Source organism: Paraflavisolibacter caeni, from assembly GCF_025628885.1.
Lineage (GTDB): Bacteria > Bacteroidota > Bacteroidia > Chitinophagales > Chitinophagaceae > Flavisolibacter > Flavisolibacter caeni.
In genome coordinates this window covers 1-115,343 of sequence record NZ_JAOTIF010000020.1, presented here as the reverse complement: position 1 = coordinate 115,343, position 115,343 = coordinate 1, and the positions used below count along the sequence as shown (strand labels likewise).

Below are 115,343 nucleotides of genomic sequence, written 5' to 3'. Positions count from 1 at the left end.
TCTTGTACCCTAACACAAAACCCAGTAAGAAGTTGATCAACAAATCGCGCCAGGATGCAGGTTCTCCAACAATAACCTCAACAATAGTCGGCTGAAGCAATCCTAGTTTGCTTTTGCGTTTCAACTCGTGGGCCAGCAAAGCTGCTGCGACCAAAAACGCAATAGCAACAAAAAAACCAAAAGAATTGACAAACCGTAAAGGAGGGACATCTAGGCCAAAAAGATCTTTAAAAGCGTAATATAGGTTTGGATACATAAATAAGGGAAGAAGAGTTTGGAAACCCGGTTCCGAAAACGATCGGATTGGAATCTGGAGTTTAAACGATCCGTTTAAAAAATTTATTACACAACTATTAAAAATTCCTGATAAAAAATTGAAAAAGAAGGAATTGAGAATCGGGAGAAGGATTTTCATGACACATAAACTCCAAATTCCTCCACAAAATGCATCAGTCCCAATACCCCAATTCCTTCTGTAAAATATTAGTTGCAGAATTGCTCAAAAGCACTGATCAGGTTATGAGCAATCATCTGAGCCGGACGTCCTTCAATTTGATGACGTTCAATGAAATGAACCAATTCACCATCCTTAAACAAAGCGATAGCCGGAGAAGATGGAGGATAAGGCATCATGTGCTGACGAAGTGTTTGCACTGCTTCAACGTCAAAACCTGCAAACGATGTCGTTAAAAAGTCAGGTTTCTTATTTGCATTAGCAACAGCCATCAACACAGCTGGCCTGGCAGAACCGGCTGAACAACCACAAACCGAGTTGATCATTACCAGTGTAGTTCCTTTCTGGTTGAGCTGATTTTCAACTTCATCTTTACTTAATAACTCTGTAAACCCATTCTCTGTAAGTTCTTCCTTCATGGGTTGCACTATTTCAGCTGGATACATAGAAATCTTTTTTGAATTGCAAAGTTATGAAACTGTCTTTATAGTACCATATCATCACATATTTATAACATTTTGTCAGCAATTAATGATGAAACATGAAAAAAAGTCAGTATAAAAACCTGAAATAGGCTATGGTACACCGTTTGAAAATTATCCGATGTTGTTTAAAAAATTAAAAAACCTTAAATAAAACAAGTTATGACTCTAGTAAGAACATTTAATCGCCCGCAACAAAAATCTTTTAACAATTTGATAGACGACTTTTTTTACGGAATTCCGTCTTTACTACAAGAAAACACAGTAAAGAATTTCAGGCCATTTGTCCCGGTCAATATTACTGAATCTGAGACTGGTTACCAATTGGAAGTAATAGCCCCTGGTTTTAACAAAGAAGAATTTAAGATTGACCTCGATAAGAACTTGTTGACGATCTCAGCTGAAAGGAAAGCAGAAGAAGGTAAAGACAATGTTAAAAACATCAGGAAGGAATATGAGTTTAAAACCTTCAAACGCACTTTCACCGTTAATGAAAATATAGATACCCAGAAGATCGGCGCTAATTTTAAGAATGGAGTATTAACAGTAGAGTTGCCTAAAAAAGTGGAAGTGAAAGAACCTGTGAAACAGATCACTGTTCAATAATATACAATCAATAATTTTTCTCATAAGCAGTTGGTTTTGGTTTATACCCCGTCGTTTCCACGATGGGGTTATTTTTTAATATGAGCAGGTGAGCAATAACTTTAAGAAATTTTCAACCCTTTAGCTCAACAACAATTTAAAACCTATGCTTCTTATTTATTAATTTGCGCATCAAACCAGAAGAACCTCCATAAAATGTTGAAAAAGATATACTTAGCATTTATTACGAGTCTTACATTTTCATGGGCATTTGCACAGGAAATCCAAGCTCCGACAACGGATATCCCTGATTCCACTACCAAGCCGCAAAATGATTCCATGCAGATCTATCATCCGGACTCTTCTTTGCGCATCATAAACCTGAATCCTTTTTTCACGCTTCATGTGGATTCTGCACTTTCCTACCAGCTGCAGATCAATAAGAATCCAGAGAACTATTTCTGGTATTTGAAGAATTCTCCTGTAGGCTTGAAGATCAATAAGGACAATGGAACACTGAGCTTTAAAGCAGACAAATCCTATTTCCTTTCAGGAAGACTAAAATACGACCAGAATTATAAAGTCAATATTGGTGTTCAAAATCTTTCAGATCCCAAAGAAAAGATCGATACCAATTTCTCCATTGTATTTTATAGTACAGAGATCATTCCTTCTAAAGTTAAGCCCCTGGTTAATGGTACCATTACTGTAGAGGAAGGAGACACCATCGAATTCAAGGTATTATGTGAAACAGGAAGTTTTCCTATTGAAAACATCTTTACGCTTCCCAATATGAATCTGCCGAACTTTACAGAGGTTGATAAATGCGGAGATTCGTTTAAATGGTCCCCCAAATATGATTTTGTAAAGGAAACTGATCCGAATAAGGAAAAAGTTGTATTGGTAAACTTTATTGGATCAACGCGTTTTCAAAACCGTGATACTGCTCAAATACGGATTATTGTACGTGACGCGCTCAACTACCCATTGGCCAAAGAAGAGTATAACCAGGTAACAAAAAATGTCCAGCGCTACGTTTTACAATTAAAGTACACCTTTTTACAATTAGATAAAAAGCTAAGAAAAACAAAGGGACTGCGCACGACCTTTGACCTTACAGCAGCTTCAACCTCACTAACGGGAACTGTTCTGACGACATCTGCTGACAAAAACCTCCAGAATAAAGGAAAGATCTTACCTAGTATTGGTCTGTCTATGGTTCCCATCAGGGAAGCTTCTGTGCCAAACAAAACGGTTGATCAAAACCAGGCAGCGCTCATCCGTGCATCCATTAAACGGCTTGAATATCTACTGAGAGACAATACTTTATTGGGAGATAAAGATTGGGACATCACCAAAAAAACAACCAAGTTGAAGGAAGATTTAAAACAGACACAAGTACAACTTATCGATGTACCAATAGAACTCACCAATGAAATGACTGAAGAACAACTGAACCGTTACTTCAACAGTCCAAGAGTAAACAAAAAATACAGGCTGAAAACAAATTAATTGTACAGCTTTAAATAGAATCCGGAATTCAGAGAACCAGTTCAAATAAGGATCTTCTGAATTCCGGATTTTTATTTGCCTATTTATGGATCAGTTGCAATTGTCCTTTCGCCTTGTATCAATGATATACTGGATTTGCCACACCCCCTTTAAGCGCACCAACTGGAAAGAGTTCACTCCGCAATGGCTGAATTTGGTTCCTACATAAAACTGATAAGGAGTCCACACAGTAGCCAGGTCTCCATCAATCCTGACCACATCAAAGCTGATCCTTTCATCATAAACCTCCTGGTGAGGCTTGGCAGTGAACGAAATAAACTCGTCTATATTTTCGGAACGTACGACAGTTTGCCCTTCCTTATTCTTAGAAACTGTCTGTAAACTAGCTCCTGGTGCAAATACCGACCGTAATAGGTTAGTATCCGCATTCCGCATACCTGTAAAAAGGTTGGAAACAGCTTGTTTTACTTGCTCCTCCCCGGTTTGGGCATTGGCTTTAACGTACATAAGTGTTAAGATCAACAAAAGGTTACGCATATAAGAATTCTTTAAGGATTTCCGGCTAACTTCTTGTCCTTCAAAGTAATAAAATAATAAATCATGAAGTATTTCAAATTATTACCAATGGCGGTAATTGTTGTATTGATGGTTGTGATGGCAAGCTGTACTACCGTGAGGGATGCTTCAGGTGAATATGGGGATGACCCTTCAGGCAGACGCGTTTATTACGAAAATCCTTATTACGGCAATACGATTGTGCTGGAAAGGGATCCATATACCGGTCAATTATACCAAATAAGTCCGAATGGTTATGGCTACGGTTATAGCCCTTATGGCGTATATAATAATCCCTATAATTATAATCGAGGTCATAACAACAGGAGCAGCAATAGTGAACAATATAACAGAGGCGGCAGGAGTGGTTCAGTGAGCACAAGACCATCAATACCCAAAGGCCAAAGCCCATCAGAGAACAGGCAAAAATTCGATGATGCCAAAGACAAGGTCTTAGGTGGTAAAAGACAGTAATGAAAAAGCCCCGGATTATCGGGGCTTTTTCATTACTTAATATATCCAAGAATTTTCAACATACTCTGCGCTGACTGCTCCTTAGCATACACCCAGTCAATCAGTTTGCCATTCTTGTCATGCTCTACAATAATGTGTTTTGGTGAAGGTATGAGGCAGTGCTTGATGCCGCCATAACCGCTGATCTGGTCCTGGTAAGCCCCCGTATGAAAGAAGCCCACATACAAAGGCTCATCACCTACAACTTTAGGCAGAAACACCTCATTGATGTGCTCTTCAGAATCATAGTAATCATGACTGTCGCAGGTAATGCCACCCAAAACCACCCGCTGGTACTCCTGGTCCCACTTATTAATAGGTAACATCAAAAACTTTTCACCAATACCCCAGGTATCCGGCAAAGTTGTAATAAACGAAGAGTCGATCATGTACCATATCTCACGTTCGTTCTGCGTTTTCTGGGAAATCACGCTATAAATATGGGCCATGCTTTCCCCGACTGTAAAGCTTCCAAATTCTGTGAAGATATTGGGCATGGGAACCTTATTGCGTTTGCAGGCAGCCTTAATGTTACTTACAATTTCATTGATCATGAATTGGTAGTCATACTCAAAGGCCAGGGAATGCTTTATAGGGAAACCTCCGCCAATATTAATTGAATCCAGTTCAGGGCATATTTTTTTCAACTGGCAATAAAGGTTGATCACCTTGTTCAGTTCTGACCAGTAGTAAATATCATCCTTGATTCCTTTATTCAAAAAGATATGAAGCATTTTCAGCTGGAACTTATCCTCATAACCTTCAATATTGTCGACATAAAACTCCAGGATATCCTTCGCCCTGATGCCCAATCGTGAAGTATAAAAAGGAAAGGTAGGCTCCTCCTCTGCGGCTACCCGGATCCCTAATTTAAATGGTTCTTTGATTGACTTGCGATAAGCCTGCAACTCTTCCTTATTATCTAAAACAGGAATCACATTTTTAAAGCCCCCATTGATCAATTGAGCAATACGGCGGGTATAGCTTTTTTGTTTGAAGCCATTACAAATAATAAATATATCTTTTGTTATCTTCCTTTTCTCATACAGCTTCTTGATAATTTCTATGTCATAAGCAAAGGAAGTTTCCAGGTGTATGTCATGCCTCAAAGCTTCTTCCACAACGAAAGAAAAATGAGAACTTTTGGTACAATAACAATAATTATAAGTCCCTTCGTACTTGTGCTTCTTGAAAGCTGTTGCAAACATTTGCTTTGCCTTATTGATCTGCATGCCTATTTTGGGCAAATAGGTAAGCTTCATCGGCGTACCATATTTATCAATAAGCGCTTTTATATCAAGACCATTAAACTGCAGGTAACCATCTTTTAATTGTAAACCTTCCTGTGGGAAATTGAAAGTTTGCTCAACGAGGCCGAAGTAGGAATTCGTCATTGAAATTGAATGGGTTGTTCAGTAAACAATTTTTTATTGAGTATGGTCCATGGCCAATTAGCTTTCAGCTCTATTTTGATAACAGCTACTACTAATCGCCTTTGAGACTTACAAAAGTAAAAGTTCTACATATATAAAAAAGAAAGCCACCTCACATTTTTGAGGTGGCTTTATATCTTGTGAACAGTGCGTTCATTATTTTACCTGGGCGATCAAACCTTTGAAGGTTTCAGGATTGTTCATAGCCAGGTCAGCCAGAACTTTACGGTCAAGACCGATTCCTTTTTTATTCAGCAGGTTGATGAACTGAGAGTACGTTAAGCCCTCTTCGCGAACAGCCGCATTGATACGGGCGATCCACAACTGGCGGTATTCTCTTTTCTTTAATTTACGACCTACATAGCTATAGGTCATACCTTTTTCTACAACGTTTTTGGCAACGGTATATACATTTTTACGTTTGCCATAGAAGCCTTTGGCTTGTTTTAAGATTCTTTTTCTGCGAGCTCTTGAAGCTACAGCGTTAACGGAACGTGGCATATCTGAATAATTTTAAATTTACGGTTTACGATTTAGTTTTTAAGAACAACTTAAATGTTAGCTTATTTCAGCCTCAATAGACGTTGAACAAAGTCTAAGTTTGCTTTAGCTACTAAGCCGTCTTTTCCTAAAGCACGTTTCCGTTTCTTAGATTTTTTAGTCAGAATGTGACGTTTGAAAGACTTTTGGTGAGTGATTTTTCCTGTTCCAGTTACTTTAAAACGCTTTTTTGCACTGGAGTTAGTTTTAACCTTAGGCATTTTATTAATGCGATTTCGATGATACCCTTGAGGCGTTCCGGCTCAGGCTGGAAACTTTTCGGGCCTCTTCAGGCAATAACCGTTTTGTAAACGGGGTGCAAAAGTAAGGAATAACCTTGTAATACCACGATTTTTCTGAAGGATTAAAAGGATTTTAACCCCTTATTTGATCGCAGACATTTTCAGGCATACTGGTTTGGGAATTTCAATCTGCTTACCAGTAGGCTGAAGCAAGCCTGTTTGCTGATCTCTTTTAAAAATCACAATATTATTCGTTTCCTGGTTGGCCACTAATAAATAATGACCTGTCGGATCAATCATAAAGTTCCTTGGCGTTTTACCTAAAGTAGATTGGTACCCTTTTAACTGCAGTTTTCCTGTTTTCCCATCAACTGAAAAAATGGTGATTGTATTTTCATCACCACGGTTTGATGCATACAAGAACTTACCGTCAGGAGAAATATGGATGTCGGCACTGCCGATTGCACCCTTATAATCTGCCGGGTGCGTAGCTATACGCTGCAGAAAGCTTAATTTCCCATCCTTGTAACCGTAGGCCACAACAGTACCACTCATTTCTTCAATCAGGTATGCATACTTCTTATTGGGATGAAATGTAAAATGCCTTGGCCCGCTACCGGCAACACTGGCCGCAAAGGGTTGTGCAGCTGGTTTCAACATCGCCTTTGCTTTAGGATCAAACCTGTAGATCATGACCTTATCCATGCCTAAATCCGGGGTAAAAACAAATTTGTCATCAGGTGAAAATACAGTGGAATGAACGTGCGCCTTTTCCTGGCGTTGTTTATTCACACTACTTCCCGTATGTTGAATGGTCTGACCGGGCGGTAACAATGATCCATCATTATTAACTGGTAAAAGCGATAAACTTCCGCCTGTATAATTTCCGGCTAATACCCACTTGCCAGTTTGATCTATAGCTACATAACAGGGATGTACGCCGCCGGTTGGCTGACGATTGAGGAAGGTTAGTTTTCCGGAAACAGGATCAAAAGCAAAGGCCGAAATAAACCCGGTATCCCTGACATCTACTTCATTTACGGCATAAATATATTTACCGCCTGGCGCTATAGCCAGGTATGATGGATTATCAAGGCTATCTGTACTACTGATCGCTTCTACATCACCATTTCCTGAATGAAAACGGTAAACATAAACACCCTTACTGCCGGTACCTGTATAAGTACCAATAAATAAATGGAACGATTGAGCCATACTGTTCAAGGAGAGTAATAGAAAAGGAATGATGAACCGAAGTTTCATTTAAAATGTTTTCTGCAATATAATTATGAAAAGCTTTGGGCAAGGTATTACTCATTCATAAGGCTGATAGCAATTGAGATGGAATATCTGGGTGATTGATTAGAATTTTTATGGATAAGTTTCCTCAGATTGACTTTATAAGGGCTACAGCACAGCTTAAATGCTATATTTTCTTCATATCTGAGCCGTGGCACCAGAATTGTTCGTAAATTGTTAACAAAGCTTTTACATATGACGTTCCAATCATTCAACCTCCTCAACCAGGCCCAGCAGCAAAAGCTTCTTTTAAAACGCGGCAGTTTTCTTGATGAACGTACACTTGGACCCTACCACATCATGCTTTACCAATTAAGCTCTTTTTATGTGGAAGTCTACTTTATAACATCTTCAGGTAAATCAGCATTTTTCCGGAGCTTTCAAGCCACTGATGGTCTTCAGCCTTACTTAGATAAAATCGACCTGCAAGGCCTGTACAAGGAATTGCAATTTTAATCAATCAACATTTATGAACGAAAGAAAACAATACTCGGAAGAGCAAAATCAAAACGAGCGCAACCAGCAACAAACAGAACAACAAAAAATTGCTGTTAATCCCAACCCCAGGGCTAACGAGAATGTTCAACAAACCGGCTTCAATCAGGAAAAAGAACAAAGTAATGAACAGGTAGGTAGTGAAATCACAGATGGTGAAGATGCCTGAATGCATGCAATACAGGCAATTATCCCCTAACAATCTGAAATCCATCAAATCGCTCTTCCTGTAAGACCTTAGTTTCAACAGATTCAACCTTTGCCCTGGAAGGCCCTTTCCAACACCAGGCAATATAACGGTCAATATCATCCTGGCGGCCATTAACAACGGCCTCTACATAACCTTCGGGCGTATTTTTAATCCATCCTGTTAGTCCTAACTTTTCAGCTTCATCCCTTGCTGTAGCGCGGTAAAAAACGCCCTGCACTATACCTTTTATGATGAGGTGAATTGTTGCCATGTCCTAGCTTTTATTGAATTAATCTTTTTTAGTGCCAAGCTTTTTCACCTTGGCAGTCAGGAAACAAATACTCATACAAAGTACAGCAATCAGGGCAAATGACCATTGCATACCAAATGCTTCAGAAATAGAACCTACCATCACCGGGCCTATCAAAAAGCCAATATATCCGATAAAAGTAACAGAGGCAATGGCATAGCTGGCTTTCATTTTTTTGGATCTCGATGCCAGGCTATACACCTGGGGCACCATAATAGAAGTCCCCAACCCTACCAATAAAAAGCCCAGGGCTGCTGTAAAAAAATAAGGTAAAAGAATAGCTATAAATAGACCCGCAGCAATTAAAAGCCCATTAGCTGCAATCACGTTGATGGCACCAAACCTGGCCACTACCCTATCTCCCGTGAGCCGGCCAATCGTCATGGCAACGATAAATGAAGTATAGCCTACGGTAATAGAGTTCTTATCTGCACCAACGATCCTTTCAAAATAACTTACAGTCCAATCCGACATGGCGCCCTCGCAAAGCATGCTGCAAAAAGTAATGGCACCCAAAAGCAAAAGGTATCGATCTGGCTTCACAAAAAGGGGGCGATTTTCTGTAGCATCGTTCAAACCAGGCTGTTGATTGTTTTTAAATGCATAACTCATCAAGGCACAAAAGACAGCGATGATGAAGAAATGAATGCAGGTTGAAACATCCTGTGCGATCATAATCGAACCAATAGCTGCAGCAACAAAGCAGGCCAGGCTCCACAATCCATGAAAAGTGGAAATAATAGGCTTATTGTACAACTGTTGTACTTCAACCGCAGAAGTGTTCACAGAAATATTAAAGAGATTCCTTGAAAATCCGAACAAAAACAAGGCAAGGACCAACTGCCATGTACTATCGGCAATACCAAGAATACCAAGTACCAAAGAATAAATAATCCCCCCTGTCACCATGATCGTACGGGATCCAAAACGGGAAACTAACCAGCTGGAAATGGGCAATCCACAGATCAAGCCAGCATAAATAGTAAACAATACCCTTCCCCACTGGGCATCATTCAATTGAAGATGGTGTTGCACATCTGGGATCCGGGAAGACCAAGTAGCGGCAACAAGACCAGATAAGAAAAAGAAAACCGCGGTAATTACTCTTTCACGCCTTGGAGCGACTGTAGCTGCAAAAAACATGGGCGCAAAAGTAAACATAACCGTTGATTCGACGGTTAAAACCCTGTATTTATAGGATGAACTGAACGCTTCCGCTAATAAACTAACTTTTCTTCCTTGTCCATCCAATCTCTAAATACATCCAATGCAGATTGCTGTGGAAAATGAATAAAAGGAATGACCCGTTGAATGGATTCTTTTTCTATTTCATCATAGATGAATTGGTCATCAAAATTTATAGCAGCAGCATCACCTTTGGTGTTGGCAAATATGACCCTGCGGGGTCTTGCCCAATAAATCGCACCAAGGCACATGGGACAAGGTTCGCAACTGCTGTAAACATCACAATCCGTTAGTTGAAAACTACCCAAATTTTTACAGGCATTCCTGATCGCAACAACCTCAGCATGCGCCGTAGGGTCATTTTCCTGGAGCACTTCATTGCAGCCTTCACCTATGATTTGACCATCTTTTACGATCACGCAGCCAAATGGACCACCCTTATGGTTCTGCATACCTTGACGTGATAATTCGATGGCCCTATGTAAAAATTTTTCTTCATCTTTAGTCATACTGCAATATACTTTTTCTAACTTAGGAATCTTACTGATGTTAGGATTCTAAATGGCTAAACACCCTTTTTAATCATTATCACGTTGCTGCCAATATATAAAGCTTTACGTTATGCGAAACTCGCTTTCATTATCATTCTTTTTGAACATATGCATCTTGTTGATTCCATTTACGGAGATTAAGTCACAATATCATCAAATTGACACCTTTCTCCAGCATCAGATAGCTACCTACAAGATACCCGCACTCTCGGTGGCACTTATTGAAAACGGCAAAGTGATTTACTTAAAAACCTACGGAAAAGCTAACATTGAATATAATATAAAAAATACGCCCAACACCTCCTTTCAACTCGCATCTACTACCAAACTCCTTACCGCTACGGCTTTTATGACATTAGTGCAGGAAGGTAAACTTCAACTGGATGATAAAGTAAAAAAGTTTTTACCTGAACTGCCTGGCTCTTGGGATGACCTGAGGATAATAGATCTCCTGGCACACCAATCAGGTATAGTCGACCTGTTAGGACTGAAGATTGATTTTAAAAACGATAAAGAGGCCCTGGATACGGCAGTAGCACGGCCCCTGGATTTTGCGCCCGGCACCAAAACTGTATATGCCGGAGGAGACTATGCTGTTGTGATGCAATTGATTGAAAAACTATCAGGCATGCCCTTTCAGCAATTCCTTTCTGAAAGATTATTAGATAAGTTAGGTATGAAGCATACTCGGTTCAATAATATGGAGCAGGATTTTATTTACCGGACTTATGACACCATCCCTTTCGCAGCTACAGTTTATAAATGGGATTCAACCAGGCATCAGCAGCGCATTTTTTCGATGATGTTCCCCCAATGGACATACCCTGCCGGTGGCATCTTTTCATCCATTAATGACCTTGCCAAATGGGCGATCGCTTTAGATAAGAATACGCTTTTACAACCAGAGTTTGCAGAAAAAATGTGGACTGCAGCCCAACTACGTAATGGACAAACTGCTCCATTTGGAGTGGGCTGGATTGTAGATAAATTCAAAGATGAAAAAGCTACCGGCCATAGCGGAGGTCCGGCTCTTTCAGATATTGTGCGTTTACCGGGAAGAAAACTAACGGCCATTGTCTTAACCAATCAATTAGAACTACGTCCTTTCTTAACAATGCAGGTAGTCAGGTTGTACCTGGATAATAAAAAAATATGAATCATGGCAAATAAAATTGAAGTCATCAAAGGCGACATTACCAAAGTAACCGTGGATGCTATTGTAAATGCCGCGAATTCATCACTAATGGGCGGAGGTGGTGTAGATGGCGCCATTCACCGTGCAGGAGGGCCGGAAATACTGGAAGAATGCAAAATGATCGTCGCACGTCAAGGTGGATGCAAAACCGGGGAAGCTGTGATCACTACCGGAGGAAGACTGCCTGCAAAGTTTGTCATACACACTGTAGGCCCTGTATGGCATGGGGGCCATAATGGAGAAAGCGAAAAACTGGCAAACTGCTATAAAAACGCACTGAGCGTCGCTGTTGAAAACAACTGCAAAACAATAGCCTTTCCCAACATCAGCACTGGCGTTTATGGTTTCCCGAAAGATAAAGCAGCCATCATTGCAGTAAATACGGTTACAGAAGTCCTGGGACTCGAAACAAGTATCGATAAAGTGATCTTTGTTTGCTTTGATGAAGAAAATTACCAATTGATAAAAGAACAGATTGCTGTACACTAACGCACCTGTATCACTTTAACAGGACACGACAAGGCTGCTTTTTCATTCGCTTCGGCTTGTATATCACTGATCTTTAGAGACCAGAATCCTTTCTTATTGACACTACCTAAAAGAACACTTTTCCCATCCTTTTTCGACATGCGCCATTGCTCCGGGGCAATCTCCACACAATAATTGCAACCAATACACTTTTCCCTTTGGTGAATGATCAGAGGCATTCGTTACACATTTACTATTTTATACAATTTATCCGAGTTTCGTACAGGCACCGGCAACGGGAACGCACACCTGTCTCCTTTCTGGGCAATGTCTGCTGCACCGCCATCATTCACATGCAATGATTCTATAACAGTTTCAACTACGCCAGTTGTTGGCCCGGTGATCATTACTTTATCACCAACCTGTAAAGGATAAGCTTCTATATCAAATTCTGCAATGCCGATCTTAGGATAGTAATGGTTGCCTTTACCGATATAGATCTTTTTTTGAGTAGCCTTTGAACCCGGAGCATCTGTCCATTCACCCAAATGCTGCCCCAAGTAGTAGCCACTCCAAAAGCCCCTGTTGAAAACAGATTCCAGCCTTTCCATCCAGGAAGCTACTTGCTCCTGGTCAAAGCACCCTGAATAATAAGCATCTATAGCCTCCCGGTAACACTGCGTCACCGTCTTCACATAATCTGCACCCTTTCCTCTTCCTTCGATCTTCATCACCAGCACTCCTGTTTGGAGTAATTGATCCAGGAAAGGCAGGGTACATAAGTCTTTCGCAGACATAATGTATTCATTGTCAATTTCCAGTTCATGCCCCTCTTCCAGGTCTGTTACCGAATAACGGCGACGACAGTTTTGCACACAGGCACCACGGTTGGCTGAAGCATTATGGGTATGTAGGCTTAAGTAACACTTTCCTGAAATAGCCATGCACAAAGCGCCATGTGCAAACACCTCTATCCTGATCAATGCTCCCGAAGGACCTTTGATCTGTTCCTGTTCTATAGCATCGCAAATAGCTTTCATCTGGCGGAGGCTAAGCTCGCGTGACAATACCATCACATCTGCAAAAAGCGCATAGAACTTTATAGTTTCTATATTGGTAATATTGACCTGTGTAGAAATATGTACTGTGAAGTCGATGCTCCTGGCGGATGCTATGACAGCCTGGTCAGAGGCTATAACGGCAGTGATACCGGCATCTTTTGCTGATTGCAAAATACGCTTTACCAATGCCAGGTCATGGTCGTATACAGTTGTATTAAGTGTTAAATAAGTTTTGATCTTGTGCTCATTAGCGATAGCGGCAATCTTTGGCAGGTCTTCAGTTGTAAAATTCATGGTCGCACGGGCACGCATGTTCAGTTGCTCAACACCAAAATATACCGCATCTGCACCACCCTGAATGGCTGCCATCAGGGAATCAAAGCCCCCCGCAGGGGCCAATAATTCTGCTCTTCTGCTCATAATCTTTCAAAAAATGCCGCAAAGCTAAAAAGAGCAAAACATCTTCTTTATGAGTTTAATCATGTCACCGACCATTCCCCCATTCCTCATTCACCCTTCAAGAATGAATCCTCTCTTCAACATCCAACCCAAACATCTTCGCCGTTTCCTTTGCCTCCTCATAGCCGGCATCTGCATGACGGATCACTCCCATGCCAGGATCATTTCTTAATACCCTTCTTAGCCGTTCAGCCGCATCATCCGTTCCATCTGCAACGATCACCATACCGGCATGGATGCTGTACCCCATACCTACCCCACCACCGTGATGCAAACTGACCCAACTGGCCCCACCGGCTGTATTCACCAATGCATTAAGGATCGGCCAGTCAGCCACAGCATCACTGCCATCCAGCATGGCTTCTGTTTCGCGGTTAGGCGAAGCCACAGAGCCCGTATCCAGGTGGTCTCGTCCAATAACGATCGGGGCTTTTACCTTACCCGTTTTTACCAGTTCGTTGAATGCCAACCCGGCCTTCTCCCTTTCACCCTGCCCAAGCCAACAAATACGGGCAGGCAATCCCTGGAAGGAGATCTTTTCTTTGGCTAAGTGTAACCATCGCTGCAGGGATTGGTTTTCGGGAAATAAACTGCTGATCACTTCATCCGTAACAGCAATATCCTGGGGGTCTCCACTCAATGCCACCCAACGGAAGGGTCCTTTCCCTTCACAAAAAAGAGGACGTATGTAAGCCGGGACAAAACCAGGAAAATCAAATGCATGCTCCAGTCCCATCTCTTTTGCCCTTGCACGGATATTATTTCCATAATCAAAGGTGATCGCTCCCATTTTTTGTAATTGCAACATAAGCTCTACATGCCGGTACATGGAATGATAAGCATATTCCAGGTACTGGTCAGGGTTTTCTTCCCGCAAAGTCTTAGCTAATACATGAGAAATTTCATGCGGCCAGTAACCGACCAGGGGATCATGAGCTGAAGTCTGGTCGGTCAATACATCCGGGACAACCGACCGTTGCACCAGCCTTTCTAATAAATGAACGGCATTGCACACAACACCGATGGAGAGAGCCTCTCCTTTTTGCTTTGCCTGCAAGGCTCGGTCGATCGCTTCGTCAATGTCTTCGATCATGACGTCGCAATAAGCAGTTTCCAAACGCTTTTCAATGCGCCAACGTTCTACTTCTGCTGCCAGGCAAACACCTTCATTCATAGTAATGGACAGGGGCTGTGCGCCACCCATGCCACCCAGGCCAGCTGTTACACAAAGCTTACCTTTTAGCGTGCCTCCAAAATGTTGATTGGCTAATGCTGCAAACGTCTCATAGGTACCTTGCACAATTCCTTGCGAACCAATATAGATCCAGCTACCGGCGGTCATTTGCCCATACATCATCAACCCCTTCTTCTCCAGTTCGTCAAAATGCTGCCAGTCGGCCCATTTGGGTACCAGCTGCGAGTTGGAGATCAACACCCTTGGTGCATCTTTATGTGTTTTCATGATGCCGACCGGCTTGCCGCTCTGGATTAGTAATGATTCATCATTTTCTAAGATCTTCAGGGCAGCTAATATATCATCCAGCGCTTTAAAATTTCTTGCAGCCTTTCCTCTTCCTCCATAAACAATTAGTTCTTCCGGCTTTTCAGCTACCTGCGGATTTAAGTTATTGAGCAACATGCGCATGGCGGCTTCCTGTATCCAGCCTTTACAAGTCAATTGCTGACCAGTAGGCGTTTGATATTTTTGAACATCATAAGATGGCAAACTGACATTAGACATAAACAGTAATGTTTAGATAATGAATTTAAAAAATTTATGTAACATGCAACGGATGACTATAGTTGTATGTCATTGTACATTGCACACAATCACCCATTAATTATTTAAAATGAAACTTCAGATTCTAGCTCTTACCATGACTACCCTGCTTTTAAGTTGTGAAAAAGAAGACAAACCGGTTCAGTACCAGTACACCAACTTAAATGACACTTCAGTTTATTACAATCACCCTGTAGAATTGGATCTGGATAAAGATGGAGAAATGGATTTCCTGGCAAGTACCCAGCTCATTGGAACTTCCACTGGCGATCATATTCAATTCAGGATCAGCTCAGTCTTCAGGAACAGGATCTTATTGCAGGAAGAAGAAACACCTTCAATGATGAATAATGATGCCATCATCTCAAACAACGACCAGCCCCCATACACCTGGACTGCGATTGGTTCTGCCATCATTGTGGAAAGGATCATCCCCTTGAATATAGCTGATGCCTACTGGGATGGCGTATGGAAAAACCAAACCAGCAAGTTCCTACCTGTTCAACTGGTAAAGCAGGATGGCAAAATCTATAATTGCTGGATACGGATCTCTTTCAGCAATGATGCCCAGTCAAAGATCATTTTACATGATGCAGCCTTTTGCAAAACTGCCAGCCTGCTGATAAAAGCAGGGCAACATTAAATCCTGAAGCCCTCCCACGCCTTGTTTAAGTACCAGCCTTTTGAATCAGCAAATCCATTCACCCTTTCTACAAAAGAGAGGTCAGCAATAATGTTTTTGATTTGATTGATATCATCGGCAAAAACACGGTCTTCTTCTGCAAAGGATACATACTCACGGACAAGGCCATGTGCAAATTCCAGGATTTCGCTGCTCTTGAAAGGCCTTCTGAACTCAATAGCCTGGCAGGCTGTTAGCAACTCTATGGAAAGAATATATTCAAGGTTATTTAAAATGGTATTCAGCTTGCGGCCGCTGATGCTGCCCATGCTGACATGATCTTCCTGACCTAAAGAAGTCGGAATGCTATCCGCACTGGCTGGAAAGCAAAGCGTTTTATTCTCAGTAACCAGTGCAGCTGTCGTGTATTGCGGGATCATAAAGCCACTGTTCAATCCAACATTGCGCATGAGCAACATAGGTAGCCCCCATTTGCCCTCAAGCAAAAGGTAACACCTCCTGTCTGAAATATTACCTACTTCAGCTGCTGCAAAACAGGCATAATCTAAAGGGAGGGCCAAAGGCTGACCGTGGAAATTGCCACCGCTGATGGTATCATCATGGGCAAAAACAATAGGATTATCTGTTACGGAATTCAGTTCTATTTCTGTCAGCTCTTTCAGGTGCAGCCACGCATTCCGCGAAGCTCCATGCACCTGCGGCATGCAACGAAGTGAATATGGATCCTGCACCCGCCCACAATCAATATGACTTTGCATGATCTCCGATCGCTGCAGCAACATCCGCAATCTTTGCGCAACCAGTTGAACTCCGCCGAAAGGCCTGAGTGCATGTAGCCGCTCATCGAAGGGAGCTTTAGTACCGGTCAACGCCTCAAGACTCATGGCACCTATGATATCCGCTGCTTCAAGGCAGTTATGCAAGCGCTGTATACCATTGATGGCATAAGCTAAAATGAATTGGGTACCATTGATAAGAGCTAATCCTTCTTTGGGCCCCAGGGGAATGGGGGCTAATCCATAGCGACTCAACACTTCCCCGGTCTTCTGCCTTTTTCCATCAACCCACACTTCTCCCAAACCTATTAAAGGCAAAAACAGATGAGCTAACGGAGCCAGGTCACCCGAAGCTCCGACACTTCCTTTATCGGGAACAACAGGAATAATATTGTTTTCTATGTGCCAGATGATGCGCTCAAGCGTGGCCACTTGCACACCAGAATAACCTTGCGCTAAAGAATGCACTTTGGTGATCAACATCAGGCGGGCAATCTCAACGGGTATAGCTTCCCCTACGCCGACACTATGACTTTGCAATATTTTATGCTGCAACAGACGGGTGTCTTCTTCTGATATCTTGGTATTGGCCAGGATCCCAAAACCCGTATTGATTCCATATACTGTCTGGTTATTGGCAACAATCTGCTGCACCTGCTGAAAGCAGTTTTCTACCTTCTGCCGCGCCTCCGCACCTAGTTGACCACTTACCTTCTGCGAAGCGATTTGAAGCACCTTCCCTATTTCCAATCGCTCCACGCCATATAAAAATGAATTCATTTTGCAATCGTTTGTTGTAATTTATTAAGGGCAAAGGAAATGAATTCAAATCACTTTTTACAATAACTCAATACCCTAATATCTTAAGATCACATTATCTTTTGTATCTTACTTACCCAATCATTCACTTTAACGAATTACTTGCTTATGAAACCAGGCACACGAGTTTCACTGTCGACAATGATGTTTTTGGAGTTTTTTATCTGGGGCTCATGGTTTGTAACGATGGGGACTTACCTCAGTAAAACACTCAAAGCTTCCGATGTTCAGAATGGATTGGCCTATGGCACGCAATCGCTGGGCGCCATCATTGCTCCTTTCATTGTAGGATTAATTGCTGACCGTTTTTTTGCAGCCCAAAGGATCCTGGGGTTACTACATTTTGCGGGAGCCGCCTTGATGTATTTCCTCTCCAGGCAAACAGACTTCGACAGTTTTTATCCTTTGATCTTAACCTACATGATCTTGTACATGCCAACGCTGGCCCTGGTCAATTCAGTTTCCTTCAGGCAACTGACCAACCCGGAAAAAGAATTTGCTACACTAAGGGTCTGGGGCACCATTGGCTGGATTGTAGCGGGACTGTTTATTTCTTTTGCTACAGATTGGGAAAAGAACAATGCCCTGGCCAACACTTTCCGCATGGCTGCTGTTGCATCATTATTATTAGGCATATTAAGCTTCTTCCTGCCCAATACGCCTCCTGCTTCCAAAGGAAAAAGGGTAAGCTTTGGAGATATTATTGGTCTCGACGCATTAAGCCTATTAAAGAAAAAGGACTTTTTAATTTTCTTTCTATCAGCCATGCTGATTTGCATTCCACTGGCATTTTATTACCAGGAAGCCAATAAATACTTAAACGAGATCAACCTGGCAAATGCCGCTGGTAAAATGACGCTGGGACAGGTTTCCGAGACTTTATTCATGATCCTGATGCCACTTTTCTTCCGCCGTTTTGGAATCAAGGTGATGCTCTTAATAGGTATGATCGCATGGGTAGTGCGCTATTTACTATTCAGCTATGGCGATGTAACAGGAATTGAATTATCATTCCTATACCTTGGCATATTGCTTCACGGTATTTGCTACGATTTCTTCTTTGTAACCGGCCAGATCTACACAGACAAGCAGGCCGGGGAACGGATTCAATCTGCTGCCCAGGGGCTGATTACACTGGCAACCTATGGCGTTGGCATGCTCATAGGATTTTGGGTAGCAGGACAGGTTTCTGAGCACTTTAGAACAGCAGATGGCCATAATTGGAAAAGTATTTGGATGGTTCCGGCTGCCATTGCCGGCATCGTAGTCCTGCTCTTTGCCATCCTGTTCAAGGAAAATCCGAAAACCACCGAAAAAGCTGAACCAGTAGCATACGTATGAAAAAGATAGCCATGTTAGGTTCCGGTTTCATCGCCCGTTTCTATGCGGATTCACTTCAGGGTTACCGGAACAGGGATAAGATCGTAAGTATATATTCCAGGCGTGAAGAAACTGCGCAGAAGTTTGCTGCAGATTATTTTGTCCAGCATTGGACCACTACTATGGAAGAAGCAGTGGCTCACCCCGAGGTGGAAGTGGTTTGTATTGCTTTGCCCAACTTCCTGCACGAAGAAGCCGTCATGCTTTGCTGCAAGCACCGTAAAGCGGCGATCATTACCAAACCACTGGGTCGCAATGCTGCCGAAGCCAAACGCATGCTCGATGCCGCGGAAGGCGCAGGCATTTTCAATGGTTACCTGGAAGACCTGGTGTACACTCCTAAGTTTTTAAAAGCATTACAAAGTGTAAATAGCGGTTCTATTGGAAATGTAATATGGGCCAAATCAAGGGAAACACACCCCGGCCCGCACAGCGAATGGTTCTGGGATATGGAAAAAGCTGGTGGCGGTTGCATCATCGACCTGGGCTGCCACTGCGTGGAAATTGCCCGGAATTACATAGGAAAAGACATCAAACCAATGGAAGTGATGTGTTGGGCAGCCACACAGGTAAAACCGATTGAAGCAGAAGACCACGCAATTGGCTTGGTTCGATATGAGAATGGAGCCATTGGACAGTTTGAAGTCAGCTGGACCTTTCGTGGCGGACTTGATCTCCGGGATGAGGTCATGGGAACAGAAGGTACTATATGGACCAACAACTTTTTGCGCACAGGCTTTGAGATGTATTCTTCTGGCAAAGCTGCAGATTATGTAGCGGAAAAGGCAGAGAACAATACAGGTTGGCTGTTCCCTGTTGGTGATGAATTGAATGAGTTAGGTTATAATCATATGTTCATGGACATGTTCAATGCCATGGAATCCGGGCAGCAACCCAGGGAAACCTTCTATGATGGCTATATAGTCAATGCGATCCTTGATGCTGCCTACAGGTCTGCCAAAACAAAGCATTGGGAGCCTGTCCAACTGGAAGTTTGGAGGGGAAAAGTGGGCTTACATGAAGACAGTCATTTAGTTGATTATGATGCCGATCACTACCTGGTAAAAGAAGAAGTAACACACTATGGCGCCAAAAAACTGATCTTAAAAAACAAGCATACAGGAAAAATTATTGAAAAGCTGATCGCTTAATTTGTTTTCTTTTGATGAGAATGCTTATATTTGCCGCCCGTAAAACGGACCGGTAGCTCAGCTGGATAGAGCAACTGCCTTCTAAGCAGTAGGTCATTGGTTCGAATCCAATCCGGTTCACTAGAAGTAAGGCCTTGAATTTCAAGGCCTTTTTTATTGATAAGACGCCTTGCCGCATAATTCTTTTCACCACGATTCGTCACACAGGTTTGATAATCAAACTTTTAGTTTTTTATGAATAAAGGCCCGGCACAAGAGCGTGTGCCGGGCCTTTATTCATAAGTTCTGGCTATTGCTTCAGAATCTTATTAGTTGAACGCCTGTTGCCTTGTATGATCTCAACAAAGTATAAACCAGGTTTCAGGCTTTCGCCAAAATGATAGTCTTTATTGGCGGTACCTGTAGCGCTATATACTAATTTACCATTGGTATCCATTACCCTGATTTGTACGTTTTCGTTGCTGACACTATTAGCAGGACGCAGATTGAAGCTGCTGGCAGCAGGATTAGGCCAGATGAATACTTTTGATGAAGTTGACAGGGTGTTTGACCTTTCGTCCGGATTCGCTTTGATAGAAGTAATTGCATTGCTGCTGCAAGGCCGAAGCTGTACGAAGTTTTGATCACTGTTGATTTTCTCTAGTAAATCTTTAAGTGCTTCCAATCCGGAACGGTAGCTATCACCACCTCTGGCGGTTGGATATTGAAATAGTTGCCAACTTGTATACCACATGAGTGAGTAAACATACATGAAGTCTTGATGAGCACCTATATTACCAACACCTGGTGTATATACAATCCTGTCACTTCCAACCTGTGCTGTTTCTAAATTGAGGTAAAGTGCTACCAGTTCTGCCGAGAGCTTATAGGACATGTTTTTGGCATTCGCTTTCTGCAGCCAGCCTTTCAGTTCTTCAAATGACTTTGGCATAAACAGGCTGCCATTTTCATTTCGTAGATTGAGATATTGCAAGCTTTGAATAATGTACTCCTTATTCCATGAATGGTCAAGTGCTTCCTGTCCTTGCTTATTCATCCAAAAGCTTGCAGGTTTTGCTCCGGCACTTCCCAGGCATACGTTACCGAAGTGGAGCATCACTGGTTGGGTGAGGGCGACAGTTTGTGAATTAAGAGATGTTGGTATATAACCATTTAGCGCTGTTGCTTCTATAGTATAAATGCCCGGACCCAGGTTGGTATAGCAAACTTTGCCATCACTGCCTGCATTTTGTCCGGCTGTACTATTACCTGATAAGGAGAATGTTACGCCTTCCATAGGAATACCTTCATCGTTTATTCCATTCACATTAGCATCGTAAAACGAATTGGCGCATAGACCACTGGTATTATACACAAGCGTTACCAGGTGTGTTAACTGGTTATATTTAAATGTGATGTTGGCCGGGGTTTCCAAATACAATGGGATATTGGGACCACCTTGAATTCCAGATAACCCATAGTTTTCAGACCATGAATTATTAATAGCTACTTTATACTCCCAATATCCTGCTGCTATATCAAATGTTCCAGTCCAAACTTTATTGACAGGGTCATAGGTAAGACGAGTATAGTCGCATGCGGGTTCCCAATCACCAGTAAAGCTATTAGGTGTGCAGCCTAGTTCGCTTTGAAACGTTCCCGGTATTACTACTGTTTCCGGTGCAGGTATATAATCAATTGTATAAGAAACGAAATGGGTATCGGGATTGTATGCAAATGAAACTTTTGCATCGGAAGTAAGATTCAATTGAATATTTGGACCGCCAGGTACACCACCTTCTCCATAATTTACATCCCAGGAACCGTTAATCGCTACTTTGAATTCCCAACTGCCAGCAGGCAGGGTGAGTTGTCCTCTCCAGAGATGATAAGCTGCATCGTAAGTAAGTCCGGTGTTGTTGCAATATGGCTGCCAGTCGTCCGAACAACCCAATTCACTCTGGAAGTTTCCTGCCAGTGTTACCGCATTATCAAGTATAGAGGAAGTGACAATATGGGTAACCGGATCATAGCGAAATAGTAAAGTAACATAGCCTGTAATTGTCAATGGGATATTGGGACCATTGGGAACACCTCCTTGTCCATAGTTCTCGTCCCATGAATTATCTATAGCAACTTTGTATTCATAATTTCCCGGAGGCAAGAAGAGCATCTTATACCATATATTGGATAAGCCATTATATAACATACTTGTAAAACCGCAATCCGGCTGCCAGTCGCTTGAACAGCCCACCTCATCCTGGAATGAACCCGCCAGAACGACGGCAGAATTGGTTTCTACGAAACTCACAAGGTGGGTAACCGAAGAATAGGTGAAATGAATGGCTGAAGATTTATCCAGGGAAAGTTCAAAATTAGGACCATTCAAGACACCCCCTGCTCCATAGTTTTCTCCCCAGTTGTTATCATAAGCTACCTTATACTCCCAGTTGCCTGCTGGGATCATAAAAGTACCCTCCCAAATACCTGCTGCTGTTTGAATTAACCGTGTGGCATCACAGTCAGGTTGCCAGTCGCCCGAGCAACCCAGTTCACTTTGGAAAGTTCCTGGAATAACCACTGTAGATTGTGCTAAAATGTTTTGGCTGGAAAGGAGTGTTAACAAGAGGGTTGCGGAAGTCAGAAATTGCATAGCAATTTTTTTCATGTGGCCTCCGTTATTGTATGTAGAAGTTAACAATAAATACTGGTAAAATCATGAAAAGTCATTGCTAAATTTCATTTATTTTTTGATTACTAACGTATATGTTCAAATGTTGCTTGGGATTATAGAGTAAAAAGGCCAGAAAAAAATTTCGAAACAACAACCCCAATTTTCTCTTATTGATTTTGTTTTGCCCAGTCTCGCAGCATTACAATGGCTTTTGCCAATACACCTGCCGATCCTTTGAAATTATCGGAGCCGTTTGGTTTGTTATCCCTGCTATACCACTCATAGAACCTCCCATTCTTTATTACCCTGTCAACCATCGGTTGCAGTTCATCATAAGCTTCCTTTGCAAATCCATTAGCAACAAGTTGTTGTATGATCCTGCCGCCAAACCATTCCCAGTCGCCACCATTCTGGTAATTGTATTCCTTGTTGGCACCAGAGCCGGGAATAATGTTTTGCGGGTAAGGTGGGTAGAGCGTCAAACCAACAGTAGGTGCCCCGGAAAGCTTCACATTATTCAGCATATCTGCATTTGCCTTCTCAATCTCTTTTTTTGTTAACAAACCTGCTTCCATTGCTATGGCAGTGCCGCCATGAAAATATATTTTGTTCTCGTCAAATGAAGACGGAAAAGGAGAGCCATTAATATAGAGATGAGGAATAAATTTTTGCATGGACTTATCCCACAAATATTTTTTTGTATTGCTGGCAGTAAGGTCTCTTAATTCCGTCCATTTCTTTTTATCTGCGGGGTTATTTGCAAAAAGGATCATATCATTCAATGCGATCACGAACATGGCATTATCATATACATCGGAGCACCAGTGCGTAAGGCTGTCAATATCCACCACGGCACCGCCTTCTACCTGCACATCACCCCAGTCTTGGGTAGTGGCGCCCGTAAGCAGTTTGAATTTGTCGGAGTAACGGTGTTTCAGAAGAAAATCAATGGCCATGCCTAAGCGTTCCAGGGCAGTTTTATCGTCAATCATTTCATGTAATATGGAACTGTCATTGGTGATACGGATATATTTACCAAACGCCTGTACCAGGGAAGTTTCCTGGTCTGTTTCCACGGTGTTTTTGAAGCCCACACGGGTGGTGTCAAGAGGAGAATAATACTTATTGGGATCACCCCAGGTAACATGACCTTTCAATACATAGCCATCCACAATTTCACCATTGGGTTGCTGCAGTTTTACAAAGGTCAGAAGGTTGTTGCGGATGCTATCACGATTATAAACTTCAATGGAGGTTTCAATGAATGTGTTGAAATCCCTTATCCACACCTGCGGGTAACCATCGCCTGCATTAAAACCTTTGCCGAGCAGGGCCCTGGCTTTTGCCATAACTGTGTCCAACCGTGCATCGCTGAGTATTGTTTTTGCTAAGTCTTTATTGGCTTGTGCATACAATGTGATCGTTTGCAGCATTGTTATTACAAAAAGGCATGCAAGCCTTGATACATTTTTCATCATGCAATTTGAATATATGGAATAAATAATCCTGGCATCTTAAACAAAGCTACCAGTTAATCAGGAACCGCCATGGGGACGCTTACTGCTGGAGCATACTGTGGAAACCTAAGCTGCTTTAGCACCTTACCAATACGCTTGAGGCGGTCTCTGTTACGTAAACCCACAAGCAACTGAATGTTGTTATTTGTTGCTTAATGTTTGATCTTACAGAGGTGTCCAGTTGTGTGGAAGGAGTTGGTTGATGAGGCAAAACGATCATCTATAAAACCGGATAGCAATATGCATTTGCTCGTGGGTTTACAGCAATTATGAGTATAGCTTATTTAGAAAAGCCTGCGGATCATTGCGGGTATATAACAACCCCATATAATTTACGGAGCAATAACCGCAATTTTTCAATGTCCTGGCATTTAATCATGGGCTTTTATAGCCCCTTCAATCACTTCAGGTTTCTGAGTTAAAAGTTCAGACATATTTGCTTTTACAAAGTCAGCTGCCAGGTGGATAGATTCATCAGCACCGGCTTTATCCTCAAATACACTTAAAGATGCTCCTTCTCCTGCCCCGGTATCCAACCAATAATAGCGTATAAATCCCTTTGCTTTTTTTATAAGCGGTACAAATCCTTCCTTAACCACCTGGTCAATCTTCTTTCCATCTTCCGGTTTGAAATGATAGTGACGAATAACTGCATACATAGTAGGTCATTTTTTAATAATGAATAATATTATATAAATTTAAATATTATCAGCAGTTTTGAAAAATATTTCCTTTATGGCCGAAAAGCCCGCTATTGATCTTCTACCCAGGTTTGTGTCGCCCATGGCTATGCTGGACTTGCATGACTGCCTGATCTTAAATCAGAGTGAGAAACAGCTGGAACGCGAAGGAAAAGGTGTGCCTATTTTGTGCCTGTTCATCTTCAGGCCATTCAATACTAATCGTATTTTAAAGCTGGGTAACCCAGAAGCCTACGCCATAAAGCAAGCTGCCCAATAATACTGGCTTCCCTGTAAATGCTGAAGCAGATCATTTCATAATAAGTCATTTTCATCCCACCCATATCTATCTCACTATCCAGCTTCTTATCATCGATTGTCACCAGTGCCTCACGTGCTTTAGGTGTAATTCGTTCCCAGTCCGTAAGGTATTCCGCTGTGGTTGGATACTTTACACCTGATTGTATGCCCTTATTGTTTTTAAAGAGTTCTTCACCGGTTTGCTTGAAGCTCGTACCAGTTTCGCCTGCCATCATAAAACGCTGTTGAACCAATGAGCCTGCAAGCCAGGCCGGATGATTTGCCTGCGTGTTCAAGCGGTTATGCATATCTTCTTCTGAGATCCCTTCAAGGGCTCTGGCAAAGAATTTCGTTTGATAATCGAACAAGGCAAGTAAAGCCTTTGTCCTGTTACTGGCGGTTTGCGTTTCCATATTTATTTGTTTAATGTCCTGTAAAAGTACAGAAGCCCCGCTGGGTTAGCAGGGCGGTTTGCGACAATTTTAGGGGGAATTGCGTCTTATTATTTACTGCCTGGACATGAGTACTGAACAGATCAGGGCACACACATAATGAATGAACAAGCGGGAGGAACTTTTAGAATGTCATTTCATAATTTCTCTACCGGTAATGGCCACTCATTCGGAGGTAAATATGTCGAGATGAAACCCAATGAATTTTTAAAGTAAACAGATAAATTTGGCTTCATGAAATGTTCCTTTTATTCATTCACCATCTTCATTGCTACATTGATATGTTTTTCTCCTTTTTCATCTACATACGTTTTAGTGACTTTAACAGCCCTTCGAGATATGATTTCGAAAAGTAAAGTCAAACTCATTCCCTGGGGCGCATTGGGATATTGAAAGGTATTATTGCCCATGTATTCAAAAGCTTCACCAAAAACTTCATTTTTCATCCACAGCAAATTGTCCTTTTTAAAAATCTCTATTTTATTGTTTTTGTCTTTTTCATCTGTATAAATACCTGTTAACTTATCAATAACCGCTGTTTCAGCAGCCAACTTGGGTGACATACTCACATCATATGACACTTTTTTGGTTCCATCATTTAAGGTTTGTATGTCTAATATTCTTCTTTTAGCATTTGGGGAAGAAGAAAAGGGGTCTTTGGTAATATAATCATCCCCAGTAAAATAGAGTTGTGTTACAAATGGCTGATATCCTTCTGCCGTAATCATTAAATGAAAATGGGCTGGACGTATAAACCCTTCACCCGCATCATAAGGAACGGGCAGAACAGTATGGAATGAGTAATACCCTTTATCATCACTTAGGGTTGTACCACGATAACGATATTCGCTTGAAGTATTATCATACTCGCCTTTAGGACTGCAATGCCATAATTCTATTTTAGCATGTTTGTATGGAGTTTTACAATCGTTATGTTTAATGGTACCACTTAATTCTACCTGTTGACCCGATTCTCCTGCAATGATTAAGTTATTTCGCATAGGGCTGTCAGGTCGATAATAGGGTCCTAATATGTCAGTGGTAGTTTCGCAATCACCAATATAAACATTGCCATTAAAGCGGATAAACCCGGAAGTACTTACAGCAACAACACAAAGGGTTGTGTTCTTGATAAAAGATCTGCGCTGCATATATATGCGGTTTAATGATGGAGGAATTGTATGTGATGTTATCCTGATAATGATGCTTTATCTATCAGATAGGTTATTATTATCAGTACGGTAAAAAACTAAGCAGCCAAAAGCATTTATTCAGAAACTGCTTTCTCCATAGTTTTCTGTGGAAGGCCAATAGCCATTTCCTCTTTTACTTCATAACATACATTCTTGCTGACATGCCCAAGAGTTTTATCTAAAAACTCTTGTACTTCCCCAACACTTTTGCTTTCCCATACACAAGTGCCTGTTTTTAAATCTTCTGATGGAAAAACAGAATGAAGTTTTAGGTTTTGGGGAAGAGAAGGAGTAGTTTGTTGAGCTAATTTCCAAAATTCTTCAGGATTTTGAATGAAGTGATGAGCGATTACTAACATAAGTGTATGTTTAAAGGTGAATAAATATTAAGAGTAAAGATTGTAACCTGTAGTCTTAAGGGGGTAGAATGCTAGTAATGAAGAAATTATTACCAGTTAGCTTACAGTAAATTTAAGAAAAAGCTGCTGCACTTTTACAAAATAGTTATAGCTAAAATGTTTTACAGATGTAGTGTTAAACAATGATTGTTATAAACCTATTGGAATTATTTACAGTCAATAGCTATGATTTAAAATCAATTCCAAATCAGAGCTGATATATTGATGATTACGTTTCACTAATTTTTTCAGTCCATCACAGAGGTTTTTCAGCAGGTGCCAGCGATATAAACTTCCACCAAAATTGAAGAAGAAAAACCTCTTTGATAAAATTTTCCAACTTTGAGCACGCCCCACCAGCAGAATTTAATGTCGCTTAAAGTATTGTATTTCCCTTTCATGCCTTTTTGCGTCTTCCAATTTATCAAAAGTTCCTAGGTTCCTGCGCTTATTGGTGTTAGGATTTTTCTTCCGGGAATAGAGCCGGTATTGCCCTGATTTCAATTTACGTATCATAAGTTATATTGGTAATCAAACATCAGGAGTTCAATCAGCATGCCATACTTGCGAATAGTGGTGGTGATGCCCTCCGCTTTGGCTTCTTTGATGATGGCCAGCTTTGTCAGTCGGTCTGGCCCACACCAGCCATTTGATGGCCGATACACTCATCATAGCTACATTAAAATTGTATGGTATAAGGTATTAACCATTCCCACTTCACGATCAGCATGATAGAATGACCTCGTCTTACTCAATTTTTGTGCAAGCGTTTGTATGCTGCAATTTTGTTTTTAATAGGTATGTTTACATTGGATGCACAAGAATTGAGTGTAAATAATTCAATGAAAAAAAACACTTTAAGCAGTACCGCTTTGCTTTGTTCTTTATTATTATTTCTTTTTCCGCAGGCTCATGGACAGTCATCAGATGAAAATTATTCAAAGTCTATTATGGCGGGTATCAGCAATAAGGGCCAGAATAAAAACCAACCATATATAACAGCAGGAGACCGTACCTATATTATTGGCACCCAGGATGGGAACTTCCCCGATATGGGAGGCCATGTGAAGGGTGAAATGGGTGGTTTATGGCTTCATCCCATAAAATTATTGGACGGATTCTGGATAAAACTGAAAGATATAAATACTGAAAATGAAAGTTGGCTTTCGGAGGCTTCTGAGTTTGTCAATTATCCTTATGGTAACAAAATAAAATATTCACCTGTACTGAATGGGCTGGAAACAGAACGGTTTCAGTTTTGTCCCGATGGACAGCAGGGTATGATCATTCAATATACAATCAAAAATACCAGCAACCAGAAAAGAACATTGGATTTGGGATTTTTTGCCAAAACAGATATAAGCCCAGTTTGGTTTTCCAAAGAAATCGGAATTATAGATCATAAGGATAAGGTGGTTTGGGAGCCTGGAAATGGTTTTTTTATTGGAAGTGACGACAGTGCCCACGCATGGACGGTTGTATGGGGTGCCTCCATTCCAAGTACCGGACAATTAATTGGTACTGATGAAATTCCACAAAAGACAATAGGAAATGGGGTCGCAGCCACTTCTGATTACCGTTTGTTAATTGATAAAAACAGCAGCATTACAGTGTCCTTTATTATTGCAGGATCGGCAAAAGATAAAAACGAGGCTATAAATGCATATAAAGGTTTGGCAAAAAATCACGCAAAGTTGCTGGAAGAGAAAAAGAAGCATTATGCTTCTATCATTGAAAGAGCCAGGATAAAAATTCCTGATCAGTCCCTGCAGGAAGTGTACAATTGGGTAAAGGTTAATACCGCGTGGTTGATCAGAGACGTTCCAGGAATTGGCCGTGGCCTGGGGGCAGGTTTTATGGAATATCCCTGGTGGTTTGGGTGCGATAATACCTATTCACTGCAAGCTGTAATGGCAACTGGTGATTTTGACCTTGCAAAGCAAACGCTCCGGTTGCTAAAGAATGAGTCAATGAAAAAAAATGGCAACGGACGGATCGCTCACGAGATTTCAACGAATGGAGCTGTTGCTAATCCTGGAAATACGCAGGAAACAGCCCAGTTCATCATGTGTGTTGAAAAACTGTTCGAATGGACTGGTGATATGGATTTCATTAAAGAAATGTACCCTGTTATGAAAATGGGCATTAACTGGCTCCTGAAGGATATGGATCAGAATAAGAACCTTTTTCCTGAAGGATATGGGATTATGGAAGTACATGGGCTGAATGCCGAACTGATAGACGTGGCCGTATATACACAACAAGCATTGAAAGCAACTGCCCGGATTGCAGGTATATTAAACGATTTGCAGGTTCAAAACCAATACCTGCAACTTTCAGCCAGACTTGCAGAGAAAATAAACCAGGACTTTTGGGATGAATCAGAAAGCTCGTATTGTGATTTTTATGGAAACACAGAACAGGCAGTCAGTGCAACAGAAGGTGCAATCAGACAATTAGGATTTCGAAAAGTTGACTCCACTTTAAATGAAAGAGATAAGCAGCTGTTAACCTATTATGAACAATTAAAAAATAAATTCTCTGCAATGCCGGCAACAAACAGGGGATGGATAACTAATAAAAACTGGGTTATTAATACACCGATGGAAACTGGTATTGCACCTGCAGAAAAAGCGATAAAACTATTGGATAAGATCCGGAAAGAACATCTTGGAGCATACGGTCCCTATCTCTCTGCCGTGGAAAAAAGACATATGATGACAATAGCAACAGGGGTTCAGGCTGTAGCTGAATACATGTATGGACGTACAAATGAATCTATGTGGTATGTAAATAAAATTGTACAAACATTCAACAGAGTGTTGCCGGGTTCCATTTCTGAAATGATGCCGGATTATGGCTGTTTTACACAAGCATGGACCAGTTATGGGGTTGTTCTTCCGCTTGTCCGGCATGTATTTGGAATTCAGCCTGATGCCAGTAACAAAAGCATCATCGTTGAACCGCATCTACCTTCAGGTTGGGAAGACATAAGCATTGAAAACCTATTTGTAGGAAATAATATTATTTCTTTTACTCGGACGAAAACCAGTAGAGGAATTGAGTATATACTAACTAGTAAAGAACAGGATTGGAAAATAATCCTGAAGTTAAAGGATTCAGATGGAGCTAAATATTACTTGAATGGCATGCAAATTTCTCTGGATTCTTCAGGAATTAAGATGGCCGGAAAAAATAATAAGCTTTTAATCGTTCATAAGAGTTAACAATTCTCCGTTAGGTGTATTTAATTCTATCAGCCTATTATGAAGCTCCTTGATTGTCATTTTTATAATCGGTGCTAACGTTTATTGGTGTTTCTTTCAGTGGCGGCAGTCTGAGTTTCGCCATTCTGGATAAAGTTATAATATTCAACAGAGAATTGAAAGTTGATGGTCGGCAAAGAGCCGCCATTGAAGAAACAAGATTGTTAGGCACTGCTAATTTATTTAACGGTGCAATAGCTATAGTCCTTTAATTTCAATCTTATCCAGTTTTTTTCAAAACTCCAGCCTCTGCTTGTAATATCTCACCCAAACCAATTTATTGCTGCTCATACCAATTTAAAATATAGTCCGCTACTTCTTCCCAACCTGGTTCTCCACATATGAAATGACTTTTATCTTCAAAAATTTTAACATCCACACGGCTTTGCTTGTCCTTATACTTACTGGCTATTGTTCGAGTAAGTGTACCAGGAAAAATATGATCTTTCCCACCACCGATGAATAACAGCGGCGCATGTGGATTATTAAAGTCTATATTTGAAAATGAGTTTAATACAAGCTGACGGCTTACTCTGTGACTTTCCGGCACTGCAATGGAATCAAAAGCTTCGCTTCTCTTTTCTTCAGGCAATGTGTTAAAAAAGGCATGATGATACCAATCACGAGAGCCCATAAAGTATCCCTTGCCCGACAAAAAGCCAAATGCAGGCAATACTACTTTAATAGTTGAAAAAGGCGGAAATACATTTTTGGGTGGTGCACCGTCAATACTTACGGCAGCTGCAGCTTTACCCAACTCTAATAATTTCAACGCAGCCATTCCTGCCATTGAATGCCCGATTACCAATGGCTTTTCAGGTAAAGAATCAATGAGTTGGGCAATGTTATTGACTACATCAATAAAACCTGTTTTTATAAGGTCAGGGTGAATATGAGCTCTAAGCTCCGCAGGATCACCACGGTGTCCGGGATTGGCAGGTGTAAAAACGGTATAACCTTTTTGTTCGTAATACAATTTCCATTCAGCCCAGGTTTTATTATTCACAAAGTTCCCATGTATAAGAACAATGGTTTTTGATTTTGACTGACTCATAGCAATTATGATTTTGATGGTTAGGTAGTTCCATAGCACTAAACGGCATTAAAATGGGCATTTTTTACCGAAAGATTGAAGCATCAGCTGCTCTAAATTTGCTTGTTGTTCAATCCTGTACCTAACAAGTTACGTAAAAAATAAGAAGACATTAAAATGAGCAGAGTAATTTTATACATAGCAACAAGCTTGGATGGTTTTATTGCAAGACCAGACGGAAATATAGATTGGTTAAACTCTGTACCAAATCCTGCGACAGGTGATTATGGATATACTGAACTGTTAGAAAGCATCGGAACAATGTTTATGGGAAGAAAAACTTACGATGAAGTGATTGGATTTGGAATTGAGTGGCCTTACCCAGGAATTGACACATTTGTTGTGACAACAGATAAAAACCTTGAAATCAAAAGTCCGAACACATATCTATTGACTGAAAACATAAAAGACTTTGTAACAGAACTAAAAAAGAATGCAGAAAAAGACATTTGGCTTGTTGGCGGTGGACAACTCATTACTACTTTTATAAACAATGGTCTCTTAGACAGAATGATAATTACAATTATTCCAAAATTGATCGGAGAAGGTATTCCTCTATTTGCAGAAAATACAGCAGAAACTGTTTGGAAACTAATAAAGACTGAACCATTTGATACCGGTCTAGTAAACTTGACGTATGACAAAGCTGAGTAGCGGCTTCTTTATTTGTATGCCTTATTCATTTATTCCTTAGACATTCGGTTGGCCAACACGACAGAACATAGATAAAGATTGCCTAAATTCATATAAATATTACCGGGACTGCTGCCGTTTGATTCTACCTTTTACAAGAGACATTCCCACACATGCTCCAAGAATTCCCATAAGACAGGTTGTTACGCCATTACGGAATTGAAATTTATATCCGTTCCACCCTGCACCAGTTAAATCGAGGAAAACAAAAATCCCGATGACAGCCATACAAAGCACAAACAGAATCGCTAGGGATTTTTTATTACGCTCAGGAGCAATAATGGATCCGAAGAAAACAAAGCCTGCGGCATTGAGAACGGGTGTTAACATAACTTCCGCTATGTTATTCGGTGGGAAAAATAAAAACACCGTATAAAATAAAACTGTACGTATTAAAACAGAGGTAAAAATTGCAGCTAAAAAAGCACATGGTAGAACCGCAGACCACCGCAACCAATATATTATTCCTTTATTCATAGGGTAAGTAACTATTCTAGATTTCAAATTTTCAGCTATCGCCCACCTTTCACCAATTATCGACCTGTGTAAGCAAAACCCAAAAGCCCACTATAAACTGCGGACCTCAAATCTTTACTATCTGCAATGCTCATGAGAGTAAGCCTTAAATCAAAGATTCAATAATATCAAATCCTGTAAAATGATTTTTGTCATTCCTTACCCAACAGCCAATCATCTATAACCCTAAGCAATTAAGAGTTATTTAGAGATTTTAAATCCATAAAAAACTGCTCAATCACTTCTCTTATGGCAGCAGAAGTAATGATCCTTGTAGCTGTTTTACGGGTCACGAAAGCATGACTGCTTATGGGCGAGTGCTCATCTTTGTCGGTTATGTCCACACAGTAATACTTGATGACGTTTTTAAAGGCGATTTTCATTTGACACAGTCCATGTGCCCTAATACTTCCGAAACCAATTAAGCGGGAATCAAGAGCCTGAAGCTCCACTTTTAAGGTATCCCCCACTGTTGAATCTATTGCTATTCCCGCCTCAGGTAATAACTTCTGGAAATATTGCAAAACCACTTCTGCTCCTTTCTGACCATTAAATTCAGATTCATTGTTAAGTTCTATTGAAGAACAGTTAGTTCTGGCCATTTTTAAACCAGCTCGTCCATCCAGTAGCTCCACTCTAACTTTTTGGCCAGAGAAATTGAATTTATGAATGGTTGGATAAAACTGGAACTTTTTACCTGGCAAAAATCCATGTTCAGGAACAAATGCTGCCCCTGAAGGCATTAATACAAAATTGCTTTGAGATTGCCCCTTTGTGGATAAAAATAAAAGCAGTAATGCGGTAATTATGTTTCTCATCAGTCTGGTTTTGCCGGCTAGACTTATTGCATACAACAAGATTGTGGATTTACGGCATAGCAGCAGTCTATGTTTCTAAAAAGCATGATAATGAAAATGATCATTAATCATTTAATCCCTTTCCATCGAGAATTTGCTGCATTCTTTTTTCAACCCTTGACGCCCTGGTCTTAGATTGTTTGGGTTGAGAAAAATAAAAAATGTATGCTCTTTGCCGTCCCGGTGTCAATGCCTCAAAAGCAGTTTTCAATGCTGGAATTTCATCTAATTTATGTTGAAATTCCTCAGGAATATTGAATTCTGAAGTCTTTTTAAAACTCACTTTCAAACCGGCTTTTTCCACTTCAATGGCTTCATAGATATAGGCTTTCAGGACAGGTTCCATCTCAATGATTTCCCGGACATTGGTGAAACGGACCTGGCGCGCCGCCTGCACATTCTCTGTTTGTTGGATGAGAATACTATTGGCATCTTGTAACAAGGCACCTTTGAAAAACAGAAGCGCACAATATTCTTTAAATCCATGTATTAAAACAATGTTACTATTCTGAAAAGTATAACAAGGAGTACCCCACTTCAATTCTTCTGTCAGCCCACAGTCAAGAACGATCATTCTCAATTGCTCATATTCTTCCTGCCACTTTTGGGCTTTATTAAAAAAGAAATCAACCTTAGGATTCATTCCATTCTTTGTCATAGTATATTAATTTAATTTGCTTAAGATGCCTTGTAATCGGTTTGTGCCCTATTTGGGTAGTATAGCTTGCAGTTCTATTGTTCTTCAATTATTAATTGTCCTTTTGATTTATCTCCTGAAGTCCACTCCCAACTTTCGTGAAGTCTTATTTTCCCGTTTGGTAATATTTCTGGTTTAGATATACAAATACCTGTCATGATCTCGCCTTTGTCGTTTACCTGGTGGTAACGCATTTCAATATTTCCGCTATCGCCAACCAAACCAATTAAATGCCCTTTGATGATTCTTCCACCTGAATATTCAGAAGTAAGGATATTCCCATTTTGTTTATAGTAAAAAACTGTGTCATTTGAGGTTTCCCCATTTTCAGTATTACTTACAGGTCGGAATGTTTTATTATTATAGTTGATCATTATTCAATTGTTATTCGGTCATTATCCGTTGTTGGTCTTGTTCCACCCGGCATACTTTCTTGTTTAACTGATAAGCCGTCTGTATTGACTAAAATCCAACTGCCGCAATTGTCGCCCCCAAAATAATGTTCTGCAGTTTGTTTGTCAATTATCCTGTTTGTCATAAGCGGTCCGTTAATCGATCAAGCAACATGTCTGACATCAAAATTGACTTTTTTGGGTGTTCCAGCGAAACAATCATTACTGTGCAAAATTAGGTTTCTACCTTTGTCCATCCATCGCCCACCCTTACTAAAGGGATTGTTAGAAGATAACTTTTCAGCAAGTGCCTTATTTTTTAATACTTCTTCTACAAAAAGAGCACATAGAAAATAAAACAACAATAAAATGAGCAAAGTAATTTTATATATAGCCACAAGCCTTGACGGTTTATCACCTGGCCATCTTGCAAACATTGGTTTGCATACACCTCCCTGTCAAATTTATTCGTATCACTTTCACTAATTTGAAATTCCTTCAGGTCAACATTCCTTACTAACAGCAGGGTATCAACGCCTGAACTATTTTTCAACAGTCTTACCAGAATACTATTGGAATCCAAATCATATTTAATTGGAATATTCTTAAAAGTGATAGGGCAATCTTAAAAAGGAAGATTGCCCTATCACAAATGGAATTAATGAATGATAAGTGGGAAATAAGTAATTGGAATGGACTTAATAATAAAAATGCCTACTATTTTTTAAGTCGCAAGTATTAATAACAGGAGCCAGTCAAGGCGCCACTAACTAAAGGAGTAAGCTTTATAATAATAAGAAGAATTATTATTGGAACTAGTAAATGAAATAAAGAGCATAAGACAACCTCTTTTCTTTTTAAAAGTCCGATGGTTTGTGGCGATATCATTCCAATAATAAAACCAGCACCTAAAATCAGTAAGAAAATTGAAAGAATCATTGCTGCACCCATCTGAAAATCTTCAAAATAACAACCAACAGAAACACCTTGATAAGCTGCCGTTGCAATTAAAAAACAGATACCGGATAAAATTGGTGATAAAACAGTAAAACCGATTGATCCTTTCAGTAGGATTACTCTTTTTATTTGAAAACATTTACCGAAAGCAATAATTTCCTTTTTCGAAAATCTGCTATGAATAAACATGGCACTGAATGTCCAACTTATTAACCACATTATACCCGTTACATAAGCAGCCCAAAGAGGTCCCTCTGACATTGATTGCAATAAAACACCAATAAAGCTCAAAAGACCAATACTAATAATTGAAATAATAATCAGTGGTTTAGATGCCTTCTGTGTTTTATATTGTCTTGAACTATTTTCTGTAAAATCCTTTTCCTTACCTTGTAACTTCTTTTCAGAGGGAATGTTTTTTATGGCCTCCTCTGGTTTGTTTTCTAAATTGTTCTCATCAATTTTATTCTCGTGAAACAACACATTAAAAGTTTTCGCAAATCTGGTCTTCAGGTTTAATTCGGAATTCTCATGTTCAAATACTTTATTGATCTCAGCAGTTTCCTGCCCTCCTGTTGACGGATAACCATTGAGGTTAACGGATACAGTTGCATGTAGGTTATGGATGGCTGGTGCACTACTGCCCCTGAGGATACCTATAAGTTCATCTATGCTCGAGGTCCTGCTCTTGGCATCAGGGATCACACAACGGGCAATCAGGCTGCGAAAGGGCTCCTGCAACCCATGCAACTGCTCCTCCAGGTTCTCCACATTCACGATCTTGTTGATCAGCTCACCAGGCGAGGTCTCCCCACTGCGGGCTCCAAACAACGGACGGCCACACAAAAGGGCGTAGGCCGTCACCCCAAAGGCCCAGATGTCCACATTATAACTCACCCGCTTGCCAATACCATAGCGCTCAGGATTGAACTGCTCGGGAGCCATATACTCCACCGTACCCAGCAAAAGAGAGGAACTCGTATGGCTGGAATCCACATTCTTGCTGATACCAAAATCTGCAATCTTGGCAATGAGCTTGTCCTGCTTATCCCGGCCCAACAGGATGTTCTGAGGCTTGATATCCCTGTGGATGATACCCTGGCTGTGCAGGTACTTGAGCCCTTCCAGCACCCCCACTAACAGCTCCGCCAGCTCTGAGTGCAACAGCGGCTGGCGCAACAAAAACTCCTTCATCTGCCCTTCCTGAACATACTCCATCACCCCGATCTGGATCTCTTCCTCCATGCCATGGACATCACGGTTCACCAGGCTCTCCACCCCAAAGTATTTGACAATGTTGGGGTGAGAAAGGACGATGGCCCTGCGGATCTCATTGATGATGTTGTACTTGTTGGAGCCTTCCTGGGGATGAAAGAACTTCAGGGCAACAGGCATGTCCAATATCTTGTCATGGGCACGGTACACAGTAGCAAAACCGCCACGACCCAACAAATCATGCTTCGGATCATATATATACTTACTCAGAATCTCCATGTTCAAGGCTATTATTAATTCAAATTTTAGTCAAGTCAGATACTTTAGATGTAAAGCCAAATGAAATAAGAAAGTTTTACTTTCTACTTCAATTATGCAACATGAAAGCTTTTTTTGATAAGAGATTTTATATAAATCATCTTTCTACCCTAAACATAATTATTGAGATATACACTATCCACTAAAGCCTTCTGCTTATGAAAATCATAAGTATGCTTGGTCTGTTTTTTTATAAACTCAAACTTTATATCCTTGCCATTATCAGCATTTTTCACCTTGATACCTATGGTCCCGTTACTACGGTTCTCAATAGCAAACTCAAGATAAAATTCAGTGGCCTGGTGACTAAATGGCCCTGCCTTGATCTCTCCCAGGTAAAAAACTTCTGTTTCTGCATCCCAGAATTGGCATAGGTCCATAGAAAAATGTTCATGCACATTAGGATCAATTCGGTATACTCGTTTTGCAGATATGGGCAAAGGTGTATTTCGATGGATCAAAAGATCAATTTGCTTCCCACCTTTTTGACGTAACCCAATATTATAGGTACTTACAGTTTTCAGTTCCACAGCAGAGCCTATTTGCTGTGCTCCATCCGATAAAGATCCGGCATATATTGCGGCTCCTTTGGCTACACTGGTCAGAGGCTGATGATAGATCAGCGTTTGCTTTTCAGGATTGATCTTTTGGTTCCAGTAATTATAAATTAGTTTACTATTACTTGTGCCACCAATTAAAATAACTTTGCTAACATCGCTCCATTGCATACCTAATGATTTAAGGCAGCGTAAAACGGCGTTTTCTGTTTTTTGAATTAATGCTACAGCTTCACTGGCATAAGCACGAAAATCAAACACACATTCAAAGGCATGATGACCAAAAATGAGCCATTGTGCAAGGTCTTGTCCCCCCTCCTGCTGGTTCAATCGGATCTTTATTACTTCCGATATCTTCCTCAACCGGTTAAGCGAAAGCTTATCAGAAGGAAAAGGCTGTTTCATAATATCCTCATAAGTCTGCCTGATCCGGTTAGATACAATCTCATCAAACTCCTTACCACCTACATTTGAAATGCCATCTTTGGCAATAACATGCAACTGATTGCCAGATTTGGTGATCAGGGTCAGATCAAATGTTCCACCTCCAAAATCATAAACCAGGATGATCTCATCATCCAGCTTTGCATTCTGGCTGCTATAAAAAAGAGCTGCTGCTACTGGCTCCTCTACAAGCGCATTGAGTTCCAGGCCGGCCAGGCGCGACGCCTCGATAGCAGATTTTCTTTGTGCATCATTATAATGCGCAGGAACTGTTATGACAGCCTTCCGGTAACCATCGGGCATGTACATCTCTGCATCGTATTTTATTTTCCGGAGAATCAATGCGGCAAGTGTTTCTGAAAACCAGGCATTTTTGTTCTCGTCAACATACACAGGCTCTTGTGTACCAAAATACCTTTTGAAAAAAGAGATCAGTTCCTTGTCAGGAAATGTTTCAAACAGGTTCTCGGCAAAGAGTCCTGCATAAGCTTTCTTGCCATCAATAATAGCAACTGAAGGGGTTGTCACCTCTTCACGGTTAACACTATCTGGTATTAGAACGGCACTGCCGTCGCGAGTCAAGGTTGCGGCCACTGAATTACAGGTACCAAGATCAATTCCTAAAACCACTATTATAATTTTATTTCTTTTTCAATATTGCTAAATGAATCACGGAATTTCGATATCAAAGCATCCTTACTCTTTTCAGCATAACCGAAGTTCCTGTGTAGCGTATCAATACTCTGTTGCGATCGTTGCTGCTGCATTCTTTCTATATTTAACTGTTGCAGCTTTTGCTGGCCCTGGTTTTTAATATTCGCCTCAATTTGTACCAGGATATTCTGACCCACATCACGAATCCAATTGCTTACACTTGACTGCCAGTCACGAGAGCTTTCATTAAACATCCTTTTACACTCCTGCATAGTAGTTTCCCTTGCCCGGTTCAGCTCTTTATCTTGCTCTTCCTGTCTTTTCCGTGGTATCCTTCTACGCAAGTCATAAATACCATATACGATCATGATTAGGGTAATCATACCGGTAGTAATTCTGATAAAATTGGACATTGCTTTTAATACAGCATTCTCAGAGATAGTAGCAACCATGTTCAAAGGAGCTAATAGACCCGCTACCACCATGATAAGGCCTGTATAATCCCTAAGGGCTATAAAGTATTCATTGATTCCTTTTTTCACCAATTCACCAGCATATGGCTTACCGATATAACAATAAGAATTCAATATGCGCTGACCTTCAGCAAAAGGCAGAAATAACTCAGATGGTTTAAGTGGTGAAATACCTTTTTCATTAAGTTGGTTATTTACTTTCGATACAAGTTCTTCAAACACCTTATGGATGAATGCTTCATCTTTTCTGAATTCTTCTTTTAAATTCAAACCAACAGTTGCCAATATTCTATCAGTATCATTTTTCTTCAGGCTGATCGCAACTTTTTCACTTTTTTCAGCTATCTCTTCCCGTTGGAAATCCTTAATTTGTTGAACACAGTCAGAAGCAACCTGTGAGAACCGACCAGTATTAGGCTTGTTCATATCCTCATACTTGGATCGGTAACTCTTTTCCATTTCCTGCATATTCTTCTGCACCAATGTCTTCAGGTTGTTGTTGAAGTCATTGTTATTCTGCATTTGCTCTTCCTTCCGAATGATCTGGCCATGCTGGCCGCTTAACAGCTTTCTAGTTTGAAATATCTTGTTCTCAGTTTGAAATATATCCTGGAGCATGGGCACAATTGGCCTTACAGTATTGTGTAATGCAAATGAATTGAGCCGGGCAAGAATATTATTGTCAACCATTTCTGAAATTAGAGCCTTTAGTGATGTTGAACTAAAAGCTTCATATGAAATGGCATGTAGTTTAATGCTCCTGTCAATTTGTGCACTGAATTCTTTAGCCATTTTCTCTTCACCAGAAAAATTTATAAGGAATAATAATTTATACTGGCCTACACGATTCCTAAGAAATTGGAAAGGTTTTTCAGACTGACTAAAGTCTTCATCCAGGAAAATGACAGCTATTGCTGGCATCATCTGAAGGAACATACGCAACGGTTCCTTTTTATCGGATATAAAATGATAAACAAAACCAGGTTCACCATTTTGCTTGCTGATTTCTTCCACTTTCTTCCTGATAGATGGAATAGAACTGGAATGATAATAAATATCAACATGGCAACTTCTGTCTGCAGCGATCTTGCTTACGTTTTCTCCTGTCTTTTCCAGGAAACCTGAAAAGTTGGAGATGCCAATATCTTTTCGCATATCCTCCAGCTTTTCAACTATAAAATTCAGATCTGACATAATTAAAAGAGGTCTATGACCACGGTTTTTATAAATTCGGTTTTAGATACTTCTTCCACGATACGGTTAATAGGCTTTTCTCGATTGAAGCGTAATATCAGTTTAGTAACTCCTATTTGTACGGTATCGTTTTCCTGAAGTTGAACTTTGTTTTGAATTCTTTGGCTGCTACCATTAATATAGATGCCATTCTTACTTGGCTTACCAGTATACGCACCTGCATCCTGTATAAAAACTTTCGGATAAAGCCCCAGCTGCACTTCTACAACTGCATGGTAACGACTTACATAAATATCATGTTCCAGCAATATACTTCTTTTACCATCAGCTAATGCCCTGCCGAAATAATTCTCCCCTGCATACAAAGAATGTGGTCGAGATGATTGATGCTCGGTATGGCAGATCAGCCAGGCTACAGGTTGATCTAAATTTATATGATCAGCAGGCTGTGCATAAGAATTTGCCGAAGCATTTACCTGTGCCGCCTTACGTTCTGAATGATCATGACCACCTCCTGAAGGAAAAAACAGGTTCCTGATCGTCTGCACTTTTTCAATATTTCTCTTATGCAGCTTTTGCAGGAACTCACCAGGTGCAGTAGCACACAGTTGTTCAAAATATTGTTGTTTTTCCTGTAGCCTAATTTTTATTTCAGCTTCCGTTGCCGATGTCTTTAACTCCAGAAATTCAAAAGCCTCTTGTTTATTCATGATTCACCACTTTTAATGTCTTGCCCTATATGCAGCTTCGCGTGCCTCGTCTTCATACTTGTCAGCATTCCTGGCAGATTCTTCCGCAGATCTCTGTGCAGTTTCTGCAGCTTTCTGTGCCTCTTCTGCTTCTCTTTTTGCATCCTCAGCAGCTTTTCTATAATCTTCAGCAGCTTTCTTGGCATCATCAGACGCTTTAGCATCATCCTGTGCATCCTGCTTAGCCTTATCAGCATCTTTAGCATCCGATTGAGCATCCTGCTTTGCCTTCTCCGCTTCTTTAGCATCATCCTGTGCATCTTGCTTGGCCTTTTCTGCATCTTTAGCATCAGACTGAGCATCCTGCTTAGCTTTATCAGCATCTTTAGCATCCGATTGAGCATCCTGTTTTGCTTTGTCTGCATCTCTGGCATCCGATTGAGCATCCTGTTTGGCCTTCTCTGCTTCTTTGGCATCACTTTGTGCATCCTGCTTGGCTTTCTCCGCTTCCTTGGCATCATTTTGTGCATCCTGCTTTGCCTTCTCCGCTTCTTTAGCATCATTTTGTGCATCCTGCTTTGCCTTTTCAGCTTCCTTGGCATCATTTTGCGCATCTTGCTTTGCCTTCTCCGCGTCATTGGCATCACTTATTGCATCCTGTTTTGCCTTCTCTGATTCCTTGGCATCATTTTGCGCATCCTGCTTGGCTGCCTCGGAATCTTTAGCATCCTGGATAGCATTTTGCTTAGATGTTTCTGCTGCGGTTTCGTGCGCCTTAGCTTCCGTCATTGCTTGCTTCGCTATATTTTCAGCGTTCTTAGCTTCAGCCATGGACTGCTTGGCTGCATTCTCTGCACCCTTGGCTTCTGCCTGCGACTGCTTAGCCGCATTTTCAGCCCCCTTTGCTTCCGATTGGGAATGTTTAGCTGCATTCTCAGCATTCTTAGCCTCTGCCTGTGATTGCTTAGCTGCACCTTCTGCATTTTTAGCCTCAGTCATCGCTTGTTTGGTTGCTTCCATACTTGCGGTTGCTTCGTCTTTTGTATGGTTAATGACACCAAGTACAGTAGTTGATTCCGCTTCATTAGACTTTATCTTTTCCAAATGGTCCACAGCCTCAGCTTCTTTCTGCTGGATGGTATCCACATGCTTTATAGCTTCTTTCTCATAATCTACAATGATACCCACGCCTGTATCAGCCTGCTTTTGATATGTCTGCATTTGTGCACAAATAGCAGCTGCTTCTTTTTCATGATCATGTATCACTGTGCATTCTGAAGACGATCTTTGCTCAAACTCGTGAATATGGATACAGAGTCCTGATGCCGTTTTTTCATGTTCGTGAATAGTGCCACAGACAGTTAGCGCTTCCTTTTCATGGTTATGAACCTGGGCACAAATACTTATGGCATCTTTTTCCTGGTCTTTAACGATACTGCACGATGTCATTGCCTCTTTTTCTTGCTCCTTGATGACATTACAGATCGTTATGGATTCCTCCTTATGTTCACGGATAACTCCACAAATACTTATCGCTTCCTCTTTGGATTCTTTTATGGTGGTACATATAGAAATGGACTCTTCTTTCTGCTCCCTAATCGTACCACATAATGTAATCGATTCTTCTTTTCTTTCAGTGATCGTAGTACAGATCGAAATGGCTTCTTCTTTCCTTTCAGTAATAAAACCACAGATACCAATGGCCTCTTCTTTTTGAGTTCCCAGAACATCAATTATTTCAATTGAAGTGTCTTTACATTTAATAACATGATGACAGCAGGTATCAGCTTCTTTTTCCAATTCTTTGATGCGGGCCAGGGCAGCTTCTGCTTCTCTTTCCTGTTGTTTGATCGTTTCCAATAAAGATGAAGCCTCCGTTTCCAAAGTTTTTATTCTATGCATGGCTTCTATTGCTGCAGCTTCAGCATCTCTTGCTTGGTTTGCAGAAGCGGCCGCTGCGGTCTCATGACTACGGGCTTCATTCATGGCCATTTCTGCAGCAGCTTCATGGGCTTTTGCTTGTGTCAATGCCGTACTTGCGTCCTGTTCATGCCGTTGTGTTTCATGTACTGTCTGCTCTGCCAGAGATTCATGTGCTCGGGTCTCATTCAATAATTGCTCCGCTTGCGATTCATGAGTACGCGTCTCTATCAGTAACTGCTCTGCCTGGCTTTCATGCGCCTTAGTCTCATTCAACAACTGTTCAGCCTGAGATTCATGTCCAGTGGTTTGCTGCAACAAATCTTTTGCATTGTGCTCATGCTGATTGATTAATTGCAATACCTCTTGCCCATGTTGTGCATCTTCTTCCATCTTATGCACAAGGCTTTCAGAAGTTTCTTGCCTATCTGTTATCTTATCGAATGCAGTTTCAGATTCCTTATTGATATGATCAATTTTATCAAATAATTCCTCTGAATCAGAATATATCTTTTCTGTTTTTGCAAAAATTGCTTCAATATCAGTTTTTACCTGTCCAGCCTCTTTGCGTTCTTCAGCAGCTTCGATCCTGTAATTTTTAATTTCTGTGATCATGCTTTCTGCTGAAGCCAGGAGTGCTTCAATTTGTTTCAATGCATCTTCTGCTTGGGTATCGGTTGTTTTGGTCATATTTTTAATTATGGGTTATCGAATCTTTAGCCTTTTGTCTTTGAAGTGAATCTCCGGTTACTTGTAATCGCTTTTACACCGGCACTTTATCTTTAACCACTAAAGAATCCACCTTTAAATTATTCCCTGTTTTCTTACTTGTGGTATCCCTTAAATTGGTATTTCTGCCAGCTTGGGACTTTTCAGCTTTTTGCAAATCTTCATGGCTCCGGAAAAGTGATTTCTGGCCTTCCTTTTTCTTTACTGGCATTGTTAATTGCATTGAGTCAACTGCAGGAACCTCTGCCTCCTGGGTTTTACCTCCCTTTCCTCCGAAAAGAACGTAAAAAGATAGAAGTATTGTTAAAACAGCAGGCAGTATCCACAATAAAAGTCGCGACTTCTTCCTTCTATCCTTAGTATTTTGTTCTGATCGGTAGTGAACAAGGTGCATGGAATAATTATCTTTCGTTCTACCTTCACAGATAGACCTGATCTGCATTGCATAATTGGTATTGGTATCCAGGTCATTTAGATAAGCGGGGAACAAATTTTCTTTGAATTGTTCCATCAGGCCATCAGTACAAAGCAGCAACCAGTCACCTTCTCTTAAGTCTTCAAGTACGATCGTATCGATCTGTTCCGCCTTTGTCTGTACATTCAGGCTGCGCACAATTACATTTCGTTGAGGATGGCGTTCTGCTTCTGTTTCATTGATAACGCCTTTCGAAAGCAGTTCCTGTACCAGGGAATGATCTTTAGTTCGGAATGCAACTTCACCATGGCGAATATGATAGATCCGGCTGTCGCCACACCAGGCCAGGTAAGCTTTGCCTTCATGCAGCACCATCAAAGTAAGGGTGGTACTGGTACTCTTAGCTGTTGGATTGATGGCAATAAAACGGCTGATAGCCTGCCGGAAGTCTTCTAATGCATCTTGAATCAGTTGACGAAAATCATCAACACTTTTTATAGTTAAATAACGACTTGAAAAAAGATGGTAAAATGAATTTACTGCTTCAGCAGAGGCCACTTCTCCGGCACTGTTTCCGCCTACACCATCACATACAACAAAAACATGCGGATGCACAGGCGAAATGGAATCTTCAAGATTAGCCCTTCCTCCTATTTCATTCAATGAAAAAACAGGTGCAACTGAAGCAGAATTAGGATTGATGTTTGGTAACAAAATGCTCGTCTTTAAGGATTGGATTAATGGATGTTTTGTGCAATACGGAAACCAATATTTTCAGATGACTGGTCTGGCGCCTCCACATTACGGATCTTAGGACTTACGAAATAAATATCATTTTTATAGTCTCCTCCGCGAAGCACCTTACCTTCCTCCTTAGCAGACTTTCCATAAGACCCATACCAATTCTCACACCACTCATATACATTGCCCAACATGTCGTGGAAGCCTTTTCCGGTTATTTGCTTCCCTCCAACAGGATGCAATACCCCCCTTGCGTTATCCTTATTCCAGCTAAACTCATTCAACCCAAGGTTCGTGGAGTCATCCATGTAATAATAAGCATACTCCCATTCCTTTTCTTCAGGCAAGCGGAATAATGCTTTATTGTTGCCATTAGTTGCATTTAGCTTATTGAGTTTATCAATAAAAGCATGGGCTTCATTCCAACTCACATTATTAGCAGGCAATTCAAATTGAGTACTGTCAGTAAACCGGTTATCTTTCATCACTTTATTCCACAATCCACGGGTCACTTCAACATTCATTAATCGGAAAGTATCCACGGCCACTTGATGAGCTGGACTCTCATTTTGTGAGCTGTTGGTCCCCATAGTGAAATCACCACCAGCTACCGTGATCATCTTTTTATCTATTTCACTGAGCAGGTTGATCATGATCTCTTTTTCGGATGCAGCTCTTGCTTCCTTAGCTTTTTGCTCGTTCCATGTTGGATAATAATAAGCTACTCCGCCTACAGATAATAACAAAAGCACACCAATGAAGAAAACTGACTTTTTAGAAGAGGAACCTTTTTTTGCTTGCTTTATTTCATCCTTTGGATCCTTCGTCTTTTTTACTTCTTCCCTGGCAACCTCTTTTTCAACAACTTTTGCAACGGGAACTTCATTTTTCTGGCCAACAACTGGTGCAGGTCTAGGCAGTACAGCTGTCTCTTCTGCAACAGTTTGTTTAGGCATTACTACAGTTTCCTGCCCACCTGTTGACGGATAACCATTGAGGTTTACCGATACAGTAGCATGTAGGTTATGGATGGCTGGTGCACTACTGCCCCTGAGGATACCTATAAGTTCATCTATGCTCGAGGTCCTGCTCTTGGCATCAGGGATCACACAACGGGCAATCAGGCTGCGAAAGGGCTCCTGCAACCCATGCAACTGCTCCTCCAGGTTCTCCACATTCACGATCTTGTTGATCAGCTCACCAGGCGAGGTCTCCCCACTGCGGGCTCCAAACAACGGACGGCCACACAAAAGGGCGTAGGCCGTCACCCCAAAGGCCCAGATGTCCACATTATAACTCACCCGCTTGCCAATACCATAGCGCTCAGGATTGAACTGCTCGGGAGCCATATACTCCACCGTACCCAGCAAAAGAGAGGAACTCGTATGGCTGGAATCCACATTCTTGCTGATACCAAAATCTGCAATCTTGGCAATGAGCTTGTCCTGCTTATCCCGGCCCAACAGGATGTTCTGAGGCTTGATATCCCTGTGGATGATACCCTGGCTGTGCAGGTACTTGAGCCCTTCCAGCACCCCCACTAACAGCTCCGCCAGCTCTGAGTGCAACAGCGGCTGGCGCAACAAAAACTCCTTCATCTGCCCTTCCTGAACATACTCCATCACCCCGATCTGGATCTCTTCCTCCATGCCATGGACATCACGGTTCACCAGGCTCTCCACCCCAAAGTATTTGACAATGTTGGGGTGAGAAAGGACGATGGCCCTGCGGATCTCATTGATGATGTTGTACTTGTTGGAGCCTTCCTGGGGATGAAAGAACTTCAGGGCAACAGGCATGTCCAATATCTTGTCATGGGCACGGTACACAGTAGCAAAACCGCCACGACCCAACAAATCATGCTTCGGATCATATATATACTTACTCAGAATCTCCATACTTGAATATTACTTTTTTAAAGCAACTTTATATTTATACTAATTGCAGGTTTTTATTAAAGTGAGCAATATAAGCCTCACCCTGACTCCTCGAATGGAGAGGCTATCCGAAACACCTTACCACTTGGTCCATATCTCTATATAGTTCGGAATGGTGCCGCCAATCGCTTGCATCATATTTTCAATGTCTAAAGCATTGCTATCAAAACCTTGGGCAACTAGTAATGTTTTCAACCCCTTGGCATTCGCTTCATTTTTTGGATGGAAATAGCGAATAGTTATTTTATTAGGCAATCGGTCGACAGCCCTCTGTGGCACAGGATTACTTTCTTCTGTAAAAGACTTTACTTTAAAAGCAGGAGATGAACTTATTATATTCCTGATGATTTGAGCTCGTTCCACCAGGTCACCTGCACAAGGGATAACTTTAATTTCATTTAATTGAGCAACTGCTGGAGAACCCTTGGGTGATGTTGTACCTTGGGGCTTTTTCTTAACAGGATCTTTTTTCTTATTATCCTTCGGTACATCCAATTGTGTGACAGGCTTTGTGATCTTCTGTGCAAAGACAGACAAGGTCGTCATTCCAAAAAAAAGAATGATTACTGTAAGGAAAAACTTTTTATACATATTTTTCATATAGCAAAATTTACATTAAAACACAATCACTTCTTAAATCCCCAAATCCAGATTCCAACTATTTGCATTTTTTCATCTCACCAATCAGTTGATCTCTATTATAACTTATGGAGTATACTGAATCTACATTTGAATTAATAAAGTTGATGACCTTTTCAAGGCCTTCATGATAATAATTGCTAAACCGCACTTTTCTAAGTGTAGAATCATTTTTCATGAAAGCCAAAGTAATCACCTGTCCATCTTGAATACATTGATTAGCATATAGCTCCTGATCAAATTTGCTAATATCGCTCTCATAAATTTGAAAGCCCTTTAGATCAACCTGCCTTTCCGCCAGCAGGGAGTCAACACCTAAACTATTATTCAACAATCTTACCCGGAGGCTACTGGAATCAGTATCATATATTAATACTTCCTTCATAGGATATTGATGTATAGATAAGCTGACCTTCTCTATTAAACCTGATGTTGCACTAACCTTGCCTTTGTTACACTTCGGCAAAGTACCAGCCATTGCAATTAGAACAATGATCAATATCCTCATATCGCTTCTTTAATTTATTATTTTGCCCATATCTCAATATAATTCGGATATGTTTTGCTCATTTTGGGCAACATATTTTCAACACTGATTATACTACTACTGAATCCTTTTGCTTCAATAAACCTTTTTAACGCAAGGCCTTTGGTTTCATCATCCGGGTGGAAATAACGGATAGTAATTGAGTTGGGCAGGTTAGCAAGAGCTCTTTGCGGAACAATATCTTCATCCACTGTATAATTCTTCACTTTAACATTGGAAGAACCTTCAAGAAAACCCACAATATCGACTAATTTATCTATTCCTTCAAGGGAACCAGGAATAAACCTGATCTCATCCAAATTGACTACGCTTCCGGAAACAGTCTGCTCCTTGGTCCATATTTCAATATAGTTTGGCATGGTGCTGCCCATTACTGACGACATATCTTCAATCCCTATGGAGTTATTATTAAAACCTTGAGATGCAAGTAATGTTTTCAGCCCTTTAGCCTTTGCCTCATCATTCGGATGGAAATAACGAATCGTGATGGCACTAGGCAACCTGTCTATAGCCTTCTGTGGCACCGGATTACTTTCTTCAGTAAACGATCTTACATTATAAGCAGAAGAAGCACGCACAATATTCTTAATGGTTCTAGCCCTGTCTGCCAGGTTCCTTGTACAAGGGATAACTCTTATTTCATTCAAATTGGCAATTATAGATGAACCTTGGGGCTTGCCATATATAACTTGTATACCAACTACATCGTTTGTACTCAGCTTGCCATAATTCGACCATTTAGGATTGCAGTAATTCATGACAGACTCTAGGTCGCATGGAGTTACGTAAAAATCACCATCACTTCCCTGTGGATCTTCATTGCACAGGCAATCCTTTCTATTTTGTTCATGAGACAGGCCTAATGCATGACCGAATTCATGAACAGCAATAAACTTTATACAATCTTCTTTGGTAAGCCCATAGCACTTATACTGTCCTAAAAAATTAAAATTTAATTCCATACCCTTTAGCTTGCCGTCAAGGGCAGTACCTAAACCCTTTGTATGCGGATGGCAATAGTCATCAATAAAAATTCTTAAGCCACTTGAATTTGCATTTGACTGCCCCCAGCCAACAAAATCAATATTGGCATATGTTTCCCAGGTGTTCTCGATAGCCGTTTTCACCCACTCTCTTTGTTGAAGATTTGATGAACTTGGATTTTCCCAACTTACTTCAATTACTGTCTTTCCATCAGCCCGGCTTGGCCATCTTGAGTTTTTCAGCATATTAATTCCGCTGATAGGATGTGGGTCTTGTGCAAATATCTTTATCTGCAATACCAAAAGACATAATAGCAATAAATACCTCATAAGCAATTGACTTAAATTATTTGATCCAGATTTCTATGTAGTTCGGTATGGGTTGAGAAAAATAGGGGGTCATATCTTCAACAAATACCTGGCTATCAGCATACCCCATCACTCCAAACTTATTTCGTAAAGACTCCGACTTTGTCATATCGTTTCTATCGAAATAGCGTATGGTAATTTTATTCTTAATTCTATTAATAGCATTTGTAGAAGGGATCTTATCTTCCAAGGCAAAATTCCTGATTTGGGCAGTCTTATCCTTTCTGATGTGCTCCATCACATTTTCAACTTCAGCCACAACCATATTGCTGCAAGGAATAAACTTCAGGTTGTCAAGCTGTAACATTGAAGAATTTGTCGTCCTTGTCAATACCAAACGCTGATTGACATTATCGATAGTAACTGTCGAAAAGTTTTGTATAATACTTTGCCCTATTAAACAAGGCGCGTTATCGGCCTCCGCGATCATGGCCTCTATCCCATTGAGCTCTATTTGTCCCAACATGATTCTTTTCAGGTTCACAATGGTTACATCAGAAAGCGTCCCATCAGCCAATTTGGTCTTTGTCTTGTACTTTATATCCGCATCACTAATTAATGATGCGTTTACCAACTTCTGGTAATACGACCTTCCAAAAGAAACCATTGAAGCGCCCGGATCAAAAATAAATCTTGAAGGCAGGCCATTGATCTGTACATCTATTTCTACAACCTTTGCTCCTGTACGGTAAAAAGGCACATAATATGCCTTTCCGCTCTGACAAAAACAACGAGTGCAACTAAAGATGAATACCAAAAAAAGAATCTTGTGTAACATATTGATCACAAGTTTTATTAAATAGAATACCTGCAGCAAGCACAACACCAACCAATACTAAGAACAACACATTACATAACTTCCGGTATTTCCAATATACGAATCCAAATAAGTTTGCCACCGAAAAAATTAAGTATGCGGCAACTATAACAATACTTGGGATAAAATACCATTTCGTCTTGAACCTGCTATATATATATTCGTAATTTCCTTCGCAGGCATGATGTGCCAGCTTCAAAAAATCAGGAACCTTGGGCTGGTAAATGTAGAATTGATACTTTTCATACACACGGAATAATTGTCTTACTTCTTCATCACCAGTATCAAGATTGTCATTCTTTACTTCCTCACTCAAATGCGCTGACAGTCGTGCTAGAAGAACTTCACCTTTAAAATGGTTCTCCTTCACTGTATCCTGGAACATTCCCATAGCATATTCCGTTATCTTTTTGTAGCAATCAACAGATGCCGTTCCAATCTGCATCGTATCTATATGCCCAATGGTAAGACCTGCAAACTGCTTTTCAATATCAATATCACACTCTTTTCTGCTATTACAGGATACAGCGATGATTCCCAACACCGCCCACAATAGAATTCCCTTTTGACTGGCCATTTCTATCTGATAACTATTTATCCTATTTTATTAATTACCAAACAACTCAATTTATTTTGGTAAAATACCTCATGCTCTTTCATGTTTCACGCCTCTACACTCTTATTCTTTCTCTTCTTCTTTTCTTCCGGCATATTTTCCTCAGGTTTCTTTACTTCCTGCTTTTTCTCCTCAGGCTTCTTATACACTGGAGGCACCTGGGCCTGCTCAACAATCTTCACATTCTTATTGCTAACAGTAAGAAAAGTACCGAGTGGCGCTCCCTGCCTGGGAATGCTTTGAAGTTCAGGAGCATAATACTGGCTAATGGCTCCATCAAGATATAATGCATTATTGCACCCTAATTTGTCTTTGAATAGTTCCGCGAATTCATAAAAGTTGACACGGTCTTCTGAAATCACAAAAACTACATTGTTCGCTTTATTGATGCCTACACCATTCCTTATATTCACATTAGGAGATCCTTTAGTAAAGGCCTTATTAAAAACTCCGTTGCTTACGATCATAGGTCCCGACTGTGTGGCAACCTTTGGTTTATAATTCCCTGCAGGATAATTGTCGCTGACCAAAATGCGTGCATCATCATTATTATCAAGCATAAATATGCCGTTTGGCTGCATGTAAAAGTTGCCTGGCCCATCCTTTTGCAAATTAACAGGATTATACATCTTCCCTTCCGATACAAACAAACCGACAGGACTCAGGTCTGGTTCATACATACCGCCATTCATAGCAAACACTAATGCATTTTTCTTGAGGCTGGCTATAGAATTGAAATTATGTATTCTTCCGTTTTCCATTTGGTTAAATGCCTCAATCTTATACTGGTGTGGGTTTACTTCACAAACAATATATCGCTTGCCCTGGAAAACAACCCTTTTCAATAATCCACTTATACCCAATTGCTGATCTAGAACATCGGGTTCAACATTTTCTAATACCTTTTTAAGATGCTCTGCAGTTTTGGGCTGTTCTTCAATCAACGATATTATAACAGTATCCTTTGCATGCACAGTATCATTTTTCATTTTTGGATTGATCTCTCTTAACTTTTTCAGAGTGATGCCCGACTGATCGCTATAGTCTTTTAAAAGGCCATCCTTTTCTGCTACTTCGAAATTGGAAACCTTCTTTTCCTGTGCACTACAGCTCACGACCGTCATACCAACAAATAGGAATGATGCAACAATAAATTTCATAACCCTTGCAGTTACACTTTGTCTAATATTTTTCATAAAAAATGATTAGTTAATTACTTCGTTAATAATAACACCACTTTCATTACCAACAGCAGTTGCAATAAGAAACTGGAAAATGCTATTATCACTTATCCAAACACCTCAAGTCTCAAATTTTCGAGATCAGCAACCTCCTCCCATCAACAACATCTCTGGCATCATTCTGTATAATAGATCAACAGGTTCGTTGCATTCTCAACCTTAGCCCTGTCAGCATATGTGCTGGATCCTTTATATGGTTTCATATCCTTTAAATAGGACCCATCGTATGCATGTAATACGTTCTTATCTCCGGTATCTAGGTTCATAATGAATAACACGCTAAATCCATCATAATCCAGCACTGCTTTTGCATAGCTTGCAGACAGGTTCAGTTCCAGATCGTCAGGTGCATTCACCACCACATGATGCACCACATTGTTCTTTCTGCAGATAGCTAAAAATCTTCTTTCTCTTTTACTGCCATAGGTAAGGTTTGCATTACTCGAACTCCTGTCAGAAGAATAAACCAGTTGGGTTTGAAATAGTGTAACACCATTAGTCTCTCCCCAGCTTAAAAAATTGGTACGGTCTTCAGCCGAAGTTCTAGGATAATATGAGCCAGTAGGATTTTGTACAGTAACTGGCTTTATATCCATATCCACAACGGCAAGTCCTCCTTGCTGCGCGCCACCATTGTAAACGATTACCATACCATCCATATCCGAATTTGGAACCCTGTTTACAATGGCTCCGTTATCCACACAAAGGCCAACAGGCTTGCCATCCTGGTTCCAGGAATCAGAAAATGCACCTGCTGTTATCAGCAATACCTGCTTTCCACTCTTCCAGTTTTGATATTGGGTATATGCATTTTGCGCAAAATACTTTGCCTTTATTTTACCACCCTCCCTTGAAAAATCATACAAGGTATAGTTATAACCTTTATGAGTGTAACCCGCTATTCTGAATTTTCCATCAAAATAACTTTGGGCATTGGCCACTTGCAGTCCACTAATCAGGCAGAACAAAACAATAATTGGAATTGATCTCATAAGCTTGAAGTTTAATAACTTTTATCGTTTGGTTATTTTTTAACTGTTTTGGTATTTCATAGGTACTATCTTACTCATAATAATACACGATCAAATTCGAAGCATTTGTAATATCTGTATCACCAGCGAAGTTTTTGTTTGCCACCTTATTACCTTTGGAATCAAAAAGACTGAATACATTTTGGCAGCCGGTATCTAAATTGATCATGAATACAACATCCTGCACATATTCAGCATCTTTTAATATCTTAAAAGCTTTATCAGAACCCTGGTAAATAGTAGCTTCCTTAGGAAGGTTAATTATATAATGCACCACATAGCCATCCTCATCTTTGCACACTGCTAAAAATCTTCTGGAAGCAAGGTTAGGTGATGAATTAGTACCTAATTTCAATTGATTCTTATAAACAAATAAATGGGTCTGAAAAACAGTTGCAGATTCACCTTGAGCCCATTTTAAAAATCTTTCTCTGTCAAAAGCGTTCCTGATATCAAGCGTAGCATTTTGACCATCGATTTTAACACTTAAATTACCGTCCTTGATATTAGAGGCCACTATACCACCAGTTGCATAAACAACTGCCAAACCATCAAGGCCATTTTTTTCTTGCCTGTTTACAATTGTTCCATTGTCAACACAAAAACCAACCGGCAATGCCTTTCTGGCATTACAATCTGTCATGTATGTACCACTGGAAACGGCAATTACATTTTTATTCGAAGCCCATTTCTGGTAGCGCTCATAAACAAGAGAACCGTCTGGTGCATTCGCGGCAAAATATTTAACTTTTACACGCTCACCTTTTCTTGACATTTTAATAACACTATAGGTTTCGCCTGCAATAGAACTCGATTTGTATTCAACCAAACTGGCATCATATTGGGCCATGGCGGAAACAAACATGATCTGGGAGATTGCTGCTAATAGAAGTTTACTGATTTTCATTTCGTTTTATTATTTTTTTGATAATTAATAGGTATCCGTAAATTGTTAATATGCCAAATACAAAAAATACAACTAATTGCATATAAGTGGCCTGGTTCCAGGAAGCATTGAGCAGGTGTGACCATTGACTGCTCAATAGGTTATAAGCCACCTTTTCAACCTGTCCTACCTTAGTAGCAACAGAGAACCTTTTTTCATCACACTTCGACTTTAAATACTTGAACTTATACTCGTATTTCAAAGAAGAATTATTCTTTGAAAGTTCCCCCAAATGATTACTGATCTTACTGCCCCAGTAATTATAGATCGATCCATACAATAAAGTATTGCTCTGTTCTATTTCAGCATAGGCATTGAACTTTTCAGCCCACTGGAATAATTGTGTTAAGAAGTCAGCGTCAAATATTTGGAAATAATGCTTCTTTTCATACTGCGCATACAGGCTGTCTGTTAATGCAATTGAAATCAACTGCATGTTGCGCATACTGTCGCCAGGGAATTTCTCATTCAGTACCGCCAAATCATTCTTAATTGATTGAATATCCTGGATGTTGGCCGAATCCAGGTAACGCCCGTATGGGAATTGCTCCAAAAGATGCTCATTGGTTATACCATCCAGTAATAGGCGAATTGAATACTGATGCGGAACTATCGGCTTTTCCTGGGCGATCTTTTCATCATAACCTGCAGAGGTTATAAACACAAATACAACTGCACTAATACAAACTAATGGTACAAGCCAGGTTAATTTCTTTCTCATTGTTATATCACCATTTTTTGCTTTTAACAATACTCATCAAGGCAATGTTGTAAACTGCAACTGCGATCCATAAACTGTTCCATAAGCATTGGTAGCATAGGCACGCACATAATAAGTAGTATTGGGACTAAGTCCTGTCAAAGAACTGGCATAACTGCCTGTCCCGGTACCATTACTTGTTTTAGTATTACTCGTCGTAGGATTAGGAGCTGTGGACCAGCATACACCCTTCGCAGTCACAGCGCTTCCGCCATCCGATGATATGGTGCCGCCAGATGAAGCACTAATTCTCGTAATGCTTGTAACAGTAGTTGTCGCAGAAATAACCGGTACTGAGGCAGTTGTTGTGAACTGTATCTGCGCTCCATAAACTGTTCCATAAGCATTGGTTGCATAGGCACGAACATAATAAGTAGTATTGGGACTAAGACCACTCATATAACTGGCAAAACCGCCCACGCCGGCACCTTCGTTTGTTTTGGTGTTACTGATGGTAGGATTTATTGAAGTGGACCAGCACACCCCCTTCGCGGTCACAGGGCTCCCGCCATCCGATGACATAGAACCACCGGAATAAGCACTCGTGCCCGTAATACTATAAGCGGCAGAAGTTCCAGTTACAACTGGCACAGATGCACTTGTTGTGAACTGTATCTGCTGGCCATAGGCCGTTGCAAATGTATTCATAGCATAAGCACGCACATAATATGTAGTATTGGGAGTAAGCCCGGTTAAAACACAGGAATAGCTGCCGGTTCCGGTTCCATTGGATATACTGCTGTTTGCTACTGTAGGATTTGGATTAGTTGACCAACATACACCCCTTTGATTAACAAAATATCCGCCATCCGATGTTACATTACCTCCAGTGCTTGCTGTTGTTGCAGTAATTGAACTGGCAGACACTGTAGTAAGACTTGCAGGAGCGTAAGATGTTGTGAACTGTATCTGCTGGCCATAAGCCGTTCCGTAAGCATTGGTAACATACGCCCGCACATAATAGACCGTACCTGGAGCTAGCCCGGTCATATTACTTGTAAAACTACCGGTACCCGCACCATCATTGGTGTTGCTGTTACTGATAGTAGGCGCAGATGAAGTAGACCAGCAAATCCCCCTCGCAGTTACAGGGCTTCCTCCATCAGATGTTATATTACCACCAGAAGTTGCTGTTGATGCAGTTATTGCACTGGCAGATGTTGTAATTAGCGTTCCTATAGAGGCTCCCGTTTTGAACTGTATCTGATCTCCATAGGATGTTCCATAGCCATTAGTAGCATAGGCACGCACATAATAAGTGGTATTGGCGATAAGCCCGGTCATATTACTTGTAAAGCTGCTTGCTCCGGTGCCATCGCTGGTTTTTAAGTTACTGATCGTAGGATTAGGAGTTGTGAACCAGCATACACCCTTCGCAGTGATGGGGTTTCCACCATCCGTTACTATAGTACCACCAGTAGTTGCTGTCGATGCAGTTATTGCACTGGCTACAGTTGTATTTAAAGTTGGAACGGAAACTCCTGTGTTGAACGACGTTTGCGGCCCATAACTTGTTCCCAACTCACTGGTAGCATAGGCCCTTACATAATAGGTCGTGTTAGGAGTAAGCCCGGTTAGAGAACTGGTAAAGCTGCCTGTCCCGGTACCGTCGCTTGTCTTGCTATTACTTATAGTAGGATTGGTAGTATTAGACCAGCACACCCCTCTCGCTGTGATTGCTTTCCCGCCATCCGATGTTATGTTACCGCCAGAACTTGCAGATATCGTTGTAATTGTATTGGGGGATGTTGTGTTGGTAACAATAGGAGTCGTATCTTTTGTACGGAACTGCATTTGTTCTCCGTACATAGTCAACGAATTACTAATTAAATAAGCCCTCAAATAATAAGTGGTTCCTGGCAATAACCCACTGATGGCCCTGGTAAAAGGATCATTCCCTGCACCCTGGCTGAATTTAGGATTTGCTGTTGTTGGCTTCTCAGTCGTTGCCCAACAGATACCTCTTTGCGTAACAGGCACCGTACTAATAACATTGACCTTACCTCCAGCTATTACAGAGGTCGCCGTGATGCCAGTTACATCTGCTGTTTCAATTTCATTTATATTGCCTTTCCCATTTGGCGTTTCTGCATCCTTTGTACATGCAGTTATGATGAATAGCAAACAAACAAAAAATCTGAATAATTTCATTTTGATGGATTTTTAAAGGGTTACCCCAATACCTATATGACTATCTATTAAATGAGTTTTATTTTCTGAATCATTGATGTAGCTAACGCCACCCATTAGGTTCACATGGCCCAGGTTGATCATCAACCCACCTTCAGCTTCTATTCCTTTTACGGACGAACCAATATGCTGTGCCCAGTAGCTGCCCACTTTATTTTTACCCTGCAGCGTATATTCAGTTATGCCCCAATACAGATCCCTCGTTCCATAACCGGCTCCTATATATCCAGAGATCCTATTATTTCCTAAAAGCATACCGCCTGTTGCACTCATGCGATTGACATTCTTTTCACCATTATACTTATAGTACGCAGTGGTAGATTGATAGCCATAAACTTGTTCATCATCAGTAATATACTTGGCCTCCGGCTTTGCAGAAAGATGGAGCTTGGCCCTTACATACCAGCCCATTTTCTTTTTGGTGGCAAGCGTAATAGCCAGGTTACCAAAGCTTGTTAAATCTGATGGACTGGTTCCGATTAGTCCTAAATTCAGAAACAAATAGCGCTTGGGGGGAGGCGTTAATAAATAACTAACCGAATCGGTAACATTACATATGCCCTCAGCCCGCAACAATACCCTTGTGTTTTTAGTAACCTTTGTTACTATAGTTGATCCCTGTCCAATTCTATTGTTGTTTGAAATACTGTTCTTGTACCAGGTCCACTCTGCACTATCACCTAAGCTCCCACCGATAGGACTCAATCTGTATTTTCTATTAACCAGTTCTGCGCTAATATCTCTGGGAGCACTTGAGTTTTCATATACTTTGACTTCCTGCTGCAATGGAGTCGTAGCTGGACATCCCCCTTCACCCCGCACATAATAAGTAGTAGTAGTTGTGGCATCTAAAGTAATTGTCCGCCCATAACCTACTGGACTGTAATTTAAACTTCCTCTATACCAAACCCATTGAGCCTTATCGGATATTTCACCGCCAACAACTTTCAATTGAATAGGTATTCCAGGACAAGTAAGCGTAGTTGAGCTCTCTATTCCGGTTGGATTGGCATAGGCCGATTCTAACTTTACGGTATAAGACCTGCAAACTGTAGTATTTGTCTGGCCTTTTGCCCTAACAAAGTAGGTAGTTTCCCTATTGGGATAAACAACAATGGATGCGCCTTCCCCAATTTGTTTTCCACCACAACTATCCTGGTACCAATACCAGTTAGCATTCAAACCCAGCAAACCTCCTTCAACCCTAAGTTTAGCACCCTGGCCCTGGCAAATGGAGGCCGGTCCATTAATCCTGGTAGCTGCCTGGCTATTAAGATCGACATTTACCTTTACAGATGCACATGCGGTCACTCCGGTTTTACCTTCTGCCCTTACATAATAAATTGTATTTTGAAGTGGCTGAACACTAATAGTAGCACCTTCACCTATCTTATTACCATCACATTTATCCGCATACCATACCCATTTAGCGCCAGAGCCTAAAGAACCACCCTGAACTGACAAGCTTAAGCTTTGACCATATACTACATTCCTGTCACCACTAATAGATGTAGGAGCAACTGACGGCATTACCCTCTTTTCAAAAGGCTTTGTTAGGTCAGGATAACTGGATGTTTTGACATCATAAAATTCATTTTCAATAGTAGCTCCCTCAAACGACCAGTCAAGACTTTCATTTTTACCATCATTTTCAAACTTGCCGATATTCAGGTTATTGGTAAGGCAAATAACATTGCCATTACAATTCAAATAATCCATTTTCCAGTTCAAATACAGGTCACTACCACGACCTTTCCCTTCAACAATGTACCTCCAAAAACTTTTTTTTGTAGAACCTGGATCACATATCTTGCTATTCACCCTGTATTCCAGCGTCACTGTCACATAGCCATCACGGTATAAAACACCCGCTGTCTCCCATGAAGCAGACTGGGCGCAGATATCACCAAACTTCAGAAGTAAAAGAATCAGGTAAAATAAATGGATTGCAATTTTTCGAGCTACCCTGTTCGGTACATGCTTTTTATACATAAACAAATTAATATATAGTAATGACGTACTAATAACAATACTCTGGCCTATTCATTTCTTTTACCCTTATTACCATTTGAACAGTAAAACGGCACCCTGTTCTGTGATCACAAGGAAATCCACTTAGGCACAATATTGATGATTACACTATTTTTTGGAAAAAAACATCAGGCAGGAACAATTGGCATTCTTTTTGTTTTAGAATTGCGCTTGTTTGCAAATTACAAACATTCAAATAGACCACAGTAGATTTCGTGGTTTTTATGCGATAGCTCACAGCGTTAGTTTTCAAGGTCGTTTTCGTTTTCAAGGTCGTTATTAAAAATAAAACTAGCGTCACCTCTAGGTATTCTTTCCATTGCAGCTAATTTTTTTAGCCATCAATTAAATCTGAAAGAGAGACCTTAAAGTAACCCCAGTATAATATTATTGCAAAAATAATTAAACTCAACAATAAAAACGCCATTTATTTTTATTACCAAAGTGGCTTTATTAAATCCACCACCTTTCTGTCGGAAGGTATATGCTTTATAATATGGTCATATGGCTCTCTTAGAAGATTGATTTTATTAAAGTCCCCGATATATTCAAAAACATAATACTTTTCTTGAAATACCCTTGCTCGCCTCGAACTCAATGAAAAGTCGGTTTTACCATTGATTTTTATTTCTACAGGACTTTGCTTCCTGATGTCACAAAGTTTAAAATTCCCCCGTTCAGGAATGCCGACTTCGAAATATCCATATTTCAAATACAATTCTAGCACTCCATCATTTTTTATATTAAAAATTTCAAATTCTCTTGAATGTCCCAGGTTGAAGCAGTGATTGTTCAGTAAGTTATAACCGTATTTACTAGCCCATTTATATTGTTTTCCAGTTGATGCAAAAGAAGTTAAAGGATTGTCGTCTACCATGGTTATAAGGTCACAGTTATTAAATCCGGGGTCCTCTATAATTGTATCAGGAAGATAAAGCTCATGATCCAATACATATCCGCTTTTTGACTGTATTGCTCCCCAGTTGATTTCCTCTTTCCTTTTATCAAAGGACTTCTCAGCTTTTGAGTATTCAACAATATTTCGAAATACTTGAAGAATTTTAACAGGCCTCTTTAGCTTGATCTCTCTTATTTTCATTTCATATTTTATTAAAAAACTGGTTACCCCAAATAAGTCGCTCCTCTCTTATTTGATTAAATAAGTTTTACGGCAATCATTTATAATTTTCTTCTTGGTTTAACGTTTCCTGTACCATTGAATCGCTAAAGATAGGATCTTATGTATTTTGATATATTTGATCCTATCAATTGCAAAACCACGACAAAATCCATTTACATGCGTACCCTCACCCTTATGATTGCTTTCCTGTATTGTATCCGCCTTGCAGCACAAACTACAGAGGTCACAGTTTCAGTACTCGACGACAAACTCCATCCTCTGGCAGGGGCAAAAGTGGAAATGGTGGAAATCCACTCCAACGACCGTCTCTCCCAAACAACGGACAGTAAAGGCTTGGCCAACCTTACCCTATCCGAAGGACAATCCTGGATGCTTCAGGTAAATGGTTTTCCCTACAAACAATATATTGCAGATGTTGTTGACAATGGAATCAGCACCAACTCTTTTACTGTCGTATACAATGTTGCCTTACTCACCCGTCTGAGCCAACAAGTATTCAAGCGGCAACACCTGCAATTACAACAACAGCAGGTAAACGAACGGGACCAGCCTTCAGTAGGTTACAGCAAAATATCTATTCAGGTCCAGGACTCACTTGGAATTCCTAAAACAGGAAAGCAGGTCTACCTGGCTAATGTAAAGGGTGGCATCCGTTATGCAGCCGTTTCAAATCTCCAGGGCTTTGCGCACTTCCTGGTTCCCATTAAAAACAACTATGATATCGATGTGGAAGAGGTCCTCAATATTTCACACATCGATCTCGACCGCAAGGACCAATGGGTTATAGAAACATCAGTTGTTTACAATGAACCGGCTTACCGGGAGCAGGACCGCAACGATACCATTACCCAACAGATCCAACAGGGGGTCAGGTTCTTTGGTGGCCGGGCGCTCACCAGCGTCTCCATGCTGCGCAACGACCATCGCAATATTAAAAATGAACCCGTTTACCTTCAGGATGTGCAAACCGGCAAAGTCTATCAGGCGAGCACAAATGCCGAAGGAAAAGCGTACTTCGTGCTGCCCTTTGAGAGCAAATATTTGATCAGTTTCCGCTACCAGCCTAATGTTGACATCATTAACCTGATGGAAATCCGGGGCAAGGCTACCGCGAATTTTGAGATCACCTATACGCCCCTGCCTGAACTGGAATACCCGGAACGCTTTTTACCCACCCTTCGGGAGATTAAGCTCTTTGATCCCGCGGCGTTTAATCCAGCCAGCAAGACACCTTTACTGGTGGGCAAGGGGCAAATCTTTCAGGCAAAACAATACCCATTGCCCTCCCTGCTTCAGCGTAACGCCCTCCTAAAATGGCAACTGCAACTTCCGCCAGCGGAAAACACCCGAAGGCTTCCCTATAACATCGTCTTCCTGCTGGACAAAAGTGGTTCCATGGAAGCAGACAGTAATTTCTACGCGTTAAAGACCTACCTGAAAGAAGCCTTGGCAGGTTTTTCACCAGGGGATCAGGGTGCCGTTATTTTTTATGATACGGAAAAAAAAGTGGCCCTCCCCTTTCAAAGCTTTCCGGTCGACCATAGTCCCCTGTACAAAGCCATTGACCAGGTCGAAGCGGGTGGTGGTACCAGCATCCGTTCAGCTCTTGAATATGCATACCAGGTCCTGGCTAATGCGGCCACACCCAACCGCAACAACCTTTTAGTGATTGTCAGTGACGGTTATGACGAAAACAATGCACTGGAACTGGAAGCATTGGGGAAAAAATATGCACACAAAAGCCGGTGCATAACCATGGGTGTGGGCCAAATCTATAACCGCGACTTCATGCAAGCCGTAGCGGATAAAAGCAACGGCAAGCATTATCACGTTGCACAGTCCAAAAACTTTGAACTGGTGTTTCACTCACTGCTTCAGGACCTAACGCTACCAGTTTATGAAAATGTAACCCTGCACCTGGAGGCTCCTGCCCAACTTACCAACCTATTTGGGCCAGGTAATAAACCCATACCCGTAATAGGAAAAAAAATAACCATTCCCTTACCCAATGCCGTTGCAGGAAGCATACAGTCCTCCTTTCTTAGTTTTTCTGCTCCTGGTGGAGTAAATATGGCGCAAGTCCCAGCCCGGCTTTCTTACCGGCTTAAAACGCCGGAGGGTGTCCGCTCATTTGATGTAGCATTGGAAAATGGAACCCTCGCTCAGGAATACACCGATGCAATCGATGAATATTTTATCTCATTTGTCAATACTCAGTTACAGGAATTTGCCGTATCCAATAGCACCAACAACTTCGGTCAATCCCGGAAATCGATCGATGTCATCATGAAAGCGCTAAAAATATGGGAAAAAGAAAACAAGGCAATAACAACCAATGAGCATTATATGTGGCTAAAAAAGACGATTCTGCAATACGAACGGGCCCTTTCCGCTGCAGAGAAGAAAAAGTAGCCAGGGCAGCGGGCAACATCAAATGATGCCGCTGCCTTGCTTTTGCAAAACTTCAAGTTGGCAGTAGTTTATCTTGTCATTTGAGGAATTTCAAATATTCGGGTCTTTGTGCCCTTAGCAAGAATAATTTTAGTGGTTGATACTTGGTCCGGGTCAGAAACATAGTTTGTCATCCTAATAGGTTCGTAGCCTTGCTTTGATAAAGTAAATGAGAATACACCTTTTTCAAAGCCGATTTCAAATTCACCATTATGATCCGTCTGAACAGCTTTATTATTTTGTTCTACTTTAATGTCAACATTTTGCAGGGGTTTTAATGTGTCTTTGCCGTTGGCATCTTTTTCAAGTCCATAAACTTTTCCATAGACAAGTGCATAAATAGTATCACTGTAACCTCGATACTCAAAATACTCCGCTCTACTTGTATCAATGGCAGCTTTATCAGGCTTGCTCTTGATCATCTGTCCGGTTGTACATCTACAAAGAAAGAAGACTAAAAAAATAATGGGCACTCGTAAGATCATTTTCATTACTGTCAACGGTTTTATAGCCAACAATAATAATCTATAATTTTGAAATCATCTCTTTGGCTTCTTTGTATTGCTTGTCCTGCGCACTAATATATTCCTTGTATCTTATTAAATTTCCCAAATAATATTTACTTAATTCAGGATCAGGCTTTTCAAAATACTTCGCCAACTTCATCAACGCATCAAATTTATAACCCTGCTCACAATACGTATCTCCATCAGCAAGCATCTTAAAAAGCTGAATTGCATTTTGTTTGTTTCCTGATTTCTCTTGTACAATTCCAGCGAAAAACATTTGCGCAGGATGAAGATTTGTGGCACGATAAAAATCCTTTGAAACTTTTGATGCAAAATCTAAGATGAATGGATCATTTGAGGATGCCATTAATTCAATTGCAGTAGCACTCTGCCATATCGCATCACCTGGATAATTTTTAATTAGTAGTTTTAATAGTTCAGTGCTTCTCTCTTTATCACTTACGGTTGTCATTGGACTAAATAATGATACGGTAGCTGTTGCAAAGGCTTCTTCAATGTATATTCTTGATTTATTCTGCCTTACATTTTTTTGAATATCATTCTCAATACTTTTTAAATCACCGTCAAATTGAATGGGTACTGGCTGGTTGAAAATGAAATTTCTAATGAAGGAACAAACAACTGGTGAATTTAAGGGATTGCCATACCCTAATCTTGTAGTTGCTGACGGCATACTGCAGCTGGATAGTAAAATTAAAGTCAAATTCTTTGATGGCACTTTAAGAAATATGGCTGCATCATTATTTCCATAACCATAGGCCCAATCAATGTCAATTCCTTCAAAACTGCAAGTAAACCATCCTTCACCATACACACTATTTGCATAAAAAGGGCTTGTAATTTTTTTGTATCGTTGTTTTGAAATGATTGTTTCATGATCTAATGCCCTGGAGTATTGAATCAAGTCTGCCACACTGCTCATCATACCGTATCCGGGGCCACATTCAATTTTAGGTAGATTAATCGGGCGAGCTAAATACTTACCTGCAGAATCATTAAAATCATAAGCCGTAACTACAAACTTTTTTAATGGTGAATGTTCGGCTTCAGTATATCTGACAAGTGTGTGATTCATTTTCAGTGGACTCAAAATCCTTCGCTCCAATTCCTTAGTAAATGGTCGGGTAATACTTTCTGTATCTATTGCGGTATTTAGTTGGGAAAAAACATTGAAAACAAGGTTAAACTTGCTTCCATTATAAACAAAATTTGTTCCGATGGGGTTGCTTTCAGAAGTATGACTAATGATATGTGCAAGTGTGGTGTTTTTTGTCCAGCGATCTTTAGTGAAGTATTTATTGGGGTATTGATCAATGAAGTCAGTAAGTGAAATTTTTCCTTCCGCTTCTAATTGCTGCAGAACAACAGAAGTAAAAGATTTTGTCACAGATGCCACTGTGAAAATATGGTCACTGGTAATTGGGACTTGTGACTCCGATGATGCAGAACCAATTCCATTAAAGAAAATTAAACTGTCCCCCCTCGCTACACCAATAGCAAGTGTTGGCAATTTCAATGATTGAGCATAGTTTTCAACATCAATTTTAAAGGCATCATAAGATTGTGCTTTTATAGTTTGTATTATAAAAAGCAACACAATTGTTTTAAATACTTTAATATGTACCATGGAAAATGCCTTAGGCCATCAAATGTACGAAACGATTCGTTCTTTTTTATAATCAAAGGATCTTCGACGGGGCGCCCACTTTTGGCAAGGTGCTGTTACGGGCTGCATTCTTACTTTGTTTGTCATAGTATTTCTACATATCCGTCCGTTCCATTCACCCGTATGTGCTGTCCGTCTTTGATCAGCCTAGTAGCATTTTCTACTCCGACAACTGCTGGTAAGCCATATTCACGTGCGATAACTGCTCCATGGGTCATCAGTCCACCTACTTCGGTGACCAGGCCTTTTATAGATACAAACAATGGTGTCCAGCTAGGGTCAGTAAAAGAGGTGACCAATATATCTCCATCTTCCAGGTCAGCATCTTCCATCTTTAAGATGATACGTGCCCGCCCCTCTATAACTCCGGAAGAAACAGGCAGACCTGCAATTGCTTCGGCCGGGAGATTTTCTCGCTTGTACGCACCTGTAATGATTTCACCGTCAGACGTGATAATACGTGGGGGAGTTAGTTTTTCATATAATTTGTACTCGTCTTTTCGTTCGTTGATAATCTGGTAATCCAGTTTATTGGTGCGTACCACTTCACCAAGTTCTTCAAAACTGAGATAGTAAATATCTTCTTTTTCATGAATAACCTTGGCTTGTACAAGTTGTCCGGCTTCTTTCAGTAAAGCCTGCTTATAAACAAAGTAACGGCTAACCATGCCGTATTTCGGATATTCTCGATAACCGATGTAATTCCGGATCAGGTCGATCATTCGTTTTGTTTCTTTGGCCTTTTGTTCACCATCTGGTAATTGCTTCAATCGATCTAATAACTCTTGTTCTTTTTTCAAAGCTTCCTGTCGCCCTTGCTCAAATCTCCGCTTGCTGGCACCAGGCTCAAAGTTTTTGATGTTACTGAGAATCATGGGGACAAGTGTAGTCGGTTTTTCGATCCAACGGGTTTTAGTAATATCGATTTCTCCAACACATCGCATTCCGTATTTGTTAAGATAAGTTTGGATAGCATCTCGGGTTTCCTGTCCACCATCTAACTTAACCAGTTCATCCAAAAAGTGATCATCTTTCACATGTTGCAAATAATCAATTACTTCCGGGTAAGGACGGATTACATCTGCGACATCCAATAGCGCCAGGCCCATTTCCGAAGTAATATTGTTTGGTACAGATTGGGAAAGCGTATCTGCTACGTTTTTCTCACCTAACCACTCCTTCATTTTTTCATTGATCCATGATGAAGCATTCATAGCAGTCATAATCACACCAAAACTTCGTGGATCAGTTAAGGTCTTCTTTAATTGCGGGATATCTTCCAGGATAAAATCAATTAGATCCGCACCTGATTTCGTTTGGATGTTTTGTTTTAACGCTTCTATCGCTGTTTGATTGCTCTCAATCAAATCAGGAACGATCGTCGGATCATATTCGATTTGTGTTTGAAAATCCGCAGGCGACATTCCTTTATTGCCTTTACCGGCACCCAATTCTTTTTGATCATTTGGTAACGATTGTATAAAATCTCCTCGCTCTAATATAGTCGTGAGTGCATCTTTGATAAGCGGATCGGATTTACCCAGGACATTTACCAAAAAGTCTCTTCTAACAGGTGAAGCCAGGTCATGTGTGATATCAACAAACAACCGTCCGCCTGCTTTATACATGGGTCGGGCAGCTGTTAACTGCCATAAGGATATTCCCAATGGTTTCATGACGTCGGTCATCATTTGTTGGTGACCGACAGATAAATAAACGTGATTTTCCTGGTCATTTGCATCAGGAATGGGATATAAAGTTGTGATCGGTCGACTCTGGACTATATAAAATGTATCATCAACCAAACACCATTCGATGTCTTGTGGGTAGCCGAAATGTTCTTCGATCTTTCTGCCCAAACGCTCAAGTTGCAAAATCTGCTCATCAGTCAGCGCCTGCCTGTTCTGCCGCTCAGGCTCAATCTCCTGTTCTACCGTACCGCCATCCTTTAAGGCATATATAGCCAGCTTCTTGGCGGATATTTTTTGATTGATAATCTTGCCTTTACGCACTTTGTAGACATCAGCATTCACTTTGCCGGAGACAAGGGACTCACCAAGCCCGAAGCTGGCATCAATGGATAACACTTTCCTGTTAGAAGTGACGGGATCGGCAGTAAACATAATTCCCGCCGTCTGTGGGTAGACCATCTTCTGAACAACCACTGACAGGTAGACTTTACGGTGGTCGAAGCCGTTTTGAAGGCGGTAAATTACTGCCCTCTCGGTAAATAGCGATGCCCAGCACTTGCTGATATGCTTTAATATTGCCTCCTTTCCAATAATGTTCAAATACGTATCCTGTTGGCCTGCAAAGGAGGCCGTTGGTAAATCCTCTGCAGTTGCGCTGGATCGTACTGCATAGGCATTTTTCTTATCAAGCCTGGAGAGGAAGTAGGTGATCTCTTCATTAATGTCCTGAGGAATAGCTATCCCTTCAATGACCCTGCGAATCTCACTGCTAAGGTCACTAAATTTATCCCGGTCTTCCACCTTTAGTAGTGATAACCGATCGAGCAACTCGTTAATCAACGGCCTTTCCCCAATCATTCTTTTAAAAGCATCAGTAGAAATACAAAACCCATCCGGTACGTTGATTCCTTCAATCCTGGCAAGTTCCCCCAGGTTCGCGCCTTTACCCCCAACAACTTTGAGTTTTGTTTTGTCAATGTCCTGGATACCAAACACAAATGAACTCATACTGCTAAAATATATCTTGTTTTCATAAAAAGAATTATTTATACTCGTGCTTGAATGAATCCGAAAATCAATAGGCAAGTCACAAAGATTGTTGCAGTAATTGCAAGCTTGTTTTTTTCAATTGTTGTTTCTGCCCAACAAGAAAGGAAGGGTCGTATATGGTGGGTAGCACCCCACTATACCTTATCCTCTTTGCGTGCCGGCGGTAGTTTTGAATTTATGTATGAAGTGCCTAAAACGTCAGCTCGGTTTATTTCTTTCCATTACAGTATACATCAACCATTTTCAAGAAATGTTCCTCCAGATTTTGAACGGGGATTTATCTTTAGCGACGAAAAGCTCACTGATCAGTTGAACACCTTTGGTTTTGGTTATGGCAGGCTACAGCATAATAAAACAAATTCGGTCATTATTACATATAAAGCTGGTGTTGAACTCGGTAGCCTGGATGAGACATCCAATTTTGTGGCGCATACATCAACCGGCTGGTTTAACCTTGGGCCCAATTATAATTATGATCAAACTCGCAAATTTGTAGGAGGAGTTTTTGGCAATGCGGCTGTTCTATTAAAAATCATTAACCCTATAGGCTTGAAATTTGGTATGCACACGGCCATATTGAGTAAACGGTCATACCTGGAGGCACAAGTGGGGCTTGCATTTGGACATTTATGATCATAAGCCACAACATAAACACCTTTTTTGCACACTCTAACGTTAAAGCATATGCAATGTCAGCGGTTCGTTGTTTTCCTTGTAAAAATATGTTTGGTCCGCAAGTGAGCAATTTAATGTCTTGGCCTTTGAAAAACGCCTTTGCATTCTTAAAACATTCCGTTTTCATTTACTGTATCGGCAGGAACAGCCTGTCCGAAGTCCCAAAGTTCAACGATTTTGTCTTGGTCAAAACGGAAGATATGTATTACCGCTACTCCTAAATCATTTGGGGTTTGTCGGACATGGGAATGAACTGCAACTAAGTTCTCGTCTTCCAATGCTCTTTGAATTTCAAAAATCTTGTCAGGATTTTTCTTTGCCGCTTCTTCCATTGCTGTCATCAAAGTAGGTCCGTCCCCTTTAAAGTAAACGTTATGGTGTTTAAAGTTTTCCCCGACATATAGTTGAAATGCTTCTCGTGATTGTCCTTTGGAAGCAAGTCTTAGAAAATCTTGTGCTTTTTCTTTTTTCGTCATGCTGTAAAAATTATCTCTTTGTTATTTGTAGTACCACCTATTACAACAACCGCTAACAGTTCTCTCAGATTTCTTTTCATCCAAATCGACATAAAATAAGTTTACCTCAAGGGTATGCTCCTACAGTGTAGACAATTACACAAATACCAAATCGGTTCCATTCTCAAAATTACCTGGAACACAACATAATAAAGATTGTTTTTTTTGGATTGCTTATTTTAAAGACGGTGGCAGCGGCGGTGGTGGCGGAGGGGCTTGTGGAGGTGTCCCATACTTATTTTCAAATGTTTTTCTCTGTTGTAAATCACCCAAATTATAAGTTTGAACCTTGCCATTTTTATGTCTGATAATTATTATTTTATTATCATTTTGCCAATGAACATCAGCAACAGTTGGATTCTTTTTCAAAAAGTTGGTCAACTCAGCTGGTTGATTTAAATTTTCCGGATTACCTTTTGGATGTGAGGAATCCTGTTGTGAATGCGCTTTTGTAACAAAAGCCGAGGCCATAAGCAATGCAACTAATAATGTTTTGAACTTGTTCATATGAACATTTTAGGATAAGATGCTGTTTTAGGTATTTTCCATAAAAAAATTTCGGGTTCAATAAAATTAAATGAGAAAAAGTGTTAATAAAGACATTTTTGGTTTGATATTTTGTCATTTTTTCTGCTTGTATAGCTTAATCTGAATTATATTCATACACCACATAACCCCATGGCTGCATATTCCATCCTTTGCTACTTAAAGGCTCTTTAATATCCTTAAAAACATTGTATGCGTTGCCAAATAAAGTTTTCTCTTTTATATTTATTGGCTGTCGATTATTGGAAAAATTAAGAATTACAAATACCTTTTTATTCCCCTTCTCTCTTACGAATGCATAAACTGCCTTATCATCTCCCACACTCACTTTTCTAAATGATGCATCAGCAGAAAGCGCAGCATTTCTTTTACGAAGATGAAGCAAGGTTTTATAAAATGTAGATCTTTGAAGTTTATCAAAAGTCATCGGGTCTTTATCAAAAAAATTTAATGCCCTTAGCACCGGTTCTTCCTGGCCACCATAAATTAAGGGAACACTATTAGCCATTGTTTGTGTAAATACTGCAAAAGGCTCATGTACATGACCAGGAAAAGTTCCGTAGTCTGCTTTGTTCCAGCTATTTTCATCATGGTTGCTGGTGAAGTACATTTGAATAGTATTTGCAGGATACATATTGTCATTTTCATGCTTAATGCTATCTAAGCCAAGTGCCGGTCTTTCTCCTTTTGCCACCTTCTCCATCATTTTAAACATATGCCATGGATAAACAGCATCAAAACCACTTTCAGGCAGATAGGCACTGTCACCTTCAGCAAGCATGAAAATACTTTTCATGTTCTTTAATTGAGGAATACATTTACGCCAAAAAGAAGCAGGAACGTTCCAGGCTACATCGCATCTAAATCCATCTATATCTGTATTTGAAACCCAGTATTTCATAGCCGCTATCATACTGTCCTGCATTACAGGGTTTTTATAATTCAATTGCCTGGTGTCTGCCCAGTCAACCGCTATCGCAGCTTTGCCGGTGCTGTCTTTTACAAAAAAATCTGGTTGCTCAGTAAGCCATCTGTGGTCCGCCCCAGTATGATTGGGCACCCAATCAATAATAACTTTCATTCCCTTTTTATGTATTGATTGTACCATCTGCTTAAAGTCTGCTATTGTACCAAATTCAGGATTAAGGGCGGTATAATCTGAAACGGCATAATAACTTCCTAACGAACCTTTCCTGTCTAACTTACTAATAGGGTTAATTGGCATAAACCAAAGTGTTTGTACCCCCATCTCTTTCAAACGGTCAAGATGTTTTACAAATGCATTTAAAGTTCCTTCTTCTGTATACTGTCGAACATTAACCTCATAAATATTTCCCTGCATTATCCAGGCTGGATGGCCATTGATAATTTCACTTTTACCATCGGTAGTTGTGTTAATTTGACAATAACCATAAGAAAATACAAGGAATTGTAGCAGGAGAATACAGAATATGTTTTTCATTATGAAAATTTAAATAATCAAAAATATTGCGTTAGACAGGCGTTTGGGCTGCGTACAACGGCTCCGACTTTCTGCTGTGCTGGCAGTAACATTCCGTCAGCCGATTCCCCTTTTCATTTTCTGACCCGCCTTTTCACCTTCTTCTGTATGTCTTTTACCACCCATGCAACTTGTGTGAATTGTAAGTCAACAGAAGTTTTTGTCGCTATTGTGTACATAAAATTGTTTTTGGATGAAATCATTTTGTGGGTTTTCTATAGCATGCCTACAACAGTATAAATTTACGAACCTCCTTGTTCAAATAGCCTCCCGTTTCGACATAATCGGTTCAAGGAAGATATGATAACCACTAAAATCAAGCAAACGATTGCGCAAATAAAGAGTGCATTAAATCAATAATTTGTCTTTGATCGGGTAGCCATGCCTTTCACGGCTGCAAATAGACGTTTTGTCCCGATTTTATTATGAACAAAAGAACCAGTTTTATAAACATGAAAAATGAAAACTCTTCCCGCCGTTCCTTTCTGACCAAGACTATTGCCGGAGTGACCGGCTCTGTGGTAGCCAGCAGCATTCCGGTTGCGGCATTGGCAGGAAATCAATACAGCAATGCTGTCCTTTCAGATGAATCCCATCGCTTCCTTACTCAGCCCTACCTCCAGGCCCCAACTACAAACAGCATGACGATCATGTGGCTGACCAACCAACTCTGTTTGAACTGGGTAGAATATGGCGAAACCGAGCAACTTGGATCCAAGGCACAACAATCCAAAAAAGGAATGTTGAATACCCATACCAGGATCAACTGTGTTTCCCTGCAACACTTAAAACCTAATACAAAATATTACTACAAGGTTTTTTCAAAGCAGATTATTGAATTCCAACCCTATAAAATGACTTTGGGTGAAACGATTAGTAGCGAACTATACCATTTTTCAACTCTTGATCCTAAGGCTGAAGAAGTGAACTGGCTGGTGATGAACGATATTCACGACAGGCCCAATTCGTTTGGAGATTTATTGAAAATAAATGGTGATCGTCCTTTCGACTTTGTATTTTTAAATGGCGACATGTTCGATTATCAAACTAATGAAAAGCAAATCATTGATCATCTATTGACTCCCTGTAGTGCCTTCTCTTCTACCAAGCCCCTGCTCTACGTGAGAGGCAACCATGAAACAAGAGGCCAGTTCTCGCGGGACTTTCTAAATTATTATTACAACTATAACAACAGCGAGTATTACACCTTCCAATGGGGACCAGTATTTGCCATCGTATTAGATACCGGCGAAGATAAACCTGATGACCACCCAGTGTATGCGGGCTCCGTGAGTTTTGATGCCTACCGTGAAGAACAGGCCATCTGGCTAGAGCAACAAATGAAGACCAAGGCCTACAAAAATGCAAAATTCAGAGTGGTGATGATGCATATACCTCATTTGCATTCGGACGACTGGCATGGCACCACTGAATGCAAACGATTATTCGGCCCTTTATTCGAGAAATACAAAATTGATCTGTTTGTAGCAGGGCACACGCACAAATATGGCCTGTATGAACCTTGCGAGGAACATTCTTATCATTTTGCGATTGGCGGAGGCCCCAATACCGGCAACAGAACACTTACACGAATTAATGCCAACACGAAAACATTGAAATTAGAAATGCTCAAAGACGATGGTAGTTTGATCGGAGAATTTATCCGCCCTACTAAAAGGTAGCGGCTGAGATCAATTCCGAGGGAGCTTATACTTAAAGAGGATGCCCGCTGGGGCACCCTCTTTTGTTTTTTCACCATAAATCTGATGTTCCTTAATTCCTTAAAATCTTTTCCATTGTCTTTCCTTTTGCCAGTTCATCCACCAACTTATCTAAATAACGGATCTTTTGCATAAGTTTATCTTCGATTTCTTCTACACGATAGCCACAAATTACACCCGTAATTTGTGAAACTTTTGGATTAATTTGGGGTGCCTGGGCGAAAAAGGTTTCAAAATCACTCTTCTTGTCTATATGTTGTTGCAATGCTTGTTGGTCATATCCTGTCAGCCAACAAATGATGGCATCTACTTCTTCCTTTGTGCGCCCCTTTTTCTCCGCTTTTTGAATATAGTGCGGATAGACACCAGCAAATGACATTTTAAACACTCTTGTATTATCCATTTAAGTGGTTATTATTGATCAAAGTTAATTTCATGTAGCCAGCCGCAAGTTAGTACTGTTGTCAAAGTGTTGCAGGCACTGGTTTGTTGTTGTGTTGCCATTTTGGACACCAAACCCAAATTATGAAATTTGTAATAAACTACCTGATAGTTTGATAACTTTGCTTGAACTTGAATACGGCCCATTAATTCCCAGTTTCAACTAAAAAACTATGGAATACAAAATGGAAAAGCCGGTGCACGGCGTTATAGGTACTGAAAAATATTCCTGCTCCATCGAATGGAGGAACGGAAATTTTATTTCTGATGAGCCTGCTAAAACAGGGGGTAATGATGCAGGTCCAGATCCTTTTACACTGCTACTATCCTCCATCGCCTCCTGCACACTGATTACGCTTCGAATGTACATTGAACGTAAAGGCTGGGATATTCCCTCGATTGTTGTTAATACAAATATGTTTAAGACAATACAGGGCGATAACATTTCCACATTTATTGATCGTGATATATATTTTCCCTATCCGCTGGAAGCAGAAAAGAAAAACCGGCTGCATGAAATTGCGCAGCACTGCCCTATTTCTAAAATCATTGAAGGCAACACCAAGGTGCGCACTTTTGTATATCACGAAGAGGATATCGATAAAAAAATAGAATACAGCAATAGCGATATCACTGTGGTTTGGAAACCGGAGCTGTGTAAGCATTCGGGTCGTTGTGTATCCCAATTGCCGGGAGTGTTTAACTTGAAAACAAAGCCCTGGATTACTATGTCAGGTGCAACAACAGAAACAATTATTGATCAGGTAAAGAAATGTCCCTCCGGAGCACTTTCATTTTTTTATAATAAGGAAGAAAAAAATCCACCTTCCCGACCACGGTAGCCACTTGGTTATTTCCTCTTTTTTTATATTTTCCTGCTGTAATAACTGATGATTGCGCCAACTCCACTGGGTTCGCATTAATGAAAAAATCTTTCGCCAGGTATTTGAACATAAAATCCCGGAAATCTCTCTGGCAAAGTACGCCAGGCTTAAATTGCTACTACCCTCACCTTTTTGGCATAATCCTGCACAGAGGTCAGTTGCATGGCAAAAGCATCAAGCGTGTGTTGCATGTCAATTTCACTTCCCCGTGCCACTTCCAGCATCAGTGCGGCAAAGGATTCGCTTAGGGGATCAGGGGCACTTTCTTTTTGTGCGCTTATTGCTTCTTCAGGCACAAATTGGAGCTCGAAGTTCTTGCCCTGGCTGGCCTCAAAAATACGCACTACTTCCAACGGGCTCAATGCCTCTGGCCCACCCAGCTCAATCATTTGGTTCTTAGCTGCCGGATGATCCAATGAGGCTACCGCAAATGCCGCTACGTCCTTTATGGCTATCCAGGAAATCCTGTTCCCGCCTTCCCCGTAGATGGTGGCTTTGGCATTGGGAAAATCAAACCCTAAGGCAGGACTGAGCCATATATCCATAAAAAAGGTGGGTTGCAAAATGGTATACTCCAGGCCGCTTTCAGCAAGCTGTTGTTCCACTTTACGTTTGGCTGTTTGCAGGGGAAATGGAGACGAAATGGAACAAAAGGACACATACACAAACTGGCTGACACCTGCAGCTACAGCCGTCTCAATTAAACTACTTTGTCCCTCGTCATCCACCGTTTGAATGGAGTCGCCCTCCTGCCTGGATAAGGTGGAAGAAACGGTTGAAATAACGGCAGAGACACCACGCAAAGCATGGTCCAATGAAGCCCTGTCCTTCAGGTCGCCTTCAATTGTTTCCACGCCCCATTCTTTTAATTGGGCAAGTTTGCTGGGGTCAGAAGTAGACCGCACCAAACCTTTTACGATCTTATTCTTTGCTTTTAACTGCCGGCAAATTTCACTGCCTAAAAAACCTGTAGCACCCGCTACAAGCACTGTTGGAGATTGGGATGTGTGGGGCATATTGATTTATTTTTGAAAGTTGAGCACACTACTGGTTGTAGCTTATTACACAGGTTTGGATGGTATGCTTTAAATGTAAACAACAAATTTTGTTGATGAAAGCTCTTAAGAAAAATACATACGTCGGGGGGACAACGCCCACCTTGTGTAAAAAAGTGCTGAGATATGACAGTGAGATATAACAGTTGGATATGCCTGTATTAAAATGACTGTATTATAGAGAATTGACTGTATTATAAAGAATTGACTGCATTAAGATAGCATCCCTACTCAAGGGGAGCCTAAGCTTAGCAATAACATATAATTTTTTATATAGATTAAATGTTTTTATTTTTATAGAAGACATGTAAGTATCTGTGTTTTTAATTGCTCGCCTGTCTTACCTATCTGCATTATGTTCATTTCTATTAATCCTAAAAATTACCAATAGATCCAACTATGAAGAGCTGATTTCGTCAGGTGATCAACATACAAACTTCTTAACATGCGAACCAGCTTTTTAAATTTGTCCCCGGCTATTGCTGTGATGGTATTTTTATTGCCTATTATTTCCTTTCAAGTTGTCTACACATCATTTACTGATCATAATGTAGTTGAGTTCAGCGCCACGAACAGGGCTTCTGCAGCGGCGCCTGGAGTATTCGATATGACAAAGGTTTCAGGCCATGCAAATATAGCTTTTGCCACTAACCATGAAGGTGGAACTTATTCTTCCGCTGGCAATATGCGGCCATTTGCATTGACTAAATTGATGGTCAATTTCCAGGATGCATCCACTGTCCCTCCTTCAGGTTGGTTGGCAGACTTTGGACAACCATATGGTTTGCGCACTTCAGCAAACCAGGGTACTGGCAATACATATGGATGGGTGAAGCGTTTGGATGGTTCGCCGCTTGATATGACTGCATATGGACGAAAAAGAACTACGCCTTCGGATTTGTTGTTGGCAACTTTTATACATATGCAGCCTGCCGGAGGCACTGAAGGAAAATGGGAGGCTTTAGTGGCCAATGGCACATACGATGTAACTGTGTCGGTAGGTGATGGTAGTTATATAGACAGCAAGCATTACATCAACATAGAAGGGAAGGCTGCCATTGTTAATTTTATTCCTACCACCAGTAATCACTTCAAGTCTGCCACTGTTACAGTCACTGTGTCGGATGGTAAGTTGACCGTTGATGCTATAGGTGGTACCAACACCAAGATTAATTATATTTCAATTCAGCCTTCTACTCCAAAGTTAATAACAGTGAGCCCTTTGAAAATATATGATAATGATGTTATAGGAGGTGCTGTTGGTATTAATCGAGTGATTACCATTAAAAATACATCTAACATAAACGTGCTATCAGTTTCTAATATTTCTTTAGCTGGTACTAATTCTAATCAATTTGTGTTAGGTAATCTACCTTCATTGCCTGTTTCTATAAATCCGAATAATTCAATCAACATTTCCGTTGCTTTTAATCCTTCCTCTACAGGAATAAAGACAGCGACAGTAGACATTAAGAGCAATGATGCTGTTAACCCAACTGTTTCTGTATCTTTAAGAGGATTGGGTACCTCAGGGACAGGTGGAACAAATGAGCCTTCATTACAGGCAATTTTAAACTTGCTTGAAATTCCTGTTTCGGTCGGTGATGATAATGTTTCTACCACAGTGATCAACAGCAATACAACAGCGCAGAAAGCACCTCTTTTAGGAGAGGAGGTGAGTATTCAGCAATTTGTTAAGGCTGGTACAGGCAATGTTACCATTGAACCATTGGATGTTTTTGGGCCTACAACAGTGAATCCGGTTGTAGGTCTAGGGTGGTACCATTCTGGTGATATTACTTCAAGGCTGGAACTATTTTCAGTTTCAAATAGCCCAGCTTCAAATGGTCAGACAGTAAATGTAAACTATACGGGTACGCTTTCATTTGACCCAGGAACTACTTCCTTTGGATTCTATTCCCGCTGGCCTTTCTTTAGCAACAGGCATCTCTATAGCGAAGACAACCTGAATACCTTTACCGGAAGTATTCCTCATCACGTACGCGTGTACCCATACAAAAATCAAAATGGCGTTGTATTGCCGTCTACCTATATAGTAGCATTTGAAGAAAATACATCAGGCTTTGATTATCAGGATATAGTATTTGTTGTTAAAAACGTAAAAAAAGCCGCTCAAGCTGTCTCTGTTAATGTGGGACCAATAGCGGATGCAAATACCAATTCTGGTAATGAACAGACCATTTCAGGTGCTTACATTGAACAAAATGTACCTAATCCTTTTAATAACAGCACTATAATTGGTTATTATGTTCCTCAGGAGGCTTATACTTTTAATTTACATATAACGGATATGCGAGGTACTGTAGTGAAGACTTTGAACCTTACTAAAGGAAAGGGCCAGGTCATCATCAATAATAAGGAATTCACTGAAGGAACTTATATTTATAGCTTATGGATAGATGGCAAGCAAGTTGATAGTAAAAAAATGGTTTTGCTCAAGTGATGGAGTGGCCTCAACAGAGCCAGTAAGATATGATAATTCTAATTTTTTTGTAAATCCACAATCCCAGTTCGGATTTTCCGAAAACAGTTCAGCCTTTCTTAAACTCTATATTGACAACTAGGTTCTTATTTGAAAAAAAGTTTGAAATGGTCAAACGTCCGCCAACGTTTGTCTTTAATGATCTCAAAGGTGATTGAGAGCTTCTCTTTGAAATCACTTTGAACTTTATAGAGAATTTTTGAGGGTTTTCGAAATTCCTTACAAGCTAAATAAGTTTGTATGAGGCCTCCAGCAAATTGTCTGCCGATGAGTGCGTAGCCTTCATTATCTTTTAATTCATCGAAAATGCAACTTTCTATCTCCATTAGCAGTCGGAGGATTTCTTTTTCTGACATTCCATTGTTTTTGCCTTTATCATATTGCACCTCAACAATTAAAATCCAGGGATGGGAAGCCTTACAGTCCCACCGCAACAGGTCTGCATCAATAGTGGCGTTAAGGGGGACCCCGATTTCATGTCCAGCTTTTATTTCGCAGTATTCAGGATATTCCTCATCGTACCAGACATCTTCGTACTTTTCAATAAATTCCTTTTGCCGCCACTTCAGATAGTTCTTTAGCTTTCCTATAGGGATTAAATCTTTCTTAGCGTTATCTCTCCCAGTGGACGGCACTTTACCACAGTATGAGAAAGGTATTGTAAAGTAATTCCTATCTTGCTGAAAGTTTTTATGCAAGGCACACAAATCAATCACTAAATGAAAACATTTGTTTTACCCCTTGGCTTGTTGCTATTGCTTGCAGCAGAGATCCTGCGCGTATATTTTATTATGCCCTTTCCTGGCAGCCAGCAAAGCAACACGATCACTATTGCCTATTGGCTCGACCAAAACATTTTGTGGCTCCGCTTAGTACTTCTTGCCGTTATTGCTTATCCTGCAATTCTTGTGTTTCGCCAGCGAAAGCGGAGGGTGCTCCTGGGATTTGTGCTTTTGTTATACGGCCTTGTTTTTTATTTTTTCAACTTCCGCTTTTTGGCAGAGAAAATGTTTTACCAGCCCCGCATTAAAAGTTTTTCTTCGGCAAAGACAAATAAGGTTAAAGAAGACAAACTGGTGTTGGGTGTGGAAATTAACGGAGAGGCAAAAGCGTACCCCTTGCAATTGATCGGCTATCATCATCAGGTTAGGGATACCGTTGGTGGCATGCCTGTAATGGTGACGTATTGTACGGTTTGTCGCACTGGCCGGGTGTTCAGTCCTATGGTGAATGGTAAGAACGAAACCTTCCGCCTCGTAGGCATGGATCATTTCAATGCCATGTTTGAAGACGCATCAACGAATAGCTGGTGGCGACAAGTTTCCGGTGAAGCCATTGCTGGTCCTTTGAAAGGGCAAACACTGAAGGAACTCCCCTCGCAACAAATGACCTTGTCAGCCTGGCTGCGCCAACATCCAACATCAACGGTGCTTCAGCCGGATACGTCGTTCACCAAAGCATATAAAGACCTTGCAGACTTTGATAAAGGAACCATCAAGAGCAACCTGGAAAAACGTGACGTTCATTCTTGGCAACCGAAATCCTGGGTTATTGGTGTTGCCTTCGGGAAGGAAGCCAAAGCCTATGACTGGAACGAGCTTGTTTCCAAACAAATGATTCAGGATTCGCTTCCCGGCTTGCCCTTGCTCATTGCACTGGAAATCGACACCGCTTCTTTTCATGTTTGGAACCGGAATGTCAACGGTTCCATGCTCCAATTTCAAAAGCAAGGAAACATGCCGTTGCTTAAGGATGTGAACACCGGTTCAACCTGGGATATGAACGGCGTTTGTTTATCTGGTATGATGAAGGGAAACCGGCTGCAGCCGGTTCAAGCCTCGCAGGAGTTTTGGCATTCATGGCAAACCTTTCATCCCAACACAAAAAATAAATAAGAAGATAAGTGAATAGGAGTCCTATGGAAAACATTAACCTTTAAGTAGCCTCTTTAAAACGTCGGTAATGCAATCGTGGTTCGGCCTCCATCTCCCCCTAATGAAACAATTATTTTTTCTCATTTTATTTCTTCTTAAGCTCCAACAGTACCTGTCTTAACTTTTCCAGCTCGCTTGTAATTGGCAATAATAACTCCACTTGGTGTAACAATACTCTCTATTAATGTAAATGCTGCCGGAATCGTTCCATTGTCAAAAAGCTTTTTTCCCTTACCTAAAGTCAAGGGGTGAATTTTGAGTCTGAGTTCGTCTACAAGGTCATTCTTAAGTAGCAGCTGAACGAGCTCACCGCTACCCCAAACTTGAATGTCAGAGCCTTTTGAATTTTTGAGCTTTTTGATATCTGCCAGGTTTTTTATTACTACTGAGTTTTTCCACCCGGTAACTTTCGGGTCCGACTTTTTCATGCTTTTGGAAAACACGTATTTTGTGCCTTCATTAATACCCGGCCAAGAGTCTCCATGTTCAGGCCAGTAGTCGGCCCAAATCTCAAATGTTTTTCTGCCCAAAAGATAATTTGCAGGTTTCAGCTCTTTTTGCACCACCTTACCATAAACTTCGTCAGAATACGGTGCCACCCAACCGCCATATTTGAAACCGCCCGATGTATCTTCCTTAGGTCCACCGGGCGCCTGCATGACTCCATCCAATGTGATCATTGATAAAACAATTATTTTTCTCATATTATTTCACCTCCCCTTTTAATGTATTCTTTAAAAGCTTCTTCAATATTGCTTTTGTTACAAATGTTGAATTTACAACTGTCTGCCCCACCATTGCCAAACCGATGTTAGCGGGTTGGGCTCCTTGTTATTGACATATTCGTTTAATTAGTTTGTTCGTTTGTTTGAACTATCAGTTAAGTATTCTCTTTGCTATAATTTGAAAAAATATCAATTGCTTCGTATAATTCAAATCCAATACCTTGTGCAAGTTGTTCTGGTTCTGTCATGCTGTGTGTTAAGAATATGGAAATAGTTTTTTTTGCTCGGTCCGCTGACCACCAACCACCATATGCGCCTGGCCAGCCAACTGTGCCAATTGAGCCCGCACAGGGAATTGATCCATATTGGCTTTCTTTCACTACCACCGCAAGCCCCAAGCCAAAGCCATAATAGTCTCTAAAGATTGGTGCACCCATTAATTTTGAATGTTCTCTTTGAGAAGGGGTCAACTGATTAGTACACATTAAGTCAATGGTTTCCTGTTTTAAAATTTGAATACCATTTGAACTTCCATTTTCTACAAAAAGTATTGCAAATTTTAAATAGTCGCCTATGGTTGACCAAAGTCCTCCACTGCCTGATTCAAATTCTAAATTGCTGGGGCGTTCTTTGAAAGCCATTTTTGATGGAACGGTTTCAAGATTTACTAAATTACCTGATTCGTCATAACCCATATTTGAGGCACATCTATTTTTTTTGTTATTTGGAACATCAAAAAAGGTATCCCTCATCGCTAATGGAATGAATATCTTTTCTTCCATTACTTTGCCCAGTGATTTTCCTTCTATCCTTGAAATGAGAATACCCAATAAATCAGTAGCCTTGCCGTAATTGAATATTTCACCCGGCTGACTTACCAGGGGTAAACTTGCCAATCCATTTATCCATTGATCAATTGTAAGTTCTGAGTCAATGTCGCCTCCTAAAAACTTAATGTAGTCATCTCTAAGTTTTCCTTTCTGAAATCCACTGTAAGTAAAACCTGCCCTGTGTGTTAGTAAATCAAGTATAGTAATGAGTCGGTTTGCGTCTTCGTATTCCCCAGGCTCATTTTTTTGGACTTTCATATTCCTAAATTGAGGAAACCATTTAGTTATCGGATCGTCCAGGTTTAATTTCTCCTCTTCATACAACATCATTGCGAGTACTGAGGTAATTGGTTTTGTCATGGAAGCAATTCTAAAAATCGTATCAATGGTCATTAATTCATATGTCTCCAAATTCTTGTACCCGTGACTTGCTTGATATATAACTTGTCCATCTTTCCAAATAATACAGTTAACTCCGCCCAACTTTTTATTATCTATTAATTTTTTAAACATTTCTCATCTTTTGTCTGAAATTCTTTGGATTCTTCTCAGCCTGACCGCTGACGGCTCCGCATTGGCGATGAGACGTTATTCATTGCTCGTCCAGCACGGAACCGATGTTGAGTTAATTTACGAAAGCTTATTGTTTATTCTTAAGCCGGTGTTATTCGTTAGTCGAAACCAAAGCTGAGTAGCGATATGTTATAGACTGTTCTGGAGTCGCCCCGCCCTATTGCCAATGCAATGTTAGCAACCGTGCAAACTGGAATTTAACGGTGTCTATACCTCCTATTAACAATACATGAGTGCTTATTTGTTCCGTGGTCTGTAAACATCAACCTCCAGTAATTTTATAGTGGTATTACCGATATTTCGGGCAGAGTCAGTTATTGGACCATTTACAAACCCTTCACCTGTTTTAAACTCCGCCGGAATACCCTTTTCGGCACCGGGAATATCTTTTGAATAAAGCATCACTTTACCTCCCTGCAATACATAGATGGCATGATCGGGGTGTCTATGCAGCGGCGCGAGTTCTCCGGGTTTTACCCACGATTCGAACATTTTTATGCCCAGCGAGTCTTGCAGTAGTTTGGCATTTGCCCCCGCCACTGTTAATGGATCTAGCGCCAGGTCGTATGCAGGCATGGAAGTGGTATCTCCGGTTGCGACAACTTGAGTTGTGTCTTTATCACTATTTTCTGAAGTGGTTGCAGATTGGTTACAGCTAATCAAAAACAAGATTGAAACCAATACCAGAAAGCGAATGTTGGTTTTGATTTGTAGCATGTTGTGATTTTTTAAAAATGAAGAATAAGTTGTGTTGAGAACATTTCCATTAGGATGTTAGTATGGCTGCCAACGTTTCTTGCAGCTTTGAGAAGGCAGGAAAGTCTGGGTTACTATCCCTTAACAATTGCATTGCTGCTGAATCGTAATTTATAAGTTAAATGTAGTACAATAGCCCCCTGCTTTCTCAAAATTGCTTGTTTGCGGTTGTTTTTCTTCCTATCAACCACTTTTAAGTTTTTCAAGTATGTAAGTCCAATGAGGATTCTGCGAATCTAGTTCAAATGCCTTTTCAAAATATTTAATAGCCAGTTTTTTATTCTTATTCCGTTTGTAGGTTTCTCCTAAACTTTCGTAAACAAGCGTGGACTTCGGATACTCCTTTAAATTCAGTTCGTAGATTTTTATGGCTTCTTTTATTCTTTTATGTCTTCTCAATTCATCCCCTAAATAATTGAGCTGATTTTCATTAAAAATGAATGATGCATTTTTTGATGCTTTGAGCTGCTGATACAGTTCAATGGCAACATCAACTCCAGTGGTTTGAATGGTTGTTCTAAGTGTATCTAATAAAGCCCATGGATACTTATATGGCTCAACTTTATGAGTGGGATCCAAGATATGCCAACCAATATCTGTTACAGAATTGTTTGAGTTAGACAAAACAATTACTCCAATTTTATTTTTTTTGTCTATCCCTAAAAAAGTGCGGTATCCGGCTGTTCCACCATCCTTGAAGAGATGATACTTTCCATCATCATTCGAAAGCGTCCAACCCATTGTAGTATAGGTATCATTCCCATCTTTTTTTGCTTGTAGAATATGGGTCAATTCCATTGCAGGAAGCAAGTCTGTTTTAACGAGTCCCAAATTGGCTTCCGCAAAAGTGAGTAAATCATTTACGTTGGAACGCAAAGCACCCGCTCCTTCTAATGCGGGTAAATCCGTAAAGACTGTAGGTTCCCCAAATTCAGTGTGTCCTAAAGCTATATTTGATTTCAGTTTTGCTGTTAATGAAATAACAGTACTATTCATGTTTAACGGCTTGCAAATTTCTTGCTTTACTAATGTCTCAAAATTCTTTTGCGCGACTGTGGCTAATATATTGCCTAATAGTCCATAACCAATGTTCGAATATCTCCACTTTGAGTCAATGTCAAAATCAGGTTTAAAATTTGATGTGTATTCATACAACTGACTTACCGTATAATCAGCATATGGATTATCTAAATTTTTGGGGTCAACATTGTAGGGAAAACGAGGCATTCCTGACCTATGGGTTGATAAGCTAAGCAACGAAATTTCTTTTCCGTTTCTTATAGGTGTTTTTACAGTTTTTGGAAGAAATTTTGAAATAGGATCATTAAGATTTAATTGTTGTTTTAAACTCATATCTGCCAATAACAACGACGTGAACACTTTTGTAATGGACCCAATTTCATAAATTGTATTGCCATCTGGCAGAGTAGGATTTCTATCACTTAATTTACCTTCAGCAAATATTTGTCTGCCATTGGCATCTACAATTCCAACGATAATACTCTTACTTCTTTTGTTGGCGACCTCCTGTTTAATGATCGCTTTTATACTGTCAATAGGTATTTGCCCAAAAACAATATTAGTTGCTGCAATTAGAAAAGTAAGTATTAAATATCTTTTCATTTCATTCTTTGTTGTTTGTTGTAAGGACTGCAGTCAGTCAAAATAACATCTAACGAGTCGGTAGTTGTTCTTCATAAGAATCTCTAAATCGCTATTCCAAAGTAAATCATCGTCAAGGCAATGGTGTCATAAACCGCATGTGAAATAATGGGATACCATAAATTTCCTTTGTAACGCCATAACAAAAATGTCCAAAACAAACCTCCGAGAGCAGAAGAAATAATACCAAAAATTCCTTGTTGCCAATGATATACTCCAAACAAACTACTTGTCAAAAATCCGGCTAGCCAAAATGAATGTCTCGATTTGATAAACCATCCACGAATTATTGTCTGAATAAACCCACGAAAAACTATTTCCTCGTAGAAGCCACCAATTATCCAGGCTGCAATAAGTGTGATAATTAAGTTTGATAATTTCTTTCTAATGAAATCGTATTCCGTATAGGGCTCTATAATAAAAAAATGAGTTATGAACGGATGATAAACCCATTTATTAAAAGCAATCCAAAATAAAGCTGATAAAATTCCTATAACAAAAGTATGAGTAGTTAAGCCGTTACGTTTAAGCCCTAGGTCTGGTAACGTCTTCTTTTGTCTGCGTAAATAAATAACGATAACAGCCAAACAAACAATAGCATAAGAATAAAACGGCAGCGGAACAACATGAGGAAATAAAACAAGAAATGCTATGATGAAAGCTTTTAGTATGTCCTTCCCAAAACTCTTAATATTCATGAAGTCATTTTACAATTACCGCCAACGTTTCTCGCAGCTTTGCGATGGCAAGAAAGTCTGAGTTACTGTCCTCAACCTTTGCATTGCTGCTGAATCATGGTTAATAGCTTAAAGATAGTGTTTAGTATAAAAATATGGTTCCTTTCGCCGCTGGCCTGTACCCCAGCTAAACGTAATGTTTCTTGCTATCCATAGGTTTCTGGAACTGCCGCCTGTCATATCTTTAATAAGTATTATTATTTAGCTTTGTACTGATTCCTTCCTGGATGCTACTGCATGGATATAAGTACAAAGCAGATACGGGCAACAATGGCTGAAATAGTGGGAGGCATAATCTTTCCCGAAAGGAATTAGGATAATCCCTGTTACTTATTCACCATTAAAATCAAATATTATGATCCGCATCACTTCTAAAATACTCCTGTTGAGTCTGCTTGTTCTTGCCAGCATGAAGGCCACAACTCAGCAGAGCCATTCGGATACTGCTATGCATAGTGGACACATTATGGTAAATGAGACAAGCCTTAAGTGGATGACGGCACCCCCTTTTCTTCCTGCTGGCGCGCAGTTGGCAGTGCTGGAAGGTGATCCTGCACAAAACGGACCTTTTGCGCTTCGGTTACTGATGCCGGCCAACTACCGTATTCCGCCACATACCCATCCAACCATTGAACACGTAACCGTGGTAGAAGGTAACTTTTATATGGGTACAGGAACAACGATGAATACGGCTACAGCTATGGAGCTCAAGCCGGGAGGGTTTGCCGTGATGCCCGCTGAGTTTACACATTATGCCTTTACCAAAGGAAGGACAATCGTACAGGTTCATGGCATGGGACCATTTGCCATAAAGTATAGCAACCCTGCAGATGATCCAAGAAACAAAAAATAAGAAGACCAGCAGCCAGTAATACACTACCGGTCTCTGGCCCTGTACTATAGTGAACAGCTCAAAAGAGGAAAGAATGGCAAGGCCGCTATTGTGAAGGTGGCTCGTAAGCTACTAAGCCGTATTCGTTGTGTATTCATGTTTCATTAAAATGTTGCAACTAAAAGTTTCTTAAATACAAAGTCCTTGTCTTGAAAAATTAATGCCCCCAAAATTTTTTTATCAATTTCGAATGCGTCTATCAAATTTGAGTTATTAAGTCCCCAAAAACGGCACCTGCTCAAAACATCAAACTGATATACTACATTGGCATGTTTACTGCATATTGACTCAAAATTCAACAATATGAAAGCGAAAAAAATATGGGCTAATTTTAGTGTAAAAGATGCAAAGCGCACCAATCAGTTCTACACACAACTGGGTTTTACTCCCAATAAGCCAAACAACGATCCTCAACTAGCTAGTTTTCTTTTTGGTGAAGATGATTTTGTGATTCATTTTTTTGAACAGGGTTCACAGATAGATGAATATTTAACATCCGGGTCAAAAACTACCAGCGAAATTATATTCACACTTTCTGCAGAAACAGAGGCGGAAGTGAAAGAATGGGCAGAGAAGGTTAAAAACGCCGGCGGCACTATTTTTCACGAAGTGGGCAGAGACGAAACCAATCATTATGGTTTTGCCTTTGCTGATCCTGACGGTCATAAATTTAATGTACTATTAATAGCAGAAGGGATGTGATAAAATCTTGGGTATTCGAGAAACAACTGGTTCTCTTATAGCCATGATAGCCAGAAAGCGTTCTACATCATAAATGGCATTATGTGCTGCCGGAGATATTTTGGGCAGGATGTTGTCAAAACCATGATCAGTTTGTGGTATAAGATGCATTGCAACAGGTACACCTACTTCCTTCAAACATGAATGCAATTGGCGGATTGCTTTCACAGGAGCCAGTATATCCTGTTTGCCATGAATAATCAGGGTTGCCGGACAATCTTGGTGTACATAGGTGATTGGAGAAAACAAAGAGTAAGCTTCGGGCTTCTCATCAGGAGTTCCACCAAGCATTGGTGTTAACATACCTGCTTCTGCATCCTTATCAAACCCAAGACGATGAAAATCTTTTCCCATCCTTTTCTGGATCCATGATGGCATGCCGCCTGATTTATTCTTTTTGCTAAGTGCCGAATGTGTAGTCAAATGCTGACAGGTATGATAATAAGTAGCAACTAGATCACTTTGTCCATATAATGATATCACGCCATGAACACGAAGATCAACCTGTTGTAAATCCACTGGCGTGAGTAGCTTGCTGGTAGCGGTATAAGCAGCAAGCATAGCAAGATGGGCGCCGGCAGAGCCTCCACCAATTATAATTCTCTCCGGGTTTATACCATAAGTTGCAGCATTGGCTTTCATCCACGCAATAGCATGCTTGGTATCATGCACCATACCCATAAAATCAGCCTCCGGGAAAAGCCTGTATGCCACATCCATGATCACATGCCCCTCCGACGCCAGGTGCCTGAAAAAAGTTCTTGTTCCATAATCTTTATCTAACATGGTCCATGCACTGCCATGCAGGTAAATAAAAGCAAGCCCCGAATGTTTTATGTTTTTTGGCGGTTGCCATATATCGCACAACAAACTGCGGTCTTTACCAGGAATGGTATAGAATGGAATATCCTGTTCAAATATGGGTTCAGGAGACTTCGGAAGCCACAGTACGTAACGTTTGGAAAGTAATAAAGATTTTCTTTCCGGCTCCATACGGCTTTCACTGTTGTCATCAAACATATTTTTCAAACCCGTAGAAACATCCGGCGCTCTTGTCGTTTGAACAATGTGAATTAAATAAAGAAAGACACTGCAACCGCTGATGATAATCACTGGTGTTGAATAGAAGACTAAGCCGATAGCGCTGACAAATAGGCTAAAAGCAAACAACAATGGCGAAAGAGCAGATGTAAAAACCTTTATTAGCCAGAGAGGGACTGTAGTGGGCTGTCTTAGCCTCACTAAAGCAAACCTCGTTATCAGTAAATTGACCGATGCGAGAAAAATAATCAGGATTTCCACAAAGAGTTTCATAACAAAACAGTTTATTTGTGTTTTGCATATTTTCTTTCGACGCCATTATTTTGTGTGCCGGAAGTTTATACAAACTTTGGCGTTTTGCTTTTATCCTGTTTCACACTTCTTGTTTCGTTGCTTGGTTGCTCATAAGTTTTCTTATTCCTTTGCTCCTGCAGGAGAACAATGGCCAACACTACAACCCAAATCAAAAAAAGGCCAATATCTATACGCTCCCAAACACCGATCAGCGGAGTGGGTTCATTTTTGGCAACACCCGACACTTCTTTAAAAGTTAGTACACCGAAAACAAGAACTAGTGCAAGCGTCACAATGGAATAAACCCGGAACCTTTTTCCAAGCGCCGCTGCTGAAAAACCCAATGCAAGCAGGTAAATGAGATTGGTAACCGCTGCAAGAATTTTGTGTAAAGTATCAGAGAAGGTACCTCCGCCTGCGGCCAGTGTTTCTCGAAGGTGCATTGGAGCGAAGGGCCAAAGAAATCCCAGCGCACCGTAAGCAAGCAGTAATTTCCCGGCAATGCGCAACCAATGATTTTCGCCAGCAGCCTTCAAGACACCCCAGCCAAAAGCAAGTATGAGGAAAGTATAAGGTGTGGCAAGAATCGCCCATAACTTTCTCGTTGGTGCACCGATGGCAGAAAGCTCACTCGGCACTCGGGACGCCAAACTATACCCCTCCCATTGCAATGGAACAATAATGTTTATAGCAAAATAGAGCACCGAAGACAGAATGCCGCAAGAAAGCAAAGCCTTTTGTTTATATGTTGAAGGAACCAATGGTAGTGCAGCAAGTGCTCCCACTACAACTGGCAATCCCCACATAGCGTGCAACCAGTGGAGCTCCAGCAATACAGCGATCTCGATCCAAAACCAAAACAGCATTCCCAATAAAGCAGTAACCGCCATAATCCAGTCAAAGCGGGTCTTGCGCAGCACTGCGAAAAAGGCTGCTGTGTTCAGAATACCCAATGCAAATAGGAGGATACCTGGAATTAGGAAATCTGAAAAACTGCCGTGCATAATTGCTACCGGCATGTCCATCAAGCTACCGTCCGGTGCTGCTACCAGCAGACTGCCGCCGACCAACGCTCCGGCGCCTTCATAACCAAGAACGAAAAGCAAAATAATCCGCTGCCATTTGGATTGACGGAAGAGCTTTTCCTGCGGAAGTACCTCATGGGCGGGCATGAATAAGGGTGCTCGCATGGCATACCGTTTAAGTATAGGTAAGCAAGTTCCGATAATGATGATGCATGTACAATGATGCCAGTCAGTATAAATGATGACGGGTATTAGAAAGGTGTTCAAGCCCTCTGGGGCAAGCAATTATTGAAAATTGGCCACCATACGACTCAACAATAGTATCAAGTTTTTGGATATTGTTTAGTACCTTATAAAAAGCTTCAGTCTGTCAACACCAGTTGTACTATTGAATAAATAATCTGCAAACTGTACATTAAATTAAAGATTGATGGCTCCTATGACAATTGCCACCAACTCAGGTATTGCCGAAGGCACGGATTTGGCATTCCTGATGTTGAAAAATGATTTATAGCTTACAGTTTGTTCATCAGCCTCATAGTCTTGCGTCAGCCTTGCTTTTGGCAATATTCAGTTAGGCGTTGTTTCTTGGTTTTGTGTTGCGTCAGGAGTTGAAATATCTACTACATTTTTCCAAGTGCCATCACTTTGTTTTCGCCAAATACTAACGGCCTTGCTATGTTGCGTTACCGTTTTTCCGGTCGAATCAGAAAAAGACACTTGTGTGTTTTCTATAAGATAGGCCATGTCACCACTTTCTGACACCTCCACGCTTTGCGGTTGCCAACTTATACGAAATCCTGGAATTTTATAACTGTCTATGACCATTTGTCGTATTGCCTGTTTTCCTTTTAACGGCGGTTGTGCCGCTGAGACCATATATGCATCGTCTGACCAATAGCTAACTGTTTTTTCTACATCACCGGTTGAAGCTATCTGTGACCACTCCCGGCTTAATTGCATTACCTTTTCTCCCTCTGCTTTTAAGTCAACTTTCGGCTGACTACAACTTACAGTTGCCAGAACAATTATGACAAGTAGGATTTCTTTCATGTTTTACGTTTTGGTCTAGAACAGTAAAAGGTAGCGAAGATTTCCAATAATGCCTAACGGTTTTAGGCGGTTGGTGAAAGCTGGGTAGTCTGTGATCTTGTCCCTTCACTTACTCCTATTGTTTATTTTCAGCTTACAGCTGAAAGATAGATATTCTACCCAGCATTTATCAACCTCATGTTAGCAGTGGCCAAGTTAGCGGTTTCAATGCTATACCATACTTGGAATTGCTTTTTTCACCAATGTTTCTCTACTTGGTTTATCTGCCGTCCGCATGGCAAGGATAAACGCCATTAACCTCTCTGCATCTACATCAACATTTCCCACATTGATGTTTAACTCTTGAAACCCTATTGCTTTTGACAAACTTGCCATATTTCGCCCAAACTTGCCCTTTGCGTTTGAAGGTTCAAACTGCTCATCCACAACCAAGCAAATGAACTTTTGACGGTGAATGCTCACCAAATACGCATCATGAATGATTTCCCAGTTGATAAAGTCTTGGTGAACCATTCTGTCAAAGATGCCCAACTCATTGATGATGATTTGTGGTCTACGGTCCAATAGCTGGAAAAGACCAATAGGAATTCCAAGTCCGAAAAACAAGATGCATAACCAAGACATCGCCTTCGAGGTGTTTGGCTGGTTCAGCAAGAAGATTCCTGCAATTACAAAAATGGAAGAAAGAAAAAGAAGTTTGACTGCTTTACTTCTAGATTTATAGAGTTTGTATTCTGTCATCTTAATTATAAGGTGTTGCCAACAGCTACTACTAAAGTCACGGTGTGCAATAAGGTATATTATTAACAATCTAAAAATACATAATCAATTATTAATTAGCTCCTCAAAGAATAGAGTTATTTGAAAAAGCACCCTTTTTGAACACCTTGACGTTTTTAGAGCTTTGCGTCCATGTGGAAAGTCCCTGAACCCTCAGCCCAGGATAAAGATAAAAAAAGTGTAATCAATTAATTGCTCGGTTTACGCTAAATAAACCGAAGGGTGTCGTATAATTATTTCAATTGAGTTATTTAGCCGTTATTGGTGTTTTCACCAACAACAATGGGGCGAACTGTGCTTCTGTCAACACAATAGAAAATCTACTTCCTATTTGATTCCCCGAGTAATTAATGAAGCATTTTGATTTACTTCATAGTCAACCGAAGAAACATTCTTTACGAACGGTCGGCTTACAATTGCTTTTACTAGATCAGAATGCATAAAGTCTTCCATTGCGGTTTTGTTTTCCCATAAATAGAAGCCGCCAAAAGTATTTTTTTCTTCGTCTGCCAACCAAACTTTTGAAATAAGACCTTTTACTTCCGCTAAAATTGGTGCATCTGGTTCTACCATTTGCTTAAGATATTCCGCTTGAGAGATATCCTTTAATTGATAAGTGATTAATTGTGCTTGCATTATTTTATTTTTTTAAGTTTATAATGATGCTAAAATCCGCTACCGCCAACAGGTGGCCGGTAGCATCGGATTACTGCTCTAAAATTAAGCACATCCTCTCTTCATTGTCATTCTTCGCACTTGTTTTTCTTTTCAGAGCAAATCACTGTCATTACGTCCCTGGAACGTTGCCTTTCTATTTCTCTATATTACAGAACACCTACAACGGTGTAGTCTGCCCCACTATTGCCAATAAGATGTTAGCGGTTCGTTGTTTTTTTATTTGTCGGTTCATAGTAAAGCGTTACTGCACCACCACTAAAGGTTTTAGTCTTTATGAGTTTAAAAATAGTCCTGTCTTTCATATTTTCAAATAATGGCAAACCGCTTCCTGCAACGACAGGGTGAACACAAAGTTGGAATTCATCAATCAAATTAAGTTCCATTAGCTGTATAATTAAACTCCGACTGCCAACTAAAATGTCCCTGCCTGGTTGTTGCTTTAATTCTATAACCATTTCTTCAATAGGTTGATTTGACAGTTTTGCGCTGTCCCATTCCGTATTTTTTAGCTTATGCGAAAAGACAATTTTTTGAATTTTGTCTATAGCCATAGCAAAGTCGTCCATTGATTTTTCACCTGAAGGATTTTTTATCAGAGTTTGCCAGAATTGCATAAGCTGATATGTTATCCTTCCATATAGAACAACGTCTGCTTTATCTAACAGTTCAGCGTAATGTTGATGTATTTCTTCATCTGGGATGATGACAGAATGGTCGCAAAATCCGTCAAGAGTCATATTGATTGCTGCAATTACCTTTCTCATATTGCACCCGACACAACTGCTATGTAATAATTTGAAGCATAAACACCAAGTAAAACCAATAAAATGTCTTGGGGCTTTTTGTCATACGAAATCTCGTAGTCGTAGTTAAATTGACCCCAATTGAATTTCGGGTCAAACAGAATGAGTTCTTCCTCCTCTTTGTTTTCAATTACATATTTGTTGCGGAATACACCTTTGGCTTTAAATACAAATTCCTGTCCGTCTTGAAACGTCATTACGATTTGTCCTTTCCAATTCATTTTTAAATCAGTGATTTCCGTTTCGTTCTTTGTCACGGTAATACTAGTTCCGAAGAAACCAACGGGTTTGATTTCATAACGTTCAGAATTGGTCAAGGTAATTTCAGCTTTATAAGAAAAGAAATTCTTATAAGTCAATTCTCCTAACAAATGTGCCTGTTCAGTCAACCGAAATGTTTTTTGGTCGTTGCATTCTACTTTCATTCTAGTCTGTATTTTGGTTTATTTTTCTTTTTCTGTCAAGCAGTTATGTCGTCCTACAATGACCGAACAACGGTTTAGTTATTGCCGAAGGCGGGAAATTTCAACACTACCGCTCAATAGAATTGAAAATGTTCAAATACTTCTGTCAGCTCAATAGTATTGCGTCGGCCCCGCTTTTGGCAATACTTTGTCAGCGGTTCGTTGTTATTGTCTGTCCACTGTGTAATTCAGTTCAGTTACCCCGCTAGTAAATTGTCTGGTATTCAATAGTTTTAGTTTTATTTTGTCTTTGATGTCTACAAACAATGGAATACCTCGTCCAAGAATAATTGGATTAACAAATAGCCAGTAGCCGTCAATTAAGTTCAGTTGAATAAGTGAATGTGTTGCTGTCGGACTACCAAAAAGCAAGATGTCATTACCTGCCTGTTTTTTGATTTCATTTATTCGGTCCGAAAGGTTGTCGCTAATAATTTTTGTGTTAGGCAAACCCGCGTCTTTCATTGTTTTTGATAAAACAATTTTGTGAGCTTTGTTATACCACTTTGAATGTTCAATGTCGTGCTTGGACGCTGTCGGCTTGTCTCCTGCGGTAGGCCAGTAATTTTCCATCATCTGATAAGTTACTCGTCCATATAATGCAGTATCGCCTTCGCTTATCCGCTTACCGACATGATCAAAAATTTCTTCATCAACTTTAATCCAGTCCATTTCTCCGTTCGGTCCTGCTACAAAACCGTCAAGCGATATATGCATAAATGAAAATATTTTTCTCATATGGTTCTATTTTTTGAAAATTAAGAGCGTGATGGATTATAGTTGGTGTAAATTACTCTTTTTTCAGAACTGTTTTTTTCTATTGCCAATACCTTGTTAGCGGCTCGTTGTTCTTTTTTTTTCATTTACATATTCCAAAATGTCGCCTGGTTGGCAGTCTAATGCTTTACAAATTGCCTCTAAGGTGCTAAAACGAATTGCTTTCGCCTTACCTGTCTTTAAGATAGAAAGGTTAGATAATGTCAAATCAACTCTTTCAGAAAGTTCATTCAGAGAAATTTTTCGTTTTGCCATCATTACGTCTAAGTTTACAATGATTGGCATAGCTTAAATTGTTAAGTCATTTTCAGATTTCATATCTATGGCATTCTGCAAGATTTTTTCAAATATTGCCGCAGCAGTTGCAACTACGATAGAAACAAAAGTAGTTACGATACAAATGGCAAGAAAACCCGCAGGGTCGTCCTCTTTATTATGGGATATCTTTATGTATAGTCCTGCTATCACAATTAAAACACTTAATACGATTGCACAATACTTTATGCTCTTTAAAGTCCCAACAGAGTTTGATGAGAATACTTTATTTTGCCCGATGTATCCAAGTAATTTGAACGCCTTATACAACGCAACAAAAAAAGCGATTGATGTTGCATATCCATACAAGATGAATGGGTCAGAGTAAATGTTGAACAAATCTAAATCTTTAGCTCTCCCCTCGGTCAAGGGAAGCCGAATCATAATGACAAGTGCTACAATACCGATAAGCACGATGACTGTCTGAAGAAATATTATGGAAATTCTTTTCATAATGATTTTTAGAATTTTAAATTCTACCACAATTATAATAAATTATTATTGATAAACAATAAATATTTAGCGTTTTAAAAGTAATGCACTTCTTTTACTATTAATGCAACTTGCTGTCTGTCTCATCAAGGAATTGCAGGGCTGTTGATGTGAATGGAACCATGGAATTATAAATTGGAACGTGGTCACCGTTAGGTATTATCCATAACGCGGCATCTGGTATAGAACGGTAGATGCCTACAGCAATTTCAATTTGCGCATTCCCGATACATTTCTCGCACCTCCTGGGGCATGGTGTCAAAGGAAGCTCTGCGCATAATGGCTCTTGCCTGATCGGGGAAATACGAAGTTGTACTAATTAATACCATTGAGTCGATGCGTCTTGGTTGGCTCGTAGCCATGTGAAGTAGCGTCATCCCGCCAGTGCTCATTCCCATAGCTGAGAAATGATCAACCCCCAACTATTCAAGCAAGAGGAACACGTCACTGGCCGCTTCCCGATGTATGAACTTGTTCTGGGGATTGGTGGAGTGACCATGTCCACGCAGATCAACTACGATCAGTCGATATTGCTCAGAGAGCTTAGCGGTAAACAATAGAACAAATGCTAATGTTATCGGCACACTCTGCTGTTCATCCGAAGTCCTGTCGTTTCAAGTAAGCAGAAACTTAATGAATGGCTGCAATTATTTTGTCTGTATCAAAAAAAGCCTGAAAGTTGTAAATTTTATCTCCTTGAAATTTCCAAATGTGCATCCAATCAGATGCAAACGATTTTCCTGTTCCAAGTGCTTTACCTTCAAAAAAACCTTTCACAATTACGGCATCATTGTCCGCATAAAATTCCTGTGGTGTAAAATCAGTGAATGAAACCGTGCTACCCAGCTCCATAAAAAAACTCATGACTTCCTTTTTGCCGTTTCGTTTTTTCGAATAGGGAATACCCGGATAACCTGCGTCATTCCAACTAATATCATCTGTCAAAGAGTTTAATACACCTTCAACATTCTGTTTCCCGAAGTCAGAATATATCTGCTGAACTATTTGAATGTTTTTTTCATTCGCCATTTTTATATTTATTAAATTGTGATTGTCTGCAGTTGCGAATGTAGATGAATTTAGTTTAGTGCGTTGCCCATTTCTGGCAGCTGGTTATCTGTATAGCGCTTCGTACTGTTCCACCAAATTTCTGAACACTTCCTTTGTATGCATCAAGCCTGTTTTTCCGGCTGATTGTCCAGCCCACAAGCTGGTGTATTCGCTATCGTTGTTCTGCTGTGCTAACTTTCTGAGTGTCGCCGTTAAGCTATTTTGCAAAGGATAGGATGGAATGTGAATACCGGCTTGTTCAATTTCATGCATCATTTCATTTCGAATGCCTCTTGCCCATCTTCCGGAGAAGGCTTTTGTGAGAGTGGTGTCTGTATCCTTTGCTTTGTTTAGCTTGGCTTTATAGGAAGCTATGGCTTGGCTTTCTTTTGTTCCGATAAAGGCTGTTCCAACCTGCACGCCACCGGCACCCAACTCAAAAGCCGCTTTGATAGTCTCGGCACTGTTTATTCCGCCGGCTGCAATGCAAGGTATGCGTACTGCATTTTTGACCTGTGGCAGTAGTGAGAAAAGTCCAACCTGCGGTAGTGGCATGTCCTCTAAGAATGTTCCTCTGTGTCCACCCGCTTCAATGCCTTGAACAACTATCATGTCAATATTTTGCTGCTGCAAAAACAAGGCTTCCTCTACACAAGTTGCGGTTCCTATCAGTGTGCAGGCATTTTGTTTTAAAGCCTGGATACTTCCGGAGTCTAAACAACCAAAAGTGAAGCTAACAAGAGAAATCTTTTCTTCAATTAAAATATCAATTTGGTTAAGGTGATTGTAAAATCTAAAGTTTGCCAAGTCGGCTCCCGTAAGGTCGTAGCCTCTTTTGTTTGCCAATTGCAAAAGCAACGTCCGCATGGGTTCAAGGTCATCTTCCGTATAGGCAGGAATTTGGTGAGCAAACAAGTTAACAGCAAAAGGTTTTTCAGTCAGGCTTTTGGTTTTGTGGATAAGTTGTCGTGTAGCCGCTGGTGATAAGCCTCCAACAGAAAGTGAACCAAGTCCACCTGCGTTGGAAACGGCAGCCGCCATTTCAGGAGTAGACACCCCAAGCATCGGAGCTTGTATAATAGGATAATCTACTTTCAAAATGTCTGTCACAATGTTGTTCCAGCTCATGGTAACTGTCTATGCAAATTTGCCACCAACAGATCGGAGCTTGCTGCTCATAGCGGAAGTCTGTGATTCTGTTGGCTGGTTTATAGTCTGAAGATAATTAAAATTATGTTGCTCAATCTATGCAATGTCTCCACTATAGCAGTCAGGCTCGTGTTGGCAGCAGCCCTCAGATTCTTACTTCTTATTGCAAACCCTTTTGAACGCCTTCTGCTCAATACGAACTAATTTATTTGTTTCTGGATGCACGTAAAACGCTCTAAACTCTGGTGCTATTTTCACCTCTGTGTAGTATACTGGCCCGAATGACTCGCCTGTCCAAATAAACAGCTGTGTTCTCTTGTTCCAAGGTCAACCATCAGCGGCATGTCATCCCGCTTGCAATGGGTGTTTCGAGAAGAAGCTTGCTAATCGCTCGGCCACAGCTTTTGGGTTCGTTTGCAGCATCGCATGAGTTGCATTAGGTACAATGAAATTTTCTGCATGTGGCAGCCATTTTTGTATCGTCGCGTAAACTTCCCGAAAATAGGGAATACTATCAGCTCCACTCATATTGATCACCGGCTGGGTGATATGGGTTGCATCCTCCGGCGTGAACGTCCACGCTTGAAGTGCTGGCATATCAAACTGAAATTGTGTATCTGCATCCGCCACCCAGCGTTCAAAGTACCCAGACGGCAACGTTTGATCAAAGGCTGCACGGTAATGAGCACCGGCTACCGCTTGTCCGAAAGCGTCTATTGTGCCTGCCTTATTACCCGACTCATACAGGGATGCTGCTTTTACCAACTCCGCACCGAATTCGGGAAATTGGGGGAGCACTGATGGCAACGGCGGCTCCAACAGGGCAAGTGAATATACGTAGTCGGGAGAATCCAGTGCGAATTGCAACACAATAACACTGCCAGAGGACTGACCGACCACGTGCGCCCTTTCAATTCCCAAATGTTTCAACACCGCTTTACAGTCTGCCGCCTGTTGCGAAATACTGACCGGGGCTGCGGGGAGTTCACTCTTTCCCCACCCTCGCCGATGGTGGTAGATTAGACGATAACTGTTAGCCAGGGCAGGCTCTGCAAGCACTGCAAAGCATTCATCTCCCATACCACCATGTACAAACATGACGGGTTCTCCCGATCCAGTATCCAGGATTTCCAGTTCTACACCATTGATTTCGGTAAGTTGCATTTTAGGTAAAATCATGGTTTTTATTATTAGATGGGTGAGAAAAAATTCTGTTTCATAGCAAACTATTTAAGTACTGATAATTAAGAGTGTCTTTGTCAGGGTTGCTTACAACGAGACAGAGGCTTTTCGGACTGGCAGCAGTTCATGTTCCTCCACAGCGTAAAGTTTTCTGGTATCTACCAATCCAGCTAACCCTCTTCTATAATATTGTTTTTGTTCCAACTTGTCTTCGGGCACTATTTCAAAGGACAATGATCTAATTACTTTTCCGTCCACACAACAAAACTTGTTCAAACTCCAAAAAGTAGAAGGATTAAAACCAACACACTGGTTGTTTATTTTTTTGCCGCTTGAGGTAATTACTTCTGGGTGCGAATAAGTTTTTTTGAAAGTCCATTTATTTACATAGCCTAAGCCATTGCTGTCCACAGTCAAGATGTTTTTATCAACATTTGACAGAATCAAACTTACTTCACCTGTGTAACCGTCTGGTACTATGATTTTTAGTGTAGGTGAATAGAGGTGATAATGATATGCAACGAATGCAAGAGAAATTGTAATAAAGTAAAGGGTCGAAAAGGAAAAGCTCTTTACAAACAACTTTAGGATTGATGCCAATATCAATTTTCTTTATCAGCAAGTACTATTACCAAAGAGGTATGTTCTGGGTCAAACCAGCCCGAGCTGCTGCATCATAGCCATTTGGTCCCATAACTCCCATCGCTTTGCTACTCTTCCGTTTACTACGTGGTCAATAATAAGCCCTTCAATTTCAATCCCTCTGCCAGTGGCTTGCATTTCACCGAAAGGTCCTGTATTTGTTCCTTTAGCGGTCCATCTGGTGCAAACTTTTTCTCCAGAAGTGAATTGATCATTGATAGTTAAATTCAGATCTGGGAAGGCAACGAGAAGTCCTGCCATCATTTGCTTGAAGTTATCTAATGAAAGGTCTCGCTGTGGATTACCATTAATATGAATAACACAGTCAGGCTGAAATACTTCATCAGCCACAGAAACGTTTCCATTATTCAAACCCTCAATCCACTTCTGTTCGTATTCTGAAGTCACCGGGGCAGAACTTTCTTGATGAATCATAATAACCTCCGTATTTTAAAGTGAAAGAGCTTAATGAAGTAAATCTACTTAAAATCATGCAATTTTGTGCCCAACGGTCAAAGGTATTTGTGAATAGGCTGTCGTCTGGATTCCTTCCGCTTCACTGTACCTATGCCGTTGATTAATGTTTCATTGTTGAAAGATAGCTTAGAATCAGCCGTTTTACAAATACGAATGTTGCCTGCAGGTTCCCTATTATAAACTTTATCTAACGTCCGAAACAGCTCCTGACTTTAGAGTAGGGTTGTTGAAGCCTTTGATCATCAGCCATACGGCAACAGTTATCTGGATAGGAAGCAAAGGCATAGCCATCTCTCCAATTGAAGGATACCCCAGGAGCATCATTAATGTTACTCCAATGAATTGAAGTGTTACCCCAAGGACTCCTATGGCGGCTAACACACGCGGAATCAGTTTGAAGCGCAACAGTGAAATATAGAAAACAAACATCCAAGCGCCAATAGCAAGCAACTGCATAATATGGGCTGAGCGTCTCACAGCAGCTATCGCCGCACCAATAACCTCGTACCGCTCGGAATTTGCGGCACCTGAAGCAACGAACGCATTGCTTATTGACAGCATCGACATGATGGTACCGGCCTGCACGATATCCAAAGTGCAACTGATAGCACAAACCACCACAAACAATAGCGCAACGGATATATTATAGTGCCTAAATATCTGAAACGCAGTTATACCAAGATAAACGGTTAGTCCCGAACCTACGAAAGAGAGAAGCACAGCCGATCGAATCTGAAAGGAATGCGCTGCCACAGCAGTAAGGAAAGCCGGAGAACCATAAGTTACTGGTTTAGACAATATAAAGGGCAGTGTGAGAGCTGCGATTAATTGAAGCAATAACAGGATGCCAAACGTCCGTCCAATTGTAAAGGTAGATTGTGATGAAGGTTGAACACTCTTTTCTTCTTGATTAAGTAAATTGTATGATTTCATTATAATTCGTTATAGTTAGTATATCATTCTGATACACAGGTAAACTAAGACTATAAAATGATTACTTCAATCCAATATATATAAACAACAGGCAATCGTCAACAGACAGCAAAAATTGTAGCCTCTAAAGAAAGCTACTAACTTAATAGCCTTCGAGAGTATTGCTATTCGCAATTAAATGTGAAGAGCAGGGACATCAACTTGCAGGCAGCGGATTCAGATGTTTCTGCCCGAGGTGGCAGTCAGTGTTCCGTTACTCAGGATAAAGCTAACAGGTTTAATTATAAGACGAAAGTTGATACTGGTCATAAAGCCGTCATGGCTTAAAAATCAATGTTGTATACAGACTAATATGGTATTAGCTATTTTTTAAGTTGTTTGTTCATGCTTCTCAATAGCATCTTTTATAGCAAGTGTAATTTTATCTTCCACTTGCTTTCTTTCATCTGGGTCTTGGAACCATTTGCCCTCTTTTGTTTTAAAAAGCTGAAACATACTTACGCCATCAACAGCAGGATTAACCTTAATTATATAACCCATTTTTTCATCCCTATTTTTCCTTGTTAGCCAGAGAAAAGGGAATTGCAACTTTCTTACTTTCCCCCACCTAACATCTCCATGTCTATTATCGGGAAGATCAATAGTAAAATGTCCCATATTGATTGGTTAAATCTTTTAAATAGATTAATAGAAAGTTACGAAAAAGGTAGTATACTGAAGTTTAATTGAACAGTTTGCATACAACGATTCAAGGTGTTTCTGCCGTGGCGGCAGTCCTTGTTTCATTAGCCTGGATAAAGATATGGTGTTTAGTAAAGATCTAAAAGCTGGTTACCAATTTGAATCCGCCAGCGCAGAAAAATTAATGTTAGAAGCAGCAAATGCTTTTCTCAGCGTCTGTTACATTAACTAGTTTTCTTGCCATGCATGACTTCTGCCACAGCCCCCTCAATACCTTTCCCACTCACTTCCACAGGTTCTACATACAATCTGCCCCAAGTAATCTTACCCTCTTCTACACCCATGATCATCACGCCACGCATGAACAGTTTACTGGTGTCTCTTCTTGTTCCTTGCCATTCCCATTCCGTCCATAGTGTGTCATGGCTGATGGCGTGTCTTATTAACTGAGCTGAAAAGTCAGGCATTTCCTCAAAATTAGAAGCCCAGTTCTTTCTCACCTGCTCTCGTCCTTGGAATGTACGGGCAGGATGAGCAGGCTGCTCACTGTAATAGTTTTCGTCAAAACATGCAACAAAGGCTTCAATGTCATGTGTGTTAAGCGCATCCCTTAGTTTAAACAATAAAGTTTCTGCATCCATTGATTCTGTTTTAGAATTGCGGAAAAGTAGCGGCTAAAGCCGAGGCTTGGCGCTTTGGCGATATTCCGTGATCCTTCAGCCCGAACCGAAGTTGAGTAAAGTTATAAAGTTGAAGTTATATTCTGTCGCCCGGCGTTATTCGTCAGCCAGAATCGCAGCTGAGCAGCGGACTGGACGATGAGTTCATGTTCGTTCAGCCGCCATAGCCCCAAACCAATGTTAGCGGTAGTGCATTACTTTGTCATAGAGACTTTTTAATTGAGTGTCACCAAAGCCATAAATGCTTTCGCGGTTCCAAAATTCTTCGAACACTTTATGAAAATCAGTAGAAATATTTTTTATGATGTCTTCAATAACTTTTTCAGGTCTTCCTTTTGTCCCATCTTTTGGAAAGCGGTCAACATGTGCCTTTACTACTTCTTGTAAATACGGAAAAGCTGAAGATTGATGCTTTGAGAGATTTGTCAACTCTTCAAGGTTACCGTTTTTGTATGCTTTCCACAACTCTTGCCCGAAATTTATGTCGGCTTCACTTAAAGGAATTCTATCCGCATAACAAACTTTAAGTTCATCTGACTTTGCTGGTCCAAAGCCATTCCAAAACTGTTTATTGGTTTTGTCTAAGTAAGAAGTATAAACAGCAAAAACTTTTTTCTTTATTGGCAAACTATTGATAATTGAAATAACAAACCACATATTTACCTGACAAAACAAGTCATACTCAAACCAAAGATTAAACTCTGAATGATTAGGCGCATTTATTATTTTTTCAAATTCTTTTACAACAGAATTATTGTATTCGGTTTCTGTTATTCTCACGTATCTGGCTCTTGATTGCCAAAAGTCATGCAGGTTATCGCCTGATAATTCTCCGTCAATAAGACCTTCTCTAACAACAATAATCTCCCCTTCAATTTTTGCATCTGGAAAACTGTAAGCAAGGGAGTCGCCGTTTAAAATATTGTACACCATAACTGCAAGGTTTTTTGCATTACCGCTAACGAACAGGGCTTGCTGCTGTGGCGGCAGTCCATGATTCCGTAGCTGGGGTAAAGATATGCTGTTCACCACTCACCATCTCACTTGATATAGAAGTTCATCAGGTGCGGCGCCGTCAGCGTGCCGCCGAAATAAGGATACTGCTGGTAGCCGCTAAAGGTGGAAGCAGACGTGCCCCGCGCTGTTTTCACCGCCACGCCATCCACAGTGAAGACATAGCTGCTGCCCGAAACCGCAATACTGCAATTGATTTCCCTGCCAATTTCCACGGCTTTAATAAATGGAGGGTCATAGGAAATGGGATCGCGCAGCAGCGTGCCTTTTACATACACGTAGGCAAGCAACTCCAGTTTGCCATTCAGCCAGCGCCAGCCCAGGCGCGCGCTGTTGTATTGATTGTTCAGCCCTTCCGAGAAGCCCCAGAGCTTGTTTGCATCGTAGGCATGGTTGTAGTCAGTAATGACGGCTGGGTAGATGGCCGTGCTGTCGAATTGGGCCACGAAGTTCATCGAAGTGCCCGAGACCGACTTAAGCGTCCGCTGGTCACATTCGTGGGCCCCCTGTTGGATAGTGTATTTGGTAAAGGTGGTAGGAGCAGTGGGAGTTCCGCCGCCCTTTCCTTTGACAGCCGACAGGACGGGAGTATCTCCTAACTTTTTTGCTTCGGCACCGTCCCGGGTGGCCTGCTTGGTGCAGCAAATAAAATACAGGGACGCAAAGGCAAACAGCAAACCTTTCATAAAGCTGACGTTTACTTACAAGATAACACAATTGCAAGGCTTTTGCAAGTAGGGCACATATTCACTTGTGGATCACTGTTGCCAAGGTGTAGAACTGATGTCCCTAGCGGGAGACCTTGGGTGGACTACAATTTTATATAATGGCAAACCTATGTTAGTAGCCATTTTTCTTCTGTCCATTTTTTAGCACCTTAATTTTTGTATATATGAATACTTTCGCTGCTTCATCTAAACGAACTTTTTCTAAGATTATTCCAACCGGGTAACCATTTTCATTTGCTACTTGTCCTGTTACTTGTATTTGTAGTGGTAATTCGCCATTAAACAATGTATCTGCATTTACCAACATTGTATTTGCAGGTTCTAACCAATAATGAATCTTATTAGTAGAATCCTTGTCGAATTTTGATTCACTCCATTGCCCACAAGTACAGGAAAATGCATTATAACTAAGTGTCAAAGTTTGTATTTTACTTTCAGGTTCAAGGTTTGGTTTATTTAATTGTGAAGTTTGTCGCAGTAAAGTGTCTTTTGAAGGTTGAGCTTTGTCAACTTTGCTTGAATTTGTCGTACAAGCAGCAAAGAGCAATATGATTGGGAAAAGTTTTTTCAATGGTAGTGTATTTCTAAATTGATTATAACGTTCAAAGATATTTGAGAAATGGTTGAAGTCTGTGTTACTGCCGCTCACTATACCTATGCCGTTGATTATTGTTTTATAGTTGAATGATAGTTCTGGAGCAGCCATTTTACAAATATTTCATGTTGTAGGCAGTTTTTATCGAGGTGCTTTATAATATTTTCTTTTTAAATTATTTACACGGTTGCAATCGCATCCAAGTACGAATGTTCTAAAAACTGGTTTCTGCAAGCCGTAATAAGGTACTTCATCTTGAAAGAAGTCAATGCCTAAGCCTTGGAGCTTTTGGGCAAGTTCAAGTGCCTCATTTTTATTGATATTAAACCCTATACAATGTGTTTTTGCCCATTTGTCATTTGCAATTTGATTATAAGCATACTCAATAATTTCTTCCTCAGTTAGGAAGAATTTTAAATTATTCTTTTGCCCACGTTCTGTATAATACCAAGTATATTGTCCTCCGGATTTATCAATTCCATACCCTTCGTAAATAGCATTTCCATTTATTGAATAACCCTCAAAGTTGAAGCAATTTTCTTTCATCCACTGCTCTAATTCAGTTTCTGTTTTGGGTATTTGTTTATGATTGATTGTCTCATTCATTTGCTGTCTTGTCAAATTGCCTTCAACGGTTTCAGAGCTTTGCAAAGGCAGGGAAGTCTGGGTTACAACTCCCTATCTTTTGCATGGCTGCTGATAGCATGTTTTATAGTTTAAAGATAATTTTGACGCCCTGCTTTTGCAAAACTTTTTGTTAGGCGTTCGTTGTTTTCTGCTTATACTTTCCCGTTATATTTTGGGTCAAATTCCACAATCCATTCAATGCCGTATTTGTCTCTAAAACAACCAAAATATGAACCCCAAGGACTATCACCGATCGGCCCTTCTATTTGTCCTCCTACTGAAAGCCCATTAAATAATTTGTCTGCTTCTTCTTTACTTTCCGTAATTATTACAATTTTACTTCTGTTCTCATTTTCGTTGGTTTTTCCCATACTTTCCGGAACATCATTTGCCCTCAACATATTACTTTTTCCGATAGGCAAAGCAATATGCATAATTTTATTTTCTTCTTTTTCTGCTACCGGGAATTCAGGACTTGCAAGGTCTTTGAAACGAATAACCTTTGCAAACTCTCCGCCAAATACTGATTTGTAAAACGTAAATGCTTCTTCGGCATTTCCGTTAAAGTTAATGTGAGGATTGATTAGTGCCATAGTTATTATGTTGATTTTTTACGGTTCAAACATACTGATTAACCACAGAATAAATAGGGTATAATCGCGTCAAAAAAGAGGTTGATTGCGCCAAGAGTTATATGGATGTGTCCGCCTAAGTTGGCGAAAGTTATAAATTACAATGACGCCTAACGTTTCTTACAGCTTTGCGGAGGCAGGATAGTTTGTGTCACTTAATCCTACCTTTACATGGCTGCTGATTCTTGTTTTGTGGTTCAAATATAGTGCTGGTGCCCTGCTATCACAAAGCTGTTGTGTTATGTGCTGCTTTTGGTCACATGTCATTAAACTCGCCTTGGTAGTCTTTGGGATAAACAACTTTATATGACCAGTTTTCTGCATCGGTGTATATCCTCTGAGCAATAAGGGTTTCTTTTTCCAGTCCTTCCTTTTTGAGTACTTCTAAGATAATGGGCAGTGCTTTTTCATGGCTGTGAACTTCATAGAGCATATTTGCTCCACCAGGTCCTAAGTCCCCTGCAAACCACTGACCTTGCCCTTTTGTCCTAAGGGCTGCATCTATCTTGTTTTCCACCTTCTGCCGAATCTCCAGTGCTTTTAATCCATCTACAGAATCAGGGTAATGCCACTGCACAAATAACACAGGTGTCTGGGCTTTAGAGGGTTGATTGCTGGGTTGTGGCGGCTGTTCAGTAATAACAGGTTGTACGGTAGCGGCATCGCTTTGGCCTTCTTCCCCACAAGAGCTGAGACTTGATAATATAAAAGCTAAGTATAGGAACTGTTTCATAGAGTTGCACATAACGGTAGCAAGTGTTTGAGAAACAGTGGTAGTCTGTGTTACCAGGGTTCACTCACCATGCTTGGTTGATTATTTGTTTACAGCATAAATGTAGCGATAGAGCCACTGTTTTTCAAACATTGTTGTTGGCTGCAGCTTGCATGGCTTTGAACAACAGGGCAAAGTCCTCTGTAAATTGCTTATAATCGTCTCCTGTAGTCAGGTTATCATGATAGAACTTTACTGTTTGACCTGAACGAAGTTTTATTTTGAAAGTATGATAATTAAGATCTGCCTTGTCACTGAAACTATCAATATCTGACCAACTGAGACGAATATCTTCTATATGGGTAAAGGCGAATTGTTTCATCCAGATAACTTGCAGCCCAGTATCATCCAACGTCCATTCAGTTTTTCCAGTTACTAATTTTTGCCACAAGAGGTAAGAAATTACGGCAACTAAAGCTGTCAGGAGTATGGCAAGACCTTGATTGATGCTTTTTGGAAGAAGCATTAACCGTCCGCCAATAAAAATAGATAATAATAATGCGATTAGAATAATCGAGTTCCTCTGAGATATTATCTTGATATTATAGGTCTTCATAAGGTTGCATACAACGATTAAAAGTGTTTCTGTCAATGGTGGCAGTACCAGATACTGTAGCTGGAATAAAGTTATAGCGTTCAACCGGTATTTACAAGCTGGTTACATATATAGAGCCGCCATTGCAGAAAAACAGATGTTGGCAGCATAGGCTTAGTCAGAAGTGAACCACAGTATTAGGAAGCAGTCTCTTAATTTTCAGTTTTTCAGCTTCACTAAGAGAATTTCTTTCAATATGTAGTTCCTGAAGATTTATCAAATACTTTATTTCATCTGGCAACCGTTTCAGTTTATTATTACCTATTTCTAAATACAACAGATTGGACAACTCACCAATTTCTTTAGGCAGTTCTGTCAACTGGTTATTGTTCAGTATTAAAATACGCAGGTTCTTTAAATGTTTTATTTCCCTACCGACTGTTTTCAGCCTGTTGGAACTTAATGATATTTCGTCCAAAGATGTTAAATGGGTCAGGATTGTTGGAAACGATGTAAACTCATTGCCGAGCAGATTAATAGAAACCACGTTTTTTAGTCTATCGAGCTGTTTTGGCAACTTGTTCAATCCCTGGCTTGCCACATCAATGCAGAATACTTTATCACTTTCCTTAATGGCTAAGTTCAGGTTGGAATACTCATAAAGGCTTCTATTCTTTTTGATGTAGTCCCAATAGGATTTTCCTTCTATTCTGCTCAGCAGGAAACTAAATTGCTTATCTTTTGAAGGTGTTGTCCATTCTCCTGATGCAGCTTTTTTATCAACAGCTAAAGTACCATTAAAGTAGCCAGTTATGTTGTCTCTCTCGTTTCTCTCAACCAAAACAAAGGTGTTATCGCTATTTAGCTGTCCAACAAGTTTTAGTGAACCGTTGGAAGGTTTGTAATAATAAGAGCCGACAAGGGTAGAGTCGAGAAGAACTAAGAAGTTCATGTTAACCTTCAATTCTTGTCCTTTATCGGTTATGATAGAGCCTTTAAAAACGTAAGTGGGTCTAAAAAAAGTATCTTGTCCGAACAGGGTAACGGAAAGTGGGAAGAAAAGTAAAAATGTCAATGCCTGTTTCATAAACTGAGGTGCATAAAGCTTTGCTGCCAACGGTTTCAAGATGTTTCTGGCACTGATGGCAGTCTGGGTTACATCTGTTTGGCTAAAGATATATTGTTCATTAGAGATTTGAAAGTTGATTGTAATCATGGTTCCAGTAGTGTGGAAACATTTTTGTTGTACGCCGCCATGTTTTTCCTGTTCCACCCATTAATTAATAAATGTGTGATTAAAAGAGAAAGTAAACGTCAATAACACATTAAGGGTTTGCAGTGATTCTTTTTCTGCCCATCAGAATATAAACCAGCCCTGTAATTCCGCTAAAGAATATAAAAGCAAGTGTCCACATGTTTTTTTCTGCAGTGTTTATCCTCGTAGAAGACCTTACTTCATAAATAGCAGTCCCGATAAACACAAGGGAAGCAATAATGCCAATGCACAACCATGTGCCTGCTCCTTCAGAATGAGTTATTTTCAGGTACGCTCCTACAAGGGTAAGAATTAAACCTACAATAAAACTTGTTGTCACAACAGTTCCGAGTTTCATAATGATCCGTTTGTTTTGATTGTTTGCATCGTTTTACTATGCTGTTTCAAGTTTGTCGCCACAGTTCATATCAGAGTTTTGTTCAATTCTTTTTTCTTCAATGATTGAAGCTTTATCACTCTAAAACTCAATAGTTGTCCTTCCCAAATTTACAAACTACATCTCAAAAGGTGGCGTACAACGGTTTCCAGATATTTAGGCCAGTGGCGGCAGTCTGTGTTCCGATACTCTGGATAAAGTTAACAGGTTCAATAGTAAAATGAAAGTTGATCTTGGTTGTAAGCCGCCATGGCCGAAAAATCGATGTTGTAGGTAGTGCTGTCATGGCTTGTATGGAATTTCTTTAGGCTCATTTTTATAATAATCCGCTATAATTGAAAACTGCTTGTCGGTCAAAAGTATTGCGTGTAAATCGTTACCACCATATAATAAATAAAACTGTTCATCACTGTTTTTTGTCCTTAGTATTTCATTTACTTTTCGAAAGAAATTTCTTGAAGCAGTGTCCCAAAATGTATTGTTGTCTAAATCTTTTTGGGTGTATAGTTGTATTCTGTCACCATTAATTAAAGCATCAAACGAATTTTCTTTGTCGTTTAGTCTTTGAGCAGATAAATTGATGTCTCTTTTAGCTAAAATTCTATTAAGGCTCGGAAGAAAAAAGTCAAAGCTAAATTCAGCAAGCTCCTCTGCGTCGATATGAGCTATTTTAAAATTGCCATCTTCATAAATGTCGAATGAGCTTGTGAGTTGAGTTTTTAAACTGTCAATCTTTGAACTATCCGCATACTTTAGAAAACCATTGTCTATAAGTTCAGTCGCATAACTGCTTTTGCCCGACTTCTGAATAGTGTTACTTTGAGTTTGTACACTTTGATTACAACTGATTAAGAATATTGAATAAAATAGAAGTGTTAATTGTTTCATCTTGTCGGTTTGGCATTGCCTACAACGAGTAAATTTAGTCATATGCCCGCCACCCTGCAAAAATTTAAGAAATAACCCTTACCCCCACAAAATCAATCACTTCCAATTGAGTTTTTTGTATAGCCCCATCTGCATGAGCCCATCTGTAGTGTCAATCTGAAAATATAAAAAACGCAACTGCTTACTCCAATTTCAACCGGTCCAGCGGACTTTGTATGCTACCCAGCTTCAGCTTGCTCACATGGGTATACCTTAAGGTCGTTTTTAAACTATTGTGGCCTAAAAGCACCTGGATATATCTAACATCTGTACCCGCTTCCAGCAAATGAGTAGCATAAGAATGACGCAACAGGTGAATGCTGCCTTTCTTTTGAATGCCTGCCCACCTCTTGGCCTTTTTTAGTATCTCCTGGGCACTCCGGGCACTGTATGGCCCTCCATTTTCCCCTTCAAAAAGGTATTCCCCTGGTTTATACTGCTGATAATATATCCTTAGTGTCTCCAGCAAGGTCTGGCTCAGTGGCACCATCCGGCCTTTCCCGCCTTTGCCCTCCCGGATATGGATCATCATACGCCCCGGATCAATATCCTTTATCCTCAACTTTACCAGCTCACTTACTCTTAGACCGGCAGAGTAAGCTGTCATCAAAAGTGCTCTATGCTTTAAATTCTTCGTTTGCAAAATAATCCTGGCTACTTCGCTTTCTGCCAGTACGGTAGGCAACTTCTTTGGCTTCTTAGGTCTAGGCAGGTCATAGAACTCGCGGCCCCTGTTTAGCACCTGTTCAAAGTAAAACTTCAGGGCATTGATAGCAGTATTCAGGCGTGTGGCACTATAACACCTTCCCCCCTCTTTCGTCATCCCGCTCACTTTTCCTTTACCTAAGAGACGCAGCAACAGATGAAATTCATTGCAATAGGTCTTTAGTGTTTGTGGACTATAGCCTTTGAGCTGTAGCAATTCCTGGTATTGGGTGAAAGCCTGGAGGTTGTCTTTATTTAAGGGAAACTGCAAAAGCATATCTGCTCTTTGCTTAGAAATTTTTTCAGTTTTCAGCAGAGGCTGCACACTCTTCTTTTGCTCCAGTTACTGGCGCAGAAGGGTGCTATCCAGCTGCACCTTATCATTAAGTATTTCCTTAAGAATAAGGTACTGTTCTTTATCTAAGGGCAAATACCAAAGATGATGTGCTCCGCTCCACTTGATGCCCTTGATTTTTCTGATAGCATATTCCAGCTCTTTATCCAATGGGGCGGAGATGCCCATTGCTTCCTGCCCTCTGACATGCAGAGGAGTGATTGTTATGGTAAACATCTGGTTAAGGCCCCCCTGTCGCCTCATGCTCCGCTCCATTACCGCTCACTCATTCACAAAGCTGCTCTTGCCCAGCTTCTCCTTCTCATGTTTGCATATTTCATATACATCAAACAGGCTATTTCTATATCAATTAGAGCCATCCTAATCAAAGTATTCTATCTGTTATAATAATCCCTCCGCCTCAATGCCGGCGTAAAAGGCTTATCCTCCGGCCACTTCTTCGCCTCCATCCTCTTTTTGAAAGCTTCAAAATACTGCCTTACAGCAGTACTGGTCTTGGATATCATCTGTACCTCCACATCAATCAAATCCCTTCTATAGGTTTCCTCCGCCTTCACCCTCATGATATGTTGCACCGCATCCACATTATAGTTCTCGATCTGCCGGATCCCCGAATAAGGTTCCCGCCGCCGACTGGTCCATATCACAATTCTATAATAAGGCAAATGCTAATTTTATTAGCAAAGTTATAAAATTCATCAATAGTAATATGGATTAAGAATTATGATGTCAGTTGAAAAAACATAGAACTTAACCCCTTTGTGCCGATACTGGCAGCTCCTCAAAAATGAATAGTGATGCAACTCCATTGTAAGTGTTGCAATGATCCTCTATTCTGTTATAAGCTGTTAGATTTCAGATTAAAGCATTTTAGAAATACTGATTGGCAGAAAGGGGGAATTAAAATCGGAGAGCTAGCCCCAAGTCAAATGGCAAAGAGTGGACTTTGTGATTGATTTTCCTATCAATAGTTTCAATACTTACTCCACATTCAAAAAAGGCAGCTTCTTTAATATTCTTCTTATATCTGTATGCTCCATGATGATCTCCCTGTTGCTGCTAATAAGAAAGTTCCTGGGAATGCTTTCAACGCCAAGTTCTTTGACCAACGTGTTGTGCCAACCCCCTTCCAGCAGGTAACTATTCCATGGATTTTTCTCTTCTTGTACATATTTCCTCCATTTCTCTTCTTTGGTATCCACCGATAATCCAATTAGTTTAACTTTTGAAGTATCTATGGCTTTTATCCAGTGCCTCATCTGGAACTCCTCTAACCTACAAGGCCCACACCAGGACGCACCAAATATGACTATATAGTAGTCATGTTCACTTGCAAACAGGTCCTCAATCATGTTGATATGGCCAGCGGTATCTTTCAACCCTAATTTCTTGAATTTCAACATATTCAAGCCAATATTTCTATCAAAGGAGTACTCTTGCAATATTTGAAGGGTCTTTTTGCCCACTTCATTATTGCGCACCTCTTCCGGAAAGCTGTCGAATAACTCAAATCTTTCTTTCAATGGAACCAACTCCGAAAGAGGGGAGAAAAAACTGAGCATACCCATAGATGTGTTATTTTTTGGTGCCCCTTTAAAATGCTTAAAGAACAAATAATCCATCCGGTCAGCGTAATAATGACCTGCCGTGATATCCGCCAGCTTTATAGAGTTGCTATTGTTGTGATCGAGCAATCGCTTTGTACGAAAAGAATCAAAAACCTTATTGGTCTGGAAAAAATATATGGATAGATCTTTATCGCTTTTGAACACCAAACCTGTATCGGGGAAATAGGGGTTGTATACACTGTCTACAGCAAAAATCCTTAGCGACAATGGTGCGTGAGGGGCTACTTTAATGTTAGGTGCAGCACTTTTTTTATCATGATCAGTAGACCTACAAGAATAGAAAAACAAGAAAGCCAAACAGGTGAAAATTGATTTTATCATGGTTGTACTTGTTTGCGCTCTTAGGGGATAGACCTTAACCTAGAAGATATTGCAGTTGTACAGACAGTCTGGGCTAATGCAGCAACAATCCTATTCTGTTGTTGATTTATTATTTACAACTTAAATGTAATGCATAGCTGTCATTCCATGAAACCCCATGTTAGCGATTCGTTGTTATTCTCTATACTTTTTGTCACATGTCGTATTGAATCAATTTCAGGATTCCATTTTAGGAATATTGGCTCCCTTGATCAAGAGCCAAAAACCAAGAGCAATTTCATCGATAGCGATAGGACCATAACAGGCAGGTATAATGGTTTTCTCCACCTCAGGGAAAATAACGATAGCGAATTGACTTATCAGCAATAGAAATGAAGAAAATATACCCCAGGCAGCCAATACCCTGGGTATATATCTTGACTTGAATAGTAAATAATTAAACACTGCTGATCCCAAACCTAAAAAAATTGCGACAACAACAAAGGTCAAAGCATATGTATCATGTAATATCGACAGTGCTTGTATTTGATTTGAATCGAATGCTTTCAGATGGTCAGCATCACTGATGAACTGCATAGCAACATAATAATTGATAATAGCAACGCAGGCAATCGTTGTCTCTATCAGCCTGAAGAATACTGCAAGCAAGGCAAGATTTCTGTTTACAGGTCTTAGTAATACATAAAGAGCCCAGATAAGTGGCACATCAATAGCAAAGGTGATTAAATTGTTGGCAATACCGATACGATATAGTCGTTCATTAGCCATAATATTACTGGCTGTTTTTGCAGCATCTCCGCTTACAACAAGAGTGGAAGGGAAGCGTACATAAAATTCCGCGAAGAATCCAGTAGCCATAGCAATCAGATACAGGAGTCCTGCGAGTCTTGCTGCTTTATATTGTGCTGTAATAGCGGCTTGATTTTCCATTTTACTATTGTATTTAATTATTTTGAGGAAATCCAAAACCTTCGTGGTTTAATATTAGTCATCATTTTTTGTCATATATGGTATGTCTTTTACAATTTATTCGTCAGCTTCATCATATTGACCCAGTTCAATTTTCCATATTACCTCATAGCTTCCTGCAGGTAAGGTATTTTTGAAAGGGTTGAAGCCGCTGATTGGTGATTCATTGCTGAAAGATAGTTCAGGAGCAGCCATTTCACAAATATGGACTTTCGCAGCACAGGCGTTATTACATCATTGTTGCTATAAACGCAAGAAGGTCTGCACTGGGTAAAAATATCAATTGTGCCAGCAATGTACCTAACAATCTGGCTAAAGTCATATAAACGATATATTTTCTAAAAGTGGCCTCAGAGCAGTTTCCTAACATAACATCATCAGTCATAGCTGATAACACCAATACCTTGCTGCCAACCATTTCAGGCGTCTCAACCATTAGCGGCAGTCTACGTTACCGTTGCTTGGTTAAAGAAATGGTGTTCGATAGAGATTTGAAAACTGACGGTGTCTACCCAGCCACCATTGCTGAAACATTGATTTTGGCTGCTGCTAAAGCGCCTTAGTGATCTCAGAAAGCAGCTCGTTCATCACAAATTCTCTTGCCTTGTCTTTATCAGTAGTCCCACCACAGACCAGGTAGGCTATCTTCCCGTTTTTGTCCACTACAATACTGGTTGGATAACCATTGTGTTGGTTCAACCGCCTACACTCTGCATCTTTAATAGAGTAAATTTTAAACTGAAGTCCAAACTTTTCTTTTACTCTTTTTATGGCTTCGGCATTATCCCATGTAAAAGAAATAAATTCAAAGTCCTTACGGTCTTTAAGTTTTCTATAGAGTTCGTTAAGTGCTTCCATTTCAGCCATACAGGGGTGGCAGCCTTCAAACCAGAAGTTTATCAAAACTACTTTGCCTTTAAAGGCTTTCTTGTTGATCCTGCCATGTTCGTTTGATGCTTCAAACTCAGGAAAAGGTCGACCGATTGCAGCCTTTGCGCTTGCTTCCATTATAGAGTCAATATTAACACTGCCTTTAGGATTGATAGATGCCTGTCCAAAAGAAATGAAAGCTATCAGTAGAAACAGTCCAGAAAAGATTATTCTCATAGTTAGGTTTTTAGTGGCAGTTTTAAGTTAATTATTGATTTACCGAATTAGCACATGGCTGCCATTTTTAAAAGCCGATTGTTATTGGCAGTTTAATTAGACACAAGTATTTTTAGCAAATTCATTAGGTTCTTCTGAAATACTAAAATATTCATTATTTGGTTTGTATTTTCTTTTATTCCAAATTCGTTTATAAGGGAATCATTGAGGTAGTAATAATTGATCTTGTTATCAACTGCCTTTATTAAATGATCTTTACTGTAATAAAGAACCTTCCTTCCTAATGTGTCAAATACAAAGTTACATTCAACCTTAAGAATAGCTTTGCCTTCTGGATTATAAAAATACTTCCCACTATATGGACCAAAAGTTGAATCATTTCCCTGGAGTTGCATTTCAATTAAATCCTTATTCAAATCAATAAGGTTTACTAAAGAATCTGTATATTTCTTTTGCTGCGGGAAAGAAGTATAAGAAACGTCTTGCCCTTCAACTCGGAGACAAACTATAAAAAGTATTATTGATAAAACGACTCTCATAAATTAATTGCCAATACAACTTTTATCACTCCATTTTTAAGTTGTCAAGTGGACTCATCACTTGCAATCTATCCCTAATTACCAAGCCACCCACAGACGAGTCCTAATAAATAAACTCAATGAATTAGCTATGCCTTTACCTTTTTGATAAACTCATTACATTTCTTAAAAAACTCTTCCGTATGCGTATACCAGGGATCATGACAGGCATCTTTAATAGGGTACACCTCTAAATTAGGAAGCACGCCAATCAATTCGTGTGCAGCATCCTTATTGATATTTTGTTGGCAGCCTACAGCCTGGAATACCAGTATACGAGTATTGATCTTAGCTAACTGCTGCAATGCCGGAGCTTCCTGAAGACTATTCATTGTATATTGAAATGAATAGTTATTACCTTCAAAAAACTTCTCTTTTCTGCCAGTTTTCAATTGACTAGAGTCCTTTAATGGTGGTTGATAGAAATTGAATGAGGAGAATATAACCGTATCTTCTCTATAATCATTAGGATTCCATTTAGTGTCAGGAGCATAAAGGGCGCAATCCTTTGGTTCTTTTACCCCACCTCTCCATTTAACTGTTCCGGAGAGAATCATTGCTTTGACATCTTCTGGGTAAGTATAGGCATAAAGAAGTGCAAGCCTATAGCCCCAGGAAGAACCCGCCAGGATCACTCTTTTCCCATTGGCAACAGTGTTGATCACTCTTTTTAAATCCTCCACGTGCTCCCGCCAACTATAACAGGTAGCTTTTTCACTTTTCCCGCATCCCCTTTGGTCATAATAGATCACCTGGGCAGCCTTACTAAGTTGATCCCACTCCGGTCGTAAGTAATTATGCGCAGCAGCAGGCCCTCCATGTAAAACAATAACGACCTCCTTTTTGTTACCGATCTTCCAATAGGCTAATTCGGGTGAACCCTTAATAAAGCCATCTTGCCCCCATGTAAAAGCAGCATGGATGATTAAGAAGCAGAAAATAATAAGTCTTTTGAGTACTCGCATAAATAATCTACTCCTTTGTCTTTCCCAACCGTTGAATAGTTATATTCTCCAAAAGTGGTGAAACCTCTTTAATAATAAACTGATGCTTTCTTAATTGGACAGTGTCTCCTACAAAATAAGTACGCATTTCTCCTTTAGTTTTTTGAAAAGCAGGAGTGTCATGAGCTTCTGCAAACTTTATCATGACAAGTTGTGGATCAAAATAAAGGTAAGGAAGCAACTCATTTCTTGCAGCCACCTTGTATTTTTTACCCTTAAACTTAAAATCTCCTGTCACATAATCAATGGAGATAATCCCC

The 115,343-nt window shown here is 40.4% G+C and carries 121 protein-coding genes and 1 tRNA gene (1 of these 122 running past the window's edge); 21 read left to right on the top strand and 101 right to left on the bottom strand.

The window, feature by feature from the left end; translation table 11 throughout:
* Positions 1-256: the 5' end (the start) of a prolipoprotein diacylglyceryl transferase gene (locus OCK74_RS20225; RefSeq protein ID WP_279298902.1), read on the bottom strand. It extends 911 nt beyond the left edge of the window; only the first 256 of its 1,167 coding nucleotides appear in the window; its start codon is at positions 254-256; its stop codon lies beyond the left edge, outside the window.
* A gap of 227 nt (positions 257-483) precedes the next feature.
* On the bottom strand, positions 484-900 hold the full coding sequence (locus OCK74_RS20220; protein ID WP_279298901.1) for a BrxA/BrxB family bacilliredoxin: 417 nt from the start codon (positions 898-900) through the stop codon (positions 484-486).
* Positions 901-1,098: 198 nt separating this feature from the next.
* On the opposite strand from OCK74_RS20220, the gene OCK74_RS20215 reads away from it, so the two are divergent.
* Positions 1,099-1,542, top strand: coding sequence for an Hsp20/alpha crystallin family protein (locus OCK74_RS20215; protein WP_279298900.1), 444 nt, complete (start codon positions 1,099-1,101; stop codon positions 1,540-1,542).
* A gap of 195 nt (positions 1,543-1,737) precedes the next feature.
* Positions 1,738-3,033, top strand: a complete 1,296-nt coding sequence (locus tag OCK74_RS20210; RefSeq protein WP_279298899.1) for a hypothetical protein — start codon at positions 1,738-1,740, stop codon at positions 3,031-3,033.
* A 90-nt stretch (positions 3,034-3,123) separates the two neighbouring features.
* Here OCK74_RS20210 and OCK74_RS20205 read toward each other — a convergent pair whose 3' ends face one another.
* Positions 3,124-3,570: a nuclear transport factor 2 family protein gene (locus tag OCK74_RS20205; protein WP_279298898.1), complete on the bottom strand. Its 447-nt coding sequence runs from the start codon at positions 3,568-3,570 to the stop codon at positions 3,124-3,126.
* Positions 3,571-3,633: 63 nt separating this feature from the next.
* Here OCK74_RS20205 and OCK74_RS20200 point away from each other — a divergent pair, with 63 nt between their 5' ends.
* The gene (locus OCK74_RS20200) at positions 3,634-4,062 is read left to right on the top strand and encodes a hypothetical protein (RefSeq protein ID WP_279298897.1); all 429 of its coding nucleotides are present in this window, start codon (positions 3,634-3,636) and stop codon (positions 4,060-4,062) included.
* Between the two features lie 32 nt (positions 4,063-4,094).
* Here OCK74_RS20200 and OCK74_RS20195 read toward each other — a convergent pair whose 3' ends face one another.
* The 4 genes from OCK74_RS20195 to OCK74_RS20180 all read right to left on the bottom strand — a co-directional run bounded on the left by OCK74_RS20195 (position 4,095) and on the right by OCK74_RS20180 (position 7,579).
* Positions 4,095-5,495, bottom strand: coding sequence for a type III PLP-dependent enzyme domain-containing protein (locus OCK74_RS20195; RefSeq protein ID WP_279298896.1), 1,401 nt, complete (start codon positions 5,493-5,495; stop codon positions 4,095-4,097).
* Between the two features lie 195 nt (positions 5,496-5,690).
* Complete coding sequence (rplT, locus tag OCK74_RS20190; protein ID WP_279298895.1) at positions 5,691-6,035, bottom strand: 50S ribosomal protein L20; 345 nt, start codon at positions 6,033-6,035, stop codon at positions 5,691-5,693.
* A gap of 62 nt (positions 6,036-6,097) precedes the next feature.
* Complete coding sequence (rpmI, locus tag OCK74_RS20185) at positions 6,098-6,295, bottom strand: 50S ribosomal protein L35 (RefSeq protein ID WP_279298894.1); 198 nt, start codon at positions 6,293-6,295, stop codon at positions 6,098-6,100.
* Positions 6,296-6,457: 162 nt separating this feature from the next.
* Complete coding sequence (locus OCK74_RS20180) at positions 6,458-7,579, bottom strand: lactonase family protein (RefSeq protein WP_279298893.1); 1,122 nt, start codon at positions 7,577-7,579, stop codon at positions 6,458-6,460.
* 231 nt (positions 7,580-7,810) lie between these two features.
* Here OCK74_RS20180 and OCK74_RS20175 point away from each other — a divergent pair, with 231 nt between their 5' ends.
* Together OCK74_RS20175 and OCK74_RS20170 are read left to right on the top strand one after the other, a co-directional pair.
* Complete coding sequence (locus OCK74_RS20175) at positions 7,811-8,071, top strand: hypothetical protein (protein WP_279298892.1); 261 nt, start codon at positions 7,811-7,813, stop codon at positions 8,069-8,071.
* 13 nt (positions 8,072-8,084) lie between these two features.
* The gene (locus tag OCK74_RS20170; protein WP_279298891.1) at positions 8,085-8,279 is read left to right on the top strand and encodes a hypothetical protein; all 195 of its coding nucleotides are present in this window, start codon (positions 8,085-8,087) and stop codon (positions 8,277-8,279) included.
* A 19-nt stretch (positions 8,280-8,298) separates the two neighbouring features.
* On the opposite strand, the gene OCK74_RS20165 is transcribed toward OCK74_RS20170, so the two are convergent.
* Genes OCK74_RS20165 through OCK74_RS20155 form a run of 3 tightly spaced genes read right to left on the bottom strand, consistent with a single transcriptional unit; the run spans position 8,299 to position 10,304 of the window.
* Positions 8,299-8,571, bottom strand: coding sequence for an acylphosphatase (locus OCK74_RS20165; RefSeq protein WP_279298890.1), 273 nt, complete (start codon positions 8,569-8,571; stop codon positions 8,299-8,301).
* Between the two features lie 18 nt (positions 8,572-8,589).
* Positions 8,590-9,771 carry an MFS transporter gene (locus OCK74_RS20160; protein WP_279298889.1) on the bottom strand — a complete coding sequence of 394 codons (1,182 nt, stop codon included), beginning with the start codon at positions 9,769-9,771 and terminating at the stop codon, positions 8,590-8,592.
* Positions 9,772-9,827: 56 nt separating this feature from the next.
* Positions 9,828-10,304, bottom strand: a complete 477-nt coding sequence (locus tag OCK74_RS20155; RefSeq protein WP_279298888.1) for a nucleoside deaminase — start codon at positions 10,302-10,304, stop codon at positions 9,828-9,830.
* A 112-nt stretch (positions 10,305-10,416) separates the two neighbouring features.
* On the opposite strand from OCK74_RS20155, the gene OCK74_RS20150 reads away from it, so the two are divergent.
* The gene (locus OCK74_RS20150) at positions 10,417-11,502 is read left to right on the top strand and encodes a serine hydrolase domain-containing protein (RefSeq protein WP_279298887.1); all 1,086 of its coding nucleotides are present in this window, start codon (positions 10,417-10,419) and stop codon (positions 11,500-11,502) included.
* Between the two features lie 3 nt (positions 11,503-11,505).
* Positions 11,506-12,030, top strand: a complete 525-nt coding sequence (locus OCK74_RS20145) for an O-acetyl-ADP-ribose deacetylase (RefSeq protein WP_279298886.1) — start codon at positions 11,506-11,508, stop codon at positions 12,028-12,030.
* Here OCK74_RS20145 and OCK74_RS20140 read toward each other — a convergent pair.
* The 3 genes from OCK74_RS20140 to hutU all read right to left on the bottom strand — a co-directional run bounded on the left by OCK74_RS20140 (position 12,027) and on the right by hutU (position 15,270).
* Positions 12,027-12,248 (bottom strand): ferredoxin, encoded by a 222-nt coding sequence (locus OCK74_RS20140; RefSeq protein ID WP_279298885.1) that lies wholly within the window; start codon positions 12,246-12,248, stop codon positions 12,027-12,029. The two genes, OCK74_RS20145 and OCK74_RS20140, sit on opposite strands and share 4 nt — an antisense overlap.
* Before the next feature lie 3 nt (positions 12,249-12,251).
* Entirely contained in the window at positions 12,252-13,490 is a 1,239-nt protein-coding gene (locus OCK74_RS20135; RefSeq protein ID WP_279298884.1) for a peptidase U32 family protein, read from the bottom strand.
* 97 nt (positions 13,491-13,587) lie between these two features.
* A complete protein-coding gene (gene hutU, locus OCK74_RS20130) occupies positions 13,588-15,270 on the bottom strand; it encodes a urocanate hydratase (RefSeq protein ID WP_279298883.1) in 1,683 nt (560 codons plus the stop codon).
* Positions 15,271-15,379: 109 nt separating this feature from the next.
* Here hutU and OCK74_RS20125 point away from each other — a divergent pair, with 109 nt between their 5' ends.
* Positions 15,380-15,952, top strand: a complete 573-nt coding sequence (locus tag OCK74_RS20125) for a hypothetical protein (RefSeq protein ID WP_279298882.1) — start codon at positions 15,380-15,382, stop codon at positions 15,950-15,952.
* Here OCK74_RS20125 and hutH read toward each other — a convergent pair.
* Positions 15,949-17,508, bottom strand: a complete 1,560-nt coding sequence (gene hutH / locus OCK74_RS20120; RefSeq protein ID WP_279298881.1) for a histidine ammonia-lyase — start codon at positions 17,506-17,508, stop codon at positions 15,949-15,951. The two genes, OCK74_RS20125 and hutH, sit on opposite strands and share 4 nt — an antisense overlap.
* A gap of 147 nt (positions 17,509-17,655) precedes the next feature.
* Here hutH and OCK74_RS20115 point away from each other — a divergent pair, with 147 nt between their 5' ends.
* The 3 genes from OCK74_RS20115 (at position 17,656) to OCK74_RS20105 (ending at position 20,198) form a co-directional block, all read left to right on the top strand.
* Positions 17,656-18,888 carry a nucleoside permease gene (locus OCK74_RS20115; RefSeq protein ID WP_279298880.1) on the top strand — a complete coding sequence of 411 codons (1,233 nt, stop codon included), beginning with the start codon at positions 17,656-17,658 and terminating at the stop codon, positions 18,886-18,888.
* Complete coding sequence (locus tag OCK74_RS20110) at positions 18,885-20,078, top strand: Gfo/Idh/MocA family protein (protein ID WP_279298879.1); 1,194 nt, start codon at positions 18,885-18,887, stop codon at positions 20,076-20,078. Before OCK74_RS20115 ends, OCK74_RS20110 begins: the two co-directional genes overlap by 4 nt.
* A gap of 46 nt (positions 20,079-20,124) precedes the next feature.
* Positions 20,125-20,198 (top strand) — tRNA-Arg (locus OCK74_RS20105).
* Between the two features lie 169 nt (positions 20,199-20,367).
* Here OCK74_RS20105 and OCK74_RS20100 read toward each other — a convergent pair.
* From OCK74_RS20100 to OCK74_RS20070, 7 genes are all read right to left on the bottom strand, one after another.
* The gene (locus tag OCK74_RS20100; protein WP_279298878.1) at positions 20,368-22,725 is read right to left on the bottom strand and encodes a pullulanase X25 domain-containing protein; all 2,358 of its coding nucleotides are present in this window, start codon (positions 22,723-22,725) and stop codon (positions 20,368-20,370) included.
* Between the two features lie 173 nt (positions 22,726-22,898).
* Entirely contained in the window at positions 22,899-24,209 is a 1,311-nt protein-coding gene (locus tag OCK74_RS20095) for a glucosidase family protein (protein ID WP_279298877.1), read from the bottom strand.
* A 410-nt stretch (positions 24,210-24,619) separates the two neighbouring features.
* Positions 24,620-24,907 carry a hypothetical protein gene (locus OCK74_RS20090; protein ID WP_279298876.1) on the bottom strand — a complete coding sequence of 96 codons (288 nt, stop codon included), beginning with the start codon at positions 24,905-24,907 and terminating at the stop codon, positions 24,620-24,622.
* A 239-nt stretch (positions 24,908-25,146) separates the two neighbouring features.
* Positions 25,147-25,641, bottom strand: a complete 495-nt coding sequence (locus OCK74_RS20085) for a DinB family protein (protein WP_279298875.1) — start codon at positions 25,639-25,641, stop codon at positions 25,147-25,149.
* A gap of 287 nt (positions 25,642-25,928) precedes the next feature.
* Positions 25,929-26,831 (bottom strand): dioxygenase family protein, encoded by a 903-nt coding sequence (locus OCK74_RS20080; protein WP_279298874.1) that lies wholly within the window; start codon positions 26,829-26,831, stop codon positions 25,929-25,931.
* Between the two features lie 116 nt (positions 26,832-26,947).
* Positions 26,948-27,232 (bottom strand): hypothetical protein, encoded by a 285-nt coding sequence (locus OCK74_RS20075; protein ID WP_279298873.1) that lies wholly within the window; start codon positions 27,230-27,232, stop codon positions 26,948-26,950.
* A 551-nt stretch (positions 27,233-27,783) separates the two neighbouring features.
* Positions 27,784-27,936: a hypothetical protein gene (locus OCK74_RS20070; RefSeq protein ID WP_279298872.1), complete on the bottom strand. Its 153-nt coding sequence runs from the start codon at positions 27,934-27,936 to the stop codon at positions 27,784-27,786.
* Between the two features lie 177 nt (positions 27,937-28,113).
* Here OCK74_RS20070 and OCK74_RS20065 point away from each other — a divergent pair, with 177 nt between their 5' ends.
* Positions 28,114-30,498, top strand: coding sequence for an alpha-L-rhamnosidase-related protein (locus OCK74_RS20065; RefSeq protein ID WP_279298871.1), 2,385 nt, complete (start codon positions 28,114-28,116; stop codon positions 30,496-30,498).
* 316 nt (positions 30,499-30,814) lie between these two features.
* On the opposite strand, the gene OCK74_RS20060 is transcribed toward OCK74_RS20065, so the two are convergent.
* Positions 30,815-31,591 carry an alpha/beta hydrolase gene (locus OCK74_RS20060; protein ID WP_279298870.1) on the bottom strand — a complete coding sequence of 259 codons (777 nt, stop codon included), beginning with the start codon at positions 31,589-31,591 and terminating at the stop codon, positions 30,815-30,817.
* Between the two features lie 156 nt (positions 31,592-31,747).
* On the opposite strand from OCK74_RS20060, the gene OCK74_RS20055 reads away from it, so the two are divergent.
* The gene (locus tag OCK74_RS20055; RefSeq protein ID WP_279298869.1) at positions 31,748-32,284 is read left to right on the top strand and encodes a dihydrofolate reductase family protein; all 537 of its coding nucleotides are present in this window, start codon (positions 31,748-31,750) and stop codon (positions 32,282-32,284) included.
* Between the two features lie 99 nt (positions 32,285-32,383).
* Here OCK74_RS20055 and OCK74_RS20050 read toward each other — a convergent pair whose 3' ends face one another.
* The 24 genes from OCK74_RS20050 to OCK74_RS19935 form a co-directional block, all read right to left on the bottom strand.
* Complete coding sequence (locus OCK74_RS20050) at positions 32,384-32,800, bottom strand: hypothetical protein (RefSeq protein WP_279298868.1); 417 nt, start codon at positions 32,798-32,800, stop codon at positions 32,384-32,386.
* Between the two features lie 233 nt (positions 32,801-33,033).
* Positions 33,034-33,657: a hypothetical protein gene (locus OCK74_RS20045; RefSeq protein WP_279298867.1), complete on the bottom strand. Its 624-nt coding sequence runs from the start codon at positions 33,655-33,657 to the stop codon at positions 33,034-33,036.
* A gap of 103 nt (positions 33,658-33,760) precedes the next feature.
* Positions 33,761-34,354 (bottom strand): YdeI/OmpD-associated family protein, encoded by a 594-nt coding sequence (locus tag OCK74_RS20040; protein ID WP_279298866.1) that lies wholly within the window; start codon positions 34,352-34,354, stop codon positions 33,761-33,763.
* Between the two features lie 74 nt (positions 34,355-34,428).
* On the bottom strand, positions 34,429-34,767 hold the full coding sequence (locus OCK74_RS20035) for an avidin-fold protein (protein WP_279298865.1): 339 nt from the start codon (positions 34,765-34,767) through the stop codon (positions 34,429-34,431).
* Positions 34,767-34,931 (bottom strand): hypothetical protein, encoded by a 165-nt coding sequence (locus tag OCK74_RS20030; RefSeq protein ID WP_279298864.1) that lies wholly within the window; start codon positions 34,929-34,931, stop codon positions 34,767-34,769. Before OCK74_RS20030 ends, OCK74_RS20035 begins: the two co-directional genes overlap by 1 nt.
* A gap of 592 nt (positions 34,932-35,523) precedes the next feature.
* On the bottom strand, positions 35,524-37,236 hold the full coding sequence (locus OCK74_RS20025; RefSeq protein ID WP_279298863.1) for a serine/threonine-protein kinase: 1,713 nt from the start codon (positions 37,234-37,236) through the stop codon (positions 35,524-35,526).
* Positions 37,237-37,385: 149 nt separating this feature from the next.
* A complete protein-coding gene (locus OCK74_RS20020; protein ID WP_279298862.1) occupies positions 37,386-38,906 on the bottom strand; it encodes an Hsp70 family protein in 1,521 nt (506 codons plus the stop codon).
* Positions 38,907-38,908: 2 nt separating this feature from the next.
* Complete coding sequence (locus OCK74_RS20015) at positions 38,909-40,597, bottom strand: hypothetical protein (RefSeq protein WP_279298861.1); 1,689 nt, start codon at positions 40,595-40,597, stop codon at positions 38,909-38,911.
* A 2-nt stretch (positions 40,598-40,599) separates the two neighbouring features.
* Positions 40,600-41,307, bottom strand: a complete 708-nt coding sequence (locus OCK74_RS20010) for an FHA domain-containing protein (RefSeq protein ID WP_279298860.1) — start codon at positions 41,305-41,307, stop codon at positions 40,600-40,602.
* A gap of 12 nt (positions 41,308-41,319) precedes the next feature.
* Positions 41,320-43,896 (bottom strand): coiled-coil domain-containing protein, encoded by a 2,577-nt coding sequence (locus OCK74_RS20005; protein WP_279298859.1) that lies wholly within the window; start codon positions 43,894-43,896, stop codon positions 41,320-41,322.
* A 73-nt stretch (positions 43,897-43,969) separates the two neighbouring features.
* Complete coding sequence (locus OCK74_RS20000; RefSeq protein ID WP_279298858.1) at positions 43,970-45,064, bottom strand: PP2C family protein-serine/threonine phosphatase; 1,095 nt, start codon at positions 45,062-45,064, stop codon at positions 43,970-43,972.
* A 23-nt stretch (positions 45,065-45,087) separates the two neighbouring features.
* Positions 45,088-46,989, bottom strand: a complete 1,902-nt coding sequence (locus OCK74_RS19995) for a bifunctional serine/threonine-protein kinase/formylglycine-generating enzyme family protein (protein ID WP_279298857.1) — start codon at positions 46,987-46,989, stop codon at positions 45,088-45,090.
* A 117-nt stretch (positions 46,990-47,106) separates the two neighbouring features.
* The gene (locus OCK74_RS19990) at positions 47,107-47,628 is read right to left on the bottom strand and encodes a hypothetical protein (RefSeq protein ID WP_279298856.1); all 522 of its coding nucleotides are present in this window, start codon (positions 47,626-47,628) and stop codon (positions 47,107-47,109) included.
* 58 nt (positions 47,629-47,686) lie between these two features.
* The gene (locus tag OCK74_RS19985; RefSeq protein WP_279298855.1) at positions 47,687-48,175 is read right to left on the bottom strand and encodes a hypothetical protein; all 489 of its coding nucleotides are present in this window, start codon (positions 48,173-48,175) and stop codon (positions 47,687-47,689) included.
* Positions 48,176-48,192: 17 nt separating this feature from the next.
* On the bottom strand, positions 48,193-49,527 hold the full coding sequence (locus OCK74_RS19980) for a zinc metalloprotease (RefSeq protein WP_279298854.1): 1,335 nt from the start codon (positions 49,525-49,527) through the stop codon (positions 48,193-48,195).
* A gap of 16 nt (positions 49,528-49,543) precedes the next feature.
* Entirely contained in the window at positions 49,544-50,344 is an 801-nt protein-coding gene (locus OCK74_RS19975) for a retropepsin-like aspartic protease family protein (protein WP_279298853.1), read from the bottom strand.
* Entirely contained in the window at positions 50,307-50,960 is a 654-nt protein-coding gene (locus OCK74_RS19970; protein ID WP_279298852.1) for a hypothetical protein, read from the bottom strand. The genes OCK74_RS19975 and OCK74_RS19970 overlap by 38 nt, the downstream gene beginning before the upstream one ends.
* Positions 50,961-51,046: 86 nt before the next feature.
* Complete coding sequence (locus OCK74_RS19965) at positions 51,047-52,195, bottom strand: phosphodiester glycosidase family protein (RefSeq protein WP_279298851.1); 1,149 nt, start codon at positions 52,193-52,195, stop codon at positions 51,047-51,049.
* A gap of 161 nt (positions 52,196-52,356) precedes the next feature.
* Positions 52,357-53,232: a hypothetical protein gene (locus OCK74_RS19960; RefSeq protein WP_279298850.1), complete on the bottom strand. Its 876-nt coding sequence runs from the start codon at positions 53,230-53,232 to the stop codon at positions 52,357-52,359.
* 70 nt (positions 53,233-53,302) lie between these two features.
* Positions 53,303-54,178 (bottom strand): hypothetical protein, encoded by an 876-nt coding sequence (locus OCK74_RS19955; RefSeq protein WP_279298849.1) that lies wholly within the window; start codon positions 54,176-54,178, stop codon positions 53,303-53,305.
* A complete protein-coding gene (locus tag OCK74_RS19950) occupies positions 54,165-54,938 on the bottom strand; it encodes a hypothetical protein (RefSeq protein WP_279298848.1) in 774 nt (257 codons plus the stop codon). The genes OCK74_RS19955 and OCK74_RS19950 overlap by 14 nt, the downstream gene beginning before the upstream one ends.
* A 36-nt stretch (positions 54,939-54,974) precedes the next feature.
* Positions 54,975-57,128 (bottom strand): beta strand repeat-containing protein, encoded by a 2,154-nt coding sequence (locus OCK74_RS19945; RefSeq protein ID WP_279298847.1) that lies wholly within the window; start codon positions 57,126-57,128, stop codon positions 54,975-54,977.
* Between the two features lie 12 nt (positions 57,129-57,140).
* Positions 57,141-59,159: an immunoglobulin domain-containing protein gene (locus OCK74_RS19940; RefSeq protein ID WP_279298846.1), complete on the bottom strand. Its 2,019-nt coding sequence runs from the start codon at positions 59,157-59,159 to the stop codon at positions 57,141-57,143.
* 475 nt (positions 59,160-59,634) lie between these two features.
* Positions 59,635-60,297, bottom strand: coding sequence for a hypothetical protein (locus tag OCK74_RS19935; RefSeq protein ID WP_279298845.1), 663 nt, complete (start codon positions 60,295-60,297; stop codon positions 59,635-59,637).
* A gap of 198 nt (positions 60,298-60,495) precedes the next feature.
* Here OCK74_RS19935 and OCK74_RS19930 point away from each other — a divergent pair, with 198 nt between their 5' ends.
* Complete coding sequence (locus OCK74_RS19930; RefSeq protein ID WP_279298844.1) at positions 60,496-62,751, top strand: vWA domain-containing protein; 2,256 nt, start codon at positions 60,496-60,498, stop codon at positions 62,749-62,751.
* 68 nt (positions 62,752-62,819) lie between these two features.
* Here the strand turns inward: OCK74_RS19930 and OCK74_RS19925 are convergent, their stop codons facing one another.
* The 3 genes from OCK74_RS19925 to ppsA form a co-directional block, all read right to left on the bottom strand.
* Complete coding sequence (locus OCK74_RS19925) at positions 62,820-63,281, bottom strand: peptidase associated/transthyretin-like domain-containing protein (RefSeq protein ID WP_279298843.1); 462 nt, start codon at positions 63,279-63,281, stop codon at positions 62,820-62,822.
* 34 nt (positions 63,282-63,315) lie between these two features.
* A complete protein-coding gene (locus OCK74_RS19920; RefSeq protein WP_279298842.1) occupies positions 63,316-64,947 on the bottom strand; it encodes a serine hydrolase domain-containing protein in 1,632 nt (543 codons plus the stop codon).
* Between the two features lie 122 nt (positions 64,948-65,069).
* Positions 65,070-67,685 (bottom strand): phosphoenolpyruvate synthase, encoded by a 2,616-nt coding sequence (gene ppsA, locus OCK74_RS19915; RefSeq protein ID WP_279298841.1) that lies wholly within the window; start codon positions 67,683-67,685, stop codon positions 65,070-65,072.
* A gap of 54 nt (positions 67,686-67,739) precedes the next feature.
* Here ppsA and OCK74_RS19910 point away from each other — a divergent pair, with 54 nt between their 5' ends.
* The gene (locus OCK74_RS19910; protein ID WP_279298840.1) at positions 67,740-68,360 is read left to right on the top strand and encodes a hypothetical protein; all 621 of its coding nucleotides are present in this window, start codon (positions 67,740-67,742) and stop codon (positions 68,358-68,360) included.
* Positions 68,361-68,509: 149 nt separating this feature from the next.
* Here the strand turns inward: OCK74_RS19910 and OCK74_RS19905 are convergent, their stop codons facing one another.
* From OCK74_RS19905 to OCK74_RS19895, 3 genes are all read right to left on the bottom strand, one after another.
* Positions 68,510-68,878 carry a nuclear transport factor 2 family protein gene (locus OCK74_RS19905; RefSeq protein WP_279298839.1) on the bottom strand — a complete coding sequence of 123 codons (369 nt, stop codon included), beginning with the start codon at positions 68,876-68,878 and terminating at the stop codon, positions 68,510-68,512.
* A gap of 213 nt (positions 68,879-69,091) precedes the next feature.
* Entirely contained in the window at positions 69,092-69,424 is a 333-nt protein-coding gene (locus OCK74_RS19900; protein WP_279298838.1) for a hypothetical protein, read from the bottom strand.
* 136 nt (positions 69,425-69,560) lie between these two features.
* Positions 69,561-70,925: an alpha-amylase family glycosyl hydrolase gene (locus OCK74_RS19895; RefSeq protein WP_279298837.1), complete on the bottom strand. Its 1,365-nt coding sequence runs from the start codon at positions 70,923-70,925 to the stop codon at positions 69,561-69,563.
* A gap of 491 nt (positions 70,926-71,416) precedes the next feature.
* On the opposite strand from OCK74_RS19895, the gene OCK74_RS19890 reads away from it, so the two are divergent.
* Positions 71,417-72,646, top strand: coding sequence for a purple acid phosphatase family protein (locus OCK74_RS19890; RefSeq protein WP_279298836.1), 1,230 nt, complete (start codon positions 71,417-71,419; stop codon positions 72,644-72,646).
* A gap of 91 nt (positions 72,647-72,737) precedes the next feature.
* Here the strand turns inward: OCK74_RS19890 and OCK74_RS19885 are convergent, their stop codons facing one another.
* Positions 72,738-73,088, bottom strand: coding sequence for a DUF2200 domain-containing protein (locus OCK74_RS19885; protein WP_279298835.1), 351 nt, complete (start codon positions 73,086-73,088; stop codon positions 72,738-72,740).
* Positions 73,089-73,299: 211 nt separating this feature from the next.
* Between OCK74_RS19885 and OCK74_RS19880 the strand changes: the two genes are divergently transcribed.
* Positions 73,300-73,968, top strand: coding sequence for a (4Fe-4S)-binding protein (locus OCK74_RS19880; protein ID WP_279298834.1), 669 nt, complete (start codon positions 73,300-73,302; stop codon positions 73,966-73,968).
* A gap of 149 nt (positions 73,969-74,117) precedes the next feature.
* Here the strand turns inward: OCK74_RS19880 and OCK74_RS19875 are convergent, their stop codons facing one another.
* Positions 74,118-75,026, bottom strand: a complete 909-nt coding sequence (locus tag OCK74_RS19875) for an SDR family oxidoreductase (RefSeq protein WP_279298833.1) — start codon at positions 75,024-75,026, stop codon at positions 74,118-74,120.
* A 484-nt stretch (positions 75,027-75,510) separates the two neighbouring features.
* Between OCK74_RS19875 and OCK74_RS19870 the strand changes: the two genes are divergently transcribed.
* Positions 75,511-77,529 (top strand): hypothetical protein, encoded by a 2,019-nt coding sequence (locus OCK74_RS19870; protein WP_279298832.1) that lies wholly within the window; start codon positions 75,511-75,513, stop codon positions 77,527-77,529.
* A 125-nt stretch (positions 77,530-77,654) separates the two neighbouring features.
* Here the strand turns inward: OCK74_RS19870 and OCK74_RS19865 are convergent, their stop codons facing one another.
* Positions 77,655-78,203 (bottom strand): DUF695 domain-containing protein, encoded by a 549-nt coding sequence (locus OCK74_RS19865; protein WP_279298831.1) that lies wholly within the window; start codon positions 78,201-78,203, stop codon positions 77,655-77,657.
* Positions 78,204-78,287: 84 nt separating this feature from the next.
* Here OCK74_RS19865 and OCK74_RS19860 point away from each other — a divergent pair, with 84 nt between their 5' ends.
* Positions 78,288-79,463 (top strand): DUF3179 domain-containing (seleno)protein, encoded by a 1,176-nt coding sequence (locus OCK74_RS19860; RefSeq protein ID WP_279298830.1) that lies wholly within the window; start codon positions 78,288-78,290, stop codon positions 79,461-79,463.
* Positions 79,464-79,597: 134 nt separating this feature from the next.
* Here OCK74_RS19860 and OCK74_RS19855 read toward each other — a convergent pair whose 3' ends face one another.
* The 5 genes from OCK74_RS19855 to OCK74_RS19835 form a co-directional block, all read right to left on the bottom strand.
* Positions 79,598-80,206: a dihydrofolate reductase family protein gene (locus tag OCK74_RS19855; RefSeq protein ID WP_279298829.1), complete on the bottom strand. Its 609-nt coding sequence runs from the start codon at positions 80,204-80,206 to the stop codon at positions 79,598-79,600.
* A 176-nt stretch (positions 80,207-80,382) separates the two neighbouring features.
* A complete protein-coding gene (locus tag OCK74_RS19850) occupies positions 80,383-81,570 on the bottom strand; it encodes a serine hydrolase domain-containing protein (RefSeq protein ID WP_279298828.1) in 1,188 nt (395 codons plus the stop codon).
* 297 nt (positions 81,571-81,867) lie between these two features.
* Positions 81,868-82,347, bottom strand: coding sequence for a cupin domain-containing protein (locus tag OCK74_RS19845; protein WP_279298827.1), 480 nt, complete (start codon positions 82,345-82,347; stop codon positions 81,868-81,870).
* Between the two features lie 222 nt (positions 82,348-82,569).
* The gene (locus tag OCK74_RS19840) at positions 82,570-84,009 is read right to left on the bottom strand and encodes a beta-lactamase family protein (protein ID WP_279298826.1); all 1,440 of its coding nucleotides are present in this window, start codon (positions 84,007-84,009) and stop codon (positions 82,570-82,572) included.
* 83 nt (positions 84,010-84,092) lie between these two features.
* Positions 84,093-84,746 carry a CPBP family intramembrane glutamic endopeptidase gene (locus tag OCK74_RS19835; RefSeq protein ID WP_279298825.1) on the bottom strand — a complete coding sequence of 218 codons (654 nt, stop codon included), beginning with the start codon at positions 84,744-84,746 and terminating at the stop codon, positions 84,093-84,095.
* A gap of 394 nt (positions 84,747-85,140) precedes the next feature.
* Here OCK74_RS19835 and OCK74_RS19830 point away from each other — a divergent pair, with 394 nt between their 5' ends.
* Both OCK74_RS19830 and OCK74_RS19825 read left to right on the top strand, forming a co-directional pair.
* Positions 85,141-85,638: a cupin domain-containing protein gene (locus OCK74_RS19830; protein WP_279298824.1), complete on the top strand. Its 498-nt coding sequence runs from the start codon at positions 85,141-85,143 to the stop codon at positions 85,636-85,638.
* 342 nt (positions 85,639-85,980) lie between these two features.
* Entirely contained in the window at positions 85,981-86,379 is a 399-nt protein-coding gene (locus OCK74_RS19825; RefSeq protein ID WP_279298823.1) for a VOC family protein, read from the top strand.
* Here OCK74_RS19825 and OCK74_RS19820 read toward each other — a convergent pair.
* From OCK74_RS19820 to OCK74_RS19625, 41 genes are all read right to left on the bottom strand, one after another.
* On the bottom strand, positions 86,359-87,732 hold the full coding sequence (locus OCK74_RS19820) for an alpha/beta hydrolase fold domain-containing protein (RefSeq protein ID WP_279298822.1): 1,374 nt from the start codon (positions 87,730-87,732) through the stop codon (positions 86,359-86,361). The genes OCK74_RS19825 and OCK74_RS19820 overlap by 21 nt on opposite strands.
* Positions 87,733-87,797: 65 nt before the next feature.
* Positions 87,798-88,943, bottom strand: coding sequence for a DUF998 domain-containing protein (locus OCK74_RS19815; protein ID WP_279298821.1), 1,146 nt, complete (start codon positions 88,941-88,943; stop codon positions 87,798-87,800).
* Positions 88,944-89,348: 405 nt separating this feature from the next.
* Positions 89,349-89,831, bottom strand: coding sequence for a YybH family protein (locus OCK74_RS19810; RefSeq protein ID WP_279298820.1), 483 nt, complete (start codon positions 89,829-89,831; stop codon positions 89,349-89,351).
* A gap of 210 nt (positions 89,832-90,041) precedes the next feature.
* Complete coding sequence (locus OCK74_RS19805; RefSeq protein WP_279298819.1) at positions 90,042-90,572, bottom strand: STM3941 family protein; 531 nt, start codon at positions 90,570-90,572, stop codon at positions 90,042-90,044.
* 366 nt (positions 90,573-90,938) lie between these two features.
* A complete protein-coding gene (locus OCK74_RS19800) occupies positions 90,939-91,247 on the bottom strand; it encodes a YdhR family protein (RefSeq protein WP_279298818.1) in 309 nt (102 codons plus the stop codon).
* 239 nt (positions 91,248-91,486) lie between these two features.
* Positions 91,487-92,053, bottom strand: coding sequence for a dihydrofolate reductase family protein (locus OCK74_RS19795; RefSeq protein ID WP_279298817.1), 567 nt, complete (start codon positions 92,051-92,053; stop codon positions 91,487-91,489).
* Positions 92,050-92,517, bottom strand: a complete 468-nt coding sequence (locus OCK74_RS19790; protein WP_279298816.1) for a hypothetical protein — start codon at positions 92,515-92,517, stop codon at positions 92,050-92,052. The genes OCK74_RS19795 and OCK74_RS19790 overlap by 4 nt, the downstream gene beginning before the upstream one ends.
* 204 nt (positions 92,518-92,721) lie before the next feature.
* Entirely contained in the window at positions 92,722-93,294 is a 573-nt protein-coding gene (locus OCK74_RS19785; protein WP_279298815.1) for a dihydrofolate reductase family protein, read from the bottom strand.
* A 96-nt stretch (positions 93,295-93,390) separates the two neighbouring features.
* Positions 93,391-93,591 carry a helix-turn-helix domain-containing protein gene (locus tag OCK74_RS19780; protein ID WP_279298814.1) on the bottom strand — a complete coding sequence of 67 codons (201 nt, stop codon included), beginning with the start codon at positions 93,589-93,591 and terminating at the stop codon, positions 93,391-93,393.
* Between the two features lie 30 nt (positions 93,592-93,621).
* Positions 93,622-94,101: a DUF2975 domain-containing protein gene (locus OCK74_RS19775; protein ID WP_279298813.1), complete on the bottom strand. Its 480-nt coding sequence runs from the start codon at positions 94,099-94,101 to the stop codon at positions 93,622-93,624.
* 248 nt (positions 94,102-94,349) lie between these two features.
* Positions 94,350-94,562, bottom strand: coding sequence for an alpha/beta fold hydrolase (locus OCK74_RS28010; protein WP_423803169.1), 213 nt, complete (start codon positions 94,560-94,562; stop codon positions 94,350-94,352).
* Positions 94,563-94,724, bottom strand: a complete 162-nt coding sequence (locus OCK74_RS19770) for an alpha/beta fold hydrolase (RefSeq protein WP_279298812.1) — start codon at positions 94,722-94,724, stop codon at positions 94,563-94,565.
* Positions 94,725-94,770: 46 nt separating this feature from the next.
* Positions 94,771-95,169 (bottom strand): nuclear transport factor 2 family protein, encoded by a 399-nt coding sequence (locus OCK74_RS19765; RefSeq protein ID WP_279298811.1) that lies wholly within the window; start codon positions 95,167-95,169, stop codon positions 94,771-94,773.
* 84 nt (positions 95,170-95,253) lie between these two features.
* Positions 95,254-96,318, bottom strand: coding sequence for an NAD(P)H-dependent flavin oxidoreductase (locus tag OCK74_RS19760; RefSeq protein ID WP_279298810.1), 1,065 nt, complete (start codon positions 96,316-96,318; stop codon positions 95,254-95,256).
* 366 nt (positions 96,319-96,684) lie between these two features.
* Positions 96,685-97,518 (bottom strand): alpha/beta fold hydrolase, encoded by an 834-nt coding sequence (locus OCK74_RS19755; RefSeq protein ID WP_279298809.1) that lies wholly within the window; start codon positions 97,516-97,518, stop codon positions 96,685-96,687.
* 90 nt (positions 97,519-97,608) lie between these two features.
* Entirely contained in the window at positions 97,609-98,121 is a 513-nt protein-coding gene (locus OCK74_RS19750; RefSeq protein WP_279298808.1) for a hypothetical protein, read from the bottom strand.
* A gap of 51 nt (positions 98,122-98,172) precedes the next feature.
* Entirely contained in the window at positions 98,173-98,598 is a 426-nt protein-coding gene (locus OCK74_RS19745) for an ester cyclase (protein WP_279298807.1), read from the bottom strand.
* 225 nt (positions 98,599-98,823) lie between these two features.
* A complete protein-coding gene (locus OCK74_RS19740) occupies positions 98,824-99,573 on the bottom strand; it encodes a DUF4386 domain-containing protein (RefSeq protein WP_279298806.1) in 750 nt (249 codons plus the stop codon).
* Positions 99,574-99,942: 369 nt separating this feature from the next.
* Positions 99,943-100,230: a hypothetical protein gene (locus tag OCK74_RS19735; RefSeq protein WP_279298805.1), complete on the bottom strand. Its 288-nt coding sequence runs from the start codon at positions 100,228-100,230 to the stop codon at positions 99,943-99,945.
* A gap of 248 nt (positions 100,231-100,478) precedes the next feature.
* Positions 100,479-100,895 (bottom strand): nuclear transport factor 2 family protein, encoded by a 417-nt coding sequence (locus tag OCK74_RS19730; protein ID WP_279298804.1) that lies wholly within the window; start codon positions 100,893-100,895, stop codon positions 100,479-100,481.
* Between the two features lie 219 nt (positions 100,896-101,114).
* The gene (locus OCK74_RS19725) at positions 101,115-101,867 is read right to left on the bottom strand and encodes a hypothetical protein (RefSeq protein WP_279298803.1); all 753 of its coding nucleotides are present in this window, start codon (positions 101,865-101,867) and stop codon (positions 101,115-101,117) included.
* 107 nt (positions 101,868-101,974) lie between these two features.
* Positions 101,975-102,634 carry a hypothetical protein gene (locus OCK74_RS19720; RefSeq protein ID WP_279298802.1) on the bottom strand — a complete coding sequence of 220 codons (660 nt, stop codon included), beginning with the start codon at positions 102,632-102,634 and terminating at the stop codon, positions 101,975-101,977.
* Positions 102,635-102,788: 154 nt separating this feature from the next.
* On the bottom strand, positions 102,789-103,382 hold the full coding sequence (locus OCK74_RS19715; RefSeq protein ID WP_279298801.1) for a hypothetical protein: 594 nt from the start codon (positions 103,380-103,382) through the stop codon (positions 102,789-102,791).
* A 30-nt stretch (positions 103,383-103,412) separates the two neighbouring features.
* Positions 103,413-103,922, bottom strand: coding sequence for a hypothetical protein (locus OCK74_RS19710; RefSeq protein ID WP_279298800.1), 510 nt, complete (start codon positions 103,920-103,922; stop codon positions 103,413-103,415).
* Positions 103,923-104,050: 128 nt separating this feature from the next.
* Entirely contained in the window at positions 104,051-104,491 is a 441-nt protein-coding gene (locus OCK74_RS19705) for a VOC family protein (RefSeq protein WP_279298799.1), read from the bottom strand.
* A gap of 295 nt (positions 104,492-104,786) precedes the next feature.
* Positions 104,787-105,263 (bottom strand): hypothetical protein, encoded by a 477-nt coding sequence (locus OCK74_RS19700; protein ID WP_279298798.1) that lies wholly within the window; start codon positions 105,261-105,263, stop codon positions 104,787-104,789.
* Between the two features lie 124 nt (positions 105,264-105,387).
* On the bottom strand, positions 105,388-105,858 hold the full coding sequence (locus tag OCK74_RS19695) for a hypothetical protein (RefSeq protein WP_279298797.1): 471 nt from the start codon (positions 105,856-105,858) through the stop codon (positions 105,388-105,390).
* A 157-nt stretch (positions 105,859-106,015) separates the two neighbouring features.
* Positions 106,016-107,053: a leucine-rich repeat domain-containing protein gene (locus OCK74_RS19690; RefSeq protein WP_279298796.1), complete on the bottom strand. Its 1,038-nt coding sequence runs from the start codon at positions 107,051-107,053 to the stop codon at positions 106,016-106,018.
* Between the two features lie 109 nt (positions 107,054-107,162).
* Positions 107,163-107,450, bottom strand: a complete 288-nt coding sequence (locus OCK74_RS19685; protein WP_279298795.1) for a hypothetical protein — start codon at positions 107,448-107,450, stop codon at positions 107,163-107,165.
* Positions 107,451-107,771: 321 nt separating this feature from the next.
* Entirely contained in the window at positions 107,772-108,377 is a 606-nt protein-coding gene (locus OCK74_RS19680; protein ID WP_279298794.1) for a hypothetical protein, read from the bottom strand.
* A 181-nt stretch (positions 108,378-108,558) separates the two neighbouring features.
* Complete coding sequence (locus OCK74_RS19675) at positions 108,559-109,398, bottom strand: tyrosine-type recombinase/integrase (RefSeq protein WP_279298793.1); 840 nt, start codon at positions 109,396-109,398, stop codon at positions 108,559-108,561.
* Positions 109,399-109,464: 66 nt separating this feature from the next.
* Positions 109,465-109,692, bottom strand: coding sequence for a hypothetical protein (locus OCK74_RS19670; RefSeq protein ID WP_279298792.1), 228 nt, complete (start codon positions 109,690-109,692; stop codon positions 109,465-109,467).
* 158 nt (positions 109,693-109,850) lie between these two features.
* Positions 109,851-110,141 (bottom strand): hypothetical protein, encoded by a 291-nt coding sequence (locus OCK74_RS19665; protein WP_279298791.1) that lies wholly within the window; start codon positions 110,139-110,141, stop codon positions 109,851-109,853.
* 315 nt (positions 110,142-110,456) lie between these two features.
* Positions 110,457-111,425: a TlpA family protein disulfide reductase gene (locus OCK74_RS19660; RefSeq protein ID WP_279298790.1), complete on the bottom strand. Its 969-nt coding sequence runs from the start codon at positions 111,423-111,425 to the stop codon at positions 110,457-110,459.
* A 216-nt stretch (positions 111,426-111,641) separates the two neighbouring features.
* The gene (locus tag OCK74_RS19655) at positions 111,642-112,355 is read right to left on the bottom strand and encodes a DUF4386 domain-containing protein (RefSeq protein ID WP_279298789.1); all 714 of its coding nucleotides are present in this window, start codon (positions 112,353-112,355) and stop codon (positions 111,642-111,644) included.
* Between the two features lie 96 nt (positions 112,356-112,451).
* On the bottom strand, positions 112,452-112,589 hold the full coding sequence (locus OCK74_RS19650) for a hypothetical protein (protein ID WP_279298788.1): 138 nt from the start codon (positions 112,587-112,589) through the stop codon (positions 112,452-112,454).
* Between the two features lie 34 nt (positions 112,590-112,623).
* Complete coding sequence (locus OCK74_RS19645) at positions 112,624-112,830, bottom strand: lipid II flippase family protein (RefSeq protein ID WP_279298787.1); 207 nt, start codon at positions 112,828-112,830, stop codon at positions 112,624-112,626.
* Between the two features lie 113 nt (positions 112,831-112,943).
* A complete protein-coding gene (locus OCK74_RS19640; RefSeq protein ID WP_279298786.1) occupies positions 112,944-113,501 on the bottom strand; it encodes a TlpA family protein disulfide reductase in 558 nt (185 codons plus the stop codon).
* A gap of 92 nt (positions 113,502-113,593) precedes the next feature.
* Positions 113,594-113,917: a hypothetical protein gene (locus tag OCK74_RS19635; RefSeq protein WP_279298785.1), complete on the bottom strand. Its 324-nt coding sequence runs from the start codon at positions 113,915-113,917 to the stop codon at positions 113,594-113,596.
* Positions 113,918-114,168: 251 nt separating this feature from the next.
* Positions 114,169-115,044, bottom strand: coding sequence for an alpha/beta fold hydrolase (locus tag OCK74_RS19630; RefSeq protein WP_279298784.1), 876 nt, complete (start codon positions 115,042-115,044; stop codon positions 114,169-114,171).
* 7 nt (positions 115,045-115,051) lie between these two features.
* On the bottom strand, positions 115,052-115,343 hold a 292-nt coding region (locus OCK74_RS19625; protein WP_279298783.1), incomplete at its 5' end, for a hypothetical protein.

Excerpts from the sequence above, each read along its gene's own strand:
- OCK74_RS20220 (WP_279298901.1), bottom strand. The coding sequence starts at position 900 with ATGTATCCAGCTGAAATAGTGCAACCCATGAAGGAAGAACTTACAGAG.
- OCK74_RS20215 (WP_279298900.1), top strand. The coding sequence starts at position 1,099 with ATGACTCTAGTAAGAACATTTAATCGCCCGCAACAAAAATCTTTTAAC.
- OCK74_RS20210 (WP_279298899.1), top strand. The coding sequence starts at position 1,738 with ATGTTGAAAAAGATATACTTAGCATTTATTACGAGTCTTACATTTTCA.
- OCK74_RS20205 (WP_279298898.1), bottom strand. The coding sequence starts at position 3,570 with ATGCGTAACCTTTTGTTGATCTTAACACTTATGTACGTTAAAGCCAAT.
- OCK74_RS20200 (WP_279298897.1), top strand. The coding sequence starts at position 3,634 with ATGAAGTATTTCAAATTATTACCAATGGCGGTAATTGTTGTATTGATG.
- OCK74_RS20195 (WP_279298896.1), bottom strand. The coding sequence starts at position 5,495 with ATGACGAATTCCTACTTCGGCCTCGTTGAGCAAACTTTCAATTTCCCA.
- rplT (WP_279298895.1), bottom strand. The coding sequence starts at position 6,035 with ATGCCACGTTCCGTTAACGCTGTAGCTTCAAGAGCTCGCAGAAAAAGA.
- rpmI (WP_279298894.1), bottom strand. The coding sequence starts at position 6,295 with ATGCCTAAGGTTAAAACTAACTCCAGTGCAAAAAAGCGTTTTAAAGTA.
- OCK74_RS20180 (WP_279298893.1), bottom strand. The coding sequence starts at position 7,579 with ATGAAACTTCGGTTCATCATTCCTTTTCTATTACTCTCCTTGAACAGT.
- OCK74_RS20175 (WP_279298892.1), top strand. The coding sequence starts at position 7,811 with ATGACGTTCCAATCATTCAACCTCCTCAACCAGGCCCAGCAGCAAAAG.
- OCK74_RS20170 (WP_279298891.1), top strand. The coding sequence starts at position 8,085 with ATGAACGAAAGAAAACAATACTCGGAAGAGCAAAATCAAAACGAGCGC.
- OCK74_RS20165 (WP_279298890.1), bottom strand. The coding sequence starts at position 8,571 with ATGGCAACAATTCACCTCATCATAAAAGGTATAGTGCAGGGCGTTTTT.
- OCK74_RS20160 (WP_279298889.1), bottom strand. The coding sequence starts at position 9,771 with ATGTTTACTTTTGCGCCCATGTTTTTTGCAGCTACAGTCGCTCCAAGG.
- OCK74_RS20155 (WP_279298888.1), bottom strand. The coding sequence starts at position 10,304 with ATGACTAAAGATGAAGAAAAATTTTTACATAGGGCCATCGAATTATCA.
- OCK74_RS20150 (WP_279298887.1), top strand. The coding sequence starts at position 10,417 with ATGCGAAACTCGCTTTCATTATCATTCTTTTTGAACATATGCATCTTG.
- OCK74_RS20145 (WP_279298886.1), top strand. The coding sequence starts at position 11,506 with ATGGCAAATAAAATTGAAGTCATCAAAGGCGACATTACCAAAGTAACC.
- OCK74_RS20140 (WP_279298885.1), bottom strand. The coding sequence starts at position 12,248 with ATGCCTCTGATCATTCACCAAAGGGAAAAGTGTATTGGTTGCAATTAT.
- OCK74_RS20135 (WP_279298884.1), bottom strand. The coding sequence starts at position 13,490 with ATGAGCAGAAGAGCAGAATTATTGGCCCCTGCGGGGGGCTTTGATTCC.
- hutU (WP_279298883.1), bottom strand. The coding sequence starts at position 15,270 with ATGTCTAATGTCAGTTTGCCATCTTATGATGTTCAAAAATATCAAACG.
- OCK74_RS20125 (WP_279298882.1), top strand. The coding sequence starts at position 15,380 with ATGAAACTTCAGATTCTAGCTCTTACCATGACTACCCTGCTTTTAAGT.
- hutH (WP_279298881.1), bottom strand. The coding sequence starts at position 17,508 with ATGAATTCATTTTTATATGGCGTGGAGCGATTGGAAATAGGGAAGGTG.
- OCK74_RS20115 (WP_279298880.1), top strand. The coding sequence starts at position 17,656 with ATGAAACCAGGCACACGAGTTTCACTGTCGACAATGATGTTTTTGGAG.
- OCK74_RS20110 (WP_279298879.1), top strand. The coding sequence starts at position 18,885 with ATGAAAAAGATAGCCATGTTAGGTTCCGGTTTCATCGCCCGTTTCTAT.
- OCK74_RS20100 (WP_279298878.1), bottom strand. The coding sequence starts at position 22,725 with ATGAAAAAAATTGCTATGCAATTTCTGACTTCCGCAACCCTCTTGTTA.
- OCK74_RS20095 (WP_279298877.1), bottom strand. The coding sequence starts at position 24,209 with ATGATGAAAAATGTATCAAGGCTTGCATGCCTTTTTGTAATAACAATG.
- OCK74_RS20090 (WP_279298876.1), bottom strand. The coding sequence starts at position 24,907 with ATGTATGCAGTTATTCGTCACTATCATTTCAAACCGGAAGATGGAAAG.
- OCK74_RS20085 (WP_279298875.1), bottom strand. The coding sequence starts at position 25,641 with ATGGAAACGCAAACCGCCAGTAACAGGACAAAGGCTTTACTTGCCTTG.
- OCK74_RS20080 (WP_279298874.1), bottom strand. The coding sequence starts at position 26,831 with ATGCAGCGCAGATCTTTTATCAAGAACACAACCCTTTGTGTTGTTGCT.
- OCK74_RS20075 (WP_279298873.1), bottom strand. The coding sequence starts at position 27,232 with ATGTTAGTAATCGCTCATCACTTCATTCAAAATCCTGAAGAATTTTGG.
- OCK74_RS20065 (WP_279298871.1), top strand. The coding sequence starts at position 28,114 with ATGAAAAAAAACACTTTAAGCAGTACCGCTTTGCTTTGTTCTTTATTA.
- OCK74_RS20060 (WP_279298870.1), bottom strand. The coding sequence starts at position 31,591 with ATGAGTCAGTCAAAATCAAAAACCATTGTTCTTATACATGGGAACTTT.
- OCK74_RS20055 (WP_279298869.1), top strand. The coding sequence starts at position 31,748 with ATGAGCAGAGTAATTTTATACATAGCAACAAGCTTGGATGGTTTTATT.
- OCK74_RS20050 (WP_279298868.1), bottom strand. The coding sequence starts at position 32,800 with ATGAATAAAGGAATAATATATTGGTTGCGGTGGTCTGCGGTTCTACCA.
- OCK74_RS20045 (WP_279298867.1), bottom strand. The coding sequence starts at position 33,657 with ATGAGAAACATAATTACCGCATTACTGCTTTTATTTTTATCCACAAAG.
- OCK74_RS20040 (WP_279298866.1), bottom strand. The coding sequence starts at position 34,354 with ATGACAAAGAATGGAATGAATCCTAAGGTTGATTTCTTTTTTAATAAA.
- OCK74_RS20035 (WP_279298865.1), bottom strand. The coding sequence starts at position 34,767 with ATGATCAACTATAATAATAAAACATTCCGACCTGTAAGTAATACTGAA.
- OCK74_RS20030 (WP_279298864.1), bottom strand. The coding sequence starts at position 34,931 with ATGACAAACAGGATAATTGACAAACAAACTGCAGAACATTATTTTGGG.
- OCK74_RS20025 (WP_279298863.1), bottom strand. The coding sequence starts at position 37,236 with ATGGAGATTCTGAGTAAGTATATATATGATCCGAAGCATGATTTGTTG.
- OCK74_RS20015 (WP_279298861.1), bottom strand. The coding sequence starts at position 40,597 with ATGTCAGATCTGAATTTTATAGTTGAAAAGCTGGAGGATATGCGAAAA.
- OCK74_RS20010 (WP_279298860.1), bottom strand. The coding sequence starts at position 41,307 with ATGAATAAACAAGAGGCTTTTGAATTTCTGGAGTTAAAGACATCGGCA.
- OCK74_RS20005 (WP_279298859.1), bottom strand. The coding sequence starts at position 43,896 with ATGACCAAAACAACCGATACCCAAGCAGAAGATGCATTGAAACAAATT.
- OCK74_RS19995 (WP_279298857.1), bottom strand. The coding sequence starts at position 46,989 with ATGGAGATTCTGAGTAAGTATATATATGATCCGAAGCATGATTTGTTG.
- OCK74_RS19990 (WP_279298856.1), bottom strand. The coding sequence starts at position 47,628 with ATGAAAAATATGTATAAAAAGTTTTTCCTTACAGTAATCATTCTTTTT.
- OCK74_RS19985 (WP_279298855.1), bottom strand. The coding sequence starts at position 48,175 with ATGAGGATATTGATCATTGTTCTAATTGCAATGGCTGGTACTTTGCCG.
- OCK74_RS19980 (WP_279298854.1), bottom strand. The coding sequence starts at position 49,527 with ATGAGGTATTTATTGCTATTATGTCTTTTGGTATTGCAGATAAAGATA.
- OCK74_RS19975 (WP_279298853.1), bottom strand. The coding sequence starts at position 50,344 with ATGTTACACAAGATTCTTTTTTTGGTATTCATCTTTAGTTGCACTCGT.
- OCK74_RS19970 (WP_279298852.1), bottom strand. The coding sequence starts at position 50,960 with ATGGCCAGTCAAAAGGGAATTCTATTGTGGGCGGTGTTGGGAATCATC.
- OCK74_RS19965 (WP_279298851.1), bottom strand. The coding sequence starts at position 52,195 with ATGAAAAATATTAGACAAAGTGTAACTGCAAGGGTTATGAAATTTATT.
- OCK74_RS19960 (WP_279298850.1), bottom strand. The coding sequence starts at position 53,232 with ATGAGATCAATTCCAATTATTGTTTTGTTCTGCCTGATTAGTGGACTG.
- OCK74_RS19955 (WP_279298849.1), bottom strand. The coding sequence starts at position 54,178 with ATGAAAATCAGTAAACTTCTATTAGCAGCAATCTCCCAGATCATGTTT.
- OCK74_RS19950 (WP_279298848.1), bottom strand. The coding sequence starts at position 54,938 with ATGAGAAAGAAATTAACCTGGCTTGTACCATTAGTTTGTATTAGTGCA.
- OCK74_RS19945 (WP_279298847.1), bottom strand. The coding sequence starts at position 57,128 with ATGAAATTATTCAGATTTTTTGTTTGTTTGCTATTCATCATAACTGCA.
- OCK74_RS19940 (WP_279298846.1), bottom strand. The coding sequence starts at position 59,159 with ATGTATAAAAAGCATGTACCGAACAGGGTAGCTCGAAAAATTGCAATC.
- OCK74_RS19935 (WP_279298845.1), bottom strand. The coding sequence starts at position 60,297 with ATGAAAATAAGAGAGATCAAGCTAAAGAGGCCTGTTAAAATTCTTCAA.
- OCK74_RS19930 (WP_279298844.1), top strand. The coding sequence starts at position 60,496 with ATGCGTACCCTCACCCTTATGATTGCTTTCCTGTATTGTATCCGCCTT.
- OCK74_RS19925 (WP_279298843.1), bottom strand. The coding sequence starts at position 63,281 with ATGAAAATGATCTTACGAGTGCCCATTATTTTTTTAGTCTTCTTTCTT.
- OCK74_RS19920 (WP_279298842.1), bottom strand. The coding sequence starts at position 64,947 with ATGGTACATATTAAAGTATTTAAAACAATTGTGTTGCTTTTTATAATA.
- ppsA (WP_279298841.1), bottom strand. The coding sequence starts at position 67,685 with ATGAGTTCATTTGTGTTTGGTATCCAGGACATTGACAAAACAAAACTC.
- OCK74_RS19910 (WP_279298840.1), top strand. The coding sequence starts at position 67,740 with ATGAATCCGAAAATCAATAGGCAAGTCACAAAGATTGTTGCAGTAATT.
- OCK74_RS19905 (WP_279298839.1), bottom strand. The coding sequence starts at position 68,878 with ATGACGAAAAAAGAAAAAGCACAAGATTTTCTAAGACTTGCTTCCAAA.
- OCK74_RS19900 (WP_279298838.1), bottom strand. The coding sequence starts at position 69,424 with ATGAACAAGTTCAAAACATTATTAGTTGCATTGCTTATGGCCTCGGCT.
- OCK74_RS19895 (WP_279298837.1), bottom strand. The coding sequence starts at position 70,925 with ATGAAAAACATATTCTGTATTCTCCTGCTACAATTCCTTGTATTTTCT.
- OCK74_RS19890 (WP_279298836.1), top strand. The coding sequence starts at position 71,417 with ATGAAAAATGAAAACTCTTCCCGCCGTTCCTTTCTGACCAAGACTATT.
- OCK74_RS19885 (WP_279298835.1), bottom strand. The coding sequence starts at position 73,088 with ATGGATAATACAAGAGTGTTTAAAATGTCATTTGCTGGTGTCTATCCG.
- OCK74_RS19880 (WP_279298834.1), top strand. The coding sequence starts at position 73,300 with ATGGAATACAAAATGGAAAAGCCGGTGCACGGCGTTATAGGTACTGAA.
- OCK74_RS19875 (WP_279298833.1), bottom strand. The coding sequence starts at position 75,026 with ATGCCCCACACATCCCAATCTCCAACAGTGCTTGTAGCGGGTGCTACA.
- OCK74_RS19870 (WP_279298832.1), top strand. The coding sequence starts at position 75,511 with ATGCGAACCAGCTTTTTAAATTTGTCCCCGGCTATTGCTGTGATGGTA.
- OCK74_RS19860 (WP_279298830.1), top strand. The coding sequence starts at position 78,288 with ATGAAAACATTTGTTTTACCCCTTGGCTTGTTGCTATTGCTTGCAGCA.
- OCK74_RS19855 (WP_279298829.1), bottom strand. The coding sequence starts at position 80,206 with ATGAGAAAAATAATTGTTTTATCAATGATCACATTGGATGGAGTCATG.
- OCK74_RS19850 (WP_279298828.1), bottom strand. The coding sequence starts at position 81,570 with ATGTTTAAAAAATTAATAGATAATAAAAAGTTGGGCGGAGTTAACTGT.
- OCK74_RS19845 (WP_279298827.1), bottom strand. The coding sequence starts at position 82,347 with ATGCTACAAATCAAAACCAACATTCGCTTTCTGGTATTGGTTTCAATC.
- OCK74_RS19840 (WP_279298826.1), bottom strand. The coding sequence starts at position 84,009 with ATGAAAAGATATTTAATACTTACTTTTCTAATTGCAGCAACTAATATT.
- OCK74_RS19835 (WP_279298825.1), bottom strand. The coding sequence starts at position 84,746 with ATGAATATTAAGAGTTTTGGGAAGGACATACTAAAAGCTTTCATCATA.
- OCK74_RS19830 (WP_279298824.1), top strand. The coding sequence starts at position 85,141 with ATGATCCGCATCACTTCTAAAATACTCCTGTTGAGTCTGCTTGTTCTT.
- OCK74_RS19825 (WP_279298823.1), top strand. The coding sequence starts at position 85,981 with ATGAAAGCGAAAAAAATATGGGCTAATTTTAGTGTAAAAGATGCAAAG.
- OCK74_RS19820 (WP_279298822.1), bottom strand. The coding sequence starts at position 87,732 with ATGAAACTCTTTGTGGAAATCCTGATTATTTTTCTCGCATCGGTCAAT.
- OCK74_RS19815 (WP_279298821.1), bottom strand. The coding sequence starts at position 88,943 with ATGCGAGCACCCTTATTCATGCCCGCCCATGAGGTACTTCCGCAGGAA.
- OCK74_RS19810 (WP_279298820.1), bottom strand. The coding sequence starts at position 89,831 with ATGAAAGAAATCCTACTTGTCATAATTGTTCTGGCAACTGTAAGTTGT.
- OCK74_RS19805 (WP_279298819.1), bottom strand. The coding sequence starts at position 90,572 with ATGACAGAATACAAACTCTATAAATCTAGAAGTAAAGCAGTCAAACTT.
- OCK74_RS19800 (WP_279298818.1), bottom strand. The coding sequence starts at position 91,247 with ATGCAAGCACAATTAATCACTTATCAATTAAAGGATATCTCTCAAGCG.
- OCK74_RS19795 (WP_279298817.1), bottom strand. The coding sequence starts at position 92,053 with ATGAGAAAGGTAATTGCAGCAATCAATATGACTCTTGACGGATTTTGC.
- OCK74_RS19790 (WP_279298816.1), bottom strand. The coding sequence starts at position 92,517 with ATGAAAGTAGAATGCAACGACCAAAAAACATTTCGGTTGACTGAACAG.
- OCK74_RS19785 (WP_279298815.1), bottom strand. The coding sequence starts at position 93,294 with ATGAGAAAAATATTTTCATTTATGCATATATCGCTTGACGGTTTTGTA.
- OCK74_RS19780 (WP_279298814.1), bottom strand. The coding sequence starts at position 93,591 with ATGATGGCAAAACGAAAAATTTCTCTGAATGAACTTTCTGAAAGAGTT.
- OCK74_RS19775 (WP_279298813.1), bottom strand. The coding sequence starts at position 94,101 with ATGAAAAGAATTTCCATAATATTTCTTCAGACAGTCATCGTGCTTATC.
- OCK74_RS19765 (WP_279298811.1), bottom strand. The coding sequence starts at position 95,169 with ATGGCGAATGAAAAAAACATTCAAATAGTTCAGCAGATATATTCTGAC.
- OCK74_RS19760 (WP_279298810.1), bottom strand. The coding sequence starts at position 96,318 with ATGAGCTGGAACAACATTGTGACAGACATTTTGAAAGTAGATTATCCT.
- OCK74_RS19755 (WP_279298809.1), bottom strand. The coding sequence starts at position 97,518 with ATGATTTTACCTAAAATGCAACTTACCGAAATCAATGGTGTAGAACTG.
- OCK74_RS19745 (WP_279298807.1), bottom strand. The coding sequence starts at position 98,598 with ATGATTCATCAAGAAAGTTCTGCCCCGGTGACTTCAGAATACGAACAG.
- OCK74_RS19740 (WP_279298806.1), bottom strand. The coding sequence starts at position 99,573 with ATGAAATCATACAATTTACTTAATCAAGAAGAAAAGAGTGTTCAACCT.
- OCK74_RS19735 (WP_279298805.1), bottom strand. The coding sequence starts at position 100,230 with ATGGGACATTTTACTATTGATCTTCCCGATAATAGACATGGAGATGTT.
- OCK74_RS19730 (WP_279298804.1), bottom strand. The coding sequence starts at position 100,895 with ATGGATGCAGAAACTTTATTGTTTAAACTAAGGGATGCGCTTAACACA.
- OCK74_RS19725 (WP_279298803.1), bottom strand. The coding sequence starts at position 101,867 with ATGGTGTACAATATTTTAAACGGCGACTCCCTTGCTTACAGTTTTCCA.
- OCK74_RS19720 (WP_279298802.1), bottom strand. The coding sequence starts at position 102,634 with ATGAAAGGTTTGCTGTTTGCCTTTGCGTCCCTGTATTTTATTTGCTGC.
- OCK74_RS19715 (WP_279298801.1), bottom strand. The coding sequence starts at position 103,382 with ATGGCTGCTCCAGAACTATCATTCAACTATAAAACAATAATCAACGGC.
- OCK74_RS19705 (WP_279298799.1), bottom strand. The coding sequence starts at position 104,491 with ATGGCACTAATCAATCCTCACATTAACTTTAACGGAAATGCCGAAGAA.
- OCK74_RS19700 (WP_279298798.1), bottom strand. The coding sequence starts at position 105,263 with ATGAAACAGTTCCTATACTTAGCTTTTATATTATCAAGTCTCAGCTCT.
- OCK74_RS19695 (WP_279298797.1), bottom strand. The coding sequence starts at position 105,858 with ATGAAGACCTATAATATCAAGATAATATCTCAGAGGAACTCGATTATT.
- OCK74_RS19690 (WP_279298796.1), bottom strand. The coding sequence starts at position 107,053 with ATGATTACAATCAACTTTCAAATCTCTAATGAACAATATATCTTTAGC.
- OCK74_RS19685 (WP_279298795.1), bottom strand. The coding sequence starts at position 107,450 with ATGAAACTCGGAACTGTTGTGACAACAAGTTTTATTGTAGGTTTAATT.
- OCK74_RS19680 (WP_279298794.1), bottom strand. The coding sequence starts at position 108,377 with ATGAAACAATTAACACTTCTATTTTATTCAATATTCTTAATCAGTTGT.
- OCK74_RS19675 (WP_279298793.1), bottom strand. The coding sequence starts at position 109,398 with ATGCTTTTGCAGTTTCCCTTAAATAAAGACAACCTCCAGGCTTTCACC.
- OCK74_RS19670 (WP_279298792.1), bottom strand. The coding sequence starts at position 109,692 with ATGTTTACCATAACAATCACTCCTCTGCATGTCAGAGGGCAGGAAGCA.
- OCK74_RS19660 (WP_279298790.1), bottom strand. The coding sequence starts at position 111,425 with ATGATAAAATCAATTTTCACCTGTTTGGCTTTCTTGTTTTTCTATTCT.
- OCK74_RS19655 (WP_279298789.1), bottom strand. The coding sequence starts at position 112,355 with ATGGAAAATCAAGCCGCTATTACAGCACAATATAAAGCAGCAAGACTC.
- OCK74_RS19650 (WP_279298788.1), bottom strand. The coding sequence starts at position 112,589 with ATGGCTGCTCCTGAACTATCTTTCAGCAATGAATCACCAATCAGCGGC.
- OCK74_RS19645 (WP_279298787.1), bottom strand. The coding sequence starts at position 112,830 with ATGGTTGAGACGCCTGAAATGGTTGGCAGCAAGGTATTGGTGTTATCA.
- OCK74_RS19640 (WP_279298786.1), bottom strand. The coding sequence starts at position 113,501 with ATGAGAATAATCTTTTCTGGACTGTTTCTACTGATAGCTTTCATTTCT.
- OCK74_RS19630 (WP_279298784.1), bottom strand. The coding sequence starts at position 115,044 with ATGCGAGTACTCAAAAGACTTATTATTTTCTGCTTCTTAATCATCCAT.